The organism is Vibrio sabulosilitoris (assembly GCF_055391395.1).
Window position 1 is genome coordinate 2990683 of the sequence record NZ_AP029599.1, and the last position, 115343, is coordinate 3106025.

A 115343-nucleotide genomic window follows, 5' to 3' on the forward strand; every position below is an offset into this window, starting at 1 on the left:
GCTAGATCATACTGAGTAAACATCTGTGCAAGACCCATAAAGATCTTAACGAACTGTTTGATCTGCTCACCGGCCAATCCAAGCTTGAAAGCCAGCTCACGTCCCTGATAAGACTGAGGGCCGACTAACGGGTCAATCGCCGCTTTGTGGATCAGCTCAGGCGTCTCTTCCGCCACCTTTTCAATCTCAACACCGCCCTCGGTTGACGCCATAAACACGATTTTTCGTGTTGAACGATCGACAACCGCACCGAGGTAGAGCTCGTTGGCAATATTAGATGCCTCTTCAACAAGGATTTTCGATACTGGCTGGCCATTCGCGTCCGTTTGATAAGTCACTAGGTTTTTTCCTAGCCACTTTTGCGCAAACTCTTTTACACCCTCTTTCGTATCGTGAAGTTCGACGCCGCCGGCTTTACCGCGACCACCAGCATGGACCTGACATTTGACCACTTTCTTGGGCGTGTTAATGCGACCAGCTGCCTCGAAGGCTTGCGTAGGCGTGTCGCACGCATAACCTTCCGGTACAGGCAAACCGAATTCGGCAAACAGCTGTTTGGCTTGATATTCATGCAAGTTCATTTCGATATTCCGTTTGTTTTCCCTTTTACTAGTGCAAGGGATTTATTATTTCCATAATGCCTTTCAAGGCATCTGTAGGGTCTTCTCAACTAAACTGCCAGATATCAACCAAGGCAGTTTAAGTGAAGGCCAAACGTCGAGCCAGTCTAGCCTTAGCTAAAAATAACGTCTAGCGACAGAGGGCTGCTAGACGTTTTAGCGATATTAAACGTCCAATAGCAGACGTGCTGGGTCCTCTAGTAGCTCCTTAATTGTCACTAGGAAGCCAACAGACTCTCGTCCGTCGATCAAACGGTGGTCATAAGAAAGTGCCAGATACATCATCGGCAGGATTTCCACTTGACCGTTTACCGCCATTGGGCGCTCTTGGATCTTGTGCATGCCCAAAATGGCAGATTGTGGCGGGTTAATGATTGGCGTCGACATCAGTGAACCAAATACCCCACCGTTAGTGATGGTGAAGTTCCCTCCCATCAATTCATCTACAGTAAGCTTGCCATCGCGACCTTTGATAGCGAGCTCCTTAATGCCCTTTTCAATATCCGCAAAGCCTAGTGTGTCGCAGTCTTTTAGAACAGGCGTCACCAGACCACGCGGCGTTGATACCGCCATGCTGATATCGAAGTAGTTGTGATAGACAATATCATCACCATCGATAGAGGCATTGACCTCTGGGTAACGCTTGAGCGCCTCAGTAACGGCCTTAACGTAGAACGACATGAAGCCAAGACGAATGCCGTGACGCTCCTCGAACTGATCCTTGTATTGCTTACGCAAGTCCATGATCGGTTTCATGTTGACCTCATTAAAGGTGGTCAGCATCGCGGTGTTGTTCTTAGCCTCAAGCAGTCGATTGGCGACCGTCTTGCGCAGGCGCGTCATCGCCACACGTTTTTGGCTGCGAGCTGCCGCTGGTGCTTCTTTGACTGACACGGTCTCATCCGTATCCTCAGCAGGTTGCGGACGAGCAAGGTAGGCTTCAATATCTTCACGCGTGATACGACCACCAACACCGGTGCCCTTCACTTGACTGGCCTGTAGGCTGTGCTCTGCCAGTAGGCGGCGCACCGCTGGGCTTAAAGCATCATTCGACTCTTCGGTCAAAGTGGCCTTGTGGCGCTTATCCGGTGATGACTCGGTCTCTTTGGTCGTGTCGGTGGTGGGTTCACCAGCGATGACGCCAGCTTTTAACTTAGCAATGAGCTGCTTAGAGAAAACCGTCGCGCCCTCGGACTCGACGATAGCCTCAAGCACACCAGCTTCCGGTGCTGGCACTTCGAGCACCACTTTATCGGTTTCGATGTCGACAAGAACCTCGTCGCGCTCAACGGCCTCGCCCGGTTGCTTGTGCCAGGTTGCAACGGTTGCATCGGCAACTGATTCAGGTAAGTCTGGAACCAGAATTTCAATTGTCATAGTTATCTCTTCCTTTAATTTCTAGTTCTTAATCCGAGGATTGCGAGCTGATGGTTAGCGCGTCATGAACCAGCGCTTTTTGTTGTTTCAGGTGCACAGACATGTAACCTACCGCGGGTGACGCCGATGCCGGACGCCCTGCGTATTTCAAATCTGCTCCTGTCGGAATGGCCATCCGGAAATTATGCTGGCTACAGTACCAAGCCCCCTGGTTTTGCGGCTCTTCCTGACACCAAACAAAGTCTTCAACATTGGTATACGGTGCAATTGCTGCTTGCACTTCCGCCAATGGGAAGGGATAGAGCTGCTCAATACGAACAATCGCTACATCGTCTTGGTCATTGCTACGACGCTGTTCAAGCAGATCGTAGTAGACCTTGCCAGAGCAGAACACTACGCGTTTGACTTTGCTCGCCTCAAGCTGATCAATCTCACCGATGGCGGACTGGAAGGTGCCCTGAGAGAGCTCCTCGAGTGACGAAACACACAGAGGATGGCGCAGCAAGGATTTTGGCGACATGACCACCAAAGGTCGGCGCATTGGGCGCACCACCTGACGGCGGATCATGTGATAAACCTGGGCCGGTGTTGATGGCACCACTACTTGCATGTTCTGCTCAGCGCACAATTGTAGATAGCGCTCAAGACGGGCGGATGAGTGCTCTGGGCCTTGCCCTTCGTAGCCATGCGGCAACAACATCGTCAGGCCACACAAACGGGCCCATTTTTGCTCACCAGAGGAGATGAATTGATCGATCACGACTTGTGCACCATTGGCAAAGTCACCAAACTGGGCTTCCCAAATCGTCAATCCCCCCGGCTCCGCGGTCGCATAACCATACTCGAACGCCAGCACCGCCTCTTCCGATAACACCGAGTCAAACACTTGGAATGGCCCTTGTTTATCGTGAATATTCGCCAGCGGCATATAAGTACTGGCATCGTCTTGATTGTGCAAGACGGAGTGACGATGGAAGAAGGTACCGCGCCCCGAGTCCTGACCTGAGATACGAATGCGCTTGCCATCATCCACCAGCGTGGCGTAAGCCAGCGTTTCCGCCATCCCCCAATCGACCGGTTTTTCGCCCGATATCATCGCCTTGCGATCATTATAGAGTTTGTTTACCCGGCTCTGCAGCTTGTGACTTTCTGGGTATTGGCACAGGCGCTGGCCAAGTTCGTTAAGGCGCTCGGGATCATATTGGCTATCCCACTCCTCATCCCAGTCGTGACCAATAAACGGTGACCAGTCAACAGAGTGTAGTGCCATCGGCCGCCACTCTTTCACCACCACCTCACCGCGATCCAGCGCGTCGCGATATTCGTTAATCATCTGGGTGGCGAACTCGATGTCATATTCCCCACGCTCGATCAACACATCCGCGTAGAGCTTACGTGGTGTAGGGTGCTTTTTGATCTTCTGGTACATCAATGGCTGAGTCGCATTGGGCTCATCAGCCTCGTTATGACCATGGCGGCGATAGCACACCAGATCAATCACGACATCGCTGCGGAATTCATTGCGGTAATCCAGCGCAATGCGAGTCACGAACGCCACCGCCTCTGGGTCATCGGCGTTGACGTGGAAGATAGGCGCCTGCACCATCTTAGCGATATCGGTGCAGTACATAGTCGAGCGCGTATCACGCGGATTCGACGTGGTAAAACCAACTTGATTGTTGACCACGATCCGCACCGTACCGCCAACCTGGAAGCCGCGAGCCTGAGACATGTTGAACGTCTCTGCCACCACACCCTGGCCTGCGATTGCCGAGTCACCATGAATAGTGATAGGTAATACCGTGCTACCGTTTTTATCACCTAAGCGATCCTGACGCGCCCGCACCGAGCCAATCACCACAGGATTGACTATCTCAAGGTGTGAAGGGTTGAACGCCAGCGCCAAGTGCACATCACCGGTTGGTGTTGCAAAATCCGCTGAGAAGCCTTGGTGATACTTAACGTCACCCGTGCCCCAGGTCTCGTCGTGTTTACCCGCAAACTCATCAAACAAGTCCTGCGGTTTCTTGCCCAAAACGTTAACCAGCATATTCAAGCGACCACGGTGCGCCATACCAATCACCACCTCACGCATGCCCGTCTTACCAGCATGGCGGATCAGCTCCTTAGTCATTGGGATCAACGCATCGCCCCCTTCGAGTGAGAAGCGCTTCGCGCCTGGGAACTTGGCGCCAAGATAACGCTCAAGGCCTTCAGCGGCAGTGAGTTCTTCGAGAAAGGTCTGTTTTTCCTTGAGGCTAAACGAAGGCTGACCGACGACCGACTCCAAGCGCTGCTGGATCCAGCGTTTTTGTTCGGTGTTGGTCATGTGCATGTATTCAGCGCCAATCGAGCCACAGTAAATCTTGCGCAATCCATCATAGATATCGCGCAGCTTCATGGTCTCTTGACCTATCGCAAAGGAGCCGACGTTGAACGTCTCTTCGAAGTCATCGTCAGTGAGGGTATGGAAGGCTGGGTCGAGCTCAGCCACAGGTGGGCGCTGCCACAGACCCAGAGGATCTAGAGCGGCGGCTTCGTGACCGCGAAAGCGGTACGCATTAATTAATTGCAGGACTTTTACTTGTTTTGCATCGACATCAGGATCACTAACTTGGACATTGTAATGCTTAGTCTCTTGAGCGAGCCGTCGGAAGTAGTCACGGACGCGTGAATGAGGCTGTTCTGTCACCTCTTGTTTGAGAGCTGGGAGATCCTCAAATACACGTTTCCACTCCTCACTTACCAGATCGGGATCACTGAGATACTGTTCGTAGATCTCTTCTACGTAAGTTGCATTGGCGCCAGCCAAGTGTGAAGACTCGAGCCATGCCTTCATCACGCCGTTGTGCATATATTCCCTTAACCAGTAGTTTTCACGTTTGCTGCGGTCTTTGCCGAGCTTGTATGCCGATCCAATATAGGATCGGCAATTCTTTTTAACACTATTAAATCGAACGATTAACCAACATCGACTTGATATGGCCGATGGCTTTCGTTGGATTTAGCCCCTTAGGACAAACACTTACACAATTCATGATGCTATGGCAACGAAAAACGCTAAATGCGTCGTCGAGATCGGATAATCGTTCATCTGTTGCTGTATCGCGACTATCGATCAACCATCGATACGCCGCTAATAAGCCTGCCGGCCCGATAAACTTATCCGGGTTCCACCAGAACGACGGACATGACGTCGTACAACACGCACACATGATGCACTCATATAGGCCATCAAGATGAGCACGCTCATCCGGCGACTGCAGGTTTTCTCGTGATGGCGGCTGCGCGCCCTCATCAACCAGAAACGGCTTCACCTTGGCATAGTTGTCATAGAACTGGGTCATGTCGACAATTAAGTCACGCACAACCGGTAGACCGGGTAGCGGCCTGATCACGATCTTGTCGCCCTCAAGGGCCGACAATGGCGTAATACACGCGAGGCCATTTTTACCGTTCATATTTAGGCCGTCGGAGCCACAGACCCCCTCACGGCATGAGCGACGAAAAGCGATCGATGGGTCTTGCTCCTTAAGCTGGATCAGGGCATCAAGCACCATCATGTCTGAGCCTTCTTCAACCTCAAGCTCGTAGTCTTTCATAAAGGGTTTGCTATCAACATCAGGGTTATAGCGGTACAAAGAGAAGTTAAGTTTCATCATCGGTCCTCCTCCTAGTATGTACGGGCTTTCGGTGGAAACGCCTCACGGTAGACAGGCGCCATATTGACATCACGCTTGCTCATCTGCTCGGAGTCCGGGTTATAGATAGAGTGACACAGCCACTGGTCATCGTTGCGATCTGGGAAATCAAATCGGGCGTGAGCCCCACGGCTTTCAGTGCGATAGTTGGCCGCGACAGCCGTCGAGAAAGCGGTTTCCATCAGATTATCTAGCTCCAAGCACTCGATACGCTGGGTATTGAACTCGGAAGACTTGTCGGCAAGGTGGGCGTCTTTTAGTCGCTCACGGATCCCTTTAAGCTCCTCAAGACCGGTAGCCATTGCCTCACCCTCACGGAACACCGAGAAGCTGTTTTGCATGCAGGTCTGCAGGTCTTTGCGGATTTGTACCGGATCTTCACCGCCAGTGCTGTTTTCCCAACGCATGGTGCGCTCAAGCGAGGCTTCAATATCAGAAGCCGTTGCTGGGCGCGCTTCGGCTTGCGCCGCGAGCGTTTCACCCAGATGCAGCCCAGTTGCTCGACCAAACACCACCAAATCAAGCAGTGAGTTACCGCCCAAGCGATTCGCACCATGCACTGAAACAGAAGCAATCTCACCACAAGCAAACAAGCCTTGAACTTCAACATCCAACCCATCGTTACCTTGCTTGATCGCTTGACCAGAGACTTGGGTCGGGACCCCGCCCATCATATAGTGACAGGTAGGGATAACCGGAATCGGCTCTTTGACTGGGTCAACATGGGCGAAGGTGCGCGATAGCTCACAAATACCCGGTAGACGAGACTCAAGCACCTCTTTGCCCAAATGATCGAGCTTAAGCTTGATATGTGGGCCCCAAGGGCCGTCGCAACCGCGCCCCTCACGGATCTCAATCATCATTGAACGTGCAACTACATCACGACCGGCCAAGTCTTTGGCGTTCGGCGCGTAGCGCTCCATAAAGCGCTCACCATCTTTATTTAACAGATATCCGCCCTCACCGCGACAGCCCTCGGTAACCAATACGCCCGCTCCGGCGATACCGGTTGGGTGGAATTGCCACATCTCCATATCTTGCATCGGTACGCCGGCACGCAGTGCCATGCCAACCCCATCACCGGTGTTGATATGGGCATTGGTGGTAGAGGCGTAGATGCGCCCTGCGCCGCCCGTAGCTAGTACCGTTGCTTTCGATTTGAAGTAGCTGATTTCACCGCTTTCCATACAGATAGCGGTACACCCCATGATTGCGCCGTCTTGGTTTTTGACTAGGTCGAGTGCATACCACTCGGAAAAGATCGTGGTTTTGTGTTTGATGTTCTGTTGATAAAGCGTGTGCAGCAGAGCATGACCGGTACGGTCAGCTGCGGCTGCAGTTCTCGCGGCTTGCTCGCCACCAAACTCTTTCGATTGGCCGCCAAATGGGCGCTGATAAATAGTTCCATTATCAAAACGAGAAAAGGGAAGCCCCATTTTCTCAAGCTCAATCACCGATGCGGGGCCATTTTTACACATGTACTCAATCGCGTCCTGGTCACCGATATAATCAGACCCTTTGACGGTATCGTACATATGCCACTGCCAATCGTCTTTGTGCGAGTTGCCGAGCGCGACGGTAATGCCGCCTTGGGCGGACACAGTGTGCGAGCGAGTGGGAAAAACTTTAGATAGCAAGGCACAACTTAGCCCCTGCTCTGATATTTGCAGTGCAGCGCGCATCCCTGCACCACCAGCGCCGATTACGACGGCGTCAAATTCTCTAACTGGAATAGTCACTTATGCACCCCACAAAATAAACAGACCCGAGAATAGGTAACCCAACAGCACGGCAATCACGCCGAGCTGCAAACCACCGCGCAGCATTGCATTCTTAATGTAATCAGTGAGCACCTGCCATAACCCTATCCATGCGTGGATCAAAATACTGAGTAGCGCCAGCATGGTGAAAACCTTGGTAAAGGTGCCTGAGAAGAACTGCGTCCAATCGAGATAAGAAATATCGCCGGAAAACATAAAAAACGCGACGAGGTAGAGTGTGTATAAGGTCATAATGATCGCGGATGCACGAATCAAGAGAAAATCGTGCACCCCGTTACGACCGACGGAAGAAACGTGTTTTACCATACCAATACTCCAGCTAGGAGCGAGAGCACTCCAGTCACAACAAACGCCACCTTGGCAGTCATTGCACCGGCCTCCAGCTCCTCAAAGTAGCCTAAATCCATGACTAAATGTCGAATACCACCTACGATGTGATAGGCCAAAGCGGTCAAAATGCCCCACAGGCACACTTTTACCAAAAAGCCGTCTACAATGTGGGTGGCTTGCATGAATCCATTGGGGGATTGTAAGGATATGGAAAGCAGCCATAGCAGTATCCCTACCGCGACAAAGGTAATCACCCCTGAGACTCGGTGTAAGATCGAAGCGATTGCGGTAATGGGGAAGCGTATAGTCTGCAAGTCTAAATTAACTGGTCTTGACTTTTTTTCTTTCACGGGCTTGCTCACTTTGCTCTGTTGTCTAAGCTTTTTTTCGAAATCTTGTAATTTCGAACGCTAGAGCCCTAAAATTCACATTTTTGAAACAAACACCCCTCTTCGTGGGTTAATTTTTTATGTCAAATCCGTGATTTTTAGTTCAAGGTGCGAATTATATCTTCGCTTATCGCCTTGAATTGTATGGGCTAAGGTTAAATCAACGTCGTAAATATACGACCTGTAACATTGTAATACAATTAGTGTAACAATTTTTGCTACCTGGCACATATTTTTAACCATATCGTTATAAAAAAGCGTAACAAGTGCACACAACACAGGAGAAAAATTGACTTTAGCGCTCAAGACACGTAAAAAAATGGCACACAAACATCCTGGATGGATTAAAAAATAAACAAAGGAGATTGTTATGGCGGATAAGAATGCGATCCTTCATATCGAAGGAAAAGCACCAATCGAACTGCCGATTATGGACGGGTCTATCGGTCCACAAGTCGTCGATGTTCGTAAGTTGGGAGCCAGCGGATACTTCACGTTCGACCCCGGCTTTCTTGCCACTGCATCCTGTGAATCTCAGATAACCTACATCGATGGTGGCAAAGGCGTGCTGCTTCACCGTGGGTTCCCGATCGATCAGCTCGCTAACAACGCTGATTACCTAGAGGTTTGTTATATTCTTCTCTACGGCGAAGCACCGACTCGCCAACAATACGAACAGTTCAAAACCACTGTCACGCGCCACACTATGGTGCACGAGCAAATCGCTAGCTTCTTCCACGGCTTCCGTCGTGATGCGCACCCAATGGCTGTCATGTGTGGTGTGGTTGGCGCACTGGCTGCGTTCTACCACGACTCTCTAGACGTCAACAACGATGAGCACCGTGAAATTGCGGCATTCCGCCTCATTTCAAAAATGCCAACCTTGGCGGCAATGTGTTACAAATACTCGGTGGGACAACCTTTTATCTACCCACGCAACGATTTGACCTATGCAGAAAACTTCCTGCATATGATGTTTGCCAACCCGTGTGAAGAGTACGAAGTCAACCCTGTGGTTGCCCGTGCAATGGACAAAATCTTCACCCTACACGCAGACCATGAGCAAAATGCATCGACCTCGACGGTACGTCTTGCCGGCTCTTCAGGCGCTAACCCATTCGCCTGTATCGCAGCAGGTATTGCCTCGCTCTGGGGCCCTGCTCACGGCGGTGCTAACGAAGCGTGTTTGCGTATGCTTGAGCAAATCGGCAGCGTCGATATGATCCCTGAATACGTTGAGCGCGCCAAAGACAAAGACGATCCGTTCCGTCTGATGGGCTTTGGTCACCGTGTGTACAAGAACTACGACCCACGTGCAACGGTAATGCGTGAGGCGTGTCATGAGGTGCTTAGCGAGCTGAACATCAAAGACCCACTACTGGAAGTAGCAATGGAGCTAGAGCGCATTGCGCTGTCTGATGAGTACTTCGTCGATAAGAAGCTCTACCCGAACGTCGATTTCTACTCAGGTATCATCCTCAAAGCGATTGGTATTCCAGTCTCAATGTTCACCGTGATCTTCGCTATGTCACGCACCATCGGCTGGATCGCCCACTGGAACGAGATGCACAGCGACCCAGAAAACCGCATCGGCCGCCCACGCCAGCTCTACACCGGCCAAGAGCAGCGTGAATTCGCACCGATCCACGAACGCGAATAAAACAGCTCAGGGGCGAGGTTCGGGGACGGGCTTTGCCCTACGGGGAGCGAGGAGTTCTGTGCGAGTGGTGAGTTACACGTACCGTCTCTAAGCTCTTACCAATGACCAAAAAAAGGCTTAAACGATGTTCAAGCCTTTTTTGTTCAATTGGGAGCGACAATATCATCGTGTACGATGAACTCCTCGTTCCTCGGAACGAAGTGAAACCCGCTCCCCGCCCCTGTTTTTATACAGGATTATCGATATCCACAAACGTCACATCCAACCCATGCTCACGCGTCAACCACTCGCCAAGCGCCTTGATGCCATAACGTTCGGTGGCGTGGTGGCCTGCGGCGTAGTAGTGAATATCCATCTCGCGTGCGGTGTAGGTGGTGCGCTCGGAGATCTCGCCAGAGATAAACGCATCTAGGCCGTGTTGCACGGCAAGCTCGATAAAGTCCTGACCGCCACCGGTGCACCAACCGACTGTTTCAATCATCTTGTCTTGATTCTCCGGGGCAATATGCAGTGGAGCACGGTCAAGCACCTTGTTGATACGCTCGGCAAATTCAGCGCCACTCAATGGCTGTTTTAGGCGGCCAAACAAGGCAACGGATTGTGGATGTCCCTCGAGACCACCCTCGATCTCAATTTCCAGTAAGCGAGCAAGCTCTGCGTTATTACCTAGCTCAGGGTGGATGTCCAATGGGAGGTGGTAACCGTATAGATTGACATCATTTTTGATTAAAGCACGAATGCGCTTACCCTTCATGCCACGGATCGGCTCAGGCTCACCCTTCCAGAAATAGCCGTGATGAACCAGCAAGGCATCGGCTTGTAGATCGATAGCTTTATCGATCAACGCCTGAGAGGCAGTGACACCGGTAACAACGCGTTTGATCTGAGCGTTGCCCTCTACTTGGAGGCCATTTGGTGCGTAGTCTTTAATCAGCTGTGGTGACAGCTTTTGATTGAGTATTTTTTCTAGCTCGAGATTGTTCATTTTCCAGGTTCCATTACTCTGCTTTTGGCAAAGTGTATTCGAAGCCGTATAGTGATGCTAGTGATGTTGCCCATACCAAGGCACAAGGAGTGACAATGAGCGACCTGCAACGCTTTTATGACTGGATTGGCCGTGCGCCCTCACTGTTTGAGCTGCATGAACCCATGGTGGACTTGCAACACCTGCCTCACACGCACCACCCACTTGAGCCCTACCAAGGCAACTCTCGCCTGGGCTTTCTCTATCAACACCTGTGTACCGAGAAACTCAGCCACAGTGATCGCTATCAGCTCGAGTTGCAAGAGGTACAAATCCAAGCACCAACAGGGCAAACCATAGGCGCCATCGACCTAATTTTGCGCGACACTCAGCTCAATCAATTCGAACACTGGGAGGTAGCAATCAAGTTCTACTTGCTCCACCAGTCACTATGGTATGGGCCAAATGCACGCGATCGCCTCGACAAAAAGCTCAAACGGATGCTCTCCCATCAACTCGCCATGAGCAGCACCGATATTTTCTGCGCGCGCTACCCTCACCTGACCAACATCACCGAGCGACTCCTGATCCAGGGCCGGCTCTACACCAACCCATTCGAGCCAGAAACCATCCCCAAACACTGCCTAGGCTATGAGCTTAATCCAAGCCAAATCAACGGCTTTTGGTGCTATCAACACCGATTCCACCAGATAGACCAACCACTATACCGCCTAGAAAAGCCTCTATGGGCCTGTGGCCGCACTGATTTCACTCAGCCTATTGCGTCCCCTACAGGACGCTTTACCCACGCTCAGACGCGCGATGGGGTGTTTTGGTTTATTGTGCGCGATTGCTGGCCTAACGACCGCTGAGAGGCGAGAGGCGAGAGGCGAGAGGCGAGAGGCGAGAAGCGAGAAGCGAGAAGCGAGAAGCGAGAAGCGAGAAGCGAGAAGCGAGAAGCGAGAAGCGAGAAGCGAGAAGCGAGAAGCGAGAAGCGAGAAGCGAGAAGCGAGAAGCGAGAAGCGAGAAGCGAGAAGCGAGAAGCGAGAAGCGAGAAGCGAGAAGCGAGAAGCGAGAAGCGAGAAGCGAGAAGCGAGAAGCGAGAAGCGAGAAGCGAGAAGCGAGAAGCGAGAAGCGAGAAGCGAGAAGCGAGAAGCGAGAAGCGAGAAGCGAGAAATTTTTTCAACCCTGACCACTGCTGTCAAGTATTCCACCACCTCGAGCGTAGCGTACTCGCAGGGCAAAGCCCGATCTCGACTCTCGCCTCTTAACCAAAAAGGGGCCGGCCAAGCCAACCCCTCACACGAATACTAAAACTGAAACCTAAAGGTCAGCGTTAGCAAAAACTTGGTTAACGATTTCCTGCGCTTCCGCTTCGATCTGTTTTAGGTGCTCTTCGCCTTTGAAGCTCTCACAGTAGATTTTGTAAATGTCTTCTGTGCCTGATGGGCGAGCAGCGAACCAGCCGTTGTCGGTGGTGACTTTTAGGCCGCCGATGGCTGCGCCATTGCCTGGGGCGTGTGTTAGGCGGGCAGTGATGGCATCACCAGCTAGCGTATCAGCAGTGACCATTTCGGCAGACATCTTCTTCAGAATATCTTTTTGTGGGCCATTTGCGACGGCTTGAATACGGTTGTACTGAGACTCACCATGCTTAGCGGCCAGCTCTTCGTAATACTCTTGTGGGTTTTTGCCCGTCACAGCGGTGATCTCAGCAGCAAGTAGACACAAGATGATGCCATCTTTGTCCGTTGCCCATGGCGTACCATCTTTGCGCAAGAAAGACGCGCCCGCACTCTCTTCGCCGCCGAAGCCGAACTTGCCTGAGTATAGTCCGTCAACAAACCACTTGAAGCCAACAGGCACTTCACACAGCTCGCGACCAAGGTCAGCAACTACGCGATCGATCAGTGCGCTTGATACCAGCGTCTTACCCACAGCAACATCTTGCGCCCAACCGTCGCGATGACGGTAAAGGTAATCAATACATACCGCTAAGAAGTGGTTAGGGTTCATTAGACCTTTTGGCGTCACAATGCCGTGGCGGTCGTAATCTGGGTCATTACCGAATGCAAGATCGTACTGATCTTTCAGCGCCAATAGACCTGCCATCGCGTACGGCGATGAGCAGTCCATGCGGACTACGCCATCTTTGTCTAGCGACATAAACTGGAAGCTTGGGTCGATCGCTTCGCTCACCAAGGTCAGGTTCAGGTTGTAGGTCTGGGCAATTTGACGCCAGTAATCAATGCCGCTGCCACCCAGTGGATCAACGCCAATATTTAGGTTGGCTTTCTGAATCGCTTCGATATCAATCACATTGGTCAAGTCATTCACGTACGGCGTGATCAGGTCTTGCTCAACGAATAGATCAGATGCTTTTGCTTGCGCCAAAGGCATGCGCTTAACGCCCTCTAGACCATTAGCGATCAGTGCATTGGCACGGTCTTCGATAGCTTGAGTAAGTTCACCCTCTGCTGGACCACCGTGAGTTGGGTTGTATTTGATACCGCCATCTTGCGGTGGGTTGTGTGATGGTGTGATCACAATACCATCTGCTTTCGCTTCATTAGCTAGGTTATGAGTCAGGATCGCATGTGACACGCCAGGCGTTGGCGTGTAACCATTGTTCGCCTGAGCGATCACCTTAACCCCATTCGCGACCAACACCTCAATCACGCTGGCAAACGCTGGCTCAGATAGAGCGTGGGTGTCTTTACCGACAAAGATAGGACCTGTTGTGCCCTTTTCCGCACGCACTTCAGCAACTGCTTGGGCAATGGCGACGATATGATGCTCATTAAAAGAGGTTTTGTCCGCCGTACCGCGGTGGCCAGAAGTACCGAACTGAACTTTATGCTCAGGGTTTGAGGCCTGTGGTTGCAGTAGGTAGTAGTTAGACACTAGGGCTGGAATATTATGCAGGTCTTGCTGTTGCGCTTTTTGTCCTGCACGTGGGTGCATAGCCATGACGACATCCTTTCTAAATTACAAAAATAAAAAAAACCCCATAGTACTGATTTTGATCCCAGCATTATGAGGTTTACATCCAATTTCTTTAAATTGACAGTGTGACTTTTTCAATCAAATCAGCTGGAAAGCTCATTCGAGCCATAAGCTGCTCGACCATCTGACGCTTGCGGCTGGTGTTGTTATTGGTGATCACCCAAAATGGTGTATTTGGAATCGCCTTTGGCTTGGTCGTCTTACCACCCTCAAGCAGGGTCTGCTCATTGTCCGCAAAGTAAACGCGCTTGCGGCCCTTAACCTGCATCGCTTCGGCGAAGTCTTCAGGGCTCAGTGTGTACAGAGTCGAAAGCACCAACATAAAGCGATCAATCGCTTTCTTCAGTCCCGCGAACTCATCTGAGATCAATAGCGATCGCATCTCTTTAATATTATCTACGCCGTTGATGCGACCCGCATCTTTACTGACTACAATGCCTTGGGGCTCCTGCGTTGCAAGACTCTCCGCTGCAGGCATACCCATCGCAGGTGCAACTTGCGTTGGTGCTGCCTGACCGTTTCGATCAACCTTTAGCAGGCGACGTAGAATGTCTGACGCACTCTCGCCAATGTGCTGGGTTTGGCTAGCAATGTAGCGGTAAAGATCCTCATCAACCTCAATTGTTTTCATTCGCTTTTCACAATCTCAATGTTTAAACTCTGAGGAATTATACCCAAGTCATCCTAAGATGCTAGGGATCTTACTGTAAATAACAACACCCAAGCAGCACAATTATTAAAACAAAACTATGTCAGAATTGCTCAATCATAAAATTCAGGGATCGGGTCAGCCAGTTGTGTTGATCCACGGTCTGTTTGGTAGCCTTGATAACCTTGGACTCGTCGCACGTGGACTGGAAGAACACTATCAGGTGATCAGTTTGGATCTGCGTAATCACGGTCGATCTTTCCATCGCAATACTCACACCTATCAAGAGCAGGCGCAAGATGTGCTGGCTTTACTCGAGCACCTCAATATCCAACGTTGCTCGCTCGTTGGCCACTCTATGGGCGGTAAGGTAGCAATGAAGATAGCGAGTCTTGCCCCGCAGCGCGTGGAAAAGCTCGCGGTGATGGATATGGCACCTGTTGCCTACACCACGCACAATCATGACAATGTCTTCGCCGGACTCAAGTCGGTGATCAGCCACCAGCCAACCTCACGTATGGCGGCAATGGCCCTGCTTGCCAACAGCATTGAAATGGAGGGCGTGCGTCAGTTCCTATCCAAGTCAATGTTTAGTGACGAGGGGATTATTCGTTGGCGCTTTAATGTTGCCACCCTGCTGGAGCAGTATTCCGCCATTGTTGGCTGGCAGCCAGGAGAGCCATTTGAGCAGGCAACCCTGTTTATGAAAGGCGCCAACTCTGACTATATCTTAGCTGAACACCAAAGCGCCATCGCCCATCAATTCCCACAAGCGAAGGCGCATATCGTGGCGAATACCGGGCACTGGTTGCACGCTGAAAAGCCTCAGGATGTGATCCGAGTGCTGCGCAGATTCTTACAAACTTAGGCGCTATGGATAGATACTGAGAACACTCACAGATAGTCAAACGCCAATCATTAACATTAATTCATAACAGTGGTATAGTGCGCGCAAGCAATTTGGCATCAAGGGACAGTATGCTTTACGACTACATGAACGTATTGGAATCAATTGGCTTGGATCTATTGTTTGCCGCGATCTTCTTTATGATCGGCATGGCAATCAAAGATGTTCTCAACCAAGCTAATGTTCCACCATTTGGTCGTCGCATCGTATGGTTGGTGCTGTTTCTCGGCTGCGCTGGATTTATTGCCAAGGGCATTATTCAGATCAGTTGGGAAGGCACAGGATTATAGCCAGGAGAACCAGCGGAATAACCACTGCTCCTCTTTTTTGCCAACACTAAACAAACAAAGGTAGAGAATCTATGGCAAGTGTAGGTATCTTTTTCGGCAGCGACACAGGTAACACTGAAGCTGTTGCTAAAATGATTCAAAAGCAACTAGGTAAACAACTGATCCAAGTACAAGATATCGCGAAAAGCAGCAAAGAAGACATCGATAACTTTGACTTGCTGCTACTAGGTATCCCTACATGGTACTACGGTGAAGCGCAGTGTGATTGGGATGACTTCTTCCCTGAGCTTGAGCAGATCGACTTCTCTACTAAGCTGGTTGCTATCTTCGGTTGTGGTGACCAAGAAGATTACGCCGAGTACTTCTGCGACGCGATGGGCACCATCCGCGATATCGTTGAAGCCAAAGGCGGCACTATCCTTGGCTACACGCCAACCGAGGGTTACGAGTTTGAAGCGTCAAAAGCCCTAGTTGAAGGCGATGACTCTCAGTTTGTCGGCCTATGTATCGACGAAGACCGTCAACCAGAGCTAACCGAAGAGCGCGTCAACAGCTGGTGCAAGCAAATCTTCGAAGAAATGTGCTTGTCTGAGCTCGCTGACTAACCCGATCTCACTGTAAACTTTTCCGAAAACCCAGGCTTTCATGCTTGGGTTTTTTGTAGGTGCGAGGTGCGGGTTACACTTCGTTCCGAGTCGCGAGGAATACGCCGCGCGCTATAAACTCCTCGTTCCCCGTAGGGCGTAAGCCCGTACTCGCACCTCGAACCTTCTTCTCGGGTATGACGAATACACCGCGCGTGATGACCGCCTCGTCTCTCGAATCTCGCATCTGATTCCCGTAGGGCAAAGCCCGCCCTCGCACCTCGACACTGTGGTTTTATTATCCCTTTGAACATCAAGGTTTAATGTTGTGCCCGCTTGCCCTATAATCGGCAGATAACTAGATTATATAGAAGCCGCAGATCGCCAACAGGAACGTATATGCCGGACAACAATAAAGCCTTGAAGGACGCTGGCCTTAAAGTCACCTTACCAAGGTTAAAGATTTTAGAACTTCTCCAACAACCAGATTGTCAGCATATCAGCGCTGAAGATTTGTATAAAAAGCTCATCGACCTCGGTGAAGAGATCGGTCTTGCCACCGTCTACCGAGTTTTAAACCAATTTGATGATGCGGGTATTGTCACTCGTCACCACTTTGAGGGTGGTAAGTCAGTGTTTGAGCTTGCGACACAGCACCACCACGACCACCTAGTGTGTCTAGATTGCGGTACGGTTATCGAGTTCTCTGATGACGTCATCGAGCAACGCCAAAACGAGATTGCGCAAAGCTACAATATGACGCTGACCAACCATAGCTTATACCTGTATGGCAAGAGCATTGACGGTGCGTGCAAGACCAATCCTGACGTGCATAAAAAGAAGTAAGCTCACGCTTTTGAATGTAACCAGCCTTAATGGCTGGTTTTTTATTGCCCCAGTTTTCACACCAACTAAAAAGAAAAAGGCCAGCACTGGGCTGACCTTCTATTCAACAGATTTGCTCTGGGCTTACTTAGACTCGATCTTTGCCCAAGTATCGCGCAGGCCAACCGTACGGTTAAATACCAATGACTCAGGGGTCGAGTCCTTAGAATCAACGCAGAAGTAGCCAGTACGCTCAAACTGGAAACCCGCTTCAGCGGCGGCAGTTGCTAGGCTTGGCTCAACAAAACCATTTACCTTAACCAGTGATTCTGGGTTAATCGTCTCAGCAAAGTTGTCGGCTGCGGCTGGATTTGCAACGGTAAACAAGCGATCGTAGAGACGGATCTCAGCAGGTAGTGCCTTGTCCGCCGATACCCAATGGATCACACCTTTCACCTTGCGGCCATCAGCTGGGTTTTTGCCTAACGTGTCAGCATCATAACTACAGAAAATCGTCGTGATGTTGCCCTGCTCATCTTTTTCGATGTGCTCAGCCTTGATCACGAAAGCACCGCGCAGACGAACTTCTTTGCCTAGCACCAAGCGCTTGTACTTTTTGTTTGCTTCTTCGCGGAAGTCATCGCGCTCAATCCACACCTCACGCGTGAACGGCACAGTGCGCTCACCCATTTCAGGCTTGTTCGGGTGATTGGCTACGGTCAGCTCTTCCACTTTACCTTGGTCGTAGTTCTCAATAACGATCTTAATTGGGTCCAATACCGCCATCGCGCGTGGCGCGTTCTCGTTAAGATCATCACGGATACAAGACTCAAGCGAGCCAAACTCAATCATGTTCTCTTGCTTGGTCACACCAATACGCTTACAGAACTCACGAATTGACGCTGCGGTGAAACCACGGCGACGCAAACCAGAAATGGTCGGCATGCGAGGGTCGTCCCAGCCTGATACCAGGTTCTCGGTGACCAACTGGCTCAGCTTACGCTTGGACATGACCGTGTATTCTAGGTTCAGACGGCTGAACTCGTATTGACGCGGCTGGCAGTCGATAGTGATGTTTTCCAATACCCAGTCGTATAGACGACGGTTGTCTTGGAACTCTAGCGTACACAGTGAATGAGTAATACCTTCTAGCGCATCCGAAATGCAGTGCGTGAAGTCATACATTGGGTAGATACACCACTTGTCACCCGTTTGGTGGTGGTGAGCAAAGCGAACGCGGTAAAGCACTGGATCGCGCATCACCATGAACGATGAGCCCATGTCGATCTTGGCACGCAGACACGCCTTGCCTTCCTCAAAGCCGCCATCACGCATCTTTTCAAACAGCGCAAGGTTCTCTTCAGCGCTGCGATCGCGATAAGGACTCGGCTTACCTGGTGCAGTCAGCGTACCACGATACTCGCGGATCTCATCTGGGGTTAGCTCTTCAACATAAGCCAAGCCCTTTTCGATCAGCTCAACCGCGTAGCCGTAGAGCTTGTCAAAGTAGTTTGATGAGTAACAGATGTCGCCCGACCAATCAAAGCCCAACCAGCTCACGTCGTTCTTGATCGACTCAACGTATTCCACGTCTTCTTTTTCTGGGTTGGTATCATCAAAGCGAAGGTTACACTGACCTTGGTAGTCCTGAGCAATTCCGAAATTCAAGCAAATCGATTTCGCGTGACCAATGTGCAGGTAGCCGTTTGGCTCCGGTGGAAAACGCGTGTGAACATGATTATGTGTTCCGTCGGCCAGATCTTTATCAATGATTTGGCGAATGAAATTCGATGGACGAGTTTCAGTTTCACTCATCAAGAGTACCTCAATCTTTTAATTATCTTCTCAAGCCCCTTTTTTAGGGCGTATCCACTAATAATCCATGATTCTGCGGTCAAACACAACCAAATATACCCAAGTAACCCAAAGATGTAGTTTCAACCCATCCCCAAGTGACCTCAAGATGCCGCTTCAAAAACAAAATGAGCCCCTAAAGGGGCCCATCGCTTAAAATGAAACTCACCAATTACTGTGGCAAAGGCACTGCCGACAAGTCTTCATCAACTGGAATATTCTTCATTTCACCGGCGACAATCTCGGCTAGGGGGCCCAAGATAACCTGAACGTTATTGGCGCCTAATTTCACCACACCCATGGCACCCAGATCTTTGAGTGTCTTCTCGTTGATTACGCTTGTATCTCTGATGATTAAGCGCAGACGAGTGATACACGCATCAATGCCCTGCACGTTTTGATGACCACCCAGTACCTTAAGGTATTGCTTTGCAAGCTCAGATGCATTCTCAGAGCCCGTCTCAGCTGAGGCTTCTTCATCTTCACGTCCGGGTGTTTTAAGACCAAACTTCAGGATTGCGGTACGGAACACCGCGTAGTAAACACCAAAGAACACTAGGCCTTGAAGTATCAACATGTACCAATTGACTGCAAGAGGGTTACGCGTTGATAGCACCATATCCACCAAACCGGCAGAGAAGCCAAAACCGGCAATCCACTGCATCGAGGCAGCGACAAACACCGACACACCGGTGAGCAATGCATGCAGTACATAAAGCACTGGCGCAAGGAACATAAACGAAAACTCAAGAGGCTCTGTAACGCCAGTAAAGAATGAAGCAAAACCTGCTGCCAGCATAATAGAGGCAACTTTGTTTTTATTCTCTGCCTTTGACGTGTGATAGATAGCCAGCGCTGCGCCTGGTAGGCCAAACATCATAATTGGGAAGAAGCCAGCCTGATACATACCGGTCACACCGACAACCGCCGTGCCTTCGGCAAGAGATTTTGCGCCACCAAGGAAGTTTGGAATGTCATTTATACCCGCTACATCAAACCAAAATACCGAGTTCAATGCATGGTGCAGACCTACAGGGATCAACAAACGGTTAAAGAAGGCATAGATACCCGCTCCCACCGAGCCCATGCCCTGGATCGATTCACCAAAGTTTACCAGTCCACCATAAATACTTGGCCAAACGTACATCAAAACAAATGCAATCAGGATACCAGCGAATGAGGTCAGGATAGGCACCAAGCGCTTGCCAGAGAAGAAGGCCAAGGCTTTATGCAGCTCAACGGTGGAGAAACGGTTGTAGATCTCGGCAGAGATAACACCAACCAGAATACCGACAAACTGGTTCTCAATCTTAGAGAACGCAGCTGGCACTTGTGATAGGTCAATACCCTGTATCTGAGCAACCGCTCCAGGAGAAAGCAAGGTGGTCACAACCAAGAAGCCAACAAAGCCCGCCAGCGCCGCAGCGCCATCTTTGTCTTTTGACATTCCATACGCCACACCGACAGCAAACAATACCGACATATTGTCGATGATCGCGGCGCCTGCCTTAATCAAAAAGGCGGCCAAAGCGCTGTTTGCCCCCCAACCTTGAGGATCAATCCAATAACCGATACCCATGAGTATCGCCGCTGCTGGTAAGGTTGCTACTGGCACCATCAGTGCCTTACCTACCTTTTGAAAATAACCGAGAATGTTCACCGTCTGTTCCCCCTGTCAAATTACCGTATTCCGTATAAAGGACTTTTTTTAGTCGCTCAATTTAGTCCATTTCAGTTTAAGGCGATAAATTCGCCTCGCAAATTAAAACCGTGCTAAATGTGATTACAATCACCTGTAAAGGGTGAAAAATCGGGTTTATGCTAGCCAGATCATAAAACTTATTTTAAGATACAAATTAACGCAACATTTTACGTATAGTAGTTAACTAGCCAGATGATATTCATTAGTAAATTACTGAATATTATGGGCATATATGAATTAGGCTAAGATTACGATTGATGATCTTAGCAAAACCTATACACTGCCCGATAGCGCTTTAGCGCCTCGCTGGCTAACATACATAATTCGTAGCGTGAGTAAAGTGGCTTTATCGCTGATACCAAGCTGCTGATACCGGGCTAAAGCAGCCTGCACTTGCCAACGTCCCTCGCTCATTCGCTGATTAAACAAAGGATTTACTCATGTTCGCGCTCACCAACTGTAAAATCTTCACGGGTACTGACGTCTTGACCCACCACGCAGTGCTTATCGAGGGGGGTCACATCGCAGGGCTATGCATACAAGACGACATTCCAGTCGACACACCTTGCATGAACCTCGACGGCGCCAACCTCAGCCCAGGCTTTATCGATTTGCAACTTAATGGCTGTGGTGGTGTGATGTTCAATGATCAAATTACCCCTGAGACGCTGCACATCATGCACCAAGCCAATCTCAAATCAGGCTGCACCAGTTTCCTACCTACACTGATCACCTCATCAGATCAGGACATGCGCCAAGCCGTCGCCGTCGCGCGAGATTACCACAATCAGCATCAAAATCACTCTCTTGGTTTGCATCTCGAGGGGCCATATCTGAATGTGGCCAAGAAAGGCATTCATAATGTTGACTTTATTCGTCCGTCTACCGATGCCATGATCGATTACATTTGTGATAATGCCGATGTAGTGCGTAAGGTTACCCTCGCGCCTGAGCACAATAATTCTGACCATATTAAGCGCCTAAACCAAGCGGGCATTGTCGTCGCGATTGGCCATACCAATGCCACCTATCGAGAGGCGGTGGACAGTTTTGCTGACGGAATTTCCTTCGCCACTCACCTTTTCAACGCCATGACGCCGATGACCGGTCGAGAGCCTGGGGTGGTAGGCGCCATCTATGACTCGCCAGAGGTCTATGCCGGTGTGATAGCGGATGGTTTCCATGTCGATTACGCCAACATCCGCATTGCACACAAAATCAAGGCTGACAAGTTGGTATTAGTGACCGACGCCACAGCTCCTGCAGGCACAGAGATGGATCACTTTATTTTTGTCGGCAAGAAAGTATATTACCGAGATGGTATGTGTGTGGATGAGAATGGCACACTTGGGGGCTCAGCCCTCACTATGATTGAAGCGGTGAAAAACACGGTTGAGCGGGTGGGTATTGCCCTAGACGAGGCTCTGCGCATGGCAACACTTTATCCCGCCCGAGCGATCAATGTCGACAAACAGCTTGGCCAAATCAAGCCGGGCATGGTGGCTAATTTGACCGTGTTTGATGACCACTTTTGTATCCAAGCCAATATAGTTAATGGAAAATACGATCAAATATGAGCATGAATGGCGCACAAATAGGTAACGTAGACTTAGTAAAACAGCTCAATAGCGCCGCAGTGTATCGGCTCATTGACCAACAAGGCCCGATCTCTCGTATCCAAGTGGCTGAAATTAGTCAACTTGCGCCAGCCAGTGTCACTAAGATCACGCGCCAGCTGATCGAGCGGGGCTTGATCAAAGAGGTTGCACAGCAAGCCTCGACCGGCGGACGAAGAGCTATCTCTCTGCAAACAGAAGTCGCTCATTTCCACTCAGTTGCGGTGCGCATTGGCCGCGATTACGTTCACCTGAGTTTGTTTGATCTCGGTGGTACCCTACTCGCTGATACACACCATGAGTTTTATTACACTGAACAAGGTGAAATGATGGATGGCGTGGTCGGTTTTATCCGTCACTTTATCGCTGAGTACTCGGCGCATATCGAACAGCTGATCGCCATCGGTGTCATCCTGCCGGGGTTGGTCAACCCCGAGAGCGGTGTGGTTGAGTACATGCCTAACATGGACATTGATAACTTAGAGCTGTCTGCGATTATTGAGCAGACATTCTCAGTTCAGTGCTTCGTCGGCAACGATGTGCGCAGCATGGCGCTGGCTGAACACTACTTTGGCGCGAGCCAGGACTGCCAAGACTCGATTCTAGTCAGTGTTCACCGCGGCACCGGCGCAGGGATCATCGTCAATGGTCAGGTCTTTTTAGGCTTCAATCGCAATGTGGGCGAGATTGGTCATATCCAGATAGACCCCCTTGGCGAGCAGTGCCACTGTGGTAATTTTGGCTGCCTTGAAACAGTCGCGGCTAATCCAGCGATTGTAGAGCGAGTGCGTAAACTGATTCATCAGGGCTATCAGTCTAGTCTTGCCACCCTTGACAGCATCACGGTTGATGATGTCTGCCAGCACGCCAATCTCGGTGACGAGCTGGCTAGGCAGAGCCTGGTGCGGGTGGGGAACCAATTGGGTAAAGCCATCGCGATCACCATTAACCTCTTCAACCCGCAAAAAGTCCTGATTGCCGGGGATATAACCAAGAGCGGCGAGATTTTATTTCCCGCCATTCAGCGCAACGTCGAGAATCAATCGCTGACCACCTTTCACAACGACCTGCCAATCATTGCCGCCGAGCTCGGTGATAAACCGACGATGGGCGCCTTTGCAATGATAAAAAGAGCCATGCTGAACGGAGTGCTGTTGCAGAAACTGCTCGAAGAGGAGCAAAATTCCAATTAGAATCAAAGGCTGTTTTTACAGCCTTTTTATAAAGACCTTTTTCATAAAGAATCGTATTGCACATGGATATCATATTAATAAGTGCTGCATTTATCTCTGGCGTTGTGGCGCTCAAATGCAAACTACCACCATTGGTCGGCTTCTTGCTCGCTGGCTTTGTTCTGCACCATTTTGGTTATCAAACCAACAGCGTCATTGAGACACTCTCTGATCTCGGCGTGACCTTGCTGCTGTTTACCATCGGTCTCAAGCTCGACGTTCGCTCTCTATTAGCCAAAGAGATCTGGGCAGGAGCCACCTTACATAACCTTTTATCAACACTGTTTTTCACGGTGGCTTTGGGTCTACTAAAACTGCTAGGCATTCCAAGCTTGGCATCGCTAGAGGTCTCTCACCTGCTGCTACTTGGCTTTGCTCTGTCGTTCTCGAGCACCGTTTTTGCCGTTAAAACACTGCAAGAAAAAGGCGAGATGAATGCCACATACGGTAATATCGCCATCGGTATCTTGATCATGCAAGATATCTTTGCCGTGCTGTTTTTGACTGTGTCCACCGGTAAAATCCCAGAGTGGTACGCGCTAGGCTTATTTGCTTTGCCTCTTTTGCGACCAGTGTTTTTCAAGCTACTCGACAGTGTCGGTCACGGTGAGATGCTGGTATTGATGGGGATTTTCCTTGCCCTAGTCTGTGGCGCGGGTCTGTTTGAAGCCGTCGGCATGAAGCCTGATTTAGGCGCCTTGATCCTGGGCATGCTGCTTGCTAGCCACCACAAAGCCTCCGAGCTATCCAAGTCGCTGTTTAATTTGAAAGAGCTGTTTCTGGTTTGCTTCTTTCTCAACATCGGTCTATCGGCAGAGCCAAGCTTGCAAGGGCTCGGTCTAGCGTTGTTGTTCATGCTCCTTTTGCCGATCAAAGGGCTATTTTACTTCTTTATCATCAATCACTTTAAGTTTCGCGTACGTACCTCGCTGTTTGCTTCATTGACCCTGTTCAACTTTAGTGAGTTTGGCCTGATTGTGGCAGGCCTTGCCTATAAACTCGGCTGGATGAGTGGCGATATGCTGGTGGCTATCGCGCTGGCGGTTTCAATGTCGTTTGTCGTTTCTGCCCCAATCAATAACCACGCCCACAGCCTCTACTTACGTGTTGGACGCTGGCTCAAAGAGCATGCGGCTGAAAAGCTCAACCAACGCGACCAATTGATTGATCCCGGCAGTGCCGAGGTGTTGATTTTAGGTATGGGCCGTATCGGTTGCGGTGCTTATGATGAGCTGCATCAGCGTTATGGTAACCTGATCCTTGGGGTTGAGGTACGTGAGGAAGCCGCCGCGGCTCACCGCACTCTGGGACGGAATGTGATTGTTGGTGACGCTACCGACTCGGATTTTTGGGAGCGAATCTTAGACACCGCTAGTGTCAAACTGGTCCTATTGGCGATGCCTCACCACCTGGGTAATCAGACGGCATTAGAGCAACTTCAGCGTAAAAACTATCAAGGTCAGATTGCTGCGATTGCTGAGTATTCGGACCAGCTCGAGGGTCTGCTTGAGGATGGCGTTGATGCTGCCTTTAATATCTACCAGGAAGCGGGAAGTGGCTTTGCCCGTCATGTTTGTGAGCAGCTCAACCCTGAGTTTGAGGGAACGGATCGATCCTGAACAGCGCTGTGGTTACGATAAACCGCTCGCAGTAAACACCCAAAAAGGACCTTGATGGTCCTTTTTTGATTACAAAAACACCATTCACTAAAAATTTTCTATATTTTCGGCTTATTTATTAAATTTTGTTTAACCCAAGCGCACTAATGTTGTTTTGTTTCTTTTATTAGGTTGCATTTTTTAATCAAACTGGCAAATTGGAAACATAACTCACAAAAATTGTTTGTAGATAAGGATGTTGTATGTGTTCTGTATTTGGCATTTTAGACATAAAAAGTGATGCAACTGCATTAAGACCGGTTGCACTTGAGATGTCGAAAAAGCTGCGCCACCGTGGGCCGGACTGGTCTGGTATTTACTCTTCTGATCGAGCAATCTTGGCGCATGAGCGTTTGGCGATCGTCGACCTCAACAGTGGTGCTCAACCGCTATATAGCCCTGATGGAAAACTGGTGCTGGCGGTTAACGGCGAGATCTACAACCACAAAGAGATCCGCGCACGCTACGAAGGCAAATACGAATTCCAAACAGAATCTGACTGTGAGGTTATCCTCGCGCTTTACCAAGAGTACGGTGCGGACCTCCTTGAAGAGCTCAACGGTATCTTCGCGTTTGTGCTTTACGATGAAGAGAAAGATCTGTACCTCGTTGGCCGTGACCACATAGGTATCATTCCACTCTACCAAGGCTATGATGAGCACGGTAACTACTACGTGGCTTCAGAAATGAAGGCACTGGTACCTGTCTGTAAAACGGTGAGCGAGTTCCCTCCTGGTAGCTACTATGGCTCAAGCGACAGCGAACCTCAACGCTACTACACACGCGACTGGAATGAGTACGCAGCGGTACAGGGCAACACCACCAGCAAAGAAGAGCTCACCGAGGCTCTAGAAGCTGCAGTAAAACGTCAATTGATGACCGACGTGCCTTATGGCGTGCTACTGTCAGGCGGTCTTGACTCATCTATCACCTCTGCGGTAGCTAAGCGTTTTGCCGCGCTACGAATTGAGGATGATGGCCAGTCAGAAGCTTGGTGGCCTCAACTGCACTCCTTCGCTATTGGCCTGGAAGGGGCGCCCGATCTCAAGGCAGCACGTGAGGTTGCTGAGGAGATAGGTACGGTTCACCACGAGATGACTTACACCATCCAAGAGGGCTTGGATGCGATTCGTGATGTGATTTATCACATTGAAACGTATGACGTCACCACCATTCGCGCCTCAACCCCGATGTTCTTAATGGGTCGTAAAATTAAAGCAATGGGGATCAAAATGGTGCTTTCTGGTGAAGGGGCGGATGAGATCTTTGGCGGCTACCTATACTTCCACAAGGCACCAAATGCGCAAGAGTTTCACGAGGAGACTGTGCGTAAACTGCTAGCACTGAACATGTTTGACTGTGCTCGTGCCAACAAGTCGCTAGCCGCTTGGGGCGTAGAGGGTCGTGTACCTTTCCTTGATAAAGAATTTATCGATGTGGCTATGCGCCTTAACCCACAAGATAAGATGTGTGGCAACGGCAAGATGGAGAAACACATCCTGCGCGAGTGTTTTGAGCACTACCTGCCAGAGTCAGTTGCTTGGCGCCAGAAAGAGCAGTTCTCTGACGGCGTTGGCTACAACTGGATTGATACATTGAAAGAAGTGGCGGAAGCGAAGGTAACGGACCAGCAGATGGCGACCGCAGAATATCGCTTCCCATACAACACACCGACTACTAAAGAAGGTTATGTGTACCGCGAGATCTTCGAAGAACTGTTCCCACTACCAAGTGCCGCAGAGTGTGTGCCAGGTGGCCCATCGGTGGCGTGCTCTTCTGCCAAAGCGATTGAATGGGACGAGTCATTCCAAAACTGTGTTGACCCATCAGGCCGCGCAGTACAAACCGTACACAACGATGCCTATGAAACCGCCTAATTGGCAGGTGATATCGACTTAACAGCAAAACGCCCCTATTAAGGGGCGTTTGTGTTTTGAGCTAATCGGTCACTAAGACAACTCCAGGTCACTGTTGTCCACCTTGACGGCCACCATCTGGTTAAGCATTTTGACCAACATGATTGAACGCATTTCACCATCCGGCTCCTGATAGATAGCCTCAACCCCGGCAAACTGGCCCGATTTAATGGTCACAGATTGACCTTGCTTGGGTAGCTCGGAGCTCTGTGGTTCGTCATTTAGGTTTTCAAGTTGTTTAAGGCTGGCGACAAGCTCAGCTTGAACCTCCTGCGGATAAGCACCCTGGCGAACAAAATCGGCGACACCACGCGTTGAGCGAATTGTGGTGAATGTAGGGCCAACCTCAAAATCGAAATACACAAACATATACGAGGGAAAAAGTGGCTCCAATTTAACTTGTTGTTTGCCACGAATAATTTTCTCAACCTTGACCTTAGGGTAATAACACTCGACACCTTGGTTATCGAGATGTAGTGCCGCCCTCTCTTGATCTCCGCGCTTACAATACAGCACGTACCAGCGTTTCATAGAACTACCACCAATTTATTTGTTATTTATCTTGTTGTTACGACGCTACTGCTTCTCCTGCACAGCAAGGAAGCTGACGTTTTACAATATCAGCGAGCAAGGCAATGTGTGCCTCGCTATCATTCAAGCATGGAATATATTGAAATTTTTCTCCACCAGAATGGGTAAAGATTTCGTGACATTCTACCGAAATTTCCTCGAGCGTTTCTAAACAGTCCGAGGCAAAAGCGGGCGTGATAATGTCAAGCTTTTTTACCCCTTTTTGGGCGAGTGTTTTTAGCGTCTCGTCGGTATACGGCTGCAGCCACGGCTCGCGACCAAAACGAGATTGATAGGACATGCCAATTTGCTCGTCCGATACGCCAAGCTCTCGGGCCAGCAAACGGGTGGTCTCTTCACAATGCTGTGGATAGACGTCACCGTTGTCGGCATAACGCTGTGGTATGCCATGGTAGGAACACAACAAGTAGTCCCCCTGCCCATTTTGCTGCCAGCTTTCACGTACTCTGTCGGCCAGCGCTTTAATATACAGCGGATGGCTAAAGTAATCGGTCACCATATGATACTGCGGTACTCGCGTTAGCTTACCTAAGGCTTTGAGCAAACCATCGCTCACCGCGGCGGTGGTGGTTGCCGAATACTGTGGATACAAAGGTAATACCAGCAACTCTTCCACGCCTCGCTGGTGTAAGGTCTCAATACCAGCCAGGAGACTCGGGGTACCATAGGTCATACCCAATTCAACGGGCAACCCCAACGCCTGCTCAAGAAGCACTTTTTGCCGCAGAGAATACACCATCAAAGGCGACCCTTGTTCCATCCATACCGATTGGTACAGCTTGGCAACCTTGGGAGAACGAATTGGCAGTATCACCCCATGCAGCAATGGGCACCAGAGCCAGCGAGTCATATCCACGACCCGATGGTCGTGCAAGAACTCACTGAGAAATGCCTTCACCGCTTGCGGCGTTGCCGCCGCCGGTGTGCCTAGATTGACGAGTAAAACACCCTGTTTTTTCGCTTCCATCATATTCCGACCTGATTGACTTTAACAGTATTCGATACGCTAATTCCATGAAAAAGAGACAAAAAAAGCGACCTGAAAGAGGTCGCTTCACTATATCAGATCTCGCCAGAGATTAAGACAGTGCTTTTTCTAGCTCTGCGCTTACCTCAGCAACTTGCTTCGTACCATCAAATTTTAGGTACTTGGTGTTGCCCGCCTGCGCTTCTTTACCGTAGTACTCGATAAGTGGCGCAGTCTGCTCGTGGTAAACACCTAGACGCGCGCGAACGGTCTCTTCTTTGTCGTCATCACGAACCACTAGATCTTCACCTGTGATGTCGTCTTTGCCTTCAACCTTTGGTGGGTTGTAAACAACGTGATAAGTACGACCAGACGCTAGGTGAGCACGACGACCCGCCATACGCTCAACGATAACATCGTCAGCAACGTCAAACTCGATCACGTAATCAACGTCAACACCCATCTCTTTAAGGCCATCAGCCTGAGGAATTGTGCGTGGGAAGCCGTCAAGTAGGAAACCTTTTTCACAATCGTCTTGAGCGATGCGCTCTTTGATTAGACCAAGGATGATTTCATCAGAAACTAGTTGACCAGCATCGATCACAGCCTTTGCTTGTTTACCAAGCTCAGTACCTGCTTTGATTGCAGCACGTAGCATGTCACCAGTAGAGATTTGTGGAATACCATACTTCTCCATGATGAATTGAGCCTGTGTGCCTTTACCTGCACCTGGAGCACCTAGAAGAATGATGCGCATGTTGAATCCTCTTGTATTTACAAACGATTTATACCGAAGCTCACTGCCTCGATGTCGACGAGCAACGATAAGTTTCGGTATAAGTAGATGTTCGCCTTGACTAAAAAATAACCGCAGCGTAAATGTGTGCCGTAGTCTAACACAAAAAAAGGTGTTTTCGCCCAGCTACGACGAAAGAATAAGGCACTCGCGAGCTTTACCCCTAGAGTGCCTCACTATTCAGTGCTTTGCGACTGATTATTTAATCAACAGCGTGTTCACCGCGCCCAAGAATTGCGATGGGTCTTCGAGTGAACCACGCTCAGCAAGCATCGCCTGACCAAGCAGTACCTCAACCCAGCGACCGAAGGCCAGCTCATCAGACTCATCCGCCATGCGCTTGACCATTTCGTGCTCTGGATTAATCTCAAAGATGTATTTGACCTCTGGCGCCGCTTGACCTGCCGCCTCAAGCAACTTGGCCATTTGAGTGCCCATCTCAAAGTCATCCGTCACTACTACCGCTGGGGTTGAAGCCAGCTTAAAGGTGGTGCGTACCTCTTTCACGCGATCACCAAGGTATTCCTTAGTGCGTTCAACTACAGATTGGAACTCTTGTTCCGTCTCTTTCTGCTTTTCTTTCTCAGCTTCGTCCTCAAACTTGCTTAGATCTAGCCCAGCTTTAGTGATGGACTGGAACTGCTTGCCATCAAATTCAGTGAGATAGTTCATCAGCCATTCATCAATGCGATCGTACATCAAGATAACCTCGATGCCTTTGGCCTTAAACTGCTCTAGGTGAGGGCTGTTCTTGGCTGCCGCGTAGCTGTCTGCCGTAAGATAGTAGATCTTATCCTGCTCTTCTTTCATGCGCTCGACGTAAGCACCCAGGCCCACGGTTTGCTCAGATGAGTTTGACTCCGTCGATGCAAAGCGCAGCAGACCGGCAACCTTTTCTTTGTTGCTCATATCCTCGGCAGGGCCTTCTTTCATCACTAGGCCAAACTCTTTCCAGAACGATTGGTATTTCTCTTCATCATTCTTCGCCATACGCTCAAGCATGGTCAGCACGCGCTTGGTACACGCATTACGCAGTGATTGAGTGACCTTGTTGTCTTGCAAGATCTCACGCGAAACATTCAATGGCAGGTCGTTCGAGTCTATCAAGCCGCGCACAAAACGCAGGTAAGACGGCATAAATTGCTCGGCGTCATCCATGATGAACACGCGCTGGACGTACAGCTTAAGACCTGATTTATGGTCACGATTCATCATATCCCATGGGGCTTTCGCCGGGATGTACAGCAGGCTGGTATAGTCGTTTTTGCCTTCCACGCGATTGTGGCTCCACACCAATGGATCGGCAAAGTCGTGTGATACGTGCTTGTAGAATTCTTGGTACTCTTCTTCAGAGATGTCTGATTTGTTGCGCGTCCACAGTGCCTGAGCTTTGTTGATCTGCTCCCACTTGTTCTCACCAGTCTCTTTACCTTCCTCGTCACGCTCAGCGGTGAGAATCGAGACTGGGATTCCGATATGATCTGAATACTTGCTGATCACCTCACGCAAGCGCCACTCATTAAGGAACTCTTTACCCTCTTCACGCATATGCAGGACGATGTCCGTACCACGACGCTCTTTATTGATGGTTTCAATCGTGTACTCACCCTCACCCGCTGAATGCCACTGAACCGCCTCTTCAGCTGCAATACCCGCGGCGCGAGTGCGTACGGTGACCGCATCCGCAACAATAAACGCAGAGTAAAAACCAACACCAAACTGACCAATCAGTTGTGAGTCCTTGGTTTGGTCTTCAGAGAGCTTCGAAAAAAACTCTGCCGTGCCTGATTTGGCAATCGTGCCAAGGTGCTCAATCACGTCATCACGACTCATGCCGATGCCGTTATCCGAGATAGTCAGTGTGTTCGCTTGCTCATCAAAAGACAGCTTCACACCCAAGTCAGCATCACCCTGATACAAGTCTGGGTTGGATAAAGCTTGGAAGCGCAGTTTGTCTGATGCATCCGAAGCATTAGAGATTAATTCACGCAAAAAGATCTCTTTGTTTGAGTACAAAGAGTGGATCATTAGATGAAGAAGCTGTTTAACTTCTGATTGAAATCCGCGTGTTTCTTTGTTGTTGGTAACGGTTTCGCTCATAGTGACTCCAAAACGTCCTACTGTTTGATTGGGGTACTGCTGTATGACAGATACCATGTGATGCTTTGTAGATAAGGTTCAATTGAGTAAATTCAAGGTCAAAAACTATAAATGGCGTGTTTTTTTTATCTATTTTGTTTATCCTATGCGCCGAAAAATCCTCAAATAAACTAAATACGGCTTGAGGTTTTCATCCGCAACACAAGATCCAATGGGCTAAGCACGCATCAACAAATCGTCACTTGACATAAAAATGTCACATTCTTACCATCGTGACCCGTGAATGCAACGCACGCAATGAGCAGTGAAGAATTTTTAATTTTGGTCAACATTTCCACTGCTTCGACATAATTTTTAGGCCGCTCAGCGGTCGACTGAGGTGTAGTAAACGTTTATGAGTAATTTCGGTGACAAATATATACTCGCTGACAAGTTTCTATTTGATCCAAATAACAACTCTCTGTTTGATCAGATTGATGAGCAGACGATTCGTCTAGGTAGCAATGAGAGCCGCATCTTGCTGTTGCTGGCCCAGCGCCCGAATGAAATCGTCACTCGCGCTGAGCTGCACGAGTTCGTCTGGCGCGAGCAAGGCTTTGAGGTTGATGACTCGAGTTTAACCCAAGCCATCTCGACACTGCGCAAGCTGCTCAATGATTCGACCAAAAACCCCCAATTTGTCAAAACCGTGCCCAAGCGTGGCTATCAACTTATCTGTGCGGTTGAGTCTGCTCCGGTCTTCGCTGCGCTACCTCAAGGTGAGGAGAGCGCTGTCCAAACGGTAGAAGCGAAACTCAACACTGCGCCGCTGGGGGCTCAAACCCCAGTTGAACAGCCAGCGCCTGCAAGCCAGCCTCTGATGGATGAGAGTCCATCTGTCGCAAGCAAGCCGCAAACACGTCCGGCTTCAAAGTGGAAGACTATGTTGACACTGGCCGTGGCCATACTCTTACCTGTGCTTGCTCTGTTTCACTCTCAACCTGAAGAGCAACAATTTCGCCAACTGAGCCTGCTGCAAGAGACGCCTGTATTAGCCCCCATCAACCACCCAGATTTGAGTGTCTGGCTGCCATCGATCGAGCAGTGTGTCACACGCTACATGGAAAAGCGTAGCGATCAGAAACTGAGTGCGCCTATCGAGGTGATCGCCACCGGAGGGCAAAACGACCTCGTGGTACTCAATTACATTCACCCAGTTGATGACTCGGGTTCAAGCTACTCTCAACAACTGATCTCTGAGCCCAATACTTTAACCAAGATCTGCGAATAAGGACGGAGAATGATGAAACAGATCCATGCAACGCTCCTGCTTATACTCTCACTAGCACTCAGTACTTGGTTAGTGATGCCGGGTGACAACAAAATCGAAAAGTTGCTCACCTCGAAAGAGTGGCAATCACACAGCGTGTCGCTGATTTCTGAGGACTTCGATCTCCAGAGCTATGGTCCTCTCGCTCGCGCGGAAATGACCGCCAACGTGAAATATCTGCCAAATGGCAGCTATATTCGCGCCGCGACAGTACGCCTATTCAGTCACTCCGATGATAATGTCGTGGTGATGAATATTACCGAGTCTGGTTTTTGGGATATCAGCGATAATTACCTGCTTATCTCCCCGACTGAGTTCAAAAACGTCACGACACCCAATGTGACTGATTTTACTGAACAGCAACTCGAAATCTTAAAACAGATCTTTAAGATGAATGCACAAGCCAGTCGTCGCATCGATATTGTCAATAAGAAGTCGTTGCTACTCACCAGCCTCAACCACGGCTCAACTGTGTTGTTTGCTCATTAACGACCGCAAGTACTAAGAGACCGCTAATACCATGGATTGGTTAGACGCATCGCTACTTTTTTTCGGCTCTCTGATGGCCAATACCCTCGCCTCCATGTCCGGTGGTGGCGCGGGCTTACTGCAGTTCCCCTTGCTGATCTTTCTTGGCTTACCCTTCTCACAAGCGCTGGCTACACATAAAGTCGCCACAGTCGCTCTTGGCCTTGGCGCCGCTTATACTCACCTCAAAGCCAAGACTTGTAGCCCCATCACGATGATATACGTCATCTTGGCGGGTAGTTTAGGCGTGGTTGCGGGTGCCTATCTAGTAGTGCAAATCCCCGATAGAGTCGCTGAGTTGATGCTCGGAGCCATGATTATTGCGCTTGGTGTCTATTCTCGTTTTAAACCGCAATTGGGCCAGGTTACGCTAGAAAAAAATCGCCACCCTCTGGGTTACCTTGTTGGCGGTCTTGGGTTGGCTGTGATTGGTATTATCAATGGCTCACTGACCGCGGGCTCAGGGTTGCTCGTGACCTTGTTTTTGGTTCAGTGGTTTGGCTATAGCTACAAGCAAGCCGTGGCGCTGACCATGATTTGTGTCGGACTATTTTGGAACGGTTTGGGCGGGGTCGCGGTGGTTCAAGCAGGAGCGCCCATTTACTGGCCTTGGCTGCCAATCCTTTTGCTTGCCTCGTTTGTTGGCGGAGGTTTGGGCGCGATGATTGCGGTCAAAAAGAGCAATCAGTTTATCAAGAACTGTTTTGAGATTTTAACCCTACTGGTTGGATTAAAATTGTTGTTCTAACAAGTGCCGCGAGCGGCTCTCGTCAGAACATCGTCACTCATCAAGCGATAACAACCTGTTTGAGCACCTGCCCCTCAAGGCTGAGCACCTCAAGACGTTCACCATCGAGGACCCCGTAGCTGGCTGGGAATTGATTGCGTGGAATCGTCACTGAGCCAGGATTGAAAATAAACTGATCCCCCTGCTTTTCTGCAACCGGAATATGCGTGTGGCCATGGGCGATGATATCCCCTGCGCGCAAAGCGGGACGATGCTCGGCGTTGTACAGGTGACCATGGGTTAAGAACATACGCTGACCCGACGGCAACATCAGCCATGCATAGTCTGACATCATTGGGAACGCCAGCAGCATCTGGTCGACCTCACTGTCACAATTTCCTCGCACGGCAATGATCTGCGCCGCATACTGGTTTAACAGCTCAGCAACGGCTGGCGGATTATAGCCTTCAGGAATCGCGTTTCTTGGTCCATGGTTGAGCACATCACCCAGCAATACAAAGGTGTCCGCCCCCGAGGCGTTGAATAGTTCAATAGCGGTCTCAGTCGCGGGCAGTGAGCCGTGTAGGTCAGAGGCAAAAAAGAGTTTCATTGTCGTTCTCCATCATCTTTGCCGCTATTCTACCGATTTTTTTGTCTGACAAAAGCCCTAGCCTTGGGTCGCCATCCCGTTGATGACGATGTTGTTGTAGCTCACCATACCCACCACTTGTTGGTCATCGATCACCGGCGCGCGGCTGATACCAAAACGCTCAAATAAACGAGCGCAGTATTTCACGTTCATACTCGAGGACACCGACAGTGCAGGTTTGGTCATAATTTCATAGATGTTGGTTCGCTCAGGCGAGCGATTTTGTGCCAAGACTTTTTTGGCAATGTCGTTCATCAAAACAATACCGTACTCATCATTAGGGTTGCGTTTCGCCACAATCAGCGCCTTAACCCGATGCTCTCGAGCGAGGTTGATCCCGTCTTGTACCGTCGCCAGGCCATCGATCATCACATAGGTGTTCGACATGACATCACTCACCCGTATTGCTTTCATGTCACTACTCATAATTCGTCCTCCACCATTTTACTCAGTGATGCCACCTGATGACTCACTCCGACGGCATCCTCAACATCGATCTGAATCGCGATCCCTTGACCAGATTCGACGTCAAACTCTCCTACCTCTGCAATTTTTTCTAGAATGTGGCGTGATAGATGCTCTTCGACGACAAACAACAACACATCTTTTTGCGATTCCAGTGTCAGCCCAAAGAAGGTGCGCCTTTGACTCAATCCCTCACCTCGCGCATTGTTGATCACGGTCGCCCCCGTTGCGCCAGATTGACGCGCAGCATCAAGTACCGCCTCGGTTCGACTGTCTTCAACGAATGCCAGTAACAATTTAAATCTCATCTTTCTTCCCTCTCCCTATGTGCCAACCACTGCGTCAGTTGCGCATACCCCATAACCGAAATCATCGGAAACAAACTCGCAAAGGCGATCAACCCAAAACCATCAAGCAATGGGCTTCGGCCAGGAACCGTCGAAGCCAGCCCGAGCCCCAACGCAGCGACCAAAGGTACGGTCACCGTCGAGGTCGTCACGCCACCCGAGTCATACGCGAGCGGCACGATCATCGCCGGAGCAAATCGAGTTTGTACCACCACCACGATATAACCACTGATGATGTAATACTGGATAGGATCCCCCACCACGATACGATAGCACCCAAGCGCAATCCCACAGGCGACCCCAATCGCGACGGCAATGCGCAAACCATTGACACTGATTGCCCCCGCAGAGACCTGATTGGCTTTGATTGCGACGGCGATCAGCGATGGCTCTGCGATAGTCGTACTAAACCCAATCGAGGCGGCGAACAGATAGACCCAGTAGTAGTCAAACCATTGCAGCGGCCCAAAAGCGCTAAGCCGACTGTGCTCAAGAAAGTTCACCGAGGTGAGCTGAATCGCCATCATATCGCCGAGCGGGAAAAGTGCTGCCTCGAGCCCCATCAGAAACAGCGTTAAACCAATAACAACATATACGAAGCCAATCACAACCCGAGTCAACCTAGGCACCGCTCTTCTTAAGACAAAAAATTGAAAGGCGAACAAAACCGAGACAATGGGTAGAGTGTCTCTGAGCGTCGAGACAAACGTTTCACCAAGCGTAGCCAAGGTCACCATATTCCCCCCTGGCTATTAACCCACATGCCAAACACCATCACAAACATCATCGGCACCAGAGAGGCAAAGGCAATCAGGCCAAACCCATCCACCAGCGGGCTGCGGCCTTTGATTGATGACGACAGTCCAACCCCAAGCGCCGTCACCAGAGGCACGGTAATCGTGGAAGTCGTCACGCCACCAGAGTCATACGCAATACCGATGATCTCTTGTGGGGCAAAAAAGGTGAGCACCACCACCAATACGTAGCCACCGATAATCATCCACTGAATCGACCAGCCCTTGAGTATCCTTAGTACTCCCACCACCAGTGCGCTGCCGACAGAGATCGCCACCGTGATCTTGAGCCAGAATGCATAGCTACCGCGTTGCTGTTCACTGTTCTCAATCATTCCCCCCTTTGCCGCGACCAACGCTGCCTCGTTACTTACTGCCGTAAGAGCGGGCTCAGCAACAGTCGTACCAAAACCCAAACAAAAGGAGAACAGTAACAGCCACCCAACCGAGCCTTTTTGTGCAAAGGCCTGTGCCATTGACTCACCGATAGGAAAGAGACCAAGTTCAAGACCAAAGATAAACAAAGTCAAACCTAGCACGACCAGAACTAAACCCACTGTCACCTCAAGCAAGTAGGGCATCGGGCGCTGCAACACAACGAGTTGAAAGAACCCAACTACGAGAATAATCGGTAATAAATCTTTGAAACTGCTCGCACAGGCCAGCAGTAGTTCTTTCAGCGGGCGCAAGGTACACTCCAATCCAGTGGTGAGTTTCGCGATGGTAAAGCTCTATTGGTTCAACTATGGCAAACAGAATACTGCCCCGCTGTGAGCAAGATTCCATCCTCTGTGTGCAGTCGGTATTTCTTCTCAAGTGCATGGACAATCTTAAACCATCATCCGCACAGCGCCGAAGGCCAGCCAAGCAAATCTCGCTGAAACTGCATCTTGAGGTCACTTGGGTATATACTTGTCTTTCTAGGAGGGATTATGAAAATATTACTCACCGGTGGGACCGGGTTTATTGGTCAAGAGTTGCTTAAAGCCCTGTGCACTCACTCTCTGGTTATCCTGACCAGAGATGTCGGGCGAGCAAAGCAATCTTTGGCGTATCTGAACGCCAAAAGCATCGAATACGTCAGCACTCTCGATGATTTTGATGATCTCAATCAGTTCGATGCTGTGATTAATCTTGCCGGTGAGCCCATCGCTGATAAACGCTGGACAGAGAAGCAAAAGACGCTCATCTGTCGTAGTCGCTGGGACATTACCGAGCAGTTAGTGGCCCTGATCCACGCCTCAACCGAGCCTCCACACACCTTTATTAGCGGCAGTGCTGTGGGCTATTACGGTGATCAGCAGGCGCACCCCTTCGACGAGTGCCTCAAGGTCAACCGACACGACTTCACCCACCATGTATGCAGGCAGTGGGAAGAGCTTGCTGGCAAAGCACACTCAGAAAACACGCGTGTGGTGCTGCTGCGTACTGGTATTGTCTTAGCGCCTAATGGGGGGGCGCTGAAAAAGATGCTGCTGCCATACAAACTCGGCCTCGGCGGGCCTATCGGCAGTGGGGAGCAATACATGCCGTGGATCCATATGCTCGACATGATCCGAGCGATTGTGTTTTTACTGGAAACCGAGCATGCCCACGGGCCATTCAATCTCTCCTCGCCACACCCTGTTCCTAACACCCATTTCAGTCGCCAACTCGCCAAAACCCTAAAGCGCCCACACTTCTTGTTCACGCCAAAATGGGCGCTGTCGGCGGCCATGGGTGAGAGTGCCTGCCTCTTATTTGATAGCTTGCGCGCCAAACCCAAAAAGCTCACTGAGCTCGGTTTTGTGTTTAGCTATTCACGCCTCGAGCCCGCATTGAGAAATCTATTGCAACACGCCAACTGATCCGTCATGCTCTGCTTGGTCGTCAAGCATTAAGGAGAGCGTTGTGAATCAATGGGTTGTTGTTACTGGGTGTTCATCTGGCATTGGTCGCGCCTGTCTTGGGCCAATCAAGCAAGCGGGCTATCAGGTGATTGCCACCTGCCGCAAAACGCTCGATGTTGAGGCGCTGCAAGCCGAAGGGTTCACCTGCCTGCAACTCGACCTTGATGACCCTCACTCGATAGCCATCTGTGCTGAGGAGATCGCTACCCTCACCGAAGGCAGGCTTTATGGCCTGTTCAACAATGCGGCCTACGGTCAACCCGGGGCAATTGAGGACTTACCGGTTGCGGCACTAAAAGCTCAATTTAACTCCAACTTATTTGGCTGGCATGACCTCACCACCCGTCTGCTGCCGCTGATGCACAGCAATGGCCAGGGGCGGATCGTGCAAAACAGCTCGGTGCTTGGCTTCGCCGCGATGAAATACCGCGGGGCATATAACGCCTCCAAGTTTGCTCTCGAGGGCTACACAGATACGCTGCGCCTTGAGCTGAGCGATACCAATATTCGCGTCTCTCTGATTGAGCCGGGACCGATCGACACTCGATTTCGCGCCAACGCGCTTGCAGCCTTTCTGTGCTGGATTAGCCCAGAGAACAGTCGTCACGCGCGCGAGTACCGAAGTCAGATCCTGCGCCTTGAGAAAGAGCAATCGGGTAGTCGGTTTGTCCTACCAGCGAGTGCTTGTGTTGCACCCGTTCTGCATGCGCTGAGTAACAAAAAACCACGCCATCGCTATCGAATTACCACACCAACCAAAGTGTTTGCGATACTAAAGCGCTTGCTACCGACGCGCTGGCTGGATGCGATTCTCAGTCGTGCCGCCTAAACGACTCAATAACAATCTCATCAACTAGCAGAAAAAACCGTCAGGTGTAATTAAAGCGTCACATTCAGTTGTTAAATTCTACGCTCTCAAGTTATTAGCAACCAACAAAAGGGCAAGGACTATGTCACTGAATCAGCTCAACTGGCTGACGCTAGGAGTCACTTTAACAGTGTTATTATTTTGGTAAAAAACGGTGATTTGACAATCACCGTTTTTTTATCTGCTCGCAATACTAATTTAACTTGAAAATAGCCTAACTCTCCCCAAAATAATGATTATTAGTCATTATTTTTGGATCTCTCTATGCAATCCCCTTACATCGTCGAACTCACAGAGCAAAACTTCCGCCAAGTCCTCGAAGGCTCTATGCAAACACCTGTGCTGTTGCACTTTTATGCCTCAGTCAGCCAAGAGAGCCTGGATCTGATCCCAGCAATCCAAGCTCTGACCCAAAATTACGATGGTGCCCTAACTCTGGCACTGGTTGACTGCGAGCAACAACAGGCTATTGCAGGACAATTTGGCATTCAAGCCCTGCCAACGATTGCGTTATTTATTAATGGCCAACCCGTCGATGGCCTCGGTGGGCCACAGCCGATCCAAGAAATTGAGAACATGCTGGCTAAGCACCTACCAAGCAAAGACGAGCTGACCTTGCAAAAGGCAACCAAGCTGATTGAACAAGGTCAACATACCCAAGCCCTCACGCTACTAGATCAAATTAGCGAGCCACGGGTTGGCAAAGGTGATGTGAAACTGGCCAAGGCGGACTGCCTGCTCGAAACTCAACAGTTTGATCAAGCCGAGCAACTGCTCAGCCAGATCCCGTTAGAGTATCAAGACAACTACTACAAAGGCCTCTTGGCCAAGCTTGACTTGCATAAGCAAGCCGCGGACAGCCCAGAAATTCAAGCACTGGAAAACGCGCTGGAACAGCAACCAGATAATATGCAGATCGCCTGCGATCTCGCTCGCCAGTATCATCAAGTCAACCGCGATGAAGAAGCGCTTTCCTTGCTGTGGCAGTTCCTTGCACGTGACCTCAACAGCCTCGACGGTGAACTGAAGAAAGTGTTTATGGATATCTTATCTGCCCTTGGGCAAGGCAATCCTGTTGCTGGGCAATATCGCCGTCAGCTGTACTCAATCCTGTATTGATCCCGCCACACTGCAAACTACACCGACCGCCACCATTTCAGTGGCGGTTTTTATTAACCTGTACCCAAACGAAACATGCTGAAACGGCAGCTTGGGGGTTCTTGGGTATATTACCTGCGTCAAGATCGCATAACTCACCTTATCTCTTCCCTAATATTCTTGGTTATGCAATGGTTGGTATAGCTTGCTTGTTTGCCGCATAGGCGGCACTGAGCATACAGCCGCATTTCATCATTTTAAAAACCAAAGGAGTACTGCTATGCCTGTTGATTCTCTGGTCACTATCGCCATTTTCGTCGCGGTGGTGGTTATTTTTATTGCTGCTGGGATTAAGACCGTGCCACAAGGGAACAACTGGACCGTTGAGCGCTTTGGGCGCTATACCCACACCCTAAAGCCTGGTCTTAATTTGATTATCCCATTCATCGATCGTGTTGGTCATCGCATCAATATGATGGAGCGCGTACTCGATATCCCAGCCCAAGAGGTGATCTCAAAGGACAACGCCAATGTGGTGATCGACGCCGTGTGTTTTGTACAGGTTATTCAAGCGCCACAGGCCGCCTATGAGGTCAATGACCTTGAGCATGCGATCCGCAACCTGACGCTGACCAACATCCGTACCGTTTTGGGCTCGATGGAGCTCGACGAAATGCTCAGCCAGCGCGATATGATCAACACCAAGCTGCTGTCCATCGTCGACGAAGCCACGAATCCATGGGGCGTCAAAGTCACTCGTATCGAGATCAAAGACGTCCAACCCCCAGCAGATCTGACTGCAGCAATGAACGCGCAGATGAAAGCCGAGCGTAACAAACGTGCCGATATCCTTGAGGCTGAGGGGGTTCGTCAAGCTGAGATCCTCAAGGCCGAAGGACAAAAACAGGCCGAAATCCTGAAGGCAGAGGGTGATAAGCAGGCGGCCATCTTACAAGCTGAGGCTCGTGAGCGTGCGGCCGAAGCTGAGGCGAAAGCAACCCACATGGTATCGGAAGCCATTGCAAAAGGTGATGTCCAAGCGATCAACTACTTCGTCGCTCAGGGATACACCGACGCGCTCAAGAGTATTGGCCAAGCCGAAAATGGTAAGATCATTATGCTCCCACTTGAAGCTTCAGGTCTGATGGGCTCAGTGGCCGGGATTGCTGAGATGTTCAAACACAGCAAGACTGATAACACCTAAGTGTCAACCTGAAGGTATCAATGTGATCATACTTCTAGAGAACATGAATCATTGGCATTGGCTTGCTCTGGGTTTACTTTTGCTGGCGGTTGAACTGCTCGGCACTGCAGGGTACTTCTTATGGATTGGACTGTCTGCCATGTTTGTCGGTATCCTGTTGACCTTCATACCGATGAGTTGGCAACTGCAATGGGTCGCCTTTGCGGTTTTTGCGTTAGTAACAGCATGGTTATGGTGGCGTCGACAGCTGAGTAACGACAAGCTTGCCGATGACCAACGTGACCTCAATCAGAAGCACAAGCAAATGATCGGCACTGTGCTGACCCTAGAGCAAGACACGCAGGTTGGAGTAAATCGTCTGCGTATCGGTGACACCACTTGGTCGGCTTATTGTGCTAAGCCGTTGGACAAAGGGACTGTGGTCATCGTTGTCGATATGAAAGGCATTACCCTAACCATCGAAGAAAAAAGCTAATCATTGTGATCCCCTACGTTTTTTTTGCTTACACTTAGTATGCAGCTTCAATTCAATCAGGAGGGGTTCCAATGAAGACGCTATTCACCGCGTTAATGGTCTTGGTATTTTCTGCAAGCGCTTATGCAGCGAAAACCGAGATGGTCGAGTGTAAAATCGGCGCACAAACTAAGCAGCTCCCTTACTCAGTCTGCATTCAGGAAGGCGTGAACAGAAAACGCTAGCCTAAGATTGATTCTGCTAATAGTCATTTAGAGCGCCAAAAGGCGCTCTAAATTTTTGTCTACTAAGGCAATTGGCTTAGAGCATATCTATTAGGTCATCTTCGGTACGAACCTCGATGCCCAGCTCTTGCGCTTTAGCCAATTTAGAGCCAGCATTCTCTCCGACAAACAGAATGTCGGTCTTTTTCGACACACTGCCGGTGACTTTAGCACCAAGGCCTTGCAGCGCGGCTTTAGCATCACTACGAGTCAGTTTAGACAGTGAACCAGTAAGTACTACGGTCAGCCCAGCGAGTGGTTGTGGCGTCTCGTCGTCCAACGGCCTAATCTCAGGCCAGTGGATCCCCTGCTCCAACAGATCAGCAATAACTAACTGATTTTTCTCTTGGTTAAAGAAAGCCGTAATATGGCTGGCCACAATTGCGCCCACATCACTCACTTCAAGCAAGTGCTCATGGCTTGCCGCTTGAATCGCCTCCAGGGTGAAAAAGTGTTGCGCCAAGTTTGCCGCGGTGGCCTCACCCACTTCACGAATACCCAATGAGTATAGGAAGCGTGGCAGTGTGGTTTGCTTAGACGCCTGCAGAGCGTTAACCACATTCTGTGCCGATTTTGGGCCCATGCGATCAAGCACCGTCAGCAGCCCCGCGCTAAGCTTAAACAGGTCAGCTGGGGTCTCGACCATTTCTCGGTCAACCAACTGCTCGATGACCTTGTCACCTAAGCCATCGACATCAAGCGCCTTACGCGAGACAAAGTGTTTCAGCGCTTCTTTACGTTGCGCTTGGCAAACCAAGCCACCAGAGCAGCGAGCCACCGCCTCACCCTCGACACGCTCGACCTCGGATTGGCATACTGGACATCGTGCCGGAAACTCAATCGCCTTCGCACCTTCAGGTCTACGCTCGCGGACCACAGAAACAATTTGTGGAATCACATCACCAGCGCGGCGGATCACCACGCAGTCACCAATCATGACACCCAGGCGCTCAATCTCGTCAGCATTATGCAGCGTCGCATTACTCACGGTGACACCACCGACGAACACAGGCTCAAGTTTAGCCACTGGCGTGATAGCCCCGGTACGACCCACCTGAAATTCAACATCATTTAGCGTAGTGAGCTCTTCTTGTGCCGGAAACTTATACGCGATAGCCCAGCGGGGCGCCCTTGCGACAAAACCCAGGGTTTCTTGCTGCGCCACGCTATCGACTTTGATCACCACGCCGTCAATCTCGTACGGCAAGTCATCACGCTTGGTCAAAATGTCTTGATAGTAGGCTTTAACTTGTTCAAGGCTATCAACAAGCTTGGTTTCTGGGCACATTGGCAGTCCCCAGCTTTTGAGCTCCAGAAAGCGCTGATAGTGACTAGAGGAAAGGTTCGCACCCTCAACAATGCCGACACTGTAAGCATAAAAGCTCAGCGGTCGAGTTGCAGTGATGCGTGAGTCGAGTTGACGTAGGCTGCCGGCCGCGGCGTTACGCGGGTTAACAAACACCTTGTCACCTTTTTCCAATGCTTGAGCATTTAAGCGCTCAAAACCCGCTTTAGGCATAAACACCTCACCACGCACCTCAATACGGCTCGGCCAGTTGTTGCCTCTGAGCTTGAGTGGGATTGCGCTGATGGTACGTACGTTTTCAGTGATGTTTTCACCGGTCGTACCATCGCCACGGGTAGCTGCCTGAACCAAAATGCCATTCTCGTACAACAAGCTGACGGCCAGTCCATCGAGTTTGGGCTCGCAGCAGTAGCTTTCAACACGCTCGCCAATCAAGCGATCATTAGCGCGTTTATCAAAACTACTTAACTCTTGATCATCAAAGGCATTGTCCAGTGACAGCATTGGTAGCTCATGAGCCACCGATTCAAAACCTGCTAACGGGGCACCACCAACACGCTGGCTCGGAGAATCTAGTGTCACCAACTCTGGGTGCTGCGCCTCGATGTCGAGCAATTCACGCATCAGGCGATCATATTCGGCATCTGGCAGCTCTGGGCTGTCTTCGACATAGTACTTTATGGCGTGGTAGTGGAGTGTTTCACGCAGCTCGGCAAGGCGTTGTGTAGGGGTTTGAGACATGACTATCTATTTCCATCTATATCGGGCAGAAAGGCTCCATACGGAGCCTTTCGGTTGGGCGGTTGCTGCTGGCTGACGCGTGTCAGGCAGTCTTTCTCGCTTTAAATGCTTGTATCTGTTTACGATAGTGGTCCAATCGCATCGGCGTCATCAGCTTACGACTATCATCTTGAACTTCACCACCAAGGTCATCAGCGATCTGCTGGGCCGTTTTCAGCATCAGTTTAAAGTTTTGCTCGGCATCCCCAAAGCACGGTAGGGTCATAAAAAACGAGATGCCCTTAGTAGAGAACTGTGCGGGATCATCGTGTTTTAGGGTTCCTGGCTGCATCATATTAGCCACACTAAACAGCACTCTTCCTGTCCCCGAGAGATCAGCATGGCGATGGAAAATATCCATCTCTCCATACAGCAGGCCATTTTGCTGCATACTATCAAACAGCTTGGTACCGACAAACGGCGCCTGATCATTGGCAGTATGGACATTAAGTACAATCACCTCAAGTTCATCTTCAGGCTCTTGTGGTTCATTGCTCGCCGGAGTCGCTGTAACCTTATCGACGCTTGGTTGAGCCTCTGCTGTGACAGCCTCTTGAACTAAGGTCTCTTGCGTCACGGCTTCTTGCGGCATAGTTGCGGCACTCGCCATCGACGCCTGCGATGGCGCCTCAAAGTCCTCATCATCAATCGCACTAAAAGAAGGGATTGAGTCATCCTCCTCAACCACACTGGCCAATGGCTGTGTTTGCTCTTGCGTTGATGCAACGGGTTCAAAGGGCTGCGTTGGGTTATCAATTAAGGGGTCGATATCCGCAGGCAGAGTATCGGCAGCAAAATCATTATCTTGAGACGGCTTTGACACCACTTCATAGTCATCGTCACTGTTGTGATGACTACCATCAGGCTGATCGGCAGGATCCATATCAATCTTACCAAAGGGTTTATCACCAAACTTGGTTTTGCCCTCTCGTTTGCTTGTCCATAATCCGTGAACCAACAAGGCGGCGATCGCGAGTCCGCCGATGATGATTAATACCAGTCGCAATTCCTGCATTTTTTCGTCTCTATCAGTTTTTCAACCCGCCTAGGGGCCTATGTAACTAGGCATACCCAAATCGGCTTGTTTTCTATGCGGCAAGCATGCGTTCTCTACCACACACACTCTTTCTATATCCGAGTAGCCTCGATTAGACAATTAACTATCGAGGTCACTTGGGTATAGACCGCTACTTTAACAAAGTTCTTGTTATTATTAGAACACTTTAATGGTAATTGTGGGCGTTTCACGGCTAATTTTTGCCGTGGTTTGACGCTACCTGTCGGTTAATGTTAAATACTGACTCAGCCTTAGTTAACAACTTAATTACAAGGATAGTCGGTCAAATGCCCCTAAGTTCAAAGTCTTCCACCGGAATGGGATATTTTTTTCACGGCCTAAGTTTGGCCTTTTCTCCTAGTATCCGTAAGTTTGTCCTGCTGCCACTCATCGCCAACATCGTCCTGGTCGGCGGCGCATTGTGGTATCTGTTCAGTCATCTCGAACTGTGGATAGACTCCATGATTGGTCAGCTACCTGATTTTTTGGCCTGGCTGAGCTACCTACTGTGGCCACTATTAGTTGTGACTATCATTGGCACGTTCTCCTACTTCTTTAGCACGCTAGCCAATATTATTGCCGCGCCCTTTAATGGTCTGCTGGCGGAAAAGGTTGAGGGCTATTTGATCGGTGAGCCGATCAACCAAGATGGCCTGTGGGCCATGGTTAAGGATGTGCCAAGGATCATGGCGCGCGAGTGGCGCAAGTTGCTCTATATTGTGCCCAAGGCACTCGGGCTGTTTTTGATTCTTTTGATCCCGGCGCTTGGACAAACCCTCGGGCCTATCCTGTGGTTTGCCTTTTCAGCCTGGATTTTGGCCGTGCAATACTGTGATTACCCCTTTGATAACCACAAGGTTTCTTTCAACACCATGCGCGGAGCCCTTAAATCAAAACAGAGCAAAGCGTACACGTTTGGCGCACTGGTTTCCGTGTTCACCGCCATTCCTGTGTTGAATCTGTTTATTATGCCAGTCGCTATCTGTGGTGCGACCTCGATGTGGGTGCATGAGTTCAAAACGAGTGTGACACGCTGATCGGTCTGTGCAACTAATCACAATCAACTAAGATATAACTTTTTCGTACTTCTATGCCGCTGTTTTAGCGCATATTCTGCTATATATCCAAGTGACCCTATTGTGTGACCCACACATTTAAACAACAGTTATGAGGACAAAGACACGCTTTGCCCCTCAACCTGATAAAGGACTATGACCATGAGCAAAATTTTTGAAGACAACTCTCTTACGATTGGTAATACCCCCCTTGTTCGCCTTAACAAGGTCAGCAAAGGCAATGTTCTTGCTAAAGTAGAAGCACGCAACCCAAGTTTCAGCGTTAAATGTCGTATCGGCGCGAACATGATCTGGGAAGCGGAAAAGGCTGGAACACTCACCAAAGACGTAGAGCTAGTTGAACCAACCAGTGGTAACACAGGTATTGCCCTGGCGTTTGTCGCTGCTGCTCGCGGTTATAAGCTGACCCTGACAATGCCAGAGTCAATGAGTCTTGAGCGCCGCAAACTGCTAAAAGCACTGGGCGCTAACTTAGTGCTAACCGAAGCGCCGAAAGGAATGAAAGGCGCAATCGCTAAAGCTGAAGAGATTGTCGCTAGCAACCCAGAGAAGTACCTGCTGCTTCAACAATTCGACAACCCAGCCAACCCAGCGATCCACGAAAAGACCACGGGTCCTGAGCTATGGGATGCGACTGAGGGTCAAATCGACGTGTTGGTCTCTGGCGTCGGTACGGGCGGTACCATTACCGGTACAAGCCGCTACATCAAGAGTGAAAAGGGGAAAGCCATCACCTCTGTTGCAGTAGAGCCCGCTGAGTCACCTGTGATTTCACAAGTATTGGCCGGTGAAGAAGTCAAACCTGCACCACATAAAATCCAAGGTATTGGCGCTGGCTTTATCCCGGGCAACCTAGACCTTGAGCTAGTCGACCGCGTTGAAACCGTCACCTCTGACGAAGCCATCGAGATGGCGCGTCGCCTAATGGAAGAAGAAGGTATCCTAGCGGGTATTTCGTCTGGTGCAGCCGTGGTTGCAGCCAATCGCATCGCCGAGCTACCAGAGTTCGAGGGCAAGACTATTGTCACCGTACTACCAAGCTCAGGTGAGCGTTACCTAAGCTCTCCGCTGTTTGCGGGCCTGTTTACTGAAAAGGAAAATCAGCAGTAAACGTGTCTAAATCAACTTTTTCAAATAAAAAAGCTCCTTGATGGAGCTTTTTTATTGACCCGCGCTCAGCCTTTGGTAGTATCACCCCTGTATTATTTTTAGCTTCAAAATAAAAAGAAGCGAAGTTAGAATCTACACTCTGAGCATGCAACTTGACGGATCTGGTTGTAAGCTTAGGGCATAAAAACTATAAGTCAGCGCACCTTAGACACAAAAAATAGTCCGAGGTGAGACAAGAAGCTCTATCTTTAAACGGTAAAGCTCAAGCTGACAGCAACAGATAAAATAAATCAATTGGGGTATATACAATGTACGAGAAGCAAGTAGAAATCACTGCAGAAAACGGCCTACACACTCGCCCAGCGGCGCAATTTGTGAAAGAAGCAAAATCTTTCGAGGCTGACATCACTGTGACTTCAAATGGTAAAAGCGCAAGCGCAAAAAGCCTATTCAAGCTACAAACGCTTGGTCTTGTAAAAGGAACGGTCGTGACTATCTCAGCAGAGGGTCCTCAGGCAACAGAAGCCGTTGACCACCTAGTTGCTCTAATGGATCAACTACACTAATACTCTCTTCCCCGCCAAAGCCATTTTGTGAAAGCAAAGTGGCTTTGTTGGAAATAGAGGCTAAGTTACGCTAATACTAACTCTAGTATTAGCTGTACACCTAAGATAGTTGAGGTGTGTTCGCGGCCGGGCAAAATGCCCGTACTCGAACATGCCCGTTTACGATACCAAACTGGGCAAGGCCTCCCAGCCTGCTTGATTGAATTTTGGGTATCGTTGGTGACACTCCCATTTACTACCACCATGTTTAAGGTAAGGCTATGATTTCAGGTATCCTAGCATCTCCGGGTATTGCTATCGGTAAAGCACTACTGCTGCAAGAAGATGAAATAGTTCTCAACACCAATCCTATTACAGATGATCAAATCGATGCAGAAGTGCAGCGCTTCTTTGATGCGCGTAACAAATCGTCTGCTCAACTTGAACTGATCAAACAAAAAGCGCTAGAAACCTTCGGCGAAGAGAAAGAAGCGATCTTTGAAGGCCACATCATGCTGCTTGAAGATGAAGAGCTTGAGGAAGAAATCCTCGCTCTGATCAAGGGCGAAAAGCTTTCAGCAGACAACGCTATCCACACGGTTATCGAAGAGCAAGCTAAGGCGCTTGAGTCGCTTAATGACGAATACCTTAAAGAGCGTGCAACCGACATTCGTGACATTGGTACGCGATTCGTTAAAAATGCGCTGGGTATCAACATCGTGTCACTGAGTGACATTGATGAGGAAGTTATTCTTGTCGCTTACGATTTGACTCCTTCAGAGACAGCGCAAATCAATCTTAACGCTGTGCTGGGTTTTGCTTGTGATATCGGCGGTCGTACCTCACACACCTCGATTATGGCGCGCTCACTTGAGCTTCCTGCGATTGTTGGCACCAATGACATCACTGTGAAAGTGAGCAATGGTGACATGCTGATCTTGGATGCGATGAACAACAAGATCGTGATTAACCCTTCTGACGCTGAGCTTGAAGAAGCGAAAGCGGTAAAAGCGGCCTTCGCAGCCGAGAAAGAAGAGTTGGCCAAACTGAAAGACCTACCTGCTGAGACCACAGACGGCCATCGCGTCGAAGTGTGCGGTAACATTGGTACTGTCAAAGACTGTGAAGGTGTGCTGCGCAACGGTGGTGAAGGTGTCGGCCTATACCGCACTGAGTTCCTGTTTATGGACCGTGATTCACTGCCAACTGAAGAAGAGCAGTACCAAGCGTACAAAGAAGTTGCTGAGTCGATGGAAGGTGAGGCGGTGATTATCCGCACTATGGACATCGGTGGTGACAAAGACCTGCCGTACATGGACTTGCCAAAAGAGATGAACCCATTCCTTGGTTGGCGTGCAGTGCGCATCAGCCTAGATCGTCGTGAAATCCTGCGTGATCAGCTGCGCGGCATCTTGCGTGCGTCGGCGCACGGCAAACTGCGCATCATGTTCCCGATGATTATCTCGGTTGAGGAGATCCGTGAGCTTAAGCAAGCGATTGAGCAATACAAAGCTGAGCTGCGTGAAGAAGGCCTGGCGTTTGATGAAGAGATTGAGATTGGCGTGATGGTGGAAACACCAGCAGCGGCAGCGATTGCGCACCACCTTGCGAAAGAAGTCGCGTTCTTCTCTATCGGTACTAACGACCTAACCCAATACACCTTGGCGGTAGACCGTGGTAACGAGATGATCTCTCACCTCTACAACCCACTATCACCGGCTGTTCTTACCGTGATCAAGCAGGTTATCGATGCCTCTCATGCCCAGGGCAAGTGGACTGGTATGTGTGGTGAACTTGCTGGTGACGAGCGTGCCACTTTGCTGCTACTAGGCATGGGTCTAGATGAATTTTCTATGAGCGGTATCTCAATTCCAAAGGTTAAAAAGGTTATTCGTAACGCAAGCTTTGAAAAAGTTAAAACAATGGCTGAAACTGCCCTTTCTCTACCGACGGCAGCTGAAATCGAAGCCTGCGTTGAGCAGTTTATGGCTGAGCATAGCCAATAGTTGTCTATCCAAAGATAAGCTGATGTTAGACGGCAAAAAAAGTCGTCTAATATCAGAGATTGGTATAGTATAAATTAACAGGATAAAACAATAACCTAGGAGCATGACACAATGGGTCTGTTTGATAAACTTAAAAAGCTAGTATCTGATGACAGTGCAGACGCTGGTGCAATCGAGATCATCGCACCACTATCTGGCGAGATCGTGAACATCGAAGATGTGCCAGATGTCGTTTTCGCTGAAAAAATCGTTGGTGATGGCATCGCGATCAAACCTGCTGGCAACAAAATGGTTGCTCCAGTAAACGGTACGATCGGTAAGATCTTCGAAACTAACCATGCATTCTCTATCGAGTCTGATGACGGCGTTGAGCTTTTCGTTCACTTCGGTATCGATACCGTTGAGCTAAAAGGCGAAGGCTTCACTCGCATCGCTGAGGAAGGCCAAGCTGTAAAAGCAGGCGACACTATCATCGAGTTCGATCTAGCGGTACTAGAAGAAAAAGCAAAATCTACCCTAACGCCTGTCGTTATCTCGAACATGGACGAGATCAAAGAGCTAAGCAAGCTGTCTGGCTCGGTTGAAGTAGGCCAAACGCCAGTTCTGCGCGTGACTAAGTAAACCACGCGATACAACTATGTTTAGCAAAACGCAGCCATCAGGCTGCGTTTTTTTATTGGGTTAACCCTCTTTGAGCGAATAGCCTTGCAATATCACCTCGATGGCACTCACCATGTAAGCCTCCAGTTCCTCTTCGCTCTGACCGATATCCACTCCAAGCATACGCCAATAGACGGCCTGACCATGGATCATCAACATAAACTGCAGCGCCGCATGCTGCATATTCTTGTCGCTTGGAAAAAGCCCTTGGGTTTGCTTAAACTCAAGATACTCTTGAACCATCTTAGTCGTCGGCTCTGGCCCTGCTTTGACATAGGTACGCCCAAGATCCGGGTGACTATCGACCTGACTCACCGCAGTGCGATACGTGCTCATCACCTCAGGACTGAGCATCATGTAATGAAACTTAAGAGCAAAGTCCAACAGAGCTTGACGGATTGGGCGCGGATCATCGATTAGGTGACCATGCTGGCGATTAGACTCACAGCGCGATTTCACACAGGTCTCAAACAGCTCATCCTTGGTCTTAAAGTGCGCGTAAACCGTTTGCTTCGACACCTGCGCCGCCTCAGCGATCTGATCCATACTCACGGCGTAGCCGACCTCTATAAATAGCTTGCCAGCAGCTTGTAGAATTTGCTCACGCTTTTTTGCGCTTCGTGGTGACAACACCATAACCTCTCCCAGGCGATCGCTATAACTAGACTGAAGAGTCTAGTTATAGCGATCGCCATCAAATTATCATTGATACTGTGTTGATTATTGCGCCAATCTGGACTTAAATCAAACTAGACAGTCTAGTTTGATTTAAACAAGTGAACGGAATTTGATATGGATAACAAATTTGGCAACGGCCGCAAAGCGGTCTGTTTGGCGCTGGGGCTCGCTTTGATGGCAGGTTGTCAGCAGCAAAACTCTGATGAAGCGATCAGTGAACCCAGTGTCAAACCTATCGCTGAGGTCATCGAACCCGTCCTTGAGTCAAGCTACCAAGTAGAGAGAGAGTACGTTGGGTTTGTCAGGGCAAAAGATCAGGCAAGACTGGGCTTCGAGCTCAGCGGTCAAGTCGAGCAGATCCTAGTTGAGGTTGGTGACCATGTCCGTCGAGGGCAGCCTTTGATCGCACTCGACAAACGTCTGCTGATCACCGAGGCGCGTCAACTGACAGCCCAACAATCCGAGGTCAGCGCCCAACTTCGCTTGATTGAGACCAACCTCAAGCGTCAACTCTCGCTGAAGAATAAAGGCTTTAGCGCTGAGGCCGAGATCGACTCTCTCACCAGCCAAAAAAATGTCCTGCTCGCCAATCGACAGCAACTGGTGGCGAGTATCGAGGCCAATCGCCTACAACAAGAAAAGTCACAAGTCTTGGCCCCCTTTTCCGGTATTATCAGTCAGCGCTTAGTTAGCCAAGGCGATGTGGTGACGATGGGAGCCACCACCCTAACCCTTCTCGCGGATGAGAGCCTTGAGGTGCATATTGGCGTCCCAGCGCAATACGCCAAGAGTATCGTTGACCAAGCGCAGTGGCAGATACGCATCGATGATCAACTGTTTCCCGCAACGCTGATAAACCCAGGCCCTCAGGTCAATACCCAGTCCCGCACTGTCGAGCTGCGCTTTACCCTACCGCCGACCGCCAAGCTGCTCGATGGCCAGCTAGGCTACCTGCAATACCAAGACCAGCGTCAGTCTCGCGGATACTGGTTGCCACTCTCAGCCCTGACCGATGGATTACGCGGCACCTGGAACGTGTTCGTTGTCGATCGCAATGATCAAGTTCAGCGAGCACACGTTGACCTCATCTATGCCAATAACGACGCTGCGTATATCCGCGCTGAACTGAGCCCCGACGATCGCATTGTGGCTTCTGGGCTGCATAGAATTATCCCAGGCCAGAGTGTAGAAACCCTACTGGTGGATAGCAGCCGTAATGCTGACAGCGAAACTGTCTCAATGGATGGAGAGTAGCCCTATGCAAGCCATCTTACGTAACAGTCGCTTACTTACCCTCCTTACCGCGCTCTTAATCGTGTCCGGGTTGTCTGCGTTGCAATCTTTGCCGCGTGCTGAAGATCCGTTGATCACCAATCGAAATGCGGCAATAACCACTCATTTTCCCGGTGCCACACCCGAGCGCGTCGAGGCGTTGATCACCGAAAAAATTGAGACAGAGCTGCGCACGCTCGATGAGATACAGCTTATCACCTCAAGCTCGCGCGCTGGTATTTCCGTGGTCAGTATTGAGCTACTCGATTCAATCACTGACTCCGAGCCCGTTTGGTCTCGCGTGCGTGATAAGCTTAGCGATGTGACCCCAAAGCTGCCTGCGGGAAGCTCAGAACCAAATCTTGATAGTGATCACTCCTACGCCTTTACCTATATTACCGCGATCACTTGGCAGGGCCGTGAGGCGCCCAACTTACCAATTATGAATCGTTATGCCAAAGAGCTGGCTCAGCAATTTCGAGCTATGAGTGGCACTGAGTTCGTTGATGAGTACGGCACTATCAGTGAAGAGATCTTGGTCTCGATAGATCGCGGAGCCGTTGCCTCACTGGGTGCGAGTGCGATGTCGCTCTCACAGGCCATCGGCGGTGCGGATGCTAAAAACTCCGCAGGTGAGCTCGTTAATCAACACAACCGCTTCGCGCTTGAGATGAGTCAGTCTCTCGATAGCCTTGAACGTATCAAGCAGGTGCCTATTGCGCTGGATGAACAAGGTTATGTGGTTCTGCTCGAGGATGTGGCTAAAGTTGAACGGACCTACAACACGCCCCCGGCACAAATCGCTCTCGTTGATGGTCAGCCGGCCATCATCGTCGCTGCACGTATGCAGCCCTCGGTTCGAGTTGACCGCTGGACTCCACGCGCAGAGGAGCTTGTCGAACGTTTTCAAGCCCAGCTTCCGCGCCATCTAAACGTTGAGCTCCTTTTTGAGCAAGACAGCTATACTCAAACGCGGCTGTCTGAGCTGGTCACTAGCCTTGTGATCGGCTTTAGCTTGATCCTCGCGGTGCTGCTGCTCACGCTCGGGCTACGCTCGGCTTGGATTGTCGCTCTGTCGTTGCCTTTGACGGCTATGCTGACTCTCAGCCTAATGAAGGCGACTGGTATTCCCATCAATCAGATGTCGGTGACCGGGTTGATCGTCGCGCTTGGGATAATGGTCGACAACGCCATCGTTATGGTCGATACCATCCAGAATTATCGAGCCAAAGGCCACCAGCGCATTGCCTCAGCAGTGGCGGCAATCAAACATCTTTGGATTCCGCTGCTGGGCTCAACCTTGACCACGGTATTATCTTTTGCACCCATCTTCCTTATGCCGGGACCGGCGGGCGAGTTTGTTAGCGCGATTGCGATTACTGTGTGCTTCTCTCTGATTGGCTCATACCTGATTGCCCATAGCTTGGTTGCCGGTTTTGCTGCGCGCTTGCTACCAAAAACAAGTACCTCTCAACACTGGTATCAACACGGTATTCAAACCCCACGCCTAGCCAAATTGTTTCGTTATACCGTCCAACTGGCAGTGCACCACCCCATAAAAGCAGCGCTACTGGTTGGGCTAGTGCCATTGTTTGGCTTTTGGTCAGCGGGACAGCTGACAGAGCAGTTCTTCCCACCCTCCGATCGTGACATGTTTGAGGTGCAGGTTTTTCTGCCTCCCCAAGCGAGTATCTACGCAACCGAACACACAGCAGAGCAGGTCGAAGAGACGATTCGTCAAAACCCCAACGTCGAGTCAGTTAGCTGGCTAGTGGGTACTAACTTCCCCTCTTTCTACTACAACCTGCTGAGCAATCAGCGTGGCACGCCCTATTTTGCCCAAGCCATGGTCAAAATGAGTGACTTTACTGCTGCTAACGCCTTTGTGCCTGAGCTCCAAGAGACTCTTGATAGAGCGGTACCGAACGCGCAGGTGCTGGTACGTAAGCTTGAACAAGGACCTCCATTTAATGCACCGCTAGAGATACGCCTCTACGGGCATAACCTCGACCGCCTCAAGCAAATTGGCGAAGAGATCCGCCTGATCATGGCGCAAACCGCCAACGTCACTCAAACGCGCGCGACGTTGCAACCCGGGGTGCCGAAAATCTGGCTCGATGTGAACGAGCAATCCTCACTGCTCAGTGGTATGACGCTCTCTCAATTAGCGAACAACCTTGAGAGCACGCTGGTTGGTCAAGTTCAGGGCAGTATTATCGAAGGCACCGAATCAGTCCCAGTGAGGGTAAAAGTGGCCGATGCCGAGCGTGAGCGCTTGTCTCAGTTGGCCAATTTGCCAATGACCAATAGCAGTAACCAACTGCTACCACTGTCCGCCCTAACCGAGTTTAATTTTCGCCCGAGCCGCGGCGCGATTACTCGCCGTGATGGGCAGCGCGTCAACACCATAGAGGGCTTCGTCAAGGCCGGCGTCCTGCCACAAACCGCACTGAATGAATTTAAGGCCAGCGTCGATGATTATATCGCTCAGTTGCCAAGTGGCTATTGGGTTGAGTTTGGCGGCGAGTCAGCAGAACGTGATGAGTCGGTTGCCAATCTAATGAGCAGCCTGTCACTGGTCGTCACCTTAATGGTGCTGGTGATTGTGCTGTCATTCAACTCCTTCCGCCTCAGTGGCATCATCTTCTTGGTCGCGGGACTCGCGGCAGGATTGGGTCTGCTATCGGTGTGGGTGTTCTCTTACCCATTTGGCTTTACCGTGATTGTCGGTCTACTTGGGGTGATTGGTCTGGCGATCAATGCTGCAATCGTGATTCTGGCTGAGCTCAAGTCCGACTCACAGGCAATGCAGGGTAATAAATCGGCAATCATCGCTGGAGTGATGAGCTGTACGCGCCACATCACCTCAACGACGATCACTACCATCGGTGGCTTCTTGCCGCTGATCTTAGCTGGGGGCGGATTCTGGCCTCCATTTGCAGTGGCCATTGCGGGCGGTACCTTGCTCACCACCTTGATCTCTTTCTATGTGGTTCCGGCGCTGTTTACCCTCACTCGCGGAAAGCCACGCACCAGCGCAGCTACCGAGCCTGAACTTCAGGCCGAGGGATCATAGACCCAAAGCGTACTTAAGTACTTGGCGCTTAATCGGGCCGGAATGCTGCGCCAACTTGAGCGCCGCATTTCGCGCCAACTGCAATGGGGTGATGGTATTGCTAAAGCCCTTGTAGAATACATCCATGCCGGTCTGCATCAGTAGGTTGTCTGGATAGCGCCGCAACATGTATTGCTTGAGGGTTGCTTCATCAAGCTCGGCTTGGTCTGTGATATCAAGCAGGCAAGCCACGTCTTTGAAGCCAAGATTGACACCCTGACCTGCTAGCGGGTTAATGGTGTGGGCAGCATCACCAACTAAAATGCAGCGGTTGGCAACGTATTGCTGAGCATGGCGGCGAGTAAGAGGAAACGCACCCTTTTGCACTACCTTGACCTTGCCAAGTTCAGCAGGAAACGCTAGGTGAACCTGCTGCTCTAGTTGCGCGGCACTCATCGCCATCAACTGTCTGATCCTTGCTGGACTGTCATACCAAACCAGTGACCCTTGCTGGCCTGGCAGAGGGAGAAACGAGCGTGGCCCTTGCGGGGTAAACTGCTGCCAGGTGATGTCTTGCTGCGCGAGCTCTGTTTCGACATGGATCAGCATACAGTGATGGCGATAGTCCCAGGCCGTCAGGCCGATCTTTGCCTGCTCACGCACTCGAGAATGAGCGCCATCGGCACCGATCACCCAGCTGGCCTGAATCTGCTCACCCGAGCTCAGGTGCAAGGTGTTATCTTGCTCGCCAAACTCGAGCCTAGCCAAGCTGTCAGGACAAAGCAGATCAAGAAACTCCCAGTGGTCAAACTGCTGCCACAGGCCGAGCTGGACCACTCGATTCTCAACGATGTACCCTAGTTGCTCAAGACCCAGTTCAGCGGCGGAGAATTTGGTCCGACACTGGGGGTGCTCCCAGGTTTCCAGGCGGCGATAAGGACAGACGCGCATCGCTTGGATGCTTTGCCAGGCGCCTAGAGAATCAAGCAAGTCAACTGATGCTTGCGAGATAGCAGAAACGCGAATATCCATCGCCTGCTCACACGAAAAAGCACTGGGTTGATGCTCCTCAATCAGCGCCGTGCGCCGTCCTTGCTTGGCAAAGCCGACCGCAAGCACGGCGCCGACCATACCTCCACCGACAATGGCAATATCGTATTTGTTCATTTTCTGTTCTTCATCTTGCTGATTTAACATCCGTTTTTGATTGTACGATTTCGCGCGTTCAAAGTAAGCAAAAAAGGCCGGCAAATCTTGCTAAAACCGACCATAAATCAATGCTGGCATGGCGCTATCTAAAGCAGTACAATACGCCGCTTGCCGCGACACCCCTGTTATTTGCATGGGTTCACCCCGCTGGGGCGCGGATAGACACTGGGCGATTTGCTCCCTTATTTTAAACTAACGATCGAGCGAACAAAGATGAGTAAGAAACTGCTAATCAAAACCTGGGGCTGCCAGATGAACGAATACGATTCATCAAAAATGGCTGACCTGCTTAACGCGGCAAATGGCTTTGAGCTAACCGAAGACCCAGAAGAGGCAGACGTACTGCTATTGAACACCTGTTCTATCCGTGAGAAAGCCCAAGAAAAGGTATTCCACCAGCTAGGTCGCTGGAAAACACTTAAAGAGAAAAAATCAGGCGTCGTGATTGGCGTTGGTGGCTGTGTGGCGACTCAAGAAGGCGACCACATTCGTGAACGTGCGCCATACGTTGATGTTATTTTTGGCCCGCAAACCCTGCACCGCCTGCCTGAGATGATCAAGCAGTCGCAAAATGATGATGCGCCAGTGATGGACATCTCTTTCCCAGAGATTGAGAAGTTTGACCGCCTACCTGAGCCACGCGCTGAGGGTGCGACCGCATTTGTTTCAATTATGGAAGGCTGCTCGAAATACTGTACTTACTGCGTGGTGCCATACACGCGTGGTGAGGAAGTCAGCCGTCCGATGGACGATGTCCTGTTTGAGATTGCCCAACTGGCTGAGCAAGGCGTGCGTGAAGTCAACCTGCTGGGCCAAAATGTGAATGCGTACCGTGGTCCAATGCACGATGGCGACATTTGCAGCTTCGCCGAACTGCTTCGTCTTGTGGCGTCTATCGACGGTATCGACCGCATTCGTTTCACCACCAGCCACCCGCTGGAGTTTGGTGATGACATTATTGCCGTGTATGAAGACACGCCAGAGCTGGTGAGCTTCCTACATTTGCCAGTACAAAGCGGTAGCGATCGCATCCTGACCGCGATGAAGCGTCCACACACAGCGATTGAGTACAAATCAATCATCCGTAAACTGCGTAAAGCGCGTCCTGATATCCACATCAGCTCTGACTTTATCGTTGGTTTCCCAGGTGAGACGGACAAAGACTTCCAAGACACCATGAAGCTGATCAAAGACGTCGATTTTGATATGAGCTTTAGCTTTATCTTCTCGCCACGCCCAGGCACACCGGCTGCAGATTACCCGTGTGATACGCCAGAGCAAACCAAGAAAGAGCGCCTGTACGAGCTGCAACAAGTGGTGAACTCGCAAGCGATGCGCTACTCGCGCCAAATGCTAGATACCGAGCAGCGCGTTTTGGTTGAAGGCCCATCGAAGAAAAACCTGATGGAGCTGCGTGCCCGTACCGAAAACAACCGCGTAGTGAACTTTGAAGGCAGCGCTGATCTGATTGGTCAGTTTGTTGATGTAAAAATTACCGACGTGTTTGCAAACTCTCTGCGTGGTGAGATCGTACGTACTGAACAAGACATGGACCTTCGCAGCCTGATCTCGCCAACTCAAATGATGGCGAAAACCAAGCGCGAAGACGAGCTGGGTGTAGCGACATTTACGCCTTAAGCTTGAAATTACCCGACTGAGTAACCATCTTAGAAGGGTAAACACATCTTAGGCGGTCCGGTCTAAATCGGACCGCCACAAATGAGAGGCAACTTTGAGCAATAAAATTGTGACTCTAGAGATCGATCTAGAACCTTCCGATAACCGCCGTCTTGCAAGCCTTTGCGGTCCCTTTGATGATAATATCAAGCACTTAGAACGCCGTCTCGGCATCGAGATCAGCTACCGTGGCAACTTCTTTACCATTGTTGGTAAGCCTCATACTTCTGCTGCAGCCCTTGAGATACTCAAAACGCTTTACGTTAATACTGCCCCAGTGCGCGGCAATATTCCTGATATCGAGCCTGAAGAGATCCATCTGGCGATTAAAGAGACTGGTATCTTAGAGCAAAACACCGAATCGAATATTGAGCATGGCAAAGAGGTCTTTATCAAGACCAAGAAAGGTGTGATCAAACCTCGTACGCCTAACCAGGCTCAGTACTTAGTCAACATGGTAACGCATGATATCAGCTTTGGTATTGGCCCTGCGGGTACCGGTAAGACCTACCTTGCTGTCGCGGCTGCGGTTGATGCATTAGAGCGTCAAGAGATCCGCCGTATTCTCCTCACTCGCCCTGCGGTTGAAGCTGGTGAGAAGCTTGGCTTCCTGCCAGGTGACTTGAGCCAAAAAGTCGACCCATACCTGCGCCCACTGTACGATGCCTTGTTTGAGATGCTGGGCTTTGAGCGGGTTGAGAAACTGATCGAGCGAAATGTCATTGAGGTGGCTCCACTGGCTTACATGCGTGGACGTACCCTAAATGACGCGTTTATTATTCTCGATGAGAGCCAGAATACCACGGTCGAGCAGATGAAGATGTTCCTAACCCGTATCGGCTTTAACTCGCGTGCGGTGATCACCGGTGACGTGACTCAGATTGACCTGCCACGCGGCGCAAAATCGGGCCTACGTCATGCGATCGAGGTACTCAACGACGTGGATGAGATCAGCTTCAACTTCTTCCAGTCTGATGATGTGGTTCGTCACCCTGTCGTTGCGCGTATCGTCAACGCGTATGAGAAGTGGGAAGCGCAAGATCAGAAAGAGCGCAAAGAGTATGAAAAGCGTCGTCGTGAGGAGCGTGAAGCGAAACTACTTGAAACGGCCAAGGCTGAGCTGGCCACCCAAGCTGAAGCGACTAAACCTTAAAGTAACTGAGCCTCGCAGCAACTAAGCCCTAAGAGATACCATGAGCATCGAACTAGATTTGCAAATCGCTGTCGAAGATAGCAACCAACTGCCAAATGTGCAGGACTTCCAGCTGTGGCTCAACTCGGCCATAACGCCGTTTCAGCCCCAGGCTGAAGTTACGGTACGTTTGGTTGATGAGACAGAGAGCCATCAGCTTAATCTCGATTATCGCGGAAAAGACAAACCAACCAATGTTTTGTCTTTCCCCTTCGAGGCACCACCAGGGATTGAGCTCGACCTGCTTGGCGACTTGATCATCTGTAAACAGGTGGTCGAGCGTGAAGCGATTGAGCAAAACAAGCCCTTGAATGCACACTGGGCGCATATGGTTGTACATGGCAGCTTGCATCTGCTAGGTTATGATCATATCGAGGATGACGAAGCCGAAGAGATGGAGTCCCTCGAAACCGAAATCATGCAAAAGTTAGGCTTTACAGACCCTTACCTTGCAGAGAAACAGGGCTAGGTTCAGCCTAGCCCTGATGTGTGCTATCACACTTTGATAGCGTTACTTAACTGAGAAACAATGAACGAAGATAACCCTCCTTCTTCTAACGAAAGTAGCAAGAAAGAAAAATCTGAAGGTCCGAGTCGAAAGACTCTACTTGAACGTATCGGGCAGCTTTTCCAAGGTGAGCCCAAAGACCGACAAGAACTCGTTGATGTGATCCGCGACTCTGAAGAGAACGACTTGATCGATCACGACACCCGCGACATGCTCGAAGGCGTGATGGAGATTTCAGAGCAACGCGTGCGTGATATCATGATCCCACGCTCACAAATCGTCACCATTGAGCGCAACGAGCATTTTGATGATATCGTCACCCTAATGACCGATGCCCAGCACTCTCGCTACCCGGTGATCAGCGAAGACAAAGACCACGTTGAGGGCATACTGCTTGCCAAAGATCTGCTGCGCTATCTTGGCTCAGACAGCGACCCATTTGATATGGAGCAGGTAATGAGACCTGCTGTCGTGGTGCCTGAAAGCAAGCGAGTTGACCGACTGCTCAAGGAGTTCCGTGAAGAGCGCTATCATATGGCGATTGTGGTTGATGAGTTTGGTGGCGTATCGGGCCTTGTGACGATTGAGGACATTCTTGAAGAGATTGTCGGCGAAATTGAAGATGAGTTCGATGATGAGGACGAGTTGGATATTCGCAAGTTAAGTAAACACACCTACTCGGTTAAGGCATTGACCACCATCGATGACTTCAACGAAGAGTTTTCAGCCAGCTTTAGTACTGAAGAAGTCGATACCATTGGTGGCTTGGTGATGACGGCATTTGGCCATCTACCCTCACGAGGAGAGATTGTCGATATCGAGGGCTATCTATTCAAGGTAATGGCCGCCGATAACCGCCGCATCATGCAGCTTCAGGTGACCATTCCGGTCTCTGAGGCGCAAATTGAAGAGTCTGACAGCTAACGCTCACGCGCTTCAACCATTTGCAATCATTGGCAATTACACTTGGGCTGTCAGTGGACGAAACCCGAGTAAAGCAAACACTATCATGGGCAAGCCGAGACCTGGCTTGCCCATCGTTTTATGGACTAATCAAAGATAGATACATGGCCGTGGCGATACATAACCCCTTGTTACTCAGCACGCTTGCCCTTTTGGCCGGCGCTATTTCCACTCTCGCATTCGCACCCTTTGGTCTCTGGCCAGCGGCGCTGATCAGTGTATTGGTGTTCCTGCTGCTGATCACTAAGCGGTCGGTAAAATGGTCAGCCTGGCTTGGCTGGCTTTGGGGGCTGGGGAGCTTTGCAACAGGAATCAGTTGGGTACACGTCAGTATCGACACCTTCGGCGGTATGCCCAAGGTGGCAAGCCTGTTTTTAATGGCGCTATTGATTGGCTATTTGGCTATCTACCCAGCACTTTTTGCCGTTGCGCTCAATCGCTTCTTTCCTGACTCGCAACTGCGCCGCTATGCCATCGTCATCCCCGCACTCTGGTTGGTGTTTGACTGGCTGCGAGGCTGGGTCATGACGGGCTTTCCCTGGCTATGGCTCGGCTACAGCCAGATAGACTCGCCGCTGGGAAATTATGCCCCCCTAGGGGGCGTTGAGTTGGTGACCTTTGCGGTGGTCGTCAGCGCTTCGCTACTCGCCTATGCTTTGCTTAGCCGCCGCGCAATGATCAGCCTGATCCCAGCGGTGATTTTTGCCACCGGCTACGGCCTCAACGCGGCTCACTGGGTGACCCCAGACCCTGACAGCAAAACCCGTTTTGCCCTGATCCAAGGCAATATTGACCAGGCCTCAAAGTGGCTGCCTAGCGAGCGCTGGCCAACCATCATCAAGTACACCGACCTGACCAAAAAAAGTTGGGAAGCGGATATTATCATTTGGCCAGAGGCAGCGATTCCCGCGTTTGAGTATGAGATTGCCTCCTACTTGGCTAATCTAGACACGCTGGTTAAAGAATATGACAGCGCCCTAATCACCGGGATCATCAACCGCAGTGATGCTGGCCTTTACTACAACAGCGTGCTTGCCATCGGCCAAACCGATGGTGGAGATTACACCTACAACCCTGAGCAGCGCTATCACAAGCACCACCTGTTGCCATTTGGTGAGTTTGTTCCTTTTGAGGATATCCTGCGCCCACTGGCGCCGTTCTTTAATCTGCCTATGTCGTCATTCAGTCGTGGAGAATATATTCAGCCGAATGTGCTAGCGAATCGACGCCTGCTCGCGGCGGCGCTGTGTTATGAGATCATCTTTAATGAACTGATCAGGCGCAATGTCACCGAGGAGACCGACTTTATTCTCACCCTATCTAACGATGCTTGGTTTGGTGACTCGATTGGCCCTCAGCAGCATATGGAGATTGCACGCATGCGTGCGCTTGAACTCGGTAAGCCTGTGATCCGCTCCACCAACAATGGCGTTACGGCTATCACTGACTATCGCGGCACGATTGTCGCTGAGGTACCCCAATTTGAGACCGCTATCCTCGATGCCGAGGTGGTGTCAACCCAAGGACGTACCCCTTACCATCGCTTTGGTAGCTGGCCCCTGTATCTATGGGCAGGATTGAGCCTCGCGGCAGCTTGGCGACTAAATCGTCGCAAGCAGCTAGTCAACTAACATCAATTACGTCGTAAACGCGATAAGACAACGCCCCTGCTGGGGCGTTGGTATTAACTAGGGTTTAAGCGGCTGGCGACTGAAAGCCCCCTTACCACAGTTAGGGCACGGCGCGATCACCGTTGGATGGTTGTACTGGACCTTGTGACCGCAGTTTTCACACATCAACACCCCAAGACCTATCATCTCACCGGCTTGATACAGCCCTTGGCGGTCAAGATCGGCGGCAAGCTCGACCCACTCAACCTTGGTTCTATCGGTTATCTCGAGCAACCCTTGCCATATCGAGTTGGCAATCATTAATGAGAAAGGACTACCTTTACTCTCTTCGTAATTTTCAGCAAACTCTTTAAGGTCGGATTTTACGTAGGCGGAGATCAGGGCAAGTTCATCTTTAGTCATATCATTCGCCGCATCAACCACTTTACCTGACTGCTCTACAACATGATTTAGCTCTTCGGGACTGTGTTTGATGGTCTCAATCACGTCCTCAATGATCTCTTCATAACCTGCTTTTCGTTTGGGCATGAGAACCTCCCTCAACACAATGGTTGTTGTACCTTCTGCCTTTAGGTATTCTATGACGATCTATTAATGTCTGTTCTAACCGAACTCACAAATTCCACGTTAACCGGATGCCATCGATGCAAGAACAATACAATCCTCAAGATATTGAACAAAAAGTTCAAAAGCACTGGGATGACAACAAGACCTTTGTTGTAAGTGAAGACCCAAATAAAGAAAAATTCTACTGTCTATCTATGTTCCCGTACCCAAGTGGTCGACTGCACATGGGTCACGTGCGCAACTACACCATCGGTGATGTGGTCTCTCGTTTCCAGCGCCTGCAAGGTAAAAACGTCATGCAACCAATCGGTTGGGATGCATTCGGTCTGCCTGCAGAGAACGCAGCAGTAAAAAATAACACTGCACCCGCACCATGGACCTACGAGAACATCGAGTACATGAAAAACCAGCTTAAACTGCTGGGTTTTGGTTACGACTGGAACCGCGAATTCGCAACCTGTACACCAGAGTACTATCGCTGGGAACAAGAGTTCTTCACTAAGCTGTACAACAAGGGCCTAGTTTACAAGAAGACCTCTTCAGTTAACTGGTGTCCAAACGACCAAACCGTTTTGGCCAACGAGCAAGTAGAAGACGGCTGCTGCTGGCGTTGTGACACTCCGGTTGAGCAAAAAGAGATCCCACAGTGGTTCATTAAGATCACCGAATACGCGCAAGAGCTATTGGACGACCTAGACAACCTAGACGGCTGGCCTGAGATGGTTAAGACCATGCAGCGCAACTGGATCGGCCGCTCTGAAGGTGTTGAGCTGAAGTTTGAAGTGAAAGGCCAACAAGACCTTGAAGTGTATACGACTCGCCCAGACACGCTAATGGGCGTGACTTACGTCGGTATCGCTGCAGGTCACCCTCTAGCGACCATTGCCGCTGAGAACAACCCTGAGCTGGCGGCTTTCGTTGAAGAGTGTAAGAACAACAAAGTGGCTGAAGCTGAGCTAGCGACAATGGAGAAGAAGGGTATGGCAACTGGCCTTACCGCGATTCACCCATTGAATGGTCGTGAAGTGCCCGTTTACGTGGCTAACTTCGTCCTAATGGACTACGGTACGGGCGCTGTGATGGCTGTGCCTGCACACGACCAACGTGACTACGAGTTTGCAACCAAATACGGTCTAGACATCGTTCCTGTGATCAAGCCAGCCGACGACAGCGAGCTAGATATCTCTGCAGAGGCTTACACTGAAAAGGGTGTACTATTCGATTCTGGTGAGTTTGATGGCCTAGACTTCCAAGCGGCATTTGATGCTATCGCAGCGAAGCTTGAAGCAGAAGGCAAAGGCACCAAGACAGTTAACTTCCGTCTGCGTGACTGGGGCGTATCTCGCCAGCGTTACTGGGGCGCACCAATCCCAATGGTGACCACTGAAGACGGTGAAGTACACCCAGTACCTGCAGACCAACTGCCGGTGATCCTGCCAGAAGATGTGGTGATGGATGGGGTTACTAGCCCAATTAAAGCCGATAAAGAGTGGGCGAAGACCACGTTTAACGGTGAGCCTGCGCTACGTGAAACCGACACCTTCGATACCTTTATGGAGTCGTCTTGGTACTACGCCCGTTACTGCTCACCACAAGCGGATGATATTCTAGACCCAGAGAAAGCCAACTACTGGCTTCCGGTTGATCAGTACATCGGTGGTATCGAGCACGCATGTATGCACCTTTTGTACTCGCGCTTCTTCCACAAACTGCTGCGTGACGCGGGTTACGTCACCTCTGATGAGCCGTTCAAGCAGCTGCTATGTCAAGGTATGGTGCTGGCAGATGCGTTCTACCATGAGAACGACAAAGGCGGTAAAGAGTGGGTTGCACCCACTGACGTAGCGGTAGAGCGTGACGGCAAAGGTCGCATCACCTCAGCGAAAGACAACGAAGGCCGTGACGTGACGCACTCAGGCATGATCAAGATGTCTAAGTCGAAGAACAACGGTATTGACCCACAAGAGATGGTGGATAAATACGGCGCCGATACCGTACGCCTATTTATGATGTTTGCATCACCAGCAGATATGACGCTTGAGTGGCAAGAGTCTGGCGTTGAAGGCGCTAACCGCTTCCTAAAACGTGTATGGAAACTGGTTAATGAGCACGCAGCGAAAGGTGCAGCGGAAGCGGTTGATACCACAGCCCTGTCTAGCGACCAAAAAGCCCTGCGTCGTGACGTGCACAAAACCATCGCTAAAGTGACTGACGATATCGCTCGTCGTCAAACGTTCAACACCGCAATTGCTGCGATCATGGAGCTGATGAACAAACTGGCGAAAGCGCCTCAAGAATCGGCGCAAGACCGTGCGATCCTTGATGAAGCACTGAAAGCCGTGGTTGTGATGCTTTACCCAATCACTCCACACATCTCATTTGAGATGGGCGCTGCACTTGGCGTGTCAGATGTCGACAACACAGAGTGGCCACAGCACGATGAAAAAGCGCTGGTTGAAGACGAGAAGCTGATCGTTGTTCAGGTTAACGGCAAGCTACGCGCTAAGCTAACAGTGGCGGCGGATGCCTCAAAAGAGCAAGTGGAAGAGCTTGGTCTAAACGATGAAAACGTGACCAAATTCACTGAAGGCAAAACGGTTCGTAAGGTGATCTATGTACCTGGCAAACTGTTGAATATCGTAGCAAATTAATCGTCTGGTTGATCAAACCAGACTAAAATTGAATCAGGGTGACTTGTCACCCTGATTATTTATCCAAGCAGATTTAATCTTATCAACAAGGTGAGCCACCGCCCTAGCCTAATGGCGCGCGACCAGTCTGTTTGGATAAATCACTCAACAAGATAGCAGAGCGATCTCTATGCAAACTAAGTCCCAATCTTCTCTTCGTCTTATGCTGGTGGTGTTACTGACCTCCATGCTGACTGCGTGTGGTTTTCAGCTGCGCGGTGAGTACACTGTGCCCGAAGAGCTACACCAGTTGTCACTGACCAGCTTCGATAAGTACGGCACGCTAACACGCTACGTTCAAGCTGAATTGGACATCAATAACATTGCCTTAGTCCCACCCAGCTCAGAGATCTCCAATGTGCATCTGCGATCGGAAAATATTGAAGAGCGCACCCTATCACTCTACCAAAACGCGCGTGCCGCGGAAAAAGAGCTCACCTATACCGCGAGCTATCATGTCACCGTACCCGAGTTCGGCAGTCATCACTTTACGGCAACCATTACTCGCAGCTATCTGGATAACCCGCTAACCGCACTGGCAAAATCGGTCGAGCGCGAGATGATCGAAGACGAAATGCGCAAGATTGCCGCGACACAAATTATCCGTCAGATGGCGCGTGTTCGTGCGGATATCATCGAAGCACGAAATGAGACACCAACTGCGATGCGCGGGGTAAAAATTCGCTCTGACAAGCTAGAGCGTGCTCACTAATGCGCCTGTTTGCTGACCGCCTCCACGAGCACCTTGAAAAAGGCCTCAGCCCAGTTTACTTGGTGTTTGGTAACGAGCCGCTGCTCTTACATGAGTCTCGGCTGGCCATCGCCCAGCATGCCGCCCAACGTGGATTTAGCGAACGTCACCGATTCACACTCGATAACCAAACCGACTGGAATACAATCTACGACTGCTTCCAAGCCATGAGCCTGTTCTCAAGTCTACAGATTGTTGAACTTGAAGTCGGTGAATTGGGCGTGAATGCCGCTCAAGGCAAAGAACTGCTTGAGCTTGCTAAGCTACTCAACCCAGAAACCCTATTGGTCCTGGTGGGCAGCAAGTTGACCAAGGCGCAGGAAAACAGCAAGTGGTTCAAAGCCCTCTCATCCCAAGGGACGTGGGTAAACTGCTTAACGCCTGATATCAGTCGCCTACCCCAATTTGTTCGCCAGCGCTGTCAAAAACTGGGACTTAAACCGGACCAAGAGTCGCTGCAAATGCTCGCACAATGGCATGAGGGCAATCTGCTGGCACTGAGTCAAAGCCTGGAAAAACTCGCTCTGCAATACCCAGATGGCCAGCTAAGCCTGGTACGGATTGAGCAGTCGCTAAGTCGACACAACCATTTTACCGTGTTCCACTGGATTGATGCCCTGTTAGCAGGAAAAGCCAATCGTGCCCAGCGCATTCTGCGCCAACTCGAGGCAGAAGGTGTTGAGGGGGTGATCATCGCTCGCTCATTGCAAAAGGAACTAAAGCTGCTGATGCAACTCAAAGCAGAAAGCCAGCAACAAGCGATTGGGTCGGTGTTCGAGCGCCACCGTATTTGGCAGTCAAAGCGCCCACTTTATACTGCGGCACTGCAGCGTCTCGACTTTGCTGCATTGCAGCAAGCATGGTCAGTCCTTGCAAAGGTCGAGATCATGCTCAAAACTCAGTATGAACAATCCGCTTGGCCATTAATTCAACAGCTTGGCGTAAGCTTGTGCTCGCCACAACTGCGTTTCCCTACTGTTGGCTAAGTGCGCCGATGCAAAAGCATGCTATACTCCGCGCCCTATTGAACACTGTCTATTGAGGATGCCACCTTGCAACGTGAAGAATTAAGAGATTTTCTAGCTGATAAAGCGGATGATATGAAAGCCCAAGATATTATCCTGTTGGATGTAACTGGCAAATCGAGCGTGACCGATTTTATGGTGATCTGTACAGGTACCTCTAAGCGCCATGTCTCCTCGATTGCCGATCACGTCGCGAGTGAGATTAAAAAACTCGGCATGGAGCCACTAGGGATTGATGGTGAAACAGAGGGCGAGTGGGTTGTACTCGACATGGGTGATGCCATGCTGCACGTGATGCAAGAGCAACACCGTGAATTGTATCAACTGGAAAAGCTTTGGAACTGATTGAATGAAGTTACAGCTTATTGCCGTTGGCACCAAGATGCCTAAGTGGGTCGAAGAGGGTTTTCAAGAATATAAGCGCCGCTTTCCCCACGATATGCCCCTCGAGTTGGTGGAAATCCCAGCAGGAAAGCGGGGTAAAAACGCCGATATTGCAAGAATTCTGCAAAAAGAGGGCGAAGCGATGCTGGCAGCCGTGCCAAAAGGCAACCGTATCGTTACCCTAGATATTCCTGGAAAGCGTTGGGACACTGACCAATTGGCTGGGCAAATGGATGCATGGAAGCTCGATGGTCGCGATGTGTCGATCTTGATTGGTGGACCTGAAGGCCTGGCTCCAGCCTGTAAAGCCGCAGCCGATCAAAGCTGGTCGTTGTCGCCACTCACCCTCCCTCATCCAATGGTGCGTGTGATCATGGCCGAAGCCCTATATCGCGCTTGGAGTGTGACCGCTAACCACCCTTACCACCGCGAATAATACTATCGCGAATAATACCGTAGTTGAGATGTGTGTAGATGTTGCGTAAGCGTAGCAAAATAAGAGATTACCAAGAAGAGTCGCGCCTGTTTAAAGTGCGCGCGATTACGGCTTTTACTATCATTATTGCCTTGATGGGGTTGCTGCTCGGCAACCTCTACCACATTCAGGTCAACCAGTATCAAGATTACGAAACGCGCTCTAACGATAACCGGATAAAAGTGGTGCCTATCGCACCCAACCGTGGGTTGATCTACGATCGGCATGGTGAGCTTCTCGCCGACAACCGTCCGGTATTTAATCTTGAGATCACCCCAGAGCAGGTCAAAGACATGAGTGCCACCATTGAGGGGCTACGTGAATTTCTGACCATCAGTGATGAGCGCATTGAGGCGTTTGAAAAAGAGCGCCGTCGCACCCGACGCTTCAATGCGGTCCCACTACTCACCCAGCTTAACGAAGATCAAGTTGCTGTGTTCTCCGTCCATCAACATCGATTTCCCGGTGTCACGGTCAATGCCACGCTTAAACGCTACTACCCATATGGCGAGATACTAACCCATGTGATTGGCTACGTATCGCGGATCAATGACCGCGACATGGACCGCCTGATCCGTGAAGAAAAAGACAGTAATTACCAAGCAACGCGAGATATCGGTAAGCTAGGTATCGAACGTTACTATGAAGACGTCCTTCATGGTACTGCTGGCTATCAAGAGGTCGAGGTTAACAGCCGCGGCCGCGTGATCCGCACGCTAAAATACGTGCCACCGACGCCGGGTAAGGACATTGTCCTCAACCTTGATGTCCGTTTACAAACCTATCTATACAACCTGCTTGATGGCCGTCGTGGCTCGGCGGTGATCCTTGACCCTGAAGACAATGGCGTCTTGGGTATGGTCTCAAGCCCAAGTTACGACCCTAATGCCTTTGTCCACGGCATCTCAGGCAAAGATTATCGCGCGCTGCTCAATGATAAAAACCGACCTTTGGTGAATCGAGCGACACTTGGGATCTACCCGCCTGCCTCGACCATTAAGCCCTTCTTAGCGGTGGCAGCCCTGCAAGAAGGGGTGATCACAACCAAGACAACCCGCAATGACCCCGGCTATTGGCGCATTCCAAACTCCAACACCCGACCCTTTCGGGACTGGCTACGCTGGGGACACGGCAAGGTCGATGTGATCAAATCTATCGAAGAGTCGGTGGATACCTTCTACTACCAGATTGCGTACGATATGGGTATCGATCGTATCTCTCGCTGGATGAACAAGTTTGGCTTTGGTGACTTTACTGGTATCGATATCAATGAAGAGAGTCGCGCCAATATGCCAACCCGTGAGTGGAAGATGGCCCGGCATAAAACCCCTTGGTATCAGGGTGATACTATTCCGGTCGGTATCGGTCAAGGCTACTGGACAGCCACACCAATGCAGATCGCCAAGGCGACCTCGGTGCTGGTTCATCGCGGAGAGGTCATTGCCCCTCACTTGCTGCGTGCCACGATCAAAAACGGTGAGCGCTTTGAGCGCCAGCAGCTTTCTGATTATGAAACCTTCCCACCGATAGACACAGTTCCCGACCGCTATTGGGATATTGCCTTCAGGGGTATGTACCTAGCGAACCACGGCGGACGAGGCACGGCGCGACGCGCCTTCGCCGATATGGATTATAAAACGGCGGGTAAATCGGGAACGGCGCAAGTATTTGGTCTTGCCGAAGACGAAGAATATGATGCCGATGAGATTGCTGAGCACTTGCGCGACCACGCCTTGTTCACAGGCTTCGCTCCCCTTGACGATCCCGAGATTATTGTGACCGTGGTGCTAGAAAATGCCGGTGGTGGCTCGAGTAACGGCGGCCCTGTAGTGCGTGAGATCTTTGACAAGGTATTGCGCCCGATAGATGAAGAAGATGACCCACAAGAACAAGCACGACAACAGGACGGGCAAGAATGAAATTAGACCCTTCAACTGGACAGAATCGCGCCTTTTTTCAGCGCCTGCACATCGACTTACCCTTACTGCTAGGGCTGTTGGCACTGATGGGCTTTGGCCTAGTGGTTATGTACAGTGCCAGTGGTCAAAATGAGGCGATGATGGATCGTCAGGCGATGCGCATGGGGCTGTCTCTAATGGTGATGGTCGTGCTCGCCCAGATCCCGCCGCGCACCTATGAAGCTGCAGCCCCGCTGCTGTTTTTTTGCGGCCTGATCCTGCTGCTTGGGGTATTGTTTTTTGGTGAGTCATCAAAAGGTGCCCAGCGCTGGCTTAACCTAGGTTTTGTCCGCTTTCAGCCTTCTGAGCTGATGAAGCTTGCGGTACCGCTGATGGTCGCCCGCTATGTGGGCAAGGGCGCGCTGCCCCCGAGCTTTAAAACCATTGTTTTATCGTTGGTGATGGTGTTCGTACCGACCATTTTGATCGCCAAGCAGCCCGACCTAGGCACGTCTATTTTGATCGCCGCATCGGGCATTTTTGTGATTTTCCTTGCCGGGATCAGCTGGCGAATTATTGCCGCGGCGATCGTAGCTGTCGGTGCCTTCGTGCCTATCCTGTGGTTCTTCTTGATGCGCGAGTACCAGAAGGTGCGTGTGCGTACGCTGTTTAACCCAGAGTCCGACCCTCTTGGCGCGGGTTATCACATTATCCAGAGCAAAATCGCGATCGGCTCGGGTGGGGTTTCGGGCAAGGGCTGGCTACAAGGTACCCAATCTCAGCTCGAGTTCCTTCCCGAGCGTCACACCGACTTTATCTTTGCGGTCATTGCCGAAGAGTGGGGAATGATCGGCATCTTGGCTCTCTTTGCCCTCTATCTGTATATCATTGGTCGAGGCCTGTATCTCTCAAGTCATGCACAAACCGCCTTCGGTCGCATGATGGCCGGTAGTATCGTGCTAAGCTTCTTTGTCTATGTGTTTGTAAATATTGGTATGGTTAGTGGCATTCTACCAGTTGTAGGTGTACCTTTACCGCTGATCAGCTACGGCGGCACCTCGATGGTGACCCTGATGGCAGGCTTTGGCATATTAATGTCGATTCATACTCACCGCAAAGCATTCTCTAAGGCATCTTAGTATGAAAATAAACCATAAGTTGCTCACCGTTGGGCTAGTTTCCATCGTGCTGTTTGGCTGTGCAAGCCCAGATAGTGAACGCTATGAACTCGAGCAGGACGTGCCACCACAGGCCCCCATCTCAGTCGAGCATATCGAGGGGATCACACCACGATACGAACCCTATAGCCTTGGGGGTAATAAAAACTACACACTGCGCGGTGTCAGTTACCAAATCGTCGATAATGCCGAAGGGTTTAAACAGCGCGGCCAAGCCTCTTGGTATGGTAAGAAGTTTCATGGACACCTCACCTCCAATGGTGAGATCTACGACATGTACTCGATGACAGCGGCACATAAAACCCTACCACTGCCGAGTTATGTAAAGGTGACCAACCTTGATAACGGCAAACAGACCATAGTTCGAGTCAACGACCGCGGCCCCTTCCACGAGGGTCGGATCATCGACCTTAGCTATGCTGCTGCTTACAAGCTTGGCATTGTAGAGGCTGGTGTAGCCAATGTTGAAATTGAGGTCATTAAGGTAGAAAAACCGGACAACCCGTCGGGGCTCAATGCACAGCCAAACTACATCATTCAGGTGGCAAGCTCATCTGATCAAGACCGCGCTGAGCAATTGGCTCAAGCGTTAGAAAAACAATTGCGTGTCAGTGCCTTTGTGCAAAGTGCTGACAGCGTACACCGCATCATTCTTGGTCCCTTTGATGATTACGATGTCACCCAAGAGACACTGAACAAGATTCAATCTGCTGGCTACGATTCAGCATTTGTCCGCAAGTATCAAACACAAAAATAAAACCATAATTTAAAAAATATGATCAACCACACCCAATCGTCAAAGCTAGGGCGCTCACTTCTTGTTGGCGTCACCTCTCTTCTGGCCAGCGCACTTGCTCATGCCAGCATTACTCCGGGTTTGCCGCCTGTTGCTGCAAAAGGTTATATCCTGATGGACTACCATTCAGGTGAGATCATCGCGGCAGAGAACGAGCATACTCAGCTTTCCCCAGCAAGCCTGACCAAGATGATGACCAGTTACGTGATAGGTCAAGAGATCAGTCGCGGCAGTGTGTCTTTGGATGATGATGTCACAATCAGCCGTAATGCCTGGGCACGCAACTTCCCTGGCTCATCGAAAATGTTCCTTGAGGTGGGCAAAAGTGCCAAGCTTGAAGAGGTGCTGCGTGGCATTATCGTTCAATCGGGTAACGATGCCTGTATCGCAGCGGCCGAACATATCGCTGGCTCAGAAGCCGCATTCGTGACGCTAATGAACAGCTGGGCACAAAGTATTGGCATGACTAATTCGAACTTTGCCAATCCCCATGGTCTCGACAACCCTGATTTGTATTCAACACCGTTTGATCTTGCCCTGTTGGGCAAAGCACTGATCCGTGATGTGCCTGAGGAGTACCGCGTGTACTCCGAGAAGTCATATACCTATAACGGCATCACCCAGCATAACCGCAACGGTTTGCTGTGGGATGAGAGCATGAATGTCGATGGCATCAAGACCGGCTATACACGTAAAGCGGGTTACAATCTAGTAAGCTCAGCAACTCAAGGCGACATGCGACTGATTGCGGTGGTCATGGGGGCCAAAAACCCCGATGCACGTAAGGCTGAGAGTAAAAAACTACTGAGTTATGGCTTTCGCTTTTTTGAAACCGTCGCACCGCATCAAGCCGAGCAGGTACTTGCAACGGAAAAGGTCTGGATGGCGGAAAAGCCCAGCGTTGATATGGGCATCACCGAAGAGGCTTATCTGACCCTGCCGCGCGGCAGCAGTGGCAAGCTCGAGGCTAATTTGGTGGTTGAGCAACAGTTGCGAGCACCAATCCAGCAAGGCGACCAACTTGGTACGCTATACTATGTACTGGACGGCGAGAATGTTGCCGAATACCCGCTGGTCGCCATGGAGTCAGTTGAACGCGGAGGATTCTTTCGTCGAATGTGGGATTACCTGACGTTGCTGCTAAGCAGCTGGTTTTAGCCTAAGCAACTGGTTTTAAATCAGGCAACTGGTTTTAAACCGAGTGCATCTTGAGATTATCCCAGAATGGCAGTACTATTCTTCGCCATTCCTGTACCAGAGAATTTGGAGTTTATTATGCTGACGATTAACTCAGACGCTAAATTGAAAGACTTGCTTGAGTTCCCATGCTCATTCACCTACAAAGTCATGGGTTATGCCAAGCCAGAACTGCCAGAACGCGTGTTGGAAGTGATCCAACGCCACGCACCGGGTGATTATAGCCCTGTGGTAAAACCAAGTGCGAAGGGTAACTACCACTCAGTGTCTATCAACATCACGGCAACCTCAATCGAGCAGGTTGAGACACTGTACAAAGAACTTGGCGAGATCGACATCGTCCGCATGGTTCTGTAAAAATTTGAATTCTTAAATTTTTTTTGAAAGCAGCCATAGGCTGCTTTTTTATTATTTATCAATAATATAAAAATCACCCGCCAACTGTAAGGTTAAAAACCTGTCATCAAAATGTAGTTTAGTCGCACTTTCCTGTTTATAATCGAAAGCGAAGTTCGCTAGGGATCATGGAATATAAATGGAAAACCGTCTGATAGTCAGATACTTAGGCCGCCAAGACTACCAACCGGTATGGCAAGCAATGCACGACTTTACTGACACACGCGATGATAACACCGTGGACGAGGTCTGGTTGGTTGAGCACAACCCTGTCTTCACCCAAGGTCAAGCTGGAAAACAAGAGCACCTGCTGGACACAGGCGATATCCCTGTGGTGCAAAGTGACCGCGGTGGTCAAGTGACCTACCATGGACCGGGCCAGTTGGTTGCGTATGTACTGATCAATCTACGGCGCAAAAAAATCGGTGTGCGCGACTTGGTCACCCATATCGAAAATACCGTTATCAACACCCTTAAACGCTTTGGTGTCGAGTCCAATGCTCGTCCAGATGCGCCTGGCGTCTATGTTGAGCAACGCAAGATATGCTCCCTTGGTCTACGAATTCGCCGAGGGTGTTCTTTCCATGGACTCGCCCTTAACATCAATATGGACCTGAGCCCCTTTCTACGCATTAACCCTTGTGGCTACGCAGGAATGGAGATGGTTCAACTCAGCGATCTAACCCCAATTACACAATTACACCAAGCCCAGTCACCTTTAATCGAAGAACTCGTGTCTCTGCTAGGATATCAGCAGGTCGAGTTTGCAACGGAAGCGGTAGAAAATGAGTAAACCTATACAAATGGAAAAAGGCGTCAAGTATCGTGATGCTGATAAAATGGCTCTCATTCCAGTAAAAAACATGCCAACAGAGCAGAAAGAGGTTCTGCGCAAGCCTGACTGGATGAAGATCAAGCTGCCATCGGACAGCCAGCGCATCCAAGACATCAAGGCAGCGATGCGCAAGAACAACCTCCACTCTGTCTGTGAAGAAGCTTCCTGCCCTAACCTCGCGGAATGCTTTAATCACGGTACGGCGACCTTTATGATCCTCGGTGCAATCTGTACCCGACGCTGTCCATTTTGTGATGTGGCCCATGGTCGTCCTTTAGCACCTGAAGCTGATGAGCCACAACAACTGGCAAAAACTATCGCCGATATGAAGCTCAAGTATGTGGTCATTACTTCGGTAGACCGTGATGACCTGCGCGATGGTGGCGCTCAGCACTTCGCTGACTGTAACCGAGAGATCCGCGCACTCAACCCAACGATTAAGATTGAAACCTTAGTGCCCGACTTCCGCGGCCGAATGGACGTAGCGCTTGATTTACTCAAGGACAATCCACCAGATGTGTTCAACCATAACCTGGAAACAGCGCCAAGGCTGTATCGTAAAGCTCGCCCTGGGGCGAACTATAAATGGTCGCTGCAGCTGCTCGAGAAGTTCAAGCAACAACACCCTACGGTACCGACCAAGTCAGGGTTGATGATGGGCCTCGGTGAAACCAAGGAAGAGATCATCGAAGTGCTCAAAGACTTGCGCGCTCATGGCGTCACTATGCTGACGCTCGGCCAATATCTTGCCCCAAGTCGCCACCACTTACCCGTTGAGCGCTATGTGCCACCTGAGGAGTTTGATGAACTCAAACAGATCGCGCTGGATCTCGGCTTTACTCATGCCGCGTGTGGTCCGTTTGTTCGCTCGTCGTACCATGCCGATATGCAAGCGCAAGGTATTGAGGTTAAGTAACGACCGCCGTCTCTAAAACCACCGTAACGAAAAAAGGTTGACTCTTGTCAACCTTTTTTCGTTTTATGCACAACTCTAATTCGAGGTAACCAAGCGCGAATGGCTACGCTCAAGTGAATAGCTCAATACAAACAGGCTGATCAGTAGAGGCAGACTACCGAGGATCACGCCAAACCAGGCGCCATGCTGCCAGCAATACAGCAGCCAAAAACCACCCAGACTGCCCCCTACGTAATAGTGAACCAGATACAGCGCAACCGCTGTGGCTTTGCCTGTCTGGGCCTGTTGGCTCACCCAAGCGTACGCCAGTGTGTGAGTGAAAAACGCGCCAAAGCTTATCAGCAATAGCCCCACCACCATCAGGCTTAACTGCTCAACATAGGCGATCAGTACGCCGGCAAGCATGATGGCAGAGCCCATTGCAATCCCTGTTGTGGTGCTGCCCACCTTGCGCCACTTTGCTGATAGACTCGAGCTTAATGTACCGGCCAGATAGCAAAGGAAGATCATACTGGCAATGCCCACGGGCAAGCTGTGGGGCTCGGCGACCAAGCGGAAGCCCATAACGGTATACAGATTAACAAACAAGGCAAAGTTCACCCCACCAATCAGCATTGCGGTCCATAAGCTTGGGTTTTTAAAGTGATTGAGCACCGCCCGGTTATGATGCCGCAACAGCCCAGTTTGGGCGATAAAATGGCGCTGCTTTGGCAAGCCTTGCCAGACGACAAAAGCGCCAATCAGGCTGATAAGCGCCATCACCAATACCGCTCTCTCCCAGCCACCCCACTCAAGCAAGGCACCGCCTAACAATCGACCGGCAATACCACCGATAGAGTTCGCCGCGACATAGATGCCGATCGCGTGCAAAAATGCCTGCTCGGACAGCTCTTCGACCAGATAAGCAACCCCGACAGCCAAGTAAGCCGCAAGAAACACCCCTAATGCCCCACGCATCATGATCAGTTGCCACAGTGAATGGGATAGCCACATTCCTACACCAATTAGCGGCAAGGAAAACAGCCCAACCAACAGCACTCGGCGGCGCCCTTTGCGCTCGGAATAGACCGCCCAAGGGATCAAGCTCAGCGACAAGACTAATGAGGTAATGGCGAAAACCCAGTTGATCTCAAATGCCGTCGCAGAAAACTGCATCGCCAATTTGGGCAGCATAGGTTGAAATAGATACAAATTACAAAAAATGAGAAACGCCCCCAACGCAACACTGAGTGTCACCTGGTAATACCGACGCGATTGGAACTCAATCATGGCTACTCCTATGGCTGCCGTTACTGCTTGATTTGTGATCAAGATAGCAATCGTTGCATCAGAAATTAAATATATTAAATCTATTCCAACTATATATTTTTAGTATCGACATGCACTCCAAACAACTGAGTCAGTTTATTGCGGTTGCCGAGCACGGCAACTTTACTCATGCCGCGCAGGCACTCAATATTGCCCAGCCGCCACTGAGCATGTCGATCAAAAAACTAGAGCACCAACTGGGCTTGAGCCTATTTCTTCGCCAGGGCAAGCGGGTCAGTTTGACCCTAGAGGGTGAGGTCCTTTATCAACATGCCAAACAAGTTGAGCAAAAACTGCAAGATGCCAACTTGGCGATGGATGAGCTCAAAGGGCTCGAAAAAGGCGAAGTGAGGATTGGGGTACCCAGCATGCTAGGGTCTTATTACTTTCCTGAGATACTGATGGCATTTAAAACACGCTACCCTAAGCTCAAACTCACTGTCGTCAATGCCGGAACCCGCTCGATTGCTCAAATGCTGCACGATGGCGCACTGGATATTGGTGTGATCAATCACTCGACTCAGGCCAAAAACCTGCAAACTGACCACCTCTTGACCTCAAATATGGTGGCTGCGGTGGGTAAGAACCACCCTCTAGCGACACGCAGCTCAATTTCCTTTGCTGAGTTCTTTGAGCACGAGTTGGTCTTGTTTGAGTCTGGTTATTTTCACCGCGACTTTATCGAGGCGAAAGCGCGCCAGTATCAGATGCCCATGCAGTTCTCTTTTGAAACCAATCTGCTCACTATGATTTTAAGCATCGTCAAAAATGAGTTCGCCATCACTGCGCTGCTAGAAATGGTCACCGATTGCGAAAAGGACATCGTCGCGATCCCGTTTGAAGAAAAAGTTGAACTCAATCTTGCCCTCGCCTGGCGTGAGCAGGGCTACCTGTCGATTGCTCACCGCACCTTTGTCGAGTTTGTTAAACAGCAAACCCACTCATAAGCAATACACTCAGCCATTAGCACTCGATTCACCTTGTGTCATAGGTCAGCACTATCTACGCTGATGATAGGGAAATCACATCTAAGGGACTGAGATGACAGGATATAAGCTCTGTGTTGCCGCCTTTGCCTTTGCACTTTTGAGTCAAGGGTGCACGACCAACACCAAACAAGACAACTATCGAGAAGCCTCCTTTGAGCTCTGCAATACTGAGGTTGACCTCTACTCGGTTAGCGATGACGGCCGCGTACGTATCATCTGCTCTGATAGCTCCAAGTTTGCCCTCAACAATCAAGACACCTTAGAGACAATGCGTGATATTAATATCGATTATTGCGATGGTGAGGGATTGGGTCAGTTTAGTGAGAGCCGGATCTATTACTCTTTTCGCTGTAAATCTGGCACGCTTTTGAGCATTCCCAAATAGAAAAAAGGAGCTCAATGAGCTCCTTTTCGTCTTGTTTAGCAAGTGAAGAATTAAGCGTAAACAGGAAGACGCTTACAGATCTCAAGCACTTTTGCTTTGGTGGTTTCAATCACGTCTTGATTGTTAACGTCATCAAGCACGTCACACATCCAGTTCGCAAGCTCTGTCGCATCAGCTTGAGTAAAACCACGACGGGTAATCGCTGGTGAGCCGATACGGATACCAGAAGTCACAAACGGGCTGCGAGGATCGTTTGGAACAGAGTTCTTGTTCACTGTGATGTTAGCAGCGCCAAGAGCGGCATCGGCTTCTTTACCCGTGATGTCTTTGTCAATCAGGTCAACCAAGAATAGGTGGTTTTCAGTGCCGTTAGACACAATCTTGTAGCCACGCTCTTGGAACTGCGCCACCATTGCCTTGGCATTTTTCACCACGCGAGCTTGGTAAGCTTTGAACTCTGGCTCCATCGCTTCTTTAAATGCGACCGCTTTACCCGCGATAACGTGCATCAATGGACCACCCTGGCCGCCAGGGAATACTGCCGAGTTCAGTTTTTTGTACATGTCTTCGCCTGCATTTGACAGGATCAGGCCACCACGAGGACCGGCTAGCGTTTTGTGCGTAGTCGTGGTAACAACGTGGGCGTGTGGCACTGGCGTTGGGTACTCACCTGCCGCAATCAGACCCGCAACGTGCGCCATATCGACGAACAGGTAAGCATCAACTTTATCGGCAATCTCACGCATGCGCGCCCAGTCAACGATCTGTGAGTAAGCAGAGAAGCCACCGATGATCATTTTTGGCTTGTGCTCTAGCGCCAATTGCTCCATCTCATCGTAATTGATTTGACCTGCTTCATCGATACCGTAAGGGATAACGTTGTAGTGTTTGCCCGAGAAGTTAACTGGTGAGCCGTGAGTTAGGTGACCACCGTGTGCTAGGCTCATACCCAGTACAGTATCACCTGGGTTTAGTAGCGCCATGTACACTGCGCTGTTGGCTTGAGAGCCAGAGTGTGGCTGAACGTTAGCGTATTCACAACCAAATAGCTGACAGGCACGCTCAATCGCTAGCGCTTCGGCTTTATCAACGTACTCACAACCGCCATAGTAGCGCTTGCCTGGGTAACCTTCAGCGTATTTGTTAGTTAGCTGAGAACCTTGTGCTTCCATTACACGTGGGCTGGTGTAGTTCTCAGAAGCGATTAGCTCGATGTGCTCTTCTTGACGAAGAGTTTCTTCCTGGATAGCTGCGAATAGCTCCGCATCGTAATCTGCGATATTCATATCACGCTTTAACATCTGTATCTCCTGACTCAGATTTAAACTGAAAGTTGCAAAAAAACTGCTTAACGACCTTACGCAAACGTTTTCGTCATCAAGTTGGCGCCCATATTACATAACTTGATCTGGATCATAAAGGGTAAACTGCACCAAATATGGCTCGGTTTATCTGGTCCAATCTCAGACCAAAACTTGGTCACTTGTTACTGCTGTTAGGCTCTGGCTCTATAGTACGGATTTGCACCTATAAAATCGACGATGATTTGTAACTTTCTCACCGGTTGGCAGGTTACAGGCCGCATTAGATTGCCGTCAACAATACAGGTTTACACTTTGTACAGCCAGCCATACATCTCGGTTCAATAATTTGTTCTGTTTGCTGGGTTTCTCTAGCGTATTTCACTACCATTCGCGCTCAAAATATTCATAAAACACAGGTTTGCTGAGTCAACAATGGAAAAGCACACAAACAAAGAAGACTGGATTGCAATGGTTACTGGGACGTTTTTGGTCGCCCAAGGAGTCTTCTTCCTACAAAATGCTCAGTTACTCACCGGAGGCACAACCGGATTGGCGCTGTTGCTTTCCCAATTGATGCCGCTGTCTTTTGGTGTGCTGTACTTTAGTTGTAACATACCTTTTTACCTGATGGCCTGGCAGCGTTTTGGGCGTCGCTTTGCAATCAATAGCGCGCTCTCTGGTGGCCTCGTCTCGATTCTCGCTGACCATTTGCACCTTGTGATTGCCATTGACCAAATTAATCCAGTCTACTGTGCCATCGCAGGTGGCCTACTGATGGGGCTGGGCATGCTTATTCTGTTTCGTCACCGTTCAAGCCTGGGTGGATTCAATGTCTTCTGTCTCTATGTTCAAGACCGTTTCGGTATCTCAGTCGGTAAAACTCAAATGGCGATTGACGCCACGATTTTGATTGCCTCAAGTTGGTTTGTCGCGCCTTCTGTTATCCTGCTTTCCGTGCTTGGTGCGGTGATGCTTAACGTGGTTTTAGCGATGAATCACAAGCCAACTCGCTATACGGTAAGCTACTCATAAACCCGCTATATGCTCGCTCAAGCCTGTCTACTAAAGGCTTGAGTGATGAAGAGATAGGCAATCTCCACGTGACAGCATCATATCTAGTGACAATTATCGGCGACGTGTTGGTGAAATATTGGTTATAATTCGACAAGTATCGAATTTTAATAGTTAGGCAAGACAATGGAGTTAGAAACCGTAGCAAAGGCGCTTAAAGAGCTCGGTCATCCAACACGCTTGAGCATCTACAAGCTGGTTGTGCGCGCCGGTCATCAGGGCATTTCAGTTGGTGGGCTGCAGCAAAAACTTGCTATCCCTGGCTCCACTCTGTCACACCACATTTCTACTCTTAGCTCTGCCGGTCTTCTAACCCAGCGACGCGAGGGCAGGACCCTCTATTGCTTAGCGGAGTATCAACGCCTTGATGCGGTGATCGGTTTTTTGCGCGATGAGTGCTGTGTTGATGGGCAAGACTGTGAGCAGGCCGCTACTGACGGGTAATGAAAAAACGAGCAGTGACTGCTCGCTTTTTTCTATCCCAATGATGCGCTGATTACAACTCATATTTGTGCAGCATGGCCTGTTGATGGCCAGCAATCTCTGCGACTTGCTCGGCGCTCTCCACCAGCGACGCCAGTTGAAGCGTAGAGTTGTCGCTTTGGTCATTGACATGAACGATTGAGCGACTAACATCAGCCGTCGCGCGCTGCTGCTCTTCCGTGGCTGCTGATACATGCTCAACTCGCAGGCGAATTTGATTAATCGAGGCTTCAATGTCCTCAAAGGAGCTCTTCACTCGCTGACTCGACTCAAGAGCAAAGTTCATCTCCTCGCGAGACTCAGCCACAGAGGCGCGAGAGCTGTGCGCAGCTTCCATAAGCTCTGACATCATCAGACGGATATTGCCCGTTTGCGCCGTAGTGTCACTCGCGAGCTTACGCACCTCGTCTGCGACTACTGCAAAGCCCCGCCCCATCTCACCAGCGCGGGCAGCTTCAATAGCGGCATTCAGTGCCAGCAAGTTGGTATTATCAGCAATACCACTGATCATATCCACCATCTCGCTGATCTGCCCTACCTTGGAGTCGAGTTCATTCATTGAGCGTTCATTGCGGCTCAGGGTTTGTTCAAGCTGATGTAAGCGAGTGCGATTGTCATCCATCGCCGTGAGACCGACAACAGCGAACTCTTCCGCCTCACGGGCATTATTGAACGACTCCGTAGTCATGGTGGCAATCTCTTTGATTGAGGCCTCGAGCTCTGTAACTGTGGTAACCATACTCTCCAGCGCACTACTTTGCGTTGACAGGCTAGTCCGAGTCTGCTCGGCCGCGCCATGGCTAATTTCAGCGGTTTGATACAAGGTCTCACAGTTACGTGTCACCATCTCTACTGAGGCGTGGGTAGTGCTGACCACTTGATTGAGTTTATCGGCAATATCACGCATCTCGGTTGGCCCTTCAACGGCAATCTGACCACTCAAGTCATGCTCAGTTAATTTGTTGAGCTGTGCGCTAATAGTGACTAATGATCGATTCGTCCAACGACGTAGGGCGAAAAACAACACCATCACAATCACCACCAGTGCACCTGATGAGGCGACCAAAATCAGAATATTACGCTGAATGGTCGAGTTGACAACCTGCTGACCAGAATCAATCAAGCGCTCTGCCGTCTCCGAGATCTCAATCAAGAGTTGCGTGGTCTGGTTTGCTAAAATAGCGGCTTGAGCTAAGTCCTCATCACGGCCTTCCATCAGTTCAAGGCGCTCAAGAATTTTGCGCAGCACGCCATCTGGCTCAAAGCCTTGCAACATCATATCGTATGAGGTAGTCATGCTGGCAAACTCTTTGATCTCAGGGTGCCACTGGGCAAAATCATCAAATGCCAGCGAGATACCCGCAATGCGGTTGCGCATCTCACGATACTCATTTTGCGCGCTCTCAAGCTCGTCTTGCATCATCAAGGTTAAGAAGGTGCTCTCCATTGAGCTCGCATTAGCGATGAATCGGCTAGCAGCATCAGAGACCATCGGGTTGTCCGAGGCCAGTGATAAGCTAATCCGATTCATCTCAGGGCCGATCGATGACAAGCCATAGTGAAAGCCAGTCACGTCTTTATCAATCTGGTCCTTCATCACAATCGCTTGCGATTGAGTGGCAAGGATCGCTTGTGTTATCGACTGGAGCTCAAATATTTTTGCCGCCAGCTCATTGCGCTGCTGTTCACTGAGGATCCCCTCTTGCAAATCGGCAATCTCAAACAGATTTCGCACGCGCAGGTCACTGCGTTGACTGAGGACATTGATGCGTTGACGTGTATTCTCAAGCTCGAGTGAAGAGTTTAATTGCGTACCGTAGTTCAGCAGCTTAAGTTGTTCAAGCACATCTTGAGTTAGAGCGGCGTTATTCATCGCCAGCGGCATCGCACGTTCCGACAACACATCAAACTGCTGCTTGACCTGATTTAAGCCATTGGCACTGAGCAAACTTAAACCGATAAAAAAAGCGATTATCAGAGCAAAAATCGCACTCAAAGTACGAATGAGTGATAAAGAAGACGTGGATTTCTTTCTCTTTGAGGCCGCCATAGCAATTCCATTGATGTGTCAGTCAGTTACGCGAATTTTTTCCATTCAGAATGGTAGGCCCCAAAAGTGACACTTTTATTAAATAGGCGATATTACTCCACGTTTTTACCTGATTGTATTGACATTTTTGATAATCTAAACATTTAACCAACTAGAGAATAGTAGTAGTAGTAGTAGTAGTAGTAAATAGACACCCATTACAAAGTAAAAGGCTCAAACCTATTCTACACTCAGGCTATGAGTATTAAATGGAGCTTCACCATGCCAAAGGCCCGTTCTGAGCAAGTCAGCCTCGACGACACCAGCTATTACCATTGTGTCTCTCGCTGTGTGCGTCGCGCATTCCTGTGTGGTGTTGACCAGTCAACAGGGAAAAGTTTCGAACATCGCCGCTCTTGGGTAGAGCAACGACTGCTGGCATTAGCAGATGTGTTCGCAATTGATATCTGCGCCTACGCCGTGATGAGCAACCACACCCATGTGGTGCTGCACGTCAATCGTGAGCAAGCGTTAGGCTGGGATACGCGTCAGGTGCTTGAACGATGGCATAAATTACACAAAGGCACACTGCTTACTTCCCATTACCTTAAAGGGGATGATTTAGATGAAGCCTCTTGGCAAGCTGTGACAGAAACAGCAGAGGTCTATCGACGCCGGTTGTACGACATCAGTTGGTTTATGCGTAACCTTAACGAACCGATTGCTCGCCAGGCTAATAAAGAAGATGGTTGTACTGGGCGGTTTTGGGAAGGACGTTTCAAGTCTCAAGCTTTACTTGATGAGGCTGCGGTGATTGCCTGCATGGCTTATGTTGACCTCAACCCAGTTCGTGCCAAAGTTGCAAAAACACCTGAAAAATCGGCCTTTACTAGCGTCAAGAAGCGCACGGATACGCTTAAATCCTCACGCGGTAATTCTAACTCACCGACTCAACCTGAGTGTTTGTATCCATTTGTTGGTCATGAGAGCAAAGAGATACCAGAGGGATTAACGTTTTCACTTAGAGAGTACCTACTTCTCCTTGATATAAGCGGAAGGGCCATTCAAGAAGGTAAACCAGGTGCGATACTACCAGAGTACCCTCCCATTCTCACAAGACTTGGTATTGACGAAGTCGAATGGACAGAGCTAATAACATCGTTGGAAAAGCAGTTTTGCGGCCCAATAGGGACAGAGAGCGCTATGCGGACTTTCCAGCACAACCATGGCCTGCAACGAATGCGGGGAGTCGGTGCAGCGAAACGCTGCTTCCAGTGTGCTTAGCTGCTTGGGCAAAGCGTTAATTTGATAGCGCATCATTCACAAAAACCTCAACTTCAATTCAAGTCATCACCTATCACGGGGTTGGTAGGCCTTTTTCTTTCCCTTAGTTTAGGCTCCAACTCTCATATCTATTGACAGCCTGCAGTGATAGAGCACCACTTCCTGTCATTCAATTACCATGGAATCATGGGTGTCTATTTATAATTTTTGAAATCATGGGTGTCTATTTATAATTTGTCTTTCGTTGCATATCGCTGGCAAATGCACTAATGTCTTTTTTTTTGCCGACAGGATACAAGCATTGAATTATATCGGCTTGTTACACCCCAGCGTTCAAAATATGGCTGTCATCGAAAACCATGAGCCAATGGTTTCCATCGATCTAAAAGAGAGCAAGCTGGTTTTAGACTATGATGTTGACCTTGGATATGCGAATGAGTTTATCGCGCGTAAAAGTGTCGTGGATAAGTTGAAGCAAGCATCGCTTCTTCTTCCAGAAGGATTATGTTTGTTAGTAAAAGAGGCGCATAGACCCAGAGCATTCCAATCTTTTATTTATAATCGGCGGGTAATTCAACTGTTCTGTTCAGAAGAATTTGAACACCTTTCACCAACACAAATCCATAAACTTGCTTCGGAGTATATAGCACCACCAAATGTAGCGGGTCATCCAACGGGTGGAGCGGTTGACGTATCGTTAATAGACAAACAAGGTGTTGAGGTAGACCTTGGCTGTAAATACGATGAAGATGCAGCCAAATCCGATGGTAAATGTTACTCCTTTTTCGAAGACCTAACGGATAATGTAAAAAAGAATCGGAGAATTCTTTTTTCTTGTATGGGGTCTGCTGGCTTTATCAACTACCCGTTTGAATGGTGGCACTGGTCTTATGGAGACAAGTATTGGGCAGCAGTTAAAGGAACATCACACTCCCTCTATTCTGCGATTGATCACAGGTAACCTAACTGGGGTGGTTAAATTCTAATTTGCTCCAAAGAAAAGAGTAATTGATTCGAACTTAGCGAGAGGGAGTTTCGTGTACTCCCTATAACGTTCATTGTGTCGAGATATTGTCATTTCGCGTGCTTTGCGATCAAGCGAGCTAGCGTGTTCATTGCCGGCCTCCAGTTTTCTTCGGCTCTAAAGTTTGCCACACTAAGGCGAATACAATTTCGGTACTGCCTTTGAGTGCCAAATACCGAACCGGGCAAGATACTGATTTTGCGCTCGCTGCAGGCTTTGTAGAGCGCATAGCTATCGGTGTTTGGTGGCAAGCGTAACCAAAGTAAAAATGACCCCTGTACAGTGTTGATTTGATATTGATTTTTCAGTTCTGAATGAGTATCTAAACATTGATGTAGGATCTGCAAAAATCGTTGTACGTTAGATTGGTAGGCTCGGCACATGCGTGCGGTGTGAAGGCGGTATTTTCCTGAGGTCAGGAAAGTGGCCACTGCCGATTGTATCAAATTCAAGCTCCCCATGTTTTCACACAATAAGTATTGTTCCACTTGATTGCGGTAACGCCCGGCTAACATCCACCCAATTCGAAGGCGTGAGTCGAGTGTTTTGGACAGGGAGTTCACATAGATCACTCGTTGCTTCTTATCCAGCTTGCGTAAGCTCGGTAGTGGCTTTTCAAAACACAGCCCACCAAAGACGTCATCTTCAATTATTGGAATATCTCCAGAAACTGCGAGTAGCCGTTTTCTTCTTTCCAGCGGCATCATTGAGCCTGTTGGATTACTGAAATTCGGCGTTACGATGATTGCTTTGATCTCCCACGTTGCCATAGCTTTTTCTAGTGCGTCCGGATCTATACCATCACGCAGGCAACTTGGGATCTCCACAACCTGTAAACCTAGGGACTCCAGTAACAGTAAATTGCCGAAGTAGCATGGCGATTCAACGGCAACGATGTCTCCGGTTTGCGTAGTTGCACGCAGGGCGAGACTGATGGCTTGCTGTGCTCCATGGGTTACCAAAAGATCATCCACATTTGCCGGCGTGCCTGAATCCTGCGTGATCTTAGCGAGTTGTTTGAGCAACAATTCATCGCCTGGTGGTAATTGGTAGTGGCTAGAGATATGACTTTGTTGGCGGCTATGGCGACCTATCTCGGCATACAAACTCTTGATCGCTGGAGCATCAATATTTGGGTGTGCTGAGCCAAGTGGTAACAACTCCTGATACTTTGGGTAGGTGAGGATTTGCTTACACACCGAAAGCAAATCCACGCGAGTGGGATTGTTTACTTTGGTTTGACTATTCTCACCCGGCTTCACGCGATAGCCGGACTTTGGCACTGAGTAGACCAAGCTTTGAGCTTCTAGCTCCTGATAGGCACGGATCACCGTGTTCTTGCTCACCTTGAGCTCATCACTGAGTTGACGAATAGAGGGCAGTTTGTCACCAGTTTGATACACCCCGTTGCTGATGGTTTGCTTTAAATGCCTCTCTACGCTCAGATACTTACTTACTTCCAATGTCTCGATGAAATCTGTACCCATTAAAATACTTCCAACTGTCACTTTATCAAAAATCTGTACCCTACTACATTAGCAACATTCAAGATTAGAAAACAAGTGAGAGATAGAATTATGATAGTCAGAGCCATTCCTTTTATATTCGTTATCCTTTGGGCTTCTGGGTTTGTCGGGGCGCGATTTGGTTTGCAATATGCGGAACCTGCCACCCTATTGTCGATTCGTATGGCGTTTAATGTGCTTCTGTTTCTGGTAATTGTAATCTGCCTGCGTCACCCCATGCCCACAGGCAAGAGCTTTTGGCACAGTTGTGTGGTCGGTATCTTGATTCACGGCTTTTACTTAGGTGGTACATTCTTTGCCATCAATCTAGGGATGCCCGCAGGCTTAAGTTCATTATTGGTAGGGATACAGCCCATTTTAACTGCCGTGCTACTGGTGTTGTTCGCATCTGAAGAGTTCAAACCATCTCAATGGTTTGGCCTAATATTGGGTTTTGTCGGCATCACTATCGTATTGATGGGTAAGATGGAATGGCAATCAGATTTGCACAAGAACTTAGCAATTTGCATGAGCTTTGCATCGCTTTTGGGCATCACCATTGGCACTCTGTATCAAAAGAAATACTGCCAACACGTGGATATGGTGAGCGGTGCAACTGTACAGTATATGGCGGCGTTAGCCGTTTTCCTGCCAATCGCGGTGCAGTTTGAAACGATGCAGGTGCAATGGACTAAAGAATTGGTTTTTACTTTGCTTTGGATGGTAGTGGTGTTGTCTTGTGTAGCGATTCTACTGTTGCTTTACATGGTGAAAAATGGTGCTGCATCAAGCATTGCCACGGTATTCTACCTTGTACCCCCAACCACGGCCCTTCAAGCCTGGTTAGCTTTTGATGAGGCCTTCGACTGGATGGGCATCATCGGCCTTGTGTTTGCAGCGACAGCAGTGTACCTAGTCGTGAAAAAGCCTGATCTACCAACGTTTAAGTCAAAAATAGCCAAGCAAAAAGGCTCTGTTGCTTGAATCAGGTTTGAGACACAATCCTTTTAAATTAACTGTATTTCTGACAACACAGCCAATTGATGTAGCAAACACCTTAAACTCGAAATCACATTGCCTGGGGGAGAGCCCCCACGTCAGTTGAAGTGGTGTGTACATCTGGTCTATATCAGGTTTTTGTTTGCGTAAGAAAACGGAATCGTTTTCCGAGGGAGTGCCCATTCCACCTCTTGACGCACCGCAAACACGTCCCTTGAGTGTTTACCTCAGTTAGATAAAGGCGCCACCCCATCGTAGTGGCGCTTTCAAATTTAACCTGTAAAGTGCACATTGGTTAGTGCATGCTTCGCCCTTTAACATCATGATCAAGCTCGATGTTCAGCTCGGCTTCCACATGACCTGGCGAGCGGGTATTGATTGAGATCAAACGATACATCGCTGGGATCACAAACAAGGTAACCAAGGTCGCAAAGCCCATACCAAAGAAGATCACCGTACCAACAGCCACGCGGCTCTCATAGCCTGCACCGGTGGAAATAATCAGTGGAATGGCGCCAGCGAGAGTCGTGAATGCCGTCATCATAATAGGGCGCAGACGTCGCGCTGACGCATCAATGATCGCCTGCTCAAACTCGATGCCCTTATCACGCAACTGGTTAGCGAACTCGACGATCAAGATACCGTTTTTGGTCACCATACCAATAAGCATGATCATGCCAATCTGGCTATAGATATTCATCCCTTGGCTCATCACAAACAGACCCAAGAAGCCGCCAAAGACTCCCATAGGTACGGTGAACATCACCACAAGTGGGTTAAGGAAGCTCTCAAACTGCGCTGCCAAGACAAGATATGCAACCAAAAGCGCCAACGCAAAAACAAACGCCACACTCGATTGGTTCTCTTTGAAGTCTTTCGACTCGCCAGAGTAGCTGATACTGATATCACTGGGAAGCTGCTCTATCGCTCGCTGATCCAAGAAATCCAAAGCCGCGCCCAGGGTTGCGCCATCAGATAGGTTAGCCTTAACTGTTACCGACTTCTGCTTGTTGTAGTGCGATAGTCGAGTCGACGAGGCGACCTCCTCGATAAAGGTCACCGCATCCAACGTCACTAGTTCACCCGTAGCAGAGCGCATATAGATCTGTGACAAGTCAGAAGCATTATTAAAGCTGTTCTCGTCACCACGCAGATAAACATCGTACTCCTCGCCACGATCAACATAGGTCGTCTCTGATTTACCTCCAAGCATGATCTCAAGCGTGTTGGAGATATCAGACACCTTGATCCCGAGCTCCGCCGCTCGCTGGCGATCAACACTCACCAGCAGCTCGGGGGTTTTCTCTGAGTAATCAATCTCAGCCCCTTCCATGAGCGGAGAGTCTTCTGCCTGCTGTTTGAGGAGCTCGGCCCACTCTTTAAGTTCACTGTAATCCGAGCCACCTAATACAAACTGCACCGGCTCGCTTGAACCACCACGGAAACCTGGCATAAATGGGAACACACGCACATCGGGGATCCCTGCCAGTGCCTTGCGGATCTCTCCCAATGACTGCTGAGCGGTAATATTACGCTCATCCCAGTCATCGAGGATCATAATAACAAAACCGGTCTGGTCACCCGCGTTACCCCCAAAGGCCGGTGACTGAATACTAAAGGACTGCAAAAAGCCTTGACCAAGCAGCGGCATCAAGCGCGACTCAACCAAGTCCATATTGGCCGACATACGGTTATAACTGGTTGCATCCGCACCGCGGACAAAGGCAAACACCACCCCTCGGTCCTCAGACGGAGTTAACTGAGCAGGGACTTGCTGCATCAAGCCATAACTGCCACCAATACACGCCAGAATAACCACCGGCGCGGCCCACTTGAAGCGTAATGCACGTTTTAATGCCCAACGGTAGCCTGATTCAAAGCGTTTAAATACCCGATCAACAAAACGATTGAAGCGGTTGGGTTTGACGTTTGCCAGTAAGATCTTACTGCCCAACACCGGCGTCAAGGTCAGTGCAATCAATGACGAGAAAATCACCGACATTGAGAGCAAGACAGAGAACTCAGTGAACAGCAGACCAACCATACCCTCCATGAAAGAGATTGGCAGGAACACCATCACCAGTACCAGTGTGGTCGCAACAACGGCAAAACCCACTTCGCGTGCCCCTTTAAAGGCGGCCAGCAGTGGTTTTTCACCTCGTTCTATATGGTGATAAATGTTCTCCACCACCACAATCGCATCATCGACCACCAAACCAATTGATAGGATCAGTGCCATCAGGGTGATTAGGTTGATAGAAAATCCAAAGTAGTAGGCGGCAATAAAAGATGAGATCAGGGATACTGGCACTGTCACTGCGGGGATCAAGGTCGCACGTGCTTGACCGATAAAGATGTAGAGCACCAAAATCACCAGGCCACCAGTGATGAACAAGGTGTTGTACACCTCACTGATCGAGCGCTCGATAAAGATAGTTGAGTCGTAATCTATCGCAAGGCGGGTACCCTGTGGCAGGAACTGTTGAATGTTATCCACCTGCTCGCGAACCAACTTAGCCACATCCAGTGGGTTGGCATCTGATTGCGGTACGATACCCATGCTGACGTTAACCACACCATCACTCTTAAAGGTCGAGTTCTCATTCTCCGCACCGATAAACACATCGGCAACATCTTGTAAGTAAATTGGGGTATTATCGCTTGCACGCTTGACTACCAGGTAGTCAAAATCCTCAGGTGTGTTATAGGCACGCGCGGTACGCACAGACATAGTGATAGCATCATTGCGCACCTCACCACCGGGGCTTTCTAGGTTTTCTGAACGCAATGCTTGGGTAATGTCCGACGTAGTTACGCCGCGTCCAGCCATCAACTCTGGCTTGAGCTTGACGTACATCACCTTATACAGACCACCAGACACATTCACAGAACTGACCCCTGAGATCAGACTAAAGCGGTCTAAGAGCACTCGGTCTATGTAATCGGTCAACTGGGTGCGATCCATTTCAGAAGAGCTGAGGTTAATGTACAGCGATGCCTCACCCGAGCCATTATTTTTAAATACCAGTGGGTCGTCTGCCTCATCAGGTAGTGAGCGTTGTGCACGAGCAACCGCATCACGCACATCACTGACTCCGGTATTAAGGTCATAACCAAGGTCAAAAGTAATCATAATCCGCGACATGCCATTTCGCGTCGTGGACGATATCTCATCTATGCCACTGATACCCGATAACTGATCTTCAAGCACCGAGGTGATCTGGCTCTCAATAATGGTCGCCGATGCGCCCGAGTAACGGGTTGTGATTGAGACAACTGGGCTTTCAATGTCAGGCATCTCGCGAACGGCGAGTTTGGTAAACGACACAAAGCCAAATACACACAGCAGCAAGCTGAGTACGATGGCTGCAACTGGGCGTTTGACTGATACATCAGACAACAACATAACTATTCACCTGCCTTTTGTGGCTTGCCTTGTACCTTTGCTTGCTCACCCAATACCGTCACAGCGACACCATCACGCATATTGACGATACCCTGAACAACGATCTGCTCACCAATCTCTAACCCTTCCTCAATCACGACCTCATTCTCGATTCGCGCACCAAGTACAACTTCTCGGCGAGAGGCAATGTTGTCTTCATTGATCACGTAGACATATCGCTTAGTGCCTGAGTATTCCAGTGCTTGGACAGGAATGATTGGCGCTTCGATTGGGGGAAAGGCTATAAATGAGGAGACCAACATACCCGGCTTTAATTGCCCTGTCTGATTATCAAACTGGATGCGCACACGCAGGTTCAGAGTTTCTTGGTTGATGCGTGAATCGATAGCAGTCACTTCACCCTCAAAGGTGGTGTTACCCCAAGCGGCAGTCGTTGCGGTCACTTTCAGACCAGGAGCAACCTGAGCGAGGTAGCGTTCTGGTACCTGAAGATCGAGCTCCATAGTCGAAAGGTCATCAAGAGACAATAAGCTATCACCAGGGTTAACCAACTGACCGCGACTAAAATCGATAAAACCGACTGTTCCGGCGAACGGAGCACGCAGATAGTGGTCATTCAATCCTGCCTGAGCGACGTCCAATCGCGCTTGGGCAATGGATACACTGGCCCTTTGCGCGTCTATCTCCGTTTGGGTAATCGCATTCCGTGCCACAAGACGCTCAAACTCTGCGAGTTTGCGCTGCTCATCTTTAAGGTAGGCCTGTGCTTCTGCAAATGTCGCTTGTACCCGATCGGCATTAAGTGTCAGAAGTAATTGGTTCTTTTTAACCACCTGATTGGTACGAACATGGATGACATCCACACGACCTTGCACCTCGGGGGCAAGATCCACCGAGTACTCAGACTGCAATTTGCCAACCAGAGATAGAGATTGTGACACCGCGTGAGCATTAACTTGTTCTGTCACGACTGTGATTGCTGGCGCGCCACCCGGACCACGGGCATGTACAGCTGGCACAGACACAAGAAGACTAAGAGAGGCTAAGCTTAATAACAGGATTTTGTTCATGGGTATACCAGTTTGGACATTGAGCTTCACGCGATAGTGTAACGGCTTTCGATGACATTTTACGTCAAGGAATGTAAATCTAAGAAAAATTTGGCTTATATAAGCATTTACGTGCACTACACTCAATGGATCTTCCACCCAAGAACTGCGATTGCCCGCTCAAATCACGATGTTTTCGACAAAAACCACGCCACTTTGCGCAAAAAGGCACCGTTCAATTCAAAATGCTAAAAAAAGGGTTTACAGCCTGCAAGAGTTTGCTATGATGCGCCCCGCACTCAAGCAAAGCGTTGGGAAAACTTGCTGAGTTTACTTCGCAATCATCTAGGTTGTTAGAAAGTAGAAACCCCTGGGGGGGTTCCCGAGTGGCCAAAGGGAGCAGACTGTAAATCTGCCGGCACTGCCTTCGATGGTTCGAATCCGTCCCCCCCCACCATATTTACTCTCTGGCTGTAAAAAGCGTGAGAACAACTTGGAAATCGTGTTGGGAAAACATTTCAAGTTTTGCTTGTGAGAGCATAAAACCCCTGGGGGGGTTCCCGAGTGGCCAAAGGGAGCAGACTGTAAATCTGCCGGCTCCGCCTTCGATGGTTCGAATCCGTCCCCCCCCACCATATTTCATCTCTCGCTGTGAAAAGCGTGAGAACAACTTGGAAATCGTGTTGGGAAAACATTTCAAGTTTTGCTTGTGAGAGCATAAACCCCTGGGGGGGTTCCCGAGTGGCCAAAGGGAGCAGACTGTAAATCTGCCGGCACTGCCTTCGATGGTTCGAATCCGTCCCCCCCCACCATATTTAATCTCTAGCTGTGAAAAGCGTGAGAACAACTTGGAAAACGTGTTGGGAAAACATTTCAAGTTTTGCTTGTGAGAGCATAAACCCCTGGGGGGGTTCCCGAGTGGCCAAAGGGAGCAGACTGTAAATCTGCCGGCACTGCCTTCGATGGTTCGAATCCGTCCCCCCCCACCATCTTCTGCAAAAGCCAACTCTTCGGGGTTGGCTTTTTTTGTTTGCGCGAAGCGCAAACAGAGGCGAGAATCGAGATCGTTTCACTGCGAGAACGCTGCGCTCGAGGGAAAGCTTTTCCTCTCGCCTCCCAAAGCTAATTTTTCAAATAAGCAGGAACATCCGCAATGCTATCCAATACGCTGTCCGCTAGGGCCTCACCCTGTTCGGTGATTGGCTTGCCTGTACGAACTAAGATCTTAGTGCCTACACCCGCCGCGCCTGCTGCCATCATATCTTCAGCTTTATCACCGACCATTACTGAGTTGGCCATATCGATGTTAAGAAAATCTTTGGCAGAATTAAACATCCCTGGCTTTGGCTTGCGACACTCACAGTCTTGCAGATAGTCACCTTGACCATGTTCTGGATGGTGAGGACAATAATAGATACCGTCAAACTCCACCCCGTTATCAACAAAGTTCCAATCCATCCACTGAGTCAGTGAAAGGAAGCGATCCTCTGAGAACTTGCCGCGCGCGATCCCTGATTGGTTGGTGACCAATACCAACATATAGCCCATTTGCTTGAGTTGCTTAGCGGCCTTAAAAACCCCATCAATATACTCAAATTCGTGCTCATCGTGCACATATCCGTGGTCTACATTGATCACGCCATCGCGATCGAGAAATACAGCAGGTTTTGCCAAAACAGGGCTCTCTATATATTGGTGAATTGCCTCAATTATCGCACGCTTTGAAATAGAGAGCACCCGCATTTTTGTTTAAAACATGGACGGTTAACCATTTAGACGTCTAGACGTAAAAATATCTATTGACTTAGATCAGTGAAACTCATAGCATCAGCTACTCAAGGCGCTAACAACCAGTGTTTTTCACTGTCGCCGGGGCAAGTTTACAGGTTTATCGATGATAGAAATTAATCAAGTAAATAAGGTGTTCTACCAAGGGGCGAAGCAAATCAATGCCCTCAAAGACATCAATCTTCATATTCCTCAAGGAACCATCTTTGGGGTGATTGGCTCATCGGGTGCAGGGAAAAGTACCTTGATTCGTTGCGTCAACATGCTTGAGGCGCCGACTAGCGGCTCCATCATTGTCGATGGCGTTGACCTGACCACCCTGTCTAAAAAGCAACTAAGTGAAACTCGCCGCAATATTGGCATGATCTTCCAGCACTTTAACCTGCTGTCATCACGCACCGTATTCGACAACGTGGCCCTGCCACTAGAGTTGGCAGGCAAGAGTAGCGAGCAGATCAAACAAAAAGTCACTGAACTATTGGCTTTGGTGGGTTTGGCCGATAAGCATGAATCTTACCCGGCAAACCTCAGTGGTGGTCAAAAGCAGCGTGTCGCGATTGCCCGAGCGCTTGCCAGTGATCCTAAGGTACTGTTGTGTGACGAAGCCACCAGCGCGCTTGACCCTGCAACCACCCAATCGATTCTTGAGCTACTTAAAGAGATCAACCGCAAGCTGAACATCACTATGCTTTTGATCACGCACGAGATGGATGTGGTTAAGAGCATCTGTCACGAGGTCGCGATCATCGGGGGCGGTGAGCTGGTTGAGAAAGGCAGCGTCGGTGACATTTTTGCCCACCCGAAGACCGAATTAGCGCATGAATTTATTCGCTCAACGCTCGATCTATCAATTCCTGAAGACTACCAGCAACGCCTACAAGCGACACGTGTCAATGGCAGCTACCCACTCGTGCGTCTAGAGTTCACTGGAGAAACCGTGGATGCGCCTGTCATGAGCCAGATTGCGCGTAAATTCAATATCGATGTCAGCATCCTTAGCTCGGATCTTGACTACGCTGGCGGCGTTAAATTCGGCATGATGGTCGCTGAGCTATTTGGTAACGAGGCTAACGATAATGCGGCCATTGACTATCTGAGAGAACACAAAGTAAAAGTTGAGGTGTTAGGTTATGTCCTTTAAGAGTATCACTGACTGGCTGAGCCTCAATGGCGACCTCCTACTGGGAGCGACCTGGGAAACCATCTACATGGTCGGCGTTGCAGGCATCGTAGGCTTTGCTATCGGTATTCCGCTGGGGGTTATTCTTCACACCAGCAAAAAGGGTGGCTTGCTTGAGAACACCAAACTCAATGCGGTCCTGGGCGCAATTGTTAACATCGGTCGCTCAGTGCCCTTTTTGGTACTGATGGTGGCCATCATTCCAGTAACAAAGCTACTGGTTGGCACCTTTATCGGTACCACAGCAGCGATTGTCCCACTGACCATAGGTGCCATCCCATTCGTCGCGCGTTTGATAGAGGGGGCGCTGCTTGAAGTACCAAGTGGTCTGGTTGAGGCAGCCCAATCGATGGGCGCCACACCGACGCAAATTATTACTAAGGTATTGCTACCAGAAGCACTACCAACCATCGTCAACTCAGTGACCATCACGCTGGTTACCCTAGTGAGCTACTCTGCCATGGCAGGCACCGTGGGCGGCGGCGGCTTGGGAGACGTTGCGATTCGTTACGGTTTTCATCGTTACGATGTGGTGATCATGGCCGTGACTGTGGTTATGCTGATCGTGCTGGTGCAAATTATTCAATCTATTGGTGATGCGATTGTTCGTCGTGTCGATCACCGCTAAATTCTAACAACACTTACAAGGAGAGAGTCATGAAACTTAATCTAAAAGGCCTTCTAACCATCGCAGCTTCTGCGCTAGTACTATCAGGCTGTGGTGACAAAGAAGCCGACAGCAACACAATCAAAGTAGGTGTTATGGCTGGTGCTGAAGCGCAAGTAGCTGAAGTTGCAGCAAAGATTGCAAAGGAAAACTACGACCTGGACGTACAATTGGTTACTTTTACTGACTACGTGACACCAAACGCTGCGCTAGATGATGGTTCAATTGATCTTAACGCATTCCAGCACAAACCATACCTAGACCAGCAAGTGGCTGACCGTGGTTACAAGCTGACGGTTGCCGGTAACTCGTTCGTTTACCCAATTGCAGGCTACTCAAAGCAAGTTGAATCAGTTGAAGAAATTGCAGATGGCGCACGTATCGCGGTACCCAACGACCCAACTAACCTAGGTCGCTCTCTGCTACTGCTTGAGCAACAAGGCCTGCTTGAACTGACTGAAGGCGTTGGTCTACTGGCAACTGTGCGTGACATCAAGGCTAACCCGAAAAACCTAACTATCGTTGAACTAGACGCAGCCCAGCTGCCACGTTCGCTTGACGACGTGACCCTATCAATCATCAACACCACTTACGCAAGCTCAATTGACCTAACCCCTGAGCGCGATGGTGTGTTCGTTGAAGGTAAAGAGTCACCATACGTCAATCTAATCGTTGCTCGTGAAGAAAATGTAGACGCAGAGAACGTACAGAACTTCGTTAAGGCTTACCAGACCGAAGAAGTATACCAAGCGGCATCGGAAATCTTCCAAGGTGGTGCTGTAAAAGGGTGGTAAACCCTTTTCAGAGGCGAGAGACGAGATCGCGTTGCTGCGAGAAGCGAGGGGGTGGTACTCGATACAGCCCCGAAAAGCGTAACTTCATCCCGAGTCTAAAACTGCAATGAAAAATAAAAGAGCCAATGGCATTCGCCATTGGCTCTTTTGTATTTATCGACAAGTATGACAAGCTCAATCACAATCACAATCACGAGCACAATACTACTCGCTTCTCGCCTCTCGCAGCGAAGCGATCCCGCCTCTTACTTGAAATGGTCCCAAGAAAGATTCGAGACTATCCGGCAGTCGTCGCACTTGAAGTGGAAGATGTCGTGTAGTGGCTCATCGAGTAGCCATTCGCCGCCGCATTTGGGGCACTTGCGGGCTTTTTCTTCGGCCAGTGACTTGCCGCCGACACGGTATTGGTAGTAGTAGGTAGGTACTTTGGTGATGTATTCGATGCGGCCACGCAAGTCCCAGCCGCGACGAAAGAGCACACTGTCGGCGTCACAGATCTCATGCAGCGCAGCGTGTTCCGCGCGGCAACCACCCGCCATTTGGATCTCATCACACGCCTGCCACTCTGTCTGCCACTTGATTACCGCTTTATGGTCACCATTAAGCGTCGGCGGATTGCGATAGAGGGGAATTGGCATCAGGTCTTCACCGCTGCGCAATGGCGAGCAGGTGTGGACATAGGTGGTATAAAGCACCTGCCAGCTTGGCGTTGTGTGCTCTGCACTTTGTTCTGAGTTTAAATCACGTCCCAACAGACGCATTTTCGGCGTCAGCAAGCAGGCATCGGAGAGGCGCTGCAGGCACACTTTGACAAAGTCTGAGTGGTTACTCGGGTGCAAACTCTCTTGCTCAGGGCACACCACGCGCACATAGAACTCACCGTCCCCCATGGTGATAGGAAACTCTCGCCCTAGCACCTGGCCGTTGTAGCGAAACGCATCCATCAATCCGTTAATCGCCTTATCGACCGCACTGATAGTGGTATTATCAAAACACTCAAATTGTAATTCAACGACGTACACGGCTTACACCTTTGGCTCTAGTTGGGATAGAAAGTCAACCACGTTTGCTGCCAATGTGGTGCGCTTATCGGTGCCAATACGCTCAAGGATCACCTCACCACTAAGATTGCAAATCGAGATGATCTTCATCTCATCATCGGTCGCAGCGATAAACAGGGTCGGCTTGAGTTTTAAACGGCGCTGCATCACGAGATGGCCCAAGATGTTCTCCTGCAAGCGGGTAAAGTCCTCGTCACTCCAAACTTGAAGCAGAGTCAATGGGTTGCCCTCAAAGGTCATCTCCATATCCGCGCTATACTGGCTGCCATAAAAAGCCTTGATGTCCTCGTCCAACGTTAGCTCAATGGCGTGCTCAACATTGCTAAAATCCGCTTGCTGGTCACGAGTGACGGCTTGCCACACCACGCCATCACTGCGTTTGTCTACCACACACGGCGAGACCAATTCCATCAACTCCTCATTGACGGGCAGTGAGTTATTCTTGTGTTGATACGCTTGTTGATAGCGCTGATTGAGGGCTTGTAAAGCCTGCAAAACCGTCTGTGCCATTGCGACTCCGAATCATTGTGCTGTGAGATAATAGTGTTACATTCGATACCCAATCTCGATCATAAGATGACAGCGACGGTGGTATCTCGTAAAATCCAGCTATTCTAATTGAATTTGACGTAAAGTATGAGTAAATATTCCGACGCGAAAGAACTGGCCGGTCTCACCCTTGGACAAAAGACCGAATACGCTAACCAGTATGACCCTAGCCTATTACAGCCAGTTCCGCGCAGCCTAAACCGTGATGATTTGGAACTTGGTGAGACTCTCCCTTTCCAAGGCTGTGACATTTGGACACTTTACGAACTTTCCTGGCTTAACGACAATGGTCTGCCACAAGTTGCCGTTGGCAATGTGGCTATCCCGGCCACCAGCCCTAACCTGATTGAGTCAAAGTCGTTTAAGCTTTATCTCAACAGTTACAACCAGACCCGCTTTTCCTCTTGGGATGCGGTGGTCGACCAACTACGCCAAGACTTGTCTGCCTGTGCAGGGGGAGCGGTTCAGGTCGAGGTTTTGCCAGTGACGGCCTTTACCAACAACCCGATCGTCACAATGGCCGGCGAGTGTATCGACGAACAACCGATCCGTATTTCAAGCTATGATTTCGACCCTACTCTGCTCGAAGGTGCAACAGGTGAGGCCGAGGTGAGTGAGAATCTGCACAGCCACCTACTCAAATCTAACTGCCTGATCACCAATCAGCCAGACTGGGGCAGCGTTGAAATCCAGTACACAGGCAAGCAAATTGACCGTGAAGCACTGTTGCGTTACATCGTCTCGTTCCGTGAGCACAATGAGTTCCATGAGCAGTGTGTCGAGCGCATCTTTACTGATATCATGCGCTACTGCGCCCCGACTGAATTGACGGTTTACGCGCGCTACACTCGTCGTGGCGGCCTTGATATCAACCCATATCGCTCGAACGTACACCAGCAACCAAATAGTAACGCGCGTATGGCGCGCCAGTAGTCTTTAGGATAATAAACCATGGTCGGTATCGGGCATTCTATTCGCTCACTGTTGGGCCTGATGGCGCTTTTTGTCGCCATCACGGCATACCCTGTCGCCGCAGAGATCTACTCTACCCCTTTACTCCGAGAGGCCGAGGGATTGGTGGACATCATTCCCCAGCAGTCGAAAGAGATCACCTCCAACTATCTGGCTAATCGTCGCCTCAAGGTCGAGACCAACACCAATATGACCAATCGCGATGGTAATGCAGATACTCGCTCGCCGACTAGCTCGGTCGAGGCGCTCAAGATCCTTGCCAAAGCCGAGTTTAATCTCGCCAATTACGCCGATGCCAACCTCAGGCTCGAAGAGGCGATCGCACTGACCGAGGCTCACAATCTACCCCTGCTGAACATCGATACTCGCGTGTTGCTGACCCACTTAATTTGGCTTAAAGATGGTGATGCGCTCAAAGCATCCGCCTCTTTGGATAAGCTGCGTAAAGATTATCAGGTTATTCGTAACTCTGAGCAGTTTGCCAAGGGCATCAATTATCGCCTGACCATGTTCGAGGCTGAACTCGCCTCAGCTGAAAACAACCTTGAGAAAGCACAGGCCCTGTATGATGCGATCAAACCCTTTGTCGATCGCTCGAATAACCCGCGCATGTTTATCGAGTTCCATACCACGGTTGGCCAGCATTATCTCGAGCACCGGCTGTACAACCGCTCGCTGTCTTCACTGTTAATGGCCTACTGGAAAGCCATCGAAGAGAACTCTAGCGCCCAACTAGCCATCGTCAACAATCACTTAGCTGAGCTATTCTACGAGCGCAAGGTCTTGGACAAGGCGCTGAATCATCTCTCTCAAGCGGCTGACTTCTACGATAATTACCAGGCCTCACCCCAGTTAATTAAACTGCTTAAAATGATGGGTGATGTCTACTACCAACAAGGCCGCTATAACCTCGCCTTGGTCCACTATTTCAATGTCCTCGACCAAGAGCGCAACGGCAGCAATGTTGGGAACGTCATCGAGATCCGTCTTGCCCTCTCTGAAGCGTATCTGCACTTATACAACTATTCCCTAAGTGAGCAATATCTCCATCGTGCCCAGGAGCTGCTCAAATATACCGACTTGCCAGATATGCAGGGACGAGCTTTACTGCTCAATGCTAGCTTGGCCTACCACCAAAATGACAACAACGCAGTCATTACTTATGCTGAGCAGGCACTCGATATCGGTGAGCAACATGATAATCTCGAGTTGGAAGCCAATGCTCACATGCTACTGCACATGGGTTATGAGCGCCTGATGAGCTATGACTATGCCTTACTGCATCTCAAGCGCTACAACCGCATTAATGCCATTCTCCAAGAGTCGCTTAACCTCATCAATGAAGAGGCATTTCGCCAGCAAAAGGAGTTTGTCGAGAAGACACTGCATCTGGAGGGACAACAAGAAGAGCTGCAGGATACCCAACTGGATCTGATCACTTACCGCCGAGTCACCATTGGCCTGATGATCACCTTGATGTTGATTCTGATCTGGTTCTCGCGTCGCGGCGTCGTACTGCAACGCCAGAAGCAACAACTCAGTGTGCTCAATCGTGAGTTGTTTCGCCATACTCGCTCGGGCCTTGGCAACCTGCGCATGCTCAACAAGCGCTTGCCACCCAGCCACAAAGGCCTGACTGAATGGCACGTTGGAGAGCTTATCCATGAGCCACTCAGTGATCGTCTCCACTTCGTACTAATTGATGTTCCGCTACTGCGCAACCTATACCTACAACATGGCTACGAGGCCGGCCTCAAACTCGAGCAAGCATTTGGTGCCTACCTGAGTACCAAGGTAAAAAGCCCAGCGCGCATCTATCACTACTCAGACGCAAACCTACTCTATATAGAGCCCAAGGAGCATCCCGAGCAATCACCCGAGGATCTGTTTGATAAGGTTCAGTCGTGGATAGATGACTTCGAGCCTAATCTAGACCTCAATCGAACCGTGCGGATGGGGATTGCCGACTATCCTTTCTTGCCACGAGCCTACACGGCGGTGGATGACAAAGAGTTACTCGATATTTTGCTGATGTCGGCCAGCTTGGCGCGGAATATCAGTATTCAAGAGCAATCGAGTCAATGGGTGTATTTTAAGGCAATTGAGAATGCGCCAGCGGCCAGCATGGGGCGTGGCAATGTGCGTAAGGCGTGTTTGACCGCGATCAATCAAGGCCTGATCAAGGTGCATTCCTCTTGTCAGAATGAGGATGGCCTCAAGAAAACACTCAATAACCAATGATTTAGCCCACAAAGCGCCAATCTGATCGTGACTGATGACATAGACATGCTATTATCGATAAATCAATAAATTAGGCTACTAGGCCCTGAGCAAATAGTTGTTTATACATGGAAGTTTTGGACAAAAACACCCAATCTGAGGTTCATAAACTAAAGCTTCAGTTGGAGCAGTCGTTGCTAACCCAGCGGGAAAAAGGCTTTAAAAGTGATCGAGAATTGATGATCCTGCGACGTATCGTCTCTTCTCTGATCCAAGCTTGCCCTACCGACTCTGAGTCGCTGCGTGGGCGACTCGATGACTTACGCCATGCGATGGAGCAACGTCAAGACATCAGCAAGCTCGTACCGCAGCTTGCAGTGGTCGAGCGTCAGCTTCAACAACACATCACCAATACGCAAAAACACCGCCAGCATAGTAGTCAGGACTTCCAACGTTGCAGCGAGGTATTGCTGCATAACCCAGACTTGCCGCTCAAGCTCAAGCGAGACCTACGCAGCTTGCTCGATCAAATAACTCAGCCCAATCACACCACACTTGAGCTAACAACATCGATACTCATTCTTTACCAAAGAGCTATTCGCGCCTTAGCTGGGAGTTCAAACGGTCCTGATAGTAAAGCTGCCGAGGTACAAGATAACGAGCTGCTTAGTACCTTATCGACTCAGCTCCAGCACCTGATCACAGAGCTGGACTTTGAAGGACAATCGGGTGAGCAACTCTACGACATTCGCGCCCAGCTATTGATTGGCACGACAGCAGAAGGATTGCTTGAGCTGACTCTTCAGGTGCTTAAGCTGGTTATTGAGGGTACTCACCGCGAACGGGATACCTCAGAAAAATTTCTAGAACGCGTCAATGCGGCGCTAGCCTCGTCACTCAAGCGCAGCACCCACAGTATCGATACTCATACCAACTATCTCGAGCAGCGCAAAGAGATGGGGCGAGAGATCAACCGCCTGACGGATAAATCTCAGCAATATATCGACCAGGCAGATAATCTTGGGCAGCTAAAGACTGATATGACAAGCTTGGTTTCGCAGTTGAGCTCACTCTCGGAGCGACTGACCCTAGCGGAGCAGCGTGAGCAGATCCTGCTCGAGCAAATGACCTACAGTAAGGGGCAGTTGGAAACGCTTTACCAACACACGCTTGGTCAGCAGCGCCGCCTAGAAGATCAAGCTAGACGCCTGTTACTTGACCCCCTCACTAAGGTGTATAACCGCAGCGCGCTTTGGGATCGCCTTGAGCTCGAGTACCGCCGCTGGGTTCGTGACCAAGCACCGCTGCACCTGGTTTTGATCGATATCGACAAGTTTAAGACCATCAATGAGCGCTTTGGGTACGCCGCCGGAGATAAGGCACTCAAGATCATTGCCCGCACCATTAGCGCCGAGCTAGAAGATACCGATACCCTAGCCCGCTTTGGTGGAGAAGAGTTTGCCCTGCTGCTGCCCAATCGCGTTGATAATGACTGTCGCGAGTTAGTCAAGCGCATCCAGTCAGCCGTCGCTAAGCTGCCGTTTAAGTTCAAACAGCAGCAGATATCGATCAGTTTGTCTGTGGCAGGTACTGAGTTCAAAGATCCAGATTCACCTTCATTGGTGATGGAGCGCACTCAACTGACGCTCAATAAAGCGAAAAAGAACGGCGAGCAACAGATCACCTGGTGTTAATGCTTAGGGCAAAAGTGAGCTAAGCTCACATTTCAAGCGAAATTTATTCAGTCACCGCTCAGTAAGCAAGGTTACGGTGACCTGGATAGTAACAGAGGTGGGAATTACCCTCATTAGAACAATAACTTAAATCTACCTATCTCAGGTAACCTCAAAGGAGGTTTTTATGATCACCCATATTAGTCCCGCGGGTAGCATGGACTTGCTTTCTCAGCTCGAGGTGGAACGATTAAAAAAAACCGCATCTAGCGAGCTCTACCAACTGTATCGTAACTGCACCTTAGCGGTGCTCAACTCTGGCAGCCACACCGATAACTCCAAGGAGCTGTTGGATCAGCACAAATCATTCGACGTTGCCGTCATGCGCCGTGAGCGCGGCATCAAACTTGAATTAACCAATGCACCCGATCAGGCGTTTGTTGATGGTGAAATCATCAAAGGGATCCAAGAGCACCTCTTTGCCGTGCTGCGCGACATTGTCTATGTCAATATGCACCTCGCAGATAATCAACGCTATAACCTCACCAATGCGGTGCACATCACTAACCTCGTGTTTAGTATTCTGCGTAACGCCAGCACCCTGATCCCCGGCACGGACCCAAACCTTATCGTCTGCTGGGGGGGCCATTCCATCAATCCAACCGAATATCAATACACCCGAGAGGTCGGCGCTGAACTTGGCCTGCGTGAACTGAATATCTGTACTGGCTGCGGCCCTGGTGCGATGGAGGGGCCAATGAAGGGCGCGACTATTGGCCACGCTAAGCAGCGCTACACCAACCAGCGCTATATCGGGCTGACAGAGCCCTCGATTATCGCCGCTGAGCCGCCAAACCCAATCGTCAATGAGCTGGTGATCATGCCGGATATCGAAAAGCGCCTTGAAGCCTTCGTCCGCGTTGCTCACGGCATCATCATTTTCCCGGGAGGCCCAGGCACTGCGGAAGAGCTGCTGTATATCTTAGGCATCATGATGCATCCAGAAAATGCCGATCAGCCTCTACCCATCGTTCTTACTGGCCCGAAAGAGAGCGAGGAGTACTTTCGCTCAATCGACCGCTTCATCGGTGATACCTTAGGTGAGCAAGCGCAAAAGCTCTACAGCATAGTGATAGACGACCCTGCTAAGGCCGCGCGCGCAATGAAACAAGCCATGACAGCGGTGCGCAGCCACCGACGCGAGAATGAGGATGCTTATAGTTTTAACTGGTCACTCAAGATTGCGCCTGAGTTTCAGCTGCCCTTTGACCCCAACCACGACAATATGGCGGCGCTGGATCTTCACCTCAATCAGCGACCGGAGAATTTGGCTGCCGCCTTGCGCCAAGCTTTCTCTGGGATTGTGGCTGGGAATGTCAAAGCAGAGGGGATCCGAGAAATCGAGCGACATGGCCCATTTGAGCTGCACGGCGATCGCACGCTAATGAAAAAAATGGACAAACTGCTGCAAGACTTTGTCGACCAAGGACGGATGAAGCTGCCAGGTGGCAGTGCCTATGTGCCGTGTTACAAAATCATAGCCAACTGAAACATCGCTGACATTCCACGGCACATTGTTTACAATAAGGGCGATTAAGCCCTTATTTTTTGGATCATTATGTCTCTTCACCTGGTTATTATTGACGCCTTAAACCTCATTCGCCGCGTGCACTCTGCTCAGCCTGATCCAAGTGATATCACGCGCACGATTACCACCACTGAGCGTACCCTGAAGCGAATTATCAACGAGAGTGAACCTACGCATATCATTGCGGTGTTTGATCATCATCTGCAAGAGCGTGGTTGGCGCGCAGAGCTGCTGCCAGATTATAAGGCTAATCGTAAGCCCATGCCGGAGCCCCTTCTCAACGGATTAGACCGCATTCAACAAGCGTGGTGGGAGCTCGGTATCGATTCGCTGTTGTCTGAGGGGGATGAGGCCGATGATCTAGTGGCAACCCTTGCGGTCAAGGTGGCCAGTCATGGTGAAAAAGTCACGATTATCTCGACCGATAAAGGCTATTGTCAGTTGCTCTCACCCACGCTGCAAATCCGTGACTATTTCCAGCACCGCTGGCTCGACGCGCCATTTATTGAGAAAGAGTTTGGCGTAACACCCAATCAACTCGCCGATTATTGGGGTTTGACCGGGGTAAGCTCGAGCCAGGTACCCGGGATCCCCGGTATCGGCCCCAAAGCCGCTAAAGACATCCTCACTCAATACCCTGATATCGAAACAGCTCACGCCTCAGAGGAACTCGCGGCCAAATATCGCAAGAAGTTTGACCTACATATCGAGTCTGCGCGTCTGTCTAAGCGAGTATCTGCGCTTAAAACCGATATTGAACTCGGTTTTAACCTGCAAGATATTCGTTACGCACCATCAGAATAAACCAAGGGAGCCTTTTGGCTCCCTTACTGTCTCACTCTCGGCTCGCACTGATTAGTGAGGGGAGATATTTGACAAGCACTGCACGTGAACCGTGATTTCTTCACGATCGTGGTACAGGTGCTTGGCTTGAAGTTTAAACTTGACCCCATTCTCAATCAGGAACAGCTTCAAGTTCTCGATATCATCAAGCACCTCATCGTAGCGCCCCTTCATTGGCAGCTTGAGGTTAAAGATCGCCTCTTTTGCCCAGCCTCGGATGATCCACTCACCCATCAATTGAGCAACGCGCGACGGTTTCTCGATCATGTCACACACCAGCCAAGTGACGTTCTTGCGGGCTGGTTCAAACTTAAACCCATCCTCTTGATGGTGTTTAACCTGGCCCGTTTCCATCAAGCTGTCAGCCATCATGCCGTTATCCACTGAATGGACAAACATCGAACGCTTGACCAATTGATACGTCCAGCCACCTGGACAAGCACCGAGGTCAACGCCCCACATACCCGAAGCAAGGCGTTCATCCCACTCATCACGTGGAATAAACACGTGAAAAGCCTCTTCAAGCTTAAGCGTTGAACGACTTGGCGCATCCGCCGGGAACTTCAAGCGTGGAATACCCATAAAGAACTGCGAGTTATTCTCGGTCAGTGAGTAGCCAACGAAGCAGTGACCCGGGGCGACAAAGCACAAGTGCAAAACGGGCTTTTTCGGATTGTCTTTCGCCAGCAACAGGCCTTTACCACGTAAAGCTTGACGCATCGGTACCGTGAACTTACGGCAGAACTTCAGTAGTTCTTTGGCTTCGTTGGTATCAGGGGTCTCAATGCGCAGGTCGCCACAGCGTGGGAAGTGCTCAACATCGGCCAGTTCGTTTAGGATTGGTGATATACGATCGCTACTCGGTAGATCCTTCAGCTCCGCCGCCACGGCAAAAATCTGGCGGGCAAAGATCAGTGATTTAAAATCTAGCTGCTTGACCAGCTTCTCTGCATCACCGTCTTGATAGCACTCAAACAGCACAAAGCCAGAGTGGTTTTTAACGCGAGGAAAGCCAAACACCTCCAGCTGAGTTGCTTTGTCCTGGATTTCACCAGCACACTCTTTTTCAAAGCCTGAGCGGCAGTAAAGCATTAAGTGTTTCACAAGTTACCCTCGTTATTCTGCTTAGTATTCGATTGAAGTGCGGCGAGAACAAACAGTCCCCAACCAAAAATAAATGTCATGCCACCAAGCGGGGTTATTGGCCCAAACCACTTGATGCCTGTCAGCGCCAGTGCATACAGACTGCCACTAAAACAAAGGGTGCCGATGATAAAGCAAATTGCGGCGCGGCAAAAATTTTTTTTCGCCTTTTCACTCATCTCGAGCTGTTTGATAACGATAGCACAGGCGATAATCGCCAGAGCGTGAATAAACTGGTACTGCACCCCAGTCTGGAACACCTCAAGCAGGTAGGGACTGACAATGCCTTTCAACCCGTGCGCAGCAAACGCCCCCAGCATCACAGCTAACCCATTAAGCCCGCCGCCCAAAGCGAGTAGATAGTGGCTACGCATGGTGTGAGTGCTCCTTAACAAAAGCGGCCAACTGCTGCGCGGCAACGCTCAGATTATCCGCCTCAGTGAATCCTGAGCGTTTACGTGGCTTGAAGCTATGGTCACCATCATCAATAAAGTGCACTCTAATCGAGTCTGATAGAGCAAACTCAGCCAGTTCTTCGCGCTTACCGAAGGCATCTCGCTCACCTTGCAAGATCAAGCAAGGTTTATCGAGTGTCGCCAGATGCTCGCCCTTATAATTTTCTGGCTTTCCTGGGGGATGAAAAGGAAAGCCAAGGCAGGCTACCGCCAAAACGTTGGGGTGCTCGGTAAGTAAGCTGGCCATTCGTCCTCCCATCGATTTGCCACCAATCACAACCTTGCGTGGCGCGACGCTATCAATCACTTGGGTAAACGCCTCGAGCAGCTTTGGGGCTCTATCAGGTGGGCGACGTTTACCGTCTTCGGCTCGCTTAACCATATATGGAAAATTAAACCGCATCACCTGCACCCCATGCTGGGCTAACTGGCTGGCCACAGACTGCATAAAATCATGGGTCATATCGGCGCCTGCACCATGAGCAAAAAGAAACAGCGGCTGCTGCGCGCCGCCATCAATTAATCGATTATCCATTGAGCACCTCCGGTTGCTCGCTATTGGCCTTGGCAATCATCCAGTCGCGGAAAGTGGCGATGCGCCCCATATCCGCTTGCTTCTCATGACACACCACATAAAACGCGTTCGGGGTTAAAAGCACCTGTTCAAAAGGGGCAATCAAGCGCCCAGCATCCAGCTCAGACTGCGCTAGAACATTGTTACCCAATGCAATTCCCTGACCATGAATGGCTGCCTGAAGCACCATTGAGGTATGGCTGAAAATAGGACCTTGATTGACATTGACTGAGGTTAGATCGTTTTGCTTCACAAACTGTTTCCACGCTTTACGCGAGGTGTTGTGTAGCAGGGTGTGTTTGGATAGATCTGCTAATGCCTCAAGTGGCTTTTGTCCCAGCAATAATGCCGGCGCGCACAGTGGCATAAGGTACTCTTGATAAAGCTTGTCCGCACGCAATCCGCCCCAATTGCCTCTGCCATAATAAATCGCGACATCGACATCGTCTGTCAGTGAGCCTTCATCCAGATCCACAGCCTTAATGCGCACATCGATATCCGGCTCTTGTTGATTAAAATCGGCCAGGCGAGGCACTAGCCACTCGATGGCAAAGCTTGGTGGCATAGCGATGGTCAAAGCACCCTTTTCACTGCGCTCAAGCACCTTATCAGTGGCTTCTGCAATCGAGGTAAAAATATCTTTAATATCGGTAAAGTAGCTTTGGCCTTCCTCGGTAAGAAGCAACGAACGATTGCGCCGCTTAAACAGCTTAAGGCCGAGAAATTCTTCCAGTGCTTTGACCTGATGACTGACTGCAGCCTGAGTGACAAACAGCTCTTCAGCAGCGCGGGTAAAGCTTAGATGGCGGGCAGCAGCCTCAAATACCTTGAGTGAGTTGAGCGGGGGGAGTCGGCGTGACATCGGACAAGTTTTCCATTAGTTTTTTTAATCCGAAACATTATAATTTGTCGATTGCTCAACAGCCAGAGAAATTCTATATTTCTCCCCGTAGCAACGAGCCTGAACGGCTTAATTCTCTCTAGAATTAATTGGCTGGTTACTATGATGTTGTGTTTGCAAAACTCGAATTTCGAGTTTAGGTAGATTTCTACCAGTCGTTTGGTCGCCGCCTCCTTGGCGACTAAACCATACTTCCTGGATTCATTTTGACCTGTCTGTCAAAAAGATTTTTTCTACACCGCCTATTGATGGCGGTGTTTTTTTATGCGCGTAAAACACAGGGGCAAAACATAGGGACGAGGTGCGAGTGCTTCAGCGCGCGTAAAAACTTCTCGCCTCTCGCAGCATCGCGATCTCGCTTCTCGACTCTTCGCATCTTGTCTAAAAAAATAAAAAAAGGCGCAAACCGATAAGATTTACGCCTTTGTCTAAATTATTCATCAAGCCTGCGAAACTAAGGGCGATAAACCTTCACGTTGTTGAAGCCCTGCTCTTGCAGGTAGAGTGCCTGTAGGCGGCTCATTACGCCACGGTCACAGTACAGAAGGTAGGTCTTTTGTTGGTCAAGATCGCCAAATTGAGTACCTAGCTTGTAGAAAGGTAGGTGTTTGACATCGACACCATCGATCTCAAGAGGGCTCTCGTCCTCTTCTTCTGGACTACGAATATCAAGCACGATAGCATCGGTTTCGACATCTTGCACTTGCTCGACTTCTGGCGCGGCTTCTTGACTCTCGGTCTCAATCTCGCGGATATCCATCACGCGCGCTTCCGCGACGACTTTGTCTAGCACTGAGTAATCAAACTTCTCTTCTTCCGCTTCAAGCTTGGCTTTTACCGCTTTAACGGTTGGCTTGCGTGAGATCACGCCGCAGTACTCTGGCATTGTCTTGGCAAAGTCTTCTGTACCAATCTCACGCGCAAGGTCGATGATGTCTTCTTTGTCCCAGTTGATCAGTGGACGTAGGATCAAGCTATCTGTCACACCATCAATATGGCGCAGGTTGGTCAAGGTTTGGCTGGATACTTGGCCTAATGCTTCGCCAGTGACCAGTGCTTGGATACCAAACTTGTCCGCAATCATGCCGCCGGCACGCATAAACATACGCTTAAGCACCACACCCATTTGACCATCATCCACCTTCTCGAGGATCTCAGCCACGACCGGCTCAAAGTCCACCGCGATGAACTTCACCTTCGCCGATGAACCATATTTGTTCCATAGGAAGTGTGCGACCTGCTTGACGCCAATCTCGTGCGCTGGCCCGCCGAGGTTGAAGAAGCAGTAGTGGGTCTTTGAGCCACGCTTGATGTGTAGGTAGCTTGAGACGCCAGAGTCAAAGCCACCCGAGATCAGGCTCAATACATCCTCTTGTGTACCTAGAGGGAAGCCACCAAGACCTTTATGACGGGCAATGACTTGATTGAGCTTGTCGCCCGCAATCTCAATTTTAACCGTGACCTCTGGCTTGTGGAGCTTAACCGAAGCTGATTCTACCGCCTGGTTTAGACCGCCACCTACGTAGCGCTCAAGCTCAATGGAGGTAAAATCATGCTTACCGCGACGCTTAGCGCGCACCACAAAGGTCTTGTTCTCAATCTTAGGCCCATTAAGCTCCAGCACTTGCTCAAAGATGTTGTGCATATCAGTGAACTCTGACTGCTTCACCTCAAGCACGTGATGGATACCCGGCGTCATAGTCAGCACTTCCAATACCTCGTTGAAGTACTGATCGCTTTCTGAGGTCACCTCGATGTGATCACGGCGGTTGAACACCGCTACCGACTCTGAACGACGCTGGATAATGTTACGAATGTTGCATTCTAGAATTTTGGTGAAGCGCTTACGCACCGATTCACTTTTTACAAAAATTTCTGGATGGGGCTTTACAATGAATTTCATAACTTTTTCGCCATTTGTTCGTAATCGGATACAAGAGCACTGAGTGGTAGACCTAACTAGGCTCTATAAGCATAGCAACCTGAGGCTACCGCGTGGCACCAAGCCTATCGAACAAATCCTTGTCTGGGTTGGTATATTAAAGGTCGGTGAGTATACATGACGTCCAGATGTCTAACAACAGACGTAAACAACAGCAATCGGCGAGCTACTTGAAGTGTGGTAATAAACCACCAAATAGCTCGTCGAGTTTTAAATCATAAGACTCTGAATTTTATCGATTGATAGGCACTTCTTCTGCCACTAATGGCTCACCCTGCATGATGTTGATCTCGACGCGACGATTGCGCGAACGCGCTGCATCGTTGTCATTGGGCTCAAGCGGTTGAGTATCTGCAAAGCCCTGTACGTGCATTCGCTGATTAGGGAAATCGTCGACTTTTTCCATCTCTTGTGCCACTGATACCGCACGCTGCGATGATAGGTCCCAGTTTGAGCGGTACAGCTCTGATTGCAGAGGCAAATTATCTGTGTGTCCCGAAATGCTGATCATACCCGGCACGTCTTTGACCAGATCAGCAATCTGACGTACAAGAGGTCGGAACTTAGGCTGGAGAAACGCGGAGCCCTCAGGAAAAGCTCCTCGCTCGCGCAAACGGATCACGATCTGCTGACCAAGGTTTTCAAGCTCTATCGCACCACTCTCAATCTCACGATGTAGCGCTGTGTTGAGTGACTCTTCCAGTAGCTCCATCTCTTGAGACATCGCTTGCGCCTGCTGCTGATCCATCTCAGGCTCATTATCTTGGTTTTGCTGAGTGGACACATCGGGTGACTGCCCGCCAGTCATGCGCCCGGCGTTACGCTGGGTGCCCCCCGCACGATCCGACTCCCCCTCATGAAAGACCAAGGTCTGCTGAGTGATGTCCATGGTTTGCTGCATAATCACATCAATTGGTGTCGGCTCTGGGCGGCCGGGACGAAACTCTTGCGCGATGATACTGGTCCCTTTGGGAATATCTTGGATCTCGAGTCGATTTTGTACCCCGAAGGCAAACTTCATTGAACCAGCAATTTGCTTAAACTTAAGCACGTCCATCTCAGAGAAAGACAGCAGCAGCACAAAAAAGCACATCAACAGTGACATCAAGTCGGCAAACGTCGACATCCAAGCGGGTGCTCCAGGAGGGGGGCATTTACACTTCTCTTGCTCCATGGTGCTAACCTATTCGCCGTCAACGCCCAAAGAGCGTTTGCCTTCGTTCAGGTAGTTTTTGAGATAGTTGTCTATCACGCGCGGATTTTGCCCATCTTGGATAGCGAGAACCCCATCCATGATCAGGCGACGATTGAGTGTCTCCTGTTCGCGGCGCAAGGCCAACTTGTCGGCAATGGGGAAAAACACCATGTTGGCCAGGATAGCCCCATATAAGGTGGTCAACAGAGCCACCGCCATGGCAGGACCAATCGCTTTGGGGTCATCCATGTTAGATAGCATGGCGACCAAGCCCACCAAGGTACCAATCATACCCATCGCTGGAGCGACGCCACCAAAAGAGCGGAAAACCGCTCCTCCAGCATCATGACGCGTATCTGTCAGGCCAATGTCTTTTTGCAGCGCAGCGCGCACCACATCGGCATCATGACCATCAACCAGTAAGTCTATCGCCTTTTGCATAAAGCTATTGGAGATCTCCATCTCCTCAAGTGCCAAAAAACCGCCTTTGCGAGCGGCATCCGCCATCTCAACGATCTTAGCGATCAAGTCCTCTGGCGAGTCGGTTTTGTAAGTGAACGCTTTAATGGCAATTTTAGTCGCGCCAAAGAACTGGCTAACGGTGAACTTCATCAACACCACAAAGGTCGAGCCGCCAACCACAATCAAGATAGAGACCACATCAAAATACATTGATATGCTACCGCCGATCACCATTGCCATGATCACAAAGCAAAAGCCACCAATTAGCCCTATCAGGGTTGCTAAATCCACTCGATGCTCCTCGTACTTATTTATAACGCCAAAATCGGCGCTATTCTAACTCAGTTCATATCGTTGATGCTGCACTTTAGGTCAACAAATTGCCCGCTATGATCAACGCAGATATCTGCATTATCGGCACCTTGGCGATAACATTTAGTCAAAAGTAGATTTTTCTACCAAAAACTTCACCTTGTGCCTCTCTCACCGACGCAAAACGATAGCTTAGTTCCAACCAACTTAATGCTTAACTACACATGACGTTTATCACGGACAAATTCATGACTTTTGTGATAAAAAAGCCTGATAAGTTTGACCATTACCCTGCCCTCATGTAACTTGCCAACATTCGTAAGAGAAGGGATATTGAATGGCTACTAAGAAACCAGAAAATATGAGCTTTGAGGCCAGTATTGAAGAGCTCGATATGCTTGTTGAACAGCTCGAAAATGGCGACCTTGCCCTTGAAGATGCATTGAAAAAGTTCGAGCGCGGCATCGCGCTAGCACGAGCAAGCCAATCGAAACTCGAACAAGCCGAGCAGCGCGTCAGCATCTTGCTCGAGCAGGGCCAAAATGCACCGCTCGATGACTTTCAATCTGAACCAGAATCATAAAGACGAATCATGATCGAGGCCTTAAGCGAATATCAATTACGCAATAACCAGCAGCTCAACCGCTGGCTAGCCATATTACCGCATCAAGACGATGCCCTGATCCAAGCGATGAAGCATGGTCTGCTGCTAGGTGGCAAACGAGCGAGACCTTTTTTGGTCTACGCGGTTGGCAGCATGCTTGGCCAGGCACTTGAACACCTTGACACACCCGCTAGTGCCATCGAGTGTATCCACGCTTACTCATTGATCCACGATGACTTACCTGCGATGGACGACGATGAACTTCGTCGAGGCCAGCCAACCTGTCATGTTAAATTTGACGAAGCAACCGCTATACTTACTGGCGATGCGCTGCAAACACTCGCCTTCACCATCTTAGCGGATGGCGCTTTGTCAGCAGAGGCTGAGCCAATGCGCGTCAAACTTATCTCTGAGCTTGCCCGTGCATCAGGAGCGCAGGGAATGTGTGTCGGGCAAAGCCTCGACCTAAAAGCAGAAAATCGAGCGGTTGGACTTGAACAGCTTGAAGAGATCCATCGTAATAAAACAGGAGCATTGATCCGCTGTGCCGTTCGCCTTGGGGCGCTTGCCGCGGGTGAAAAGGGTCTTAGCGTCATGCCAGCACTTGACCGCTTTGCCGCCGCCATCGGCTTGGCATTCCAGGTTCAAGACGACATACTGGACTTAACCAGCGATACTGAAACATTGGGCAAGCCGCAAGGCTCAGACATCGCGCTGCACAAGAGTACCTATCCTGCACTCTTAGGCTTAGACGGCGCGCAACAAAAGGCGAGCTTGCTCCTCGAAGAAGCACTTCAGGCATTAAACGAAGTGCCCTATGATACAACCCTATTACAATCATTTGCTCAATATGTGATTGAGCGAAAGAACTAATAAAAAGTGCGCACATAAGAATGACTCTTGATATTGCAACATATCCAACTTTGGCTTTGGCAAATACCCCAGAAGAACTTCGTAGTCTGCCGAAAGAAGTTCTGCCGCAGTTATGTGAAGAACTCCGCACCTACCTACTCAACTCAGTTAGTCAGTCGAGCGGACACTTGGCCTCCGGTCTTGGCACCGTCGAACTTACGGTAGCGATCCACTATGTCTATCACACCCCATTTGACCAGTTGGTGTGGGATGTGGGTCACCAAGCTTATCCGCACAAAATTCTCACCGGGCGGCGTGATCAGATGTCGACGATCCGTCAAAAGAATGGCCTGCACCCTTTCCCTTGGCGAGAAGAGAGCGAGTACGACACTCTATCCGTTGGCCACTCGTCGACCTCAATCAGCGCTGGCTTAGGCATGGCGATTTCAGCAGCGAAAGAAGGCAAGAACCGCAAGGTTGTGAGCGTAATTGGCGACGGCGCCATTACAGCAGGAATGGCATTTGAGGCCATGAACCATGCCGGTGATGTCGATGCTGATATGCTGGTGGTACTCAATGACAACGAAATGTCGATCTCGGAGAATGTTGGGGCGCTCAACAATCACCTTGCGCGGATGCTGTCTGGCAACTTCTACACCTCGATTCGTGAGGGGAGTAAAAAAGTCCTCTCTGGCGTACCACCTATCAAAGAGCTGGTTCGCCGCACCGAAGAGCATCTGAAGGGCATGGTGATCCCAGGTACCCTCT

At 50.0% G+C, this 115343-nt stretch carries 103 protein-coding genes and 4 tRNA genes (2 of these 107 only partly in view); 65 read left to right on the top strand and 42 right to left on the bottom strand.

Going from position 1 to position 115343, the window contains the following annotated elements; translation table 11 throughout:
• The 7 genes from sucC to sdhC form a co-directional block, all read right to left on the bottom strand.
• Positions 1-581: the beginning of an ADP-forming succinate--CoA ligase subunit beta gene (gene sucC / locus ACZ5R2_RS14055; RefSeq protein WP_464899971.1), read on the bottom strand. 586 nt of this gene lie to the left of the window's left edge; 581 of the gene's 1167 nt are visible here — the first part of the coding sequence; it begins with the start codon at positions 579-581; its stop codon lies off the left edge, out of view.
• A 204-nt stretch (positions 582-785) separates the two neighbouring features.
• Positions 786-1997, bottom strand: coding sequence for a 2-oxoglutarate dehydrogenase complex dihydrolipoyllysine-residue succinyltransferase (gene odhB / locus ACZ5R2_RS14060; RefSeq protein ID WP_464899972.1), 1212 nt, complete (start codon positions 1995-1997; stop codon positions 786-788).
• A 28-nt stretch (positions 1998-2025) separates the two neighbouring features.
• Positions 2026-4851: a 2-oxoglutarate dehydrogenase E1 component gene (gene sucA / locus ACZ5R2_RS14065; protein WP_464899973.1), complete on the bottom strand. Its 2826-nt coding sequence runs from the start codon at positions 4849-4851 to the stop codon at positions 2026-2028.
• Positions 4852-4945: 94 nt separating this feature from the next.
• On the bottom strand, positions 4946-5656 hold the full coding sequence (locus tag ACZ5R2_RS14070; RefSeq protein ID WP_438476111.1) for a succinate dehydrogenase iron-sulfur subunit: 711 nt from the start codon (positions 5654-5656) through the stop codon (positions 4946-4948).
• Positions 5657-5670: 14 nt separating this feature from the next.
• Complete coding sequence (gene sdhA, locus ACZ5R2_RS14075) at positions 5671-7437, bottom strand: succinate dehydrogenase flavoprotein subunit (protein ID WP_464899974.1); 1767 nt, start codon at positions 7435-7437, stop codon at positions 5671-5673.
• Positions 7438-7785, bottom strand: a complete 348-nt coding sequence (gene sdhD, locus ACZ5R2_RS14080) for a succinate dehydrogenase, hydrophobic membrane anchor protein (RefSeq protein WP_438457619.1) — start codon at positions 7783-7785, stop codon at positions 7438-7440.
• Entirely contained in the window at positions 7779-8171 is a 393-nt protein-coding gene (gene sdhC, locus ACZ5R2_RS14085; protein WP_464899975.1) for a succinate dehydrogenase cytochrome b556 subunit, read from the bottom strand. Before sdhC ends, sdhD begins: the two co-directional genes overlap by 7 nt.
• 397 nt (positions 8172-8568) lie before the next feature.
• On the opposite strand from sdhC, the gene ACZ5R2_RS14090 reads away from it, so the two are divergent.
• Positions 8569-9858 (top strand): citrate synthase, encoded by a 1290-nt coding sequence (locus ACZ5R2_RS14090; RefSeq protein WP_438457617.1) that lies wholly within the window; start codon positions 8569-8571, stop codon positions 9856-9858.
• Between the two features lie 226 nt (positions 9859-10084).
• Here ACZ5R2_RS14090 and ACZ5R2_RS14095 read toward each other — a convergent pair whose 3' ends face one another.
• Positions 10085-10843, bottom strand: coding sequence for a Nif3-like dinuclear metal center hexameric protein (locus ACZ5R2_RS14095; RefSeq protein ID WP_464899976.1), 759 nt, complete (start codon positions 10841-10843; stop codon positions 10085-10087).
• A 95-nt stretch (positions 10844-10938) separates the two neighbouring features.
• Between ACZ5R2_RS14095 and ACZ5R2_RS14100 the strand changes: the two genes are divergently transcribed.
• On the top strand, positions 10939-11694 hold the full coding sequence (locus tag ACZ5R2_RS14100; RefSeq protein ID WP_464899977.1) for a DUF1853 family protein: 756 nt from the start codon (positions 10939-10941) through the stop codon (positions 11692-11694).
• Positions 11695-12145: 451 nt separating this feature from the next.
• Here ACZ5R2_RS14100 and pgm read toward each other — a convergent pair whose 3' ends face one another.
• Both pgm and seqA read right to left on the bottom strand, forming a co-directional pair.
• Complete coding sequence (pgm, locus tag ACZ5R2_RS14105) at positions 12146-13792, bottom strand: phosphoglucomutase (alpha-D-glucose-1,6-bisphosphate-dependent) (RefSeq protein WP_464899978.1); 1647 nt, start codon at positions 13790-13792, stop codon at positions 12146-12148.
• 88 nt (positions 13793-13880) lie between these two features.
• Complete coding sequence (gene seqA / locus ACZ5R2_RS14110) at positions 13881-14459, bottom strand: replication initiation negative regulator SeqA (protein WP_464899979.1); 579 nt, start codon at positions 14457-14459, stop codon at positions 13881-13883.
• Positions 14460-14577: 118 nt separating this feature from the next.
• On the opposite strand from seqA, the gene ACZ5R2_RS14115 reads away from it, so the two are divergent.
• The 4 genes from ACZ5R2_RS14115 (at position 14578) to fcrX (ending at position 17104) form a co-directional block, all read left to right on the top strand.
• Complete coding sequence (locus tag ACZ5R2_RS14115) at positions 14578-15345, top strand: alpha/beta fold hydrolase (RefSeq protein ID WP_464899980.1); 768 nt, start codon at positions 14578-14580, stop codon at positions 15343-15345.
• 110 nt (positions 15346-15455) lie between these two features.
• Positions 15456-15674, top strand: coding sequence for a DUF2788 domain-containing protein (locus ACZ5R2_RS14120; RefSeq protein ID WP_438460410.1), 219 nt, complete (start codon positions 15456-15458; stop codon positions 15672-15674).
• Between the two features lie 71 nt (positions 15675-15745).
• Positions 15746-16279: a flavodoxin FldA gene (gene fldA, locus ACZ5R2_RS14125; protein WP_464899981.1), complete on the top strand. Its 534-nt coding sequence runs from the start codon at positions 15746-15748 to the stop codon at positions 16277-16279.
• 378 nt (positions 16280-16657) lie between these two features.
• The gene (gene fcrX / locus ACZ5R2_RS14130) at positions 16658-17104 is read left to right on the top strand and encodes a ferric iron uptake transcriptional regulator FcrX (protein ID WP_464899982.1); all 447 of its coding nucleotides are present in this window, start codon (positions 16658-16660) and stop codon (positions 17102-17104) included.
• A gap of 123 nt (positions 17105-17227) precedes the next feature.
• Here fcrX and glnS read toward each other — a convergent pair whose 3' ends face one another.
• Both glnS and nagE read right to left on the bottom strand, forming a co-directional pair.
• Positions 17228-18898 (bottom strand): glutamine--tRNA ligase, encoded by a 1671-nt coding sequence (gene glnS, locus ACZ5R2_RS14135; protein ID WP_464899983.1) that lies wholly within the window; start codon positions 18896-18898, stop codon positions 17228-17230.
• Positions 18899-19109: 211 nt separating this feature from the next.
• Positions 19110-20597, bottom strand: coding sequence for an N-acetylglucosamine-specific PTS transporter subunit IIBC (gene nagE, locus ACZ5R2_RS14140; RefSeq protein ID WP_464899984.1), 1488 nt, complete (start codon positions 20595-20597; stop codon positions 19110-19112).
• 482 nt (positions 20598-21079) lie between these two features.
• Between nagE and nagA the strand changes: the two genes are divergently transcribed.
• The 4 genes from nagA to asnB all read left to right on the top strand — a co-directional run bounded on the left by nagA (position 21080) and on the right by asnB (position 27022).
• Entirely contained in the window at positions 21080-22216 is a 1137-nt protein-coding gene (gene nagA / locus ACZ5R2_RS14145; protein WP_464899986.1) for an N-acetylglucosamine-6-phosphate deacetylase, read from the top strand.
• 2 nt (positions 22217-22218) lie between these two features.
• Positions 22219-23448, top strand: coding sequence for a DNA-binding transcriptional regulator NagC (gene nagC, locus ACZ5R2_RS14150; protein ID WP_464902373.1), 1230 nt, complete (start codon positions 22219-22221; stop codon positions 23446-23448).
• Between the two features lie 62 nt (positions 23449-23510).
• Positions 23511-25106 (top strand): cation:proton antiporter domain-containing protein, encoded by a 1596-nt coding sequence (locus ACZ5R2_RS14155; RefSeq protein ID WP_464899987.1) that lies wholly within the window; start codon positions 23511-23513, stop codon positions 25104-25106.
• Positions 25107-25348: 242 nt separating this feature from the next.
• Positions 25349-27022, top strand: a complete 1674-nt coding sequence (asnB, locus tag ACZ5R2_RS14160) for an asparagine synthase B (protein ID WP_464899988.1) — start codon at positions 25349-25351, stop codon at positions 27020-27022.
• 72 nt (positions 27023-27094) lie between these two features.
• Here asnB and rfaH read toward each other — a convergent pair whose 3' ends face one another.
• The 4 genes from rfaH to htpG all read right to left on the bottom strand — a co-directional run bounded on the left by rfaH (position 27095) and on the right by htpG (position 31515).
• On the bottom strand, positions 27095-27592 hold the full coding sequence (rfaH, locus tag ACZ5R2_RS14165) for a transcription/translation regulatory transformer protein RfaH (RefSeq protein ID WP_464899989.1): 498 nt from the start codon (positions 27590-27592) through the stop codon (positions 27095-27097).
• Positions 27593-27629: 37 nt separating this feature from the next.
• Complete coding sequence (gene hemH / locus ACZ5R2_RS14170) at positions 27630-28622, bottom strand: ferrochelatase (protein WP_464899990.1); 993 nt, start codon at positions 28620-28622, stop codon at positions 27630-27632.
• Between the two features lie 109 nt (positions 28623-28731).
• Positions 28732-29376, bottom strand: coding sequence for an adenylate kinase (adk, locus tag ACZ5R2_RS14175; RefSeq protein ID WP_438460399.1), 645 nt, complete (start codon positions 29374-29376; stop codon positions 28732-28734).
• A 237-nt stretch (positions 29377-29613) separates the two neighbouring features.
• The gene (gene htpG / locus ACZ5R2_RS14180) at positions 29614-31515 is read right to left on the bottom strand and encodes a molecular chaperone HtpG (protein WP_464899991.1); all 1902 of its coding nucleotides are present in this window, start codon (positions 31513-31515) and stop codon (positions 29614-29616) included.
• A gap of 394 nt (positions 31516-31909) precedes the next feature.
• Here htpG and ACZ5R2_RS14185 point away from each other — a divergent pair, with 394 nt between their 5' ends.
• The 3 genes from ACZ5R2_RS14185 to ACZ5R2_RS14195 are packed head-to-tail and all read left to right on the top strand — an operon-like array spanning position 31910 to position 34100.
• Positions 31910-32785 (top strand): winged helix-turn-helix domain-containing protein, encoded by an 876-nt coding sequence (locus ACZ5R2_RS14185; protein WP_464899992.1) that lies wholly within the window; start codon positions 31910-31912, stop codon positions 32783-32785.
• Between the two features lie 12 nt (positions 32786-32797).
• Entirely contained in the window at positions 32798-33313 is a 516-nt protein-coding gene (locus ACZ5R2_RS14190) for a regulatory protein ToxS (RefSeq protein ID WP_464902374.1), read from the top strand.
• 31 nt (positions 33314-33344) lie between these two features.
• A complete protein-coding gene (locus tag ACZ5R2_RS14195; RefSeq protein WP_464899993.1) occupies positions 33345-34100 on the top strand; it encodes a sulfite exporter TauE/SafE family protein in 756 nt (251 codons plus the stop codon).
• A 40-nt stretch (positions 34101-34140) separates the two neighbouring features.
• Here ACZ5R2_RS14195 and yfcE read toward each other — a convergent pair whose 3' ends face one another.
• From yfcE to ACZ5R2_RS14220, 5 genes are read right to left on the bottom strand one after another with little or no spacing between them, the layout of a single operon-like run.
• Positions 34141-34689, bottom strand: coding sequence for a phosphodiesterase (yfcE, locus tag ACZ5R2_RS14200; RefSeq protein WP_464899994.1), 549 nt, complete (start codon positions 34687-34689; stop codon positions 34141-34143).
• A 57-nt stretch (positions 34690-34746) separates the two neighbouring features.
• Positions 34747-35154, bottom strand: coding sequence for a CBS domain-containing protein (locus ACZ5R2_RS14205; RefSeq protein WP_464899995.1), 408 nt, complete (start codon positions 35152-35154; stop codon positions 34747-34749).
• A complete protein-coding gene (locus ACZ5R2_RS14210) occupies positions 35151-35501 on the bottom strand; it encodes a P-II family nitrogen regulator (protein WP_464899996.1) in 351 nt (116 codons plus the stop codon). The genes ACZ5R2_RS14205 and ACZ5R2_RS14210 overlap by 4 nt, the downstream gene beginning before the upstream one ends.
• Positions 35498-36277 (bottom strand): DUF1538 domain-containing protein, encoded by a 780-nt coding sequence (locus ACZ5R2_RS14215; protein ID WP_464899997.1) that lies wholly within the window; start codon positions 36275-36277, stop codon positions 35498-35500. The genes ACZ5R2_RS14210 and ACZ5R2_RS14215 overlap by 4 nt, the downstream gene beginning before the upstream one ends.
• The gene (locus tag ACZ5R2_RS14220) at positions 36271-37023 is read right to left on the bottom strand and encodes a DUF1538 family protein (protein WP_464899998.1); all 753 of its coding nucleotides are present in this window, start codon (positions 37021-37023) and stop codon (positions 36271-36273) included. Before ACZ5R2_RS14220 ends, ACZ5R2_RS14215 begins: the two co-directional genes overlap by 7 nt.
• Before the next feature lie 243 nt (positions 37024-37266).
• On the opposite strand from ACZ5R2_RS14220, the gene ACZ5R2_RS14225 reads away from it, so the two are divergent.
• The 6 genes from ACZ5R2_RS14225 (at position 37267) to ACZ5R2_RS14250 (ending at position 42092) form a co-directional block, all read left to right on the top strand.
• Positions 37267-38181 (top strand): TIGR01777 family oxidoreductase, encoded by a 915-nt coding sequence (locus ACZ5R2_RS14225; RefSeq protein ID WP_464899999.1) that lies wholly within the window; start codon positions 37267-37269, stop codon positions 38179-38181.
• 43 nt (positions 38182-38224) lie between these two features.
• The gene (locus tag ACZ5R2_RS14230; RefSeq protein ID WP_464900000.1) at positions 38225-39052 is read left to right on the top strand and encodes an SDR family oxidoreductase; all 828 of its coding nucleotides are present in this window, start codon (positions 38225-38227) and stop codon (positions 39050-39052) included.
• Positions 39053-39355: 303 nt separating this feature from the next.
• Positions 39356-40210, top strand: coding sequence for a tetratricopeptide repeat protein (locus ACZ5R2_RS14235; protein ID WP_464900001.1), 855 nt, complete (start codon positions 39356-39358; stop codon positions 40208-40210).
• Between the two features lie 259 nt (positions 40211-40469).
• The gene (locus ACZ5R2_RS14240) at positions 40470-41393 is read left to right on the top strand and encodes an SPFH domain-containing protein (RefSeq protein WP_464900002.1); all 924 of its coding nucleotides are present in this window, start codon (positions 40470-40472) and stop codon (positions 41391-41393) included.
• Between the two features lie 16 nt (positions 41394-41409).
• A complete protein-coding gene (locus tag ACZ5R2_RS14245; RefSeq protein ID WP_464902375.1) occupies positions 41410-41868 on the top strand; it encodes an NfeD family protein in 459 nt (152 codons plus the stop codon).
• A gap of 71 nt (positions 41869-41939) precedes the next feature.
• Complete coding sequence (locus ACZ5R2_RS14250) at positions 41940-42092, top strand: hypothetical protein (protein WP_464900003.1); 153 nt, start codon at positions 41940-41942, stop codon at positions 42090-42092.
• Positions 42093-42168: 76 nt separating this feature from the next.
• Here the strand turns inward: ACZ5R2_RS14250 and ligA are convergent, their stop codons facing one another.
• Together ligA and zipA are read right to left on the bottom strand one after the other, a co-directional pair.
• Positions 42169-44178, bottom strand: a complete 2010-nt coding sequence (gene ligA / locus ACZ5R2_RS14255) for an NAD-dependent DNA ligase LigA (RefSeq protein WP_464900004.1) — start codon at positions 44176-44178, stop codon at positions 42169-42171.
• A gap of 82 nt (positions 44179-44260) precedes the next feature.
• On the bottom strand, positions 44261-45232 hold the full coding sequence (gene zipA, locus ACZ5R2_RS14260; protein WP_464900005.1) for a cell division protein ZipA: 972 nt from the start codon (positions 45230-45232) through the stop codon (positions 44261-44263).
• A 329-nt stretch (positions 45233-45561) separates the two neighbouring features.
• On the opposite strand from zipA, the gene cysZ reads away from it, so the two are divergent.
• From cysZ to crr, 5 genes are all read left to right on the top strand, one after another.
• Positions 45562-46311 (top strand): sulfate transporter CysZ, encoded by a 750-nt coding sequence (gene cysZ, locus ACZ5R2_RS14265; RefSeq protein WP_464900006.1) that lies wholly within the window; start codon positions 45562-45564, stop codon positions 46309-46311.
• A 180-nt stretch (positions 46312-46491) separates the two neighbouring features.
• Positions 46492-47460: a cysteine synthase A gene (gene cysK, locus ACZ5R2_RS14270; protein ID WP_464900007.1), complete on the top strand. Its 969-nt coding sequence runs from the start codon at positions 46492-46494 to the stop codon at positions 47458-47460.
• A gap of 308 nt (positions 47461-47768) precedes the next feature.
• On the top strand, positions 47769-48026 hold the full coding sequence (locus ACZ5R2_RS14275) for an HPr family phosphocarrier protein (RefSeq protein ID WP_438460378.1): 258 nt from the start codon (positions 47769-47771) through the stop codon (positions 48024-48026).
• 260 nt (positions 48027-48286) lie between these two features.
• Positions 48287-50011, top strand: a complete 1725-nt coding sequence (ptsI, locus tag ACZ5R2_RS14280) for a phosphoenolpyruvate-protein phosphotransferase PtsI (RefSeq protein WP_464900008.1) — start codon at positions 48287-48289, stop codon at positions 50009-50011.
• 111 nt (positions 50012-50122) lie between these two features.
• The gene (crr, locus tag ACZ5R2_RS14285; protein ID WP_438460376.1) at positions 50123-50632 is read left to right on the top strand and encodes a PTS glucose transporter subunit IIA; all 510 of its coding nucleotides are present in this window, start codon (positions 50123-50125) and stop codon (positions 50630-50632) included.
• A 60-nt stretch (positions 50633-50692) separates the two neighbouring features.
• On the opposite strand, the gene ACZ5R2_RS14290 is transcribed toward crr, so the two are convergent.
• A complete protein-coding gene (locus tag ACZ5R2_RS14290; RefSeq protein WP_464900009.1) occupies positions 50693-51307 on the bottom strand; it encodes a TetR/AcrR family transcriptional regulator in 615 nt (204 codons plus the stop codon).
• 156 nt (positions 51308-51463) lie between these two features.
• Between ACZ5R2_RS14290 and ACZ5R2_RS14295 the strand changes: the two genes are divergently transcribed.
• Positions 51464-52603, top strand: coding sequence for an efflux RND transporter periplasmic adaptor subunit (locus tag ACZ5R2_RS14295; RefSeq protein ID WP_464900010.1), 1140 nt, complete (start codon positions 51464-51466; stop codon positions 52601-52603).
• 4 nt (positions 52604-52607) lie between these two features.
• Positions 52608-55697 (top strand): efflux RND transporter permease subunit, encoded by a 3090-nt coding sequence (locus ACZ5R2_RS14300; RefSeq protein ID WP_464902376.1) that lies wholly within the window; start codon positions 52608-52610, stop codon positions 55695-55697.
• On the opposite strand, the gene ACZ5R2_RS14305 is transcribed toward ACZ5R2_RS14300, so the two are convergent.
• Entirely contained in the window at positions 55692-56843 is a 1152-nt protein-coding gene (locus ACZ5R2_RS14305) for a 2-octaprenyl-3-methyl-6-methoxy-1,4-benzoquinol hydroxylase (protein ID WP_464902377.1), read from the bottom strand. The genes ACZ5R2_RS14300 and ACZ5R2_RS14305 overlap by 6 nt on opposite strands.
• 255 nt (positions 56844-57098) lie before the next feature.
• Here ACZ5R2_RS14305 and miaB point away from each other — a divergent pair, with 255 nt between their 5' ends.
• The 5 genes from miaB (at position 57099) to lnt (ending at position 62856) form a co-directional block, all read left to right on the top strand.
• Complete coding sequence (gene miaB, locus ACZ5R2_RS14310) at positions 57099-58523, top strand: tRNA (N6-isopentenyl adenosine(37)-C2)-methylthiotransferase MiaB (RefSeq protein ID WP_464900011.1); 1425 nt, start codon at positions 57099-57101, stop codon at positions 58521-58523.
• A 94-nt stretch (positions 58524-58617) separates the two neighbouring features.
• Positions 58618-59715 (top strand): PhoH family protein, encoded by a 1098-nt coding sequence (locus tag ACZ5R2_RS14315; RefSeq protein WP_464900012.1) that lies wholly within the window; start codon positions 58618-58620, stop codon positions 59713-59715.
• A 40-nt stretch (positions 59716-59755) separates the two neighbouring features.
• A complete protein-coding gene (gene ybeY / locus ACZ5R2_RS14320) occupies positions 59756-60223 on the top strand; it encodes an rRNA maturation RNase YbeY (protein WP_464900013.1) in 468 nt (155 codons plus the stop codon).
• Positions 60224-60283: 60 nt separating this feature from the next.
• Positions 60284-61186 carry a CNNM family magnesium/cobalt transport protein CorC gene (gene corC / locus ACZ5R2_RS14325; RefSeq protein WP_464900014.1) on the top strand — a complete coding sequence of 301 codons (903 nt, stop codon included), beginning with the start codon at positions 60284-60286 and terminating at the stop codon, positions 61184-61186.
• Between the two features lie 143 nt (positions 61187-61329).
• A complete protein-coding gene (gene lnt / locus ACZ5R2_RS14330; protein ID WP_464902378.1) occupies positions 61330-62856 on the top strand; it encodes an apolipoprotein N-acyltransferase in 1527 nt (508 codons plus the stop codon).
• 57 nt (positions 62857-62913) lie between these two features.
• On the opposite strand, the gene ACZ5R2_RS14335 is transcribed toward lnt, so the two are convergent.
• The gene (locus ACZ5R2_RS14335; protein ID WP_464900015.1) at positions 62914-63384 is read right to left on the bottom strand and encodes a zinc ribbon-containing protein; all 471 of its coding nucleotides are present in this window, start codon (positions 63382-63384) and stop codon (positions 62914-62916) included.
• A gap of 116 nt (positions 63385-63500) precedes the next feature.
• On the opposite strand from ACZ5R2_RS14335, the gene leuS reads away from it, so the two are divergent.
• The 12 genes from leuS to lipA all read left to right on the top strand — a co-directional run bounded on the left by leuS (position 63501) and on the right by lipA (position 75964).
• Positions 63501-66074, top strand: coding sequence for a leucine--tRNA ligase (leuS, locus tag ACZ5R2_RS14340; RefSeq protein WP_464900016.1), 2574 nt, complete (start codon positions 63501-63503; stop codon positions 66072-66074).
• Between the two features lie 169 nt (positions 66075-66243).
• The gene (locus tag ACZ5R2_RS14345; RefSeq protein WP_464900017.1) at positions 66244-66825 is read left to right on the top strand and encodes an LPS-assembly lipoprotein LptE; all 582 of its coding nucleotides are present in this window, start codon (positions 66244-66246) and stop codon (positions 66823-66825) included.
• On the top strand, positions 66825-67850 hold the full coding sequence (gene holA / locus ACZ5R2_RS14350) for a DNA polymerase III subunit delta (RefSeq protein WP_464900018.1): 1026 nt from the start codon (positions 66825-66827) through the stop codon (positions 67848-67850). The genes ACZ5R2_RS14345 and holA overlap by 1 nt, the downstream gene beginning before the upstream one ends.
• A gap of 66 nt (positions 67851-67916) precedes the next feature.
• Entirely contained in the window at positions 67917-68234 is a 318-nt protein-coding gene (rsfS, locus tag ACZ5R2_RS14355) for a ribosome silencing factor (RefSeq protein ID WP_464900019.1), read from the top strand.
• A 4-nt stretch (positions 68235-68238) separates the two neighbouring features.
• Complete coding sequence (gene rlmH, locus ACZ5R2_RS14360; protein WP_464900020.1) at positions 68239-68709, top strand: 23S rRNA (pseudouridine(1915)-N(3))-methyltransferase RlmH; 471 nt, start codon at positions 68239-68241, stop codon at positions 68707-68709.
• Between the two features lie 38 nt (positions 68710-68747).
• On the top strand, positions 68748-70667 hold the full coding sequence (gene mrdA / locus ACZ5R2_RS14365) for a penicillin-binding protein 2 (RefSeq protein ID WP_464900021.1): 1920 nt from the start codon (positions 68748-68750) through the stop codon (positions 70665-70667).
• A complete protein-coding gene (rodA, locus tag ACZ5R2_RS14370) occupies positions 70664-71785 on the top strand; it encodes a rod shape-determining protein RodA (RefSeq protein WP_464900022.1) in 1122 nt (373 codons plus the stop codon). The genes mrdA and rodA overlap by 4 nt, the downstream gene beginning before the upstream one ends.
• A gap of 1 nt (position 71786) precedes the next feature.
• On the top strand, positions 71787-72581 hold the full coding sequence (locus tag ACZ5R2_RS14375) for a septal ring lytic transglycosylase RlpA family protein (protein WP_464900023.1): 795 nt from the start codon (positions 71787-71789) through the stop codon (positions 72579-72581).
• An 18-nt stretch (positions 72582-72599) separates the two neighbouring features.
• Positions 72600-73778 carry a serine hydrolase gene (locus ACZ5R2_RS14380; protein ID WP_464900024.1) on the top strand — a complete coding sequence of 393 codons (1179 nt, stop codon included), beginning with the start codon at positions 72600-72602 and terminating at the stop codon, positions 73776-73778.
• 117 nt (positions 73779-73895) lie between these two features.
• On the top strand, positions 73896-74174 hold the full coding sequence (ybeD, locus tag ACZ5R2_RS14385) for a DUF493 family protein YbeD (protein WP_464902379.1): 279 nt from the start codon (positions 73896-73898) through the stop codon (positions 74172-74174).
• Positions 74175-74352: 178 nt separating this feature from the next.
• Positions 74353-75006, top strand: a complete 654-nt coding sequence (gene lipB / locus ACZ5R2_RS14390; RefSeq protein WP_464900025.1) for a lipoyl(octanoyl) transferase LipB — start codon at positions 74353-74355, stop codon at positions 75004-75006.
• Entirely contained in the window at positions 74999-75964 is a 966-nt protein-coding gene (gene lipA / locus ACZ5R2_RS14395) for a lipoyl synthase (RefSeq protein WP_464900026.1), read from the top strand. Before lipB ends, lipA begins: the two co-directional genes overlap by 8 nt.
• A 75-nt stretch (positions 75965-76039) precedes the next feature.
• Here lipA and ACZ5R2_RS14400 read toward each other — a convergent pair whose 3' ends face one another.
• Positions 76040-77233, bottom strand: coding sequence for an MFS transporter (locus ACZ5R2_RS14400; protein ID WP_464900027.1), 1194 nt, complete (start codon positions 77231-77233; stop codon positions 76040-76042).
• Between the two features lie 110 nt (positions 77234-77343).
• Here ACZ5R2_RS14400 and ACZ5R2_RS14405 point away from each other — a divergent pair, with 110 nt between their 5' ends.
• Together ACZ5R2_RS14405 and ACZ5R2_RS14410 are read left to right on the top strand one after the other, a co-directional pair.
• Positions 77344-78219 (top strand): LysR family transcriptional regulator, encoded by an 876-nt coding sequence (locus ACZ5R2_RS14405; protein ID WP_464900028.1) that lies wholly within the window; start codon positions 77344-77346, stop codon positions 78217-78219.
• Positions 78220-78313: 94 nt separating this feature from the next.
• Complete coding sequence (locus ACZ5R2_RS14410) at positions 78314-78646, top strand: hypothetical protein (RefSeq protein ID WP_464900029.1); 333 nt, start codon at positions 78314-78316, stop codon at positions 78644-78646.
• A 50-nt stretch (positions 78647-78696) separates the two neighbouring features.
• Here the strand turns inward: ACZ5R2_RS14410 and glyA are convergent, their stop codons facing one another.
• Positions 78697-79947 carry a serine hydroxymethyltransferase gene (glyA, locus tag ACZ5R2_RS14415; RefSeq protein ID WP_464900030.1) on the bottom strand — a complete coding sequence of 417 codons (1251 nt, stop codon included), beginning with the start codon at positions 79945-79947 and terminating at the stop codon, positions 78697-78699.
• 435 nt (positions 79948-80382) lie between these two features.
• Between glyA and ACZ5R2_RS14420 the strand changes: the two genes are divergently transcribed.
• A complete protein-coding gene (locus ACZ5R2_RS14420) occupies positions 80383-80982 on the top strand; it encodes a YitT family protein (protein WP_464900031.1) in 600 nt (199 codons plus the stop codon).
• A gap of 165 nt (positions 80983-81147) precedes the next feature.
• Complete coding sequence (locus ACZ5R2_RS14425; RefSeq protein WP_464900032.1) at positions 81148-81465, top strand: ArsR/SmtB family transcription factor; 318 nt, start codon at positions 81148-81150, stop codon at positions 81463-81465.
• 52 nt (positions 81466-81517) lie between these two features.
• Here the strand turns inward: ACZ5R2_RS14425 and ACZ5R2_RS14430 are convergent, their stop codons facing one another.
• Positions 81518-83554, bottom strand: a complete 2037-nt coding sequence (locus tag ACZ5R2_RS14430; protein ID WP_464900033.1) for a methyl-accepting chemotaxis protein — start codon at positions 83552-83554, stop codon at positions 81518-81520.
• Positions 83555-83815: 261 nt separating this feature from the next.
• Here ACZ5R2_RS14430 and ACZ5R2_RS14435 point away from each other — a divergent pair, with 261 nt between their 5' ends.
• Both ACZ5R2_RS14435 and ACZ5R2_RS14440 read left to right on the top strand, forming a co-directional pair.
• Positions 83816-84817 carry a transposase gene (locus tag ACZ5R2_RS14435; protein ID WP_464900034.1) on the top strand — a complete coding sequence of 334 codons (1002 nt, stop codon included), beginning with the start codon at positions 83816-83818 and terminating at the stop codon, positions 84815-84817.
• A 301-nt stretch (positions 84818-85118) separates the two neighbouring features.
• Positions 85119-85778, top strand: a complete 660-nt coding sequence (locus ACZ5R2_RS14440) for a M15 family metallopeptidase (RefSeq protein WP_464900035.1) — start codon at positions 85119-85121, stop codon at positions 85776-85778.
• Between the two features lie 113 nt (positions 85779-85891).
• Here ACZ5R2_RS14440 and ACZ5R2_RS14445 read toward each other — a convergent pair whose 3' ends face one another.
• Positions 85892-87328, bottom strand: coding sequence for an aminotransferase-like domain-containing protein (locus tag ACZ5R2_RS14445; protein ID WP_464900036.1), 1437 nt, complete (start codon positions 87326-87328; stop codon positions 85892-85894).
• Positions 87329-87418: 90 nt separating this feature from the next.
• On the opposite strand from ACZ5R2_RS14445, the gene ACZ5R2_RS14450 reads away from it, so the two are divergent.
• Positions 87419-88330: a DMT family transporter gene (locus ACZ5R2_RS14450; protein ID WP_464900037.1), complete on the top strand. Its 912-nt coding sequence runs from the start codon at positions 87419-87421 to the stop codon at positions 88328-88330.
• A gap of 310 nt (positions 88331-88640) precedes the next feature.
• Here ACZ5R2_RS14450 and vexH read toward each other — a convergent pair whose 3' ends face one another.
• Both vexH and ACZ5R2_RS14460 read right to left on the bottom strand, forming a co-directional pair.
• Positions 88641-91751: a vibriobactin export RND transporter permease subunit VexH gene (vexH, locus tag ACZ5R2_RS14455; protein WP_464900038.1), complete on the bottom strand. Its 3111-nt coding sequence runs from the start codon at positions 91749-91751 to the stop codon at positions 88641-88643.
• Between the two features lie 2 nt (positions 91752-91753).
• A complete protein-coding gene (locus ACZ5R2_RS14460) occupies positions 91754-92821 on the bottom strand; it encodes an efflux RND transporter periplasmic adaptor subunit (RefSeq protein ID WP_464900039.1) in 1068 nt (355 codons plus the stop codon).
• 351 nt (positions 92822-93172) lie between these two features.
• Between ACZ5R2_RS14460 and ACZ5R2_RS14465 the strand changes: the two genes are divergently transcribed.
• From ACZ5R2_RS14465 to ACZ5R2_RS14480, 4 genes are all read left to right on the top strand, one after another.
• Positions 93173-93257, top strand: a tRNA-Tyr gene (locus tag ACZ5R2_RS14465).
• 93 nt (positions 93258-93350) lie between these two features.
• Positions 93351-93435: transfer RNA gene (locus ACZ5R2_RS14470), tRNA-Tyr, on the top strand.
• A 92-nt stretch (positions 93436-93527) separates the two neighbouring features.
• Positions 93528-93612 (top strand) — tRNA-Tyr (locus ACZ5R2_RS14475).
• A gap of 92 nt (positions 93613-93704) precedes the next feature.
• Positions 93705-93789, top strand: a tRNA-Tyr gene (locus ACZ5R2_RS14480).
• A gap of 133 nt (positions 93790-93922) precedes the next feature.
• Here the strand turns inward: ACZ5R2_RS14480 and gmhB are convergent.
• A complete protein-coding gene (gene gmhB, locus ACZ5R2_RS14485; RefSeq protein WP_464900040.1) occupies positions 93923-94474 on the bottom strand; it encodes a D-glycero-beta-D-manno-heptose 1,7-bisphosphate 7-phosphatase in 552 nt (183 codons plus the stop codon).
• 220 nt (positions 94475-94694) lie between these two features.
• On the opposite strand from gmhB, the gene metN reads away from it, so the two are divergent.
• Genes metN through metQ form a run of 3 tightly spaced genes read left to right on the top strand, consistent with a single transcriptional unit; the run spans position 94695 to position 97229 of the window.
• Positions 94695-95729, top strand: coding sequence for a methionine ABC transporter ATP-binding protein MetN (metN, locus tag ACZ5R2_RS14490; RefSeq protein ID WP_464900041.1), 1035 nt, complete (start codon positions 94695-94697; stop codon positions 95727-95729).
• Complete coding sequence (locus ACZ5R2_RS14495) at positions 95719-96396, top strand: methionine ABC transporter permease (RefSeq protein ID WP_464900042.1); 678 nt, start codon at positions 95719-95721, stop codon at positions 96394-96396. Before metN ends, ACZ5R2_RS14495 begins: the two co-directional genes overlap by 11 nt.
• A 29-nt stretch (positions 96397-96425) precedes the next feature.
• The gene (gene metQ / locus ACZ5R2_RS14500; protein ID WP_464900043.1) at positions 96426-97229 is read left to right on the top strand and encodes a methionine ABC transporter substrate-binding lipoprotein MetQ; all 804 of its coding nucleotides are present in this window, start codon (positions 96426-96428) and stop codon (positions 97227-97229) included.
• Between the two features lie 245 nt (positions 97230-97474).
• Here the strand turns inward: metQ and ACZ5R2_RS14505 are convergent, their stop codons facing one another.
• Positions 97475-98251 (bottom strand): Zn-ribbon-containing protein, encoded by a 777-nt coding sequence (locus ACZ5R2_RS14505; RefSeq protein ID WP_464900044.1) that lies wholly within the window; start codon positions 98249-98251, stop codon positions 97475-97477.
• 3 nt (positions 98252-98254) lie between these two features.
• Entirely contained in the window at positions 98255-98800 is a 546-nt protein-coding gene (gene syd, locus ACZ5R2_RS14510) for a SecY-interacting protein (RefSeq protein WP_464900045.1), read from the bottom strand.
• A gap of 126 nt (positions 98801-98926) precedes the next feature.
• On the opposite strand from syd, the gene queF reads away from it, so the two are divergent.
• From queF to xni, 5 genes are all read left to right on the top strand, one after another.
• Positions 98927-99772, top strand: a complete 846-nt coding sequence (queF, locus tag ACZ5R2_RS14515; RefSeq protein WP_464900046.1) for an NADPH-dependent 7-cyano-7-deazaguanine reductase QueF — start codon at positions 98927-98929, stop codon at positions 99770-99772.
• Between the two features lie 18 nt (positions 99773-99790).
• Entirely contained in the window at positions 99791-102052 is a 2262-nt protein-coding gene (locus ACZ5R2_RS14520; protein WP_464900047.1) for a tetratricopeptide repeat protein, read from the top strand.
• 107 nt (positions 102053-102159) lie between these two features.
• The gene (locus tag ACZ5R2_RS14525) at positions 102160-103725 is read left to right on the top strand and encodes a sensor domain-containing diguanylate cyclase (RefSeq protein WP_464900048.1); all 1566 of its coding nucleotides are present in this window, start codon (positions 102160-102162) and stop codon (positions 103723-103725) included.
• A 166-nt stretch (positions 103726-103891) separates the two neighbouring features.
• Positions 103892-105253 (top strand): nucleotide 5'-monophosphate nucleosidase PpnN, encoded by a 1362-nt coding sequence (ppnN, locus tag ACZ5R2_RS14530; protein WP_464900049.1) that lies wholly within the window; start codon positions 103892-103894, stop codon positions 105251-105253.
• Between the two features lie 69 nt (positions 105254-105322).
• Positions 105323-106096 (top strand): flap endonuclease Xni, encoded by a 774-nt coding sequence (gene xni, locus ACZ5R2_RS14535; RefSeq protein ID WP_464900050.1) that lies wholly within the window; start codon positions 105323-105325, stop codon positions 106094-106096.
• Between the two features lie 51 nt (positions 106097-106147).
• Here the strand turns inward: xni and rlmM are convergent, their stop codons facing one another.
• From rlmM to pomA, 7 genes are all read right to left on the bottom strand, one after another.
• Positions 106148-107239: a 23S rRNA (cytidine(2498)-2'-O)-methyltransferase RlmM gene (rlmM, locus tag ACZ5R2_RS14540; RefSeq protein WP_464900051.1), complete on the bottom strand. Its 1092-nt coding sequence runs from the start codon at positions 107237-107239 to the stop codon at positions 106148-106150.
• On the bottom strand, positions 107236-107652 hold the full coding sequence (locus ACZ5R2_RS14545; RefSeq protein ID WP_464900052.1) for a DUF423 domain-containing protein: 417 nt from the start codon (positions 107650-107652) through the stop codon (positions 107236-107238). Before ACZ5R2_RS14545 ends, rlmM begins: the two co-directional genes overlap by 4 nt.
• Positions 107645-108268: an alpha/beta fold hydrolase gene (locus tag ACZ5R2_RS14550; RefSeq protein ID WP_464900053.1), complete on the bottom strand. Its 624-nt coding sequence runs from the start codon at positions 108266-108268 to the stop codon at positions 107645-107647. The genes ACZ5R2_RS14545 and ACZ5R2_RS14550 overlap by 8 nt, the downstream gene beginning before the upstream one ends.
• Positions 108261-109169 (bottom strand): transcriptional regulator GcvA, encoded by a 909-nt coding sequence (locus ACZ5R2_RS14555; RefSeq protein ID WP_438460331.1) that lies wholly within the window; start codon positions 109167-109169, stop codon positions 108261-108263. The genes ACZ5R2_RS14550 and ACZ5R2_RS14555 overlap by 8 nt, the downstream gene beginning before the upstream one ends.
• Positions 109170-109662: 493 nt before the next feature.
• Entirely contained in the window at positions 109663-111111 is a 1449-nt protein-coding gene (gene thiI, locus ACZ5R2_RS14560; protein ID WP_464900054.1) for a tRNA uracil 4-sulfurtransferase ThiI, read from the bottom strand.
• A gap of 271 nt (positions 111112-111382) precedes the next feature.
• Complete coding sequence (locus ACZ5R2_RS14565; protein WP_464900055.1) at positions 111383-112324, bottom strand: flagellar motor protein MotB; 942 nt, start codon at positions 112322-112324, stop codon at positions 111383-111385.
• A gap of 9 nt (positions 112325-112333) precedes the next feature.
• The gene (pomA, locus tag ACZ5R2_RS14570; RefSeq protein ID WP_464900056.1) at positions 112334-113098 is read right to left on the bottom strand and encodes a flagellar motor protein PomA; all 765 of its coding nucleotides are present in this window, start codon (positions 113096-113098) and stop codon (positions 112334-112336) included.
• Positions 113099-113456: 358 nt separating this feature from the next.
• Between pomA and xseB the strand changes: the two genes are divergently transcribed.
• The 3 genes in view from xseB to dxs are tightly spaced (at most 20 nt apart) and all read left to right on the top strand, a layout consistent with a single transcriptional unit that may run on beyond the window.
• On the top strand, positions 113457-113702 hold the full coding sequence (gene xseB / locus ACZ5R2_RS14575) for an exodeoxyribonuclease VII small subunit (protein WP_464900057.1): 246 nt from the start codon (positions 113457-113459) through the stop codon (positions 113700-113702).
• A 9-nt stretch (positions 113703-113711) separates the two neighbouring features.
• Positions 113712-114596, top strand: a complete 885-nt coding sequence (gene ispA / locus ACZ5R2_RS14580; RefSeq protein ID WP_464900058.1) for a (2E,6E)-farnesyl diphosphate synthase — start codon at positions 113712-113714, stop codon at positions 114594-114596.
• Positions 114597-114616: 20 nt separating this feature from the next.
• Positions 114617-115343, top strand: the beginning of a protein-coding gene (dxs, locus tag ACZ5R2_RS14585) for a 1-deoxy-D-xylulose-5-phosphate synthase (RefSeq protein ID WP_464900059.1). Its footprint extends 1139 nt past the window's final position; only the first 727 of its 1866 coding nucleotides appear in the window; its start codon is at positions 114617-114619; the stop codon falls past the right edge of the window.

What these genes read in the sequence shown, in the direction of transcription:
- odhB (WP_464899972.1), bottom strand. Translation starts at nt 1,997, where the DNA reads ATGACAATTGAAATTCTGGTTCCAGACTTACCTGAATCAGTTGCCGAT.
- sucA (WP_464899973.1), bottom strand. Translation starts at nt 4,851, where the DNA reads ATGCACAACGGCGTGATGAAGGCATGGCTCGAGTCTTCACACTTGGCT.
- ACZ5R2_RS14070 (WP_438476111.1), bottom strand. Translation starts at nt 5,656, where the DNA reads ATGAAACTTAACTTCTCTTTGTACCGCTATAACCCTGATGTTGATAGC.
- sdhD (WP_438457619.1), bottom strand. Translation starts at nt 7,785, where the DNA reads ATGGTAAAACACGTTTCTTCCGTCGGTCGTAACGGGGTGCACGATTTT.
- ACZ5R2_RS14090 (WP_438457617.1), top strand. Translation starts at nt 8,569, where the DNA reads ATGGCGGATAAGAATGCGATCCTTCATATCGAAGGAAAAGCACCAATC.
- ACZ5R2_RS14095 (WP_464899976.1), bottom strand. Translation starts at nt 10,843, where the DNA reads ATGAACAATCTCGAGCTAGAAAAAATACTCAATCAAAAGCTGTCACCA.
- ACZ5R2_RS14100 (WP_464899977.1), top strand. Translation starts at nt 10,939, where the DNA reads ATGAGCGACCTGCAACGCTTTTATGACTGGATTGGCCGTGCGCCCTCA.
- pgm (WP_464899978.1), bottom strand. Translation starts at nt 13,792, where the DNA reads ATGGCTATGCACCCACGTGCAGGACAAAAAGCGCAACAGCAAGACCTG.
- seqA (WP_464899979.1), bottom strand. Translation starts at nt 14,459, where the DNA reads ATGAAAACAATTGAGGTTGATGAGGATCTTTACCGCTACATTGCTAGC.
- ACZ5R2_RS14115 (WP_464899980.1), top strand. Translation starts at nt 14,578, where the DNA reads ATGTCAGAATTGCTCAATCATAAAATTCAGGGATCGGGTCAGCCAGTT.
- ACZ5R2_RS14120 (WP_438460410.1), top strand. Translation starts at nt 15,456, where the DNA reads ATGCTTTACGACTACATGAACGTATTGGAATCAATTGGCTTGGATCTA.
- fldA (WP_464899981.1), top strand. Translation starts at nt 15,746, where the DNA reads ATGGCAAGTGTAGGTATCTTTTTCGGCAGCGACACAGGTAACACTGAA.
- fcrX (WP_464899982.1), top strand. Translation starts at nt 16,658, where the DNA reads ATGCCGGACAACAATAAAGCCTTGAAGGACGCTGGCCTTAAAGTCACC.
- glnS (WP_464899983.1), bottom strand. Translation starts at nt 18,898, where the DNA reads ATGAGTGAAACTGAAACTCGTCCATCGAATTTCATTCGCCAAATCATT.
- nagA (WP_464899986.1), top strand. Translation starts at nt 21,080, where the DNA reads ATGTTCGCGCTCACCAACTGTAAAATCTTCACGGGTACTGACGTCTTG.
- nagC (WP_464902373.1), top strand. Translation starts at nt 22,219, where the DNA reads ATGAATGGCGCACAAATAGGTAACGTAGACTTAGTAAAACAGCTCAAT.
- ACZ5R2_RS14155 (WP_464899987.1), top strand. Translation starts at nt 23,511, where the DNA reads ATGGATATCATATTAATAAGTGCTGCATTTATCTCTGGCGTTGTGGCG.
- asnB (WP_464899988.1), top strand. Translation starts at nt 25,349, where the DNA reads ATGTGTTCTGTATTTGGCATTTTAGACATAAAAAGTGATGCAACTGCA.
- rfaH (WP_464899989.1), bottom strand. Translation starts at nt 27,592, where the DNA reads ATGAAACGCTGGTACGTGCTGTATTGTAAGCGCGGAGATCAAGAGAGG.
- hemH (WP_464899990.1), bottom strand. Translation starts at nt 28,622, where the DNA reads ATGATGGAAGCGAAAAAACAGGGTGTTTTACTCGTCAATCTAGGCACA.
- adk (WP_438460399.1), bottom strand. Translation starts at nt 29,376, where the DNA reads ATGCGCATCATTCTTCTAGGTGCTCCAGGTGCAGGTAAAGGCACACAG.
- htpG (WP_464899991.1), bottom strand. Translation starts at nt 31,515, where the DNA reads ATGAGCGAAACCGTTACCAACAACAAAGAAACACGCGGATTTCAATCA.
- ACZ5R2_RS14185 (WP_464899992.1), top strand. Translation starts at nt 31,910, where the DNA reads ATGAGTAATTTCGGTGACAAATATATACTCGCTGACAAGTTTCTATTT.
- ACZ5R2_RS14190 (WP_464902374.1), top strand. Translation starts at nt 32,798, where the DNA reads ATGAAACAGATCCATGCAACGCTCCTGCTTATACTCTCACTAGCACTC.
- ACZ5R2_RS14195 (WP_464899993.1), top strand. Translation starts at nt 33,345, where the DNA reads ATGGATTGGTTAGACGCATCGCTACTTTTTTTCGGCTCTCTGATGGCC.
- yfcE (WP_464899994.1), bottom strand. Translation starts at nt 34,689, where the DNA reads ATGAAACTCTTTTTTGCCTCTGACCTACACGGCTCACTGCCCGCGACT.
- ACZ5R2_RS14205 (WP_464899995.1), bottom strand. Translation starts at nt 35,154, where the DNA reads ATGAGTAGTGACATGAAAGCAATACGGGTGAGTGATGTCATGTCGAAC.
- ACZ5R2_RS14210 (WP_464899996.1), bottom strand. Translation starts at nt 35,501, where the DNA reads ATGAGATTTAAATTGTTACTGGCATTCGTTGAAGACAGTCGAACCGAG.
- ACZ5R2_RS14215 (WP_464899997.1), bottom strand. Translation starts at nt 36,277, where the DNA reads ATGGTGACCTTGGCTACGCTTGGTGAAACGTTTGTCTCGACGCTCAGA.
- ACZ5R2_RS14225 (WP_464899999.1), top strand. Translation starts at nt 37,267, where the DNA reads ATGAAAATATTACTCACCGGTGGGACCGGGTTTATTGGTCAAGAGTTG.
- ACZ5R2_RS14235 (WP_464900001.1), top strand. Translation starts at nt 39,356, where the DNA reads ATGCAATCCCCTTACATCGTCGAACTCACAGAGCAAAACTTCCGCCAA.
- ACZ5R2_RS14240 (WP_464900002.1), top strand. Translation starts at nt 40,470, where the DNA reads ATGCCTGTTGATTCTCTGGTCACTATCGCCATTTTCGTCGCGGTGGTG.
- ACZ5R2_RS14250 (WP_464900003.1), top strand. Translation starts at nt 41,940, where the DNA reads ATGAAGACGCTATTCACCGCGTTAATGGTCTTGGTATTTTCTGCAAGC.
- ligA (WP_464900004.1), bottom strand. Translation starts at nt 44,178, where the DNA reads ATGTCTCAAACCCCTACACAACGCCTTGCCGAGCTGCGTGAAACACTC.
- zipA (WP_464900005.1), bottom strand. Translation starts at nt 45,232, where the DNA reads ATGCAGGAATTGCGACTGGTATTAATCATCATCGGCGGACTCGCGATC.
- cysZ (WP_464900006.1), top strand. Translation starts at nt 45,562, where the DNA reads ATGCCCCTAAGTTCAAAGTCTTCCACCGGAATGGGATATTTTTTTCAC.
- cysK (WP_464900007.1), top strand. Translation starts at nt 46,492, where the DNA reads ATGAGCAAAATTTTTGAAGACAACTCTCTTACGATTGGTAATACCCCC.
- ACZ5R2_RS14275 (WP_438460378.1), top strand. Translation starts at nt 47,769, where the DNA reads ATGTACGAGAAGCAAGTAGAAATCACTGCAGAAAACGGCCTACACACT.
- ptsI (WP_464900008.1), top strand. Translation starts at nt 48,287, where the DNA reads ATGATTTCAGGTATCCTAGCATCTCCGGGTATTGCTATCGGTAAAGCA.
- crr (WP_438460376.1), top strand. Translation starts at nt 50,123, where the DNA reads ATGGGTCTGTTTGATAAACTTAAAAAGCTAGTATCTGATGACAGTGCA.
- ACZ5R2_RS14290 (WP_464900009.1), bottom strand. Translation starts at nt 51,307, where the DNA reads ATGGTGTTGTCACCACGAAGCGCAAAAAAGCGTGAGCAAATTCTACAA.
- ACZ5R2_RS14295 (WP_464900010.1), top strand. Translation starts at nt 51,464, where the DNA reads ATGGATAACAAATTTGGCAACGGCCGCAAAGCGGTCTGTTTGGCGCTG.
- ACZ5R2_RS14300 (WP_464902376.1), top strand. Translation starts at nt 52,608, where the DNA reads ATGCAAGCCATCTTACGTAACAGTCGCTTACTTACCCTCCTTACCGCG.
- ACZ5R2_RS14305 (WP_464902377.1), bottom strand. Translation starts at nt 56,843, where the DNA reads ATGAACAAATACGATATTGCCATTGTCGGTGGAGGTATGGTCGGCGCC.
- miaB (WP_464900011.1), top strand. Translation starts at nt 57,099, where the DNA reads ATGAGTAAGAAACTGCTAATCAAAACCTGGGGCTGCCAGATGAACGAA.
- ybeY (WP_464900013.1), top strand. Translation starts at nt 59,756, where the DNA reads ATGAGCATCGAACTAGATTTGCAAATCGCTGTCGAAGATAGCAACCAA.
- corC (WP_464900014.1), top strand. Translation starts at nt 60,284, where the DNA reads ATGAACGAAGATAACCCTCCTTCTTCTAACGAAAGTAGCAAGAAAGAA.
- lnt (WP_464902378.1), top strand. Translation starts at nt 61,330, where the DNA reads ATGGCCGTGGCGATACATAACCCCTTGTTACTCAGCACGCTTGCCCTT.
- ACZ5R2_RS14335 (WP_464900015.1), bottom strand. Translation starts at nt 63,384, where the DNA reads ATGCCCAAACGAAAAGCAGGTTATGAAGAGATCATTGAGGACGTGATT.
- leuS (WP_464900016.1), top strand. Translation starts at nt 63,501, where the DNA reads ATGCAAGAACAATACAATCCTCAAGATATTGAACAAAAAGTTCAAAAG.
- ACZ5R2_RS14345 (WP_464900017.1), top strand. Translation starts at nt 66,244, where the DNA reads ATGCAAACTAAGTCCCAATCTTCTCTTCGTCTTATGCTGGTGGTGTTA.
- holA (WP_464900018.1), top strand. Translation starts at nt 66,825, where the DNA reads ATGCGCCTGTTTGCTGACCGCCTCCACGAGCACCTTGAAAAAGGCCTC.
- rlmH (WP_464900020.1), top strand. Translation starts at nt 68,239, where the DNA reads ATGAAGTTACAGCTTATTGCCGTTGGCACCAAGATGCCTAAGTGGGTC.
- mrdA (WP_464900021.1), top strand. Translation starts at nt 68,748, where the DNA reads ATGTTGCGTAAGCGTAGCAAAATAAGAGATTACCAAGAAGAGTCGCGC.
- rodA (WP_464900022.1), top strand. Translation starts at nt 70,664, where the DNA reads ATGAAATTAGACCCTTCAACTGGACAGAATCGCGCCTTTTTTCAGCGC.
- ACZ5R2_RS14375 (WP_464900023.1), top strand. Translation starts at nt 71,787, where the DNA reads ATGAAAATAAACCATAAGTTGCTCACCGTTGGGCTAGTTTCCATCGTG.
- ACZ5R2_RS14380 (WP_464900024.1), top strand. Translation starts at nt 72,600, where the DNA reads ATGATCAACCACACCCAATCGTCAAAGCTAGGGCGCTCACTTCTTGTT.
- ybeD (WP_464902379.1), top strand. Translation starts at nt 73,896, where the DNA reads ATGCTGACGATTAACTCAGACGCTAAATTGAAAGACTTGCTTGAGTTC.
- lipB (WP_464900025.1), top strand. Translation starts at nt 74,353, where the DNA reads ATGGAAAACCGTCTGATAGTCAGATACTTAGGCCGCCAAGACTACCAA.
- lipA (WP_464900026.1), top strand. Translation starts at nt 74,999, where the DNA reads ATGAGTAAACCTATACAAATGGAAAAAGGCGTCAAGTATCGTGATGCT.
- ACZ5R2_RS14400 (WP_464900027.1), bottom strand. Translation starts at nt 77,233, where the DNA reads ATGATTGAGTTCCAATCGCGTCGGTATTACCAGGTGACACTCAGTGTT.
- ACZ5R2_RS14405 (WP_464900028.1), top strand. Translation starts at nt 77,344, where the DNA reads ATGCACTCCAAACAACTGAGTCAGTTTATTGCGGTTGCCGAGCACGGC.
- ACZ5R2_RS14410 (WP_464900029.1), top strand. Translation starts at nt 78,314, where the DNA reads ATGACAGGATATAAGCTCTGTGTTGCCGCCTTTGCCTTTGCACTTTTG.
- glyA (WP_464900030.1), bottom strand. Translation starts at nt 79,947, where the DNA reads ATGTTAAAGCGTGATATGAATATCGCAGATTACGATGCGGAGCTATTC.
- ACZ5R2_RS14420 (WP_464900031.1), top strand. Translation starts at nt 80,383, where the DNA reads ATGGAAAAGCACACAAACAAAGAAGACTGGATTGCAATGGTTACTGGG.
- ACZ5R2_RS14425 (WP_464900032.1), top strand. Translation starts at nt 81,148, where the DNA reads ATGGAGTTAGAAACCGTAGCAAAGGCGCTTAAAGAGCTCGGTCATCCA.
- ACZ5R2_RS14430 (WP_464900033.1), bottom strand. Translation starts at nt 83,554, where the DNA reads ATGGCGGCCTCAAAGAGAAAGAAATCCACGTCTTCTTTATCACTCATT.
- ACZ5R2_RS14435 (WP_464900034.1), top strand. Translation starts at nt 83,816, where the DNA reads ATGCCAAAGGCCCGTTCTGAGCAAGTCAGCCTCGACGACACCAGCTAT.
- ACZ5R2_RS14445 (WP_464900036.1), bottom strand. Translation starts at nt 87,328, where the DNA reads ATGGGTACAGATTTCATCGAGACATTGGAAGTAAGTAAGTATCTGAGC.
- ACZ5R2_RS14450 (WP_464900037.1), top strand. Translation starts at nt 87,419, where the DNA reads ATGATAGTCAGAGCCATTCCTTTTATATTCGTTATCCTTTGGGCTTCT.
- vexH (WP_464900038.1), bottom strand. Translation starts at nt 91,751, where the DNA reads ATGTTGTTGTCTGATGTATCAGTCAAACGCCCAGTTGCAGCCATCGTA.
- ACZ5R2_RS14460 (WP_464900039.1), bottom strand. Translation starts at nt 92,821, where the DNA reads ATGAACAAAATCCTGTTATTAAGCTTAGCCTCTCTTAGTCTTCTTGTG.
- metN (WP_464900041.1), top strand. Translation starts at nt 94,695, where the DNA reads ATGATAGAAATTAATCAAGTAAATAAGGTGTTCTACCAAGGGGCGAAG.
- ACZ5R2_RS14495 (WP_464900042.1), top strand. Translation starts at nt 95,719, where the DNA reads ATGTCCTTTAAGAGTATCACTGACTGGCTGAGCCTCAATGGCGACCTC.
- metQ (WP_464900043.1), top strand. Translation starts at nt 96,426, where the DNA reads ATGAAACTTAATCTAAAAGGCCTTCTAACCATCGCAGCTTCTGCGCTA.
- syd (WP_464900045.1), bottom strand. Translation starts at nt 98,800, where the DNA reads ATGGCACAGACGGTTTTGCAGGCTTTACAAGCCCTCAATCAGCGCTAT.
- queF (WP_464900046.1), top strand. Translation starts at nt 98,927, where the DNA reads ATGAGTAAATATTCCGACGCGAAAGAACTGGCCGGTCTCACCCTTGGA.
- ACZ5R2_RS14520 (WP_464900047.1), top strand. Translation starts at nt 99,791, where the DNA reads ATGGTCGGTATCGGGCATTCTATTCGCTCACTGTTGGGCCTGATGGCG.
- ACZ5R2_RS14525 (WP_464900048.1), top strand. Translation starts at nt 102,160, where the DNA reads ATGGAAGTTTTGGACAAAAACACCCAATCTGAGGTTCATAAACTAAAG.
- ppnN (WP_464900049.1), top strand. Translation starts at nt 103,892, where the DNA reads ATGATCACCCATATTAGTCCCGCGGGTAGCATGGACTTGCTTTCTCAG.
- xni (WP_464900050.1), top strand. Translation starts at nt 105,323, where the DNA reads ATGTCTCTTCACCTGGTTATTATTGACGCCTTAAACCTCATTCGCCGC.
- ACZ5R2_RS14545 (WP_464900052.1), bottom strand. Translation starts at nt 107,652, where the DNA reads ATGCGTAGCCACTATCTACTCGCTTTGGGCGGCGGGCTTAATGGGTTA.
- ACZ5R2_RS14550 (WP_464900053.1), bottom strand. Translation starts at nt 108,268, where the DNA reads ATGGATAATCGATTAATTGATGGCGGCGCGCAGCAGCCGCTGTTTCTT.
- ACZ5R2_RS14555 (WP_438460331.1), bottom strand. Translation starts at nt 109,169, where the DNA reads ATGTCACGCCGACTCCCCCCGCTCAACTCACTCAAGGTATTTGAGGCT.
- thiI (WP_464900054.1), bottom strand. Translation starts at nt 111,111, where the DNA reads ATGAAATTCATTGTAAAGCCCCATCCAGAAATTTTTGTAAAAAGTGAA.
- ACZ5R2_RS14565 (WP_464900055.1), bottom strand. Translation starts at nt 112,324, where the DNA reads ATGGAGCAAGAGAAGTGTAAATGCCCCCCTCCTGGAGCACCCGCTTGG.
- xseB (WP_464900057.1), top strand. Translation starts at nt 113,457, where the DNA reads ATGGCTACTAAGAAACCAGAAAATATGAGCTTTGAGGCCAGTATTGAA.
- ispA (WP_464900058.1), top strand. Translation starts at nt 113,712, where the DNA reads ATGATCGAGGCCTTAAGCGAATATCAATTACGCAATAACCAGCAGCTC.